Source organism: Streptomyces sp. NRRL F-5126 (assembly GCF_000721265.1).
In the GTDB taxonomy this organism is placed as follows: Bacteria; Actinomycetota; Actinomycetes; order Streptomycetales; family Streptomycetaceae; genus Streptomyces.
In genome coordinates this window covers 226,723-337,969 of sequence record NZ_JOFZ01000006.1, presented here as the reverse complement: position 1 = coordinate 337,969, position 111,247 = coordinate 226,723, and the positions used below count along the sequence as shown (strand labels likewise).

114 protein-coding genes and 5 pseudogenes (2 of these 119 running past the window's edge) are annotated in these 111,247 nt (G+C 72.5%); 71 read left to right on the top strand and 48 right to left on the bottom strand.

Annotated features, from left to right (window positions below; genetic code table 11):
• From IH48_RS37025 to IH48_RS0114405, 3 genes are all read left to right on the top strand, one after another.
• Nucleotides 1–1,043, top strand: partial view of a polysialyltransferase family glycosyltransferase gene (locus IH48_RS37025; RefSeq protein ID WP_030903577.1) — the 3' portion only. It extends 316 nt beyond the left edge of the window; 1,043 of the gene's 1,359 nt are visible here — the last part of the coding sequence; the start codon falls outside the window, past its left edge; its stop codon occupies nt 1,041–1,043.
• A gap of 20 nt (nt 1,044–1,063) precedes the next feature.
• Nucleotides 1,064–2,170 carry an acyltransferase family protein gene (locus IH48_RS37020; RefSeq protein WP_037842103.1) on the top strand — a complete coding sequence of 369 codons (1,107 nt, stop codon included), beginning with the start codon at nt 1,064–1,066 and terminating at the stop codon, nt 2,168–2,170.
• Nucleotides 2,171–2,359: 189 nt separating this feature from the next.
• On the top strand, nt 2,360–2,776 hold the full coding sequence (locus IH48_RS0114405; protein WP_030903575.1) for a hypothetical protein: 417 nt from the start codon (nt 2,360–2,362) through the stop codon (nt 2,774–2,776).
• Nucleotides 2,777–2,840: 64 nt separating this feature from the next.
• On the opposite strand, the gene IH48_RS0114400 is transcribed toward IH48_RS0114405, so the two are convergent.
• Nucleotides 2,841–3,587, bottom strand: a complete 747-nt coding sequence (locus IH48_RS0114400; protein ID WP_078849718.1) for a TetR/AcrR family transcriptional regulator — start codon at nt 3,585–3,587, stop codon at nt 2,841–2,843.
• 150 nt (nt 3,588–3,737) lie between these two features.
• Between IH48_RS0114400 and IH48_RS0114395 the strand changes: the two genes are divergently transcribed.
• From IH48_RS0114395 to IH48_RS0114380, 4 genes are all read left to right on the top strand, one after another.
• Entirely contained in the window at nt 3,738–4,964 is a 1,227-nt protein-coding gene (locus IH48_RS0114395; RefSeq protein WP_030903573.1) for a cytochrome P450, read from the top strand.
• Nucleotides 4,965–4,974: 10 nt separating this feature from the next.
• Complete coding sequence (locus tag IH48_RS0114390; protein WP_030903572.1) at nt 4,975–5,169, top strand: ferredoxin; 195 nt, start codon at nt 4,975–4,977, stop codon at nt 5,167–5,169.
• Between the two features lie 151 nt (nt 5,170–5,320).
• Entirely contained in the window at nt 5,321–6,817 is a 1,497-nt protein-coding gene (locus IH48_RS0114385; protein ID WP_234434249.1) for a DHA2 family efflux MFS transporter permease subunit, read from the top strand.
• Between the two features lie 94 nt (nt 6,818–6,911).
• Nucleotides 6,912–7,508 carry an endonuclease V gene (locus tag IH48_RS0114380; RefSeq protein WP_051839759.1) on the top strand — a complete coding sequence of 199 codons (597 nt, stop codon included), beginning with the start codon at nt 6,912–6,914 and terminating at the stop codon, nt 7,506–7,508.
• An 11-nt stretch (nt 7,509–7,519) separates the two neighbouring features.
• Here the strand turns inward: IH48_RS0114380 and IH48_RS0114375 are convergent, their stop codons facing one another.
• Nucleotides 7,520–7,975, bottom strand: coding sequence for an ATP-binding protein (locus tag IH48_RS0114375; RefSeq protein WP_030903566.1), 456 nt, complete (start codon nt 7,973–7,975; stop codon nt 7,520–7,522).
• 185 nt (nt 7,976–8,160) lie between these two features.
• Here IH48_RS0114375 and IH48_RS0114370 point away from each other — a divergent pair, with 185 nt between their 5' ends.
• Entirely contained in the window at nt 8,161–9,009 is an 849-nt protein-coding gene (locus IH48_RS0114370) for a helix-turn-helix domain-containing protein (protein ID WP_030903565.1), read from the top strand.
• Nucleotides 9,006–9,212, top strand: a complete 207-nt coding sequence (locus IH48_RS0114365) for a DUF397 domain-containing protein (RefSeq protein ID WP_030903563.1) — start codon at nt 9,006–9,008, stop codon at nt 9,210–9,212. Before IH48_RS0114370 ends, IH48_RS0114365 begins: the two co-directional genes overlap by 4 nt.
• Before the next feature lie 209 nt (nt 9,213–9,421).
• On the opposite strand, the gene IH48_RS0114360 is transcribed toward IH48_RS0114365, so the two are convergent.
• From IH48_RS0114360 to IH48_RS0114350, 3 genes are read right to left on the bottom strand one after another with little or no spacing between them, the layout of a single operon-like run.
• Entirely contained in the window at nt 9,422–10,189 is a 768-nt protein-coding gene (locus IH48_RS0114360; RefSeq protein WP_037841917.1) for a DeoR/GlpR family DNA-binding transcription regulator, read from the bottom strand.
• Nucleotides 10,186–12,519, bottom strand: a complete 2,334-nt coding sequence (gene pdxA, locus IH48_RS0114355) for a 4-hydroxythreonine-4-phosphate dehydrogenase PdxA (RefSeq protein WP_051839757.1) — start codon at nt 12,517–12,519, stop codon at nt 10,186–10,188. The genes IH48_RS0114360 and pdxA overlap by 4 nt, the downstream gene beginning before the upstream one ends.
• The gene (locus IH48_RS0114350) at nt 12,516–13,565 is read right to left on the bottom strand and encodes a 2-keto-3-deoxygluconate permease (RefSeq protein WP_030903559.1); all 1,050 of its coding nucleotides are present in this window, start codon (nt 13,563–13,565) and stop codon (nt 12,516–12,518) included. Before IH48_RS0114350 ends, pdxA begins: the two co-directional genes overlap by 4 nt.
• Nucleotides 13,566–14,135: 570 nt before the next feature.
• On the opposite strand from IH48_RS0114350, the gene IH48_RS34375 reads away from it, so the two are divergent.
• The 8 genes from IH48_RS34375 to IH48_RS0114310 all read left to right on the top strand — a co-directional run bounded on the left by IH48_RS34375 (nt 14,136) and on the right by IH48_RS0114310 (nt 23,258).
• Entirely contained in the window at nt 14,136–14,699 is a 564-nt protein-coding gene (locus IH48_RS34375) for an NADPH-dependent FMN reductase (protein ID WP_078849716.1), read from the top strand.
• A 381-nt stretch (nt 14,700–15,080) separates the two neighbouring features.
• Nucleotides 15,081–17,012 (top strand): WD40 repeat domain-containing protein, encoded by a 1,932-nt coding sequence (locus IH48_RS0114340; protein WP_030903555.1) that lies wholly within the window; start codon nt 15,081–15,083, stop codon nt 17,010–17,012.
• Entirely contained in the window at nt 17,009–18,331 is a 1,323-nt protein-coding gene (locus tag IH48_RS0114335) for an MFS transporter (protein ID WP_051839754.1), read from the top strand. Before IH48_RS0114340 ends, IH48_RS0114335 begins: the two co-directional genes overlap by 4 nt.
• On the top strand, nt 18,328–19,047 hold the full coding sequence (locus tag IH48_RS0114330) for a GTP cyclohydrolase II (protein WP_078849715.1): 720 nt from the start codon (nt 18,328–18,330) through the stop codon (nt 19,045–19,047). The genes IH48_RS0114335 and IH48_RS0114330 overlap by 4 nt, the downstream gene beginning before the upstream one ends.
• Nucleotides 19,044–20,720: a WD40 repeat domain-containing protein gene (locus tag IH48_RS0114325; RefSeq protein WP_030903552.1), complete on the top strand. Its 1,677-nt coding sequence runs from the start codon at nt 19,044–19,046 to the stop codon at nt 20,718–20,720. The genes IH48_RS0114330 and IH48_RS0114325 overlap by 4 nt, the downstream gene beginning before the upstream one ends.
• A gap of 14 nt (nt 20,721–20,734) precedes the next feature.
• Complete coding sequence (locus tag IH48_RS0114320) at nt 20,735–21,736, top strand: formylglycine-generating enzyme family protein (RefSeq protein WP_030903551.1); 1,002 nt, start codon at nt 20,735–20,737, stop codon at nt 21,734–21,736.
• A 44-nt stretch (nt 21,737–21,780) separates the two neighbouring features.
• Nucleotides 21,781–22,833, top strand: a complete 1,053-nt coding sequence (locus tag IH48_RS0114315) for a hypothetical protein (protein WP_030903549.1) — start codon at nt 21,781–21,783, stop codon at nt 22,831–22,833.
• Between the two features lie 2 nt (nt 22,834–22,835).
• Nucleotides 22,836–23,258, top strand: coding sequence for a winged helix-turn-helix transcriptional regulator (locus IH48_RS0114310; protein WP_051839752.1), 423 nt, complete (start codon nt 22,836–22,838; stop codon nt 23,256–23,258).
• 40 nt (nt 23,259–23,298) lie between these two features.
• On the opposite strand, the gene IH48_RS0114305 is transcribed toward IH48_RS0114310, so the two are convergent.
• On the bottom strand, nt 23,299–23,952 hold the full coding sequence (locus IH48_RS0114305; protein WP_030903547.1) for a TetR/AcrR family transcriptional regulator C-terminal domain-containing protein: 654 nt from the start codon (nt 23,950–23,952) through the stop codon (nt 23,299–23,301).
• Nucleotides 23,953–24,023: 71 nt separating this feature from the next.
• Between IH48_RS0114305 and IH48_RS0114300 the strand changes: the two genes are divergently transcribed.
• From IH48_RS0114300 to IH48_RS0114260, 9 genes are all read left to right on the top strand, one after another.
• Nucleotides 24,024–25,448: an FAD-dependent monooxygenase gene (locus tag IH48_RS0114300; protein ID WP_030903546.1), complete on the top strand. Its 1,425-nt coding sequence runs from the start codon at nt 24,024–24,026 to the stop codon at nt 25,446–25,448.
• Between the two features lie 159 nt (nt 25,449–25,607).
• Complete coding sequence (locus IH48_RS0114295) at nt 25,608–26,831, top strand: amidohydrolase (RefSeq protein WP_030903545.1); 1,224 nt, start codon at nt 25,608–25,610, stop codon at nt 26,829–26,831.
• A gap of 138 nt (nt 26,832–26,969) precedes the next feature.
• The gene (locus tag IH48_RS0114290) at nt 26,970–28,034 is read left to right on the top strand and encodes a BMP family lipoprotein (RefSeq protein WP_030903544.1); all 1,065 of its coding nucleotides are present in this window, start codon (nt 26,970–26,972) and stop codon (nt 28,032–28,034) included.
• 216 nt (nt 28,035–28,250) lie between these two features.
• The gene (locus IH48_RS0114285) at nt 28,251–29,834 is read left to right on the top strand and encodes an ABC transporter ATP-binding protein (RefSeq protein ID WP_037841914.1); all 1,584 of its coding nucleotides are present in this window, start codon (nt 28,251–28,253) and stop codon (nt 29,832–29,834) included.
• Entirely contained in the window at nt 29,831–30,967 is a 1,137-nt protein-coding gene (locus tag IH48_RS0114280) for an ABC transporter permease (RefSeq protein ID WP_030903541.1), read from the top strand. The genes IH48_RS0114285 and IH48_RS0114280 overlap by 4 nt, the downstream gene beginning before the upstream one ends.
• Complete coding sequence (locus tag IH48_RS0114275; protein WP_030903540.1) at nt 30,964–32,256, top strand: ABC transporter permease; 1,293 nt, start codon at nt 30,964–30,966, stop codon at nt 32,254–32,256. Before IH48_RS0114280 ends, IH48_RS0114275 begins: the two co-directional genes overlap by 4 nt.
• Nucleotides 32,253–32,702 (top strand): cytidine deaminase, encoded by a 450-nt coding sequence (locus IH48_RS0114270; RefSeq protein WP_051839751.1) that lies wholly within the window; start codon nt 32,253–32,255, stop codon nt 32,700–32,702. Before IH48_RS0114275 ends, IH48_RS0114270 begins: the two co-directional genes overlap by 4 nt.
• Nucleotides 32,703–32,707: 5 nt before the next feature.
• A complete protein-coding gene (locus tag IH48_RS0114265) occupies nt 32,708–33,985 on the top strand; it encodes a thymidine phosphorylase (RefSeq protein WP_030903538.1) in 1,278 nt (425 codons plus the stop codon).
• A 67-nt stretch (nt 33,986–34,052) separates the two neighbouring features.
• On the top strand, nt 34,053–34,370 hold the full coding sequence (locus IH48_RS0114260) for an STAS domain-containing protein (RefSeq protein ID WP_030903537.1): 318 nt from the start codon (nt 34,053–34,055) through the stop codon (nt 34,368–34,370).
• Here the strand turns inward: IH48_RS0114260 and IH48_RS0114255 are convergent.
• Together IH48_RS0114255 and IH48_RS0114250 are read right to left on the bottom strand one after the other, a co-directional pair.
• Complete coding sequence (locus tag IH48_RS0114255; protein ID WP_030903536.1) at nt 34,356–35,354, bottom strand: sigma-70 family RNA polymerase sigma factor; 999 nt, start codon at nt 35,352–35,354, stop codon at nt 34,356–34,358. The genes IH48_RS0114260 and IH48_RS0114255 overlap by 15 nt on opposite strands.
• Nucleotides 35,355–35,455: 101 nt before the next feature.
• Nucleotides 35,456–36,700: an MFS transporter gene (locus IH48_RS0114250; RefSeq protein WP_030903533.1), complete on the bottom strand. Its 1,245-nt coding sequence runs from the start codon at nt 36,698–36,700 to the stop codon at nt 35,456–35,458.
• A gap of 63 nt (nt 36,701–36,763) precedes the next feature.
• Here IH48_RS0114250 and IH48_RS0114245 point away from each other — a divergent pair, with 63 nt between their 5' ends.
• Nucleotides 36,764–37,768, top strand: coding sequence for a LysR family transcriptional regulator (locus IH48_RS0114245; RefSeq protein WP_234434248.1), 1,005 nt, complete (start codon nt 36,764–36,766; stop codon nt 37,766–37,768).
• A gap of 14 nt (nt 37,769–37,782) precedes the next feature.
• Complete coding sequence (locus tag IH48_RS0114240) at nt 37,783–38,025, top strand: hypothetical protein (protein WP_030903530.1); 243 nt, start codon at nt 37,783–37,785, stop codon at nt 38,023–38,025.
• A gap of 146 nt (nt 38,026–38,171) precedes the next feature.
• On the opposite strand, the gene IH48_RS0114235 is transcribed toward IH48_RS0114240, so the two are convergent.
• Entirely contained in the window at nt 38,172–38,933 is a 762-nt protein-coding gene (locus IH48_RS0114235) for a SigE family RNA polymerase sigma factor (protein ID WP_030903529.1), read from the bottom strand.
• A 236-nt stretch (nt 38,934–39,169) separates the two neighbouring features.
• Here IH48_RS0114235 and afsQ1 point away from each other — a divergent pair, with 236 nt between their 5' ends.
• The 5 genes from afsQ1 (at nt 39,170) to IH48_RS0114210 (ending at nt 43,114) form a co-directional block, all read left to right on the top strand.
• The gene (gene afsQ1 / locus IH48_RS0114230) at nt 39,170–39,847 is read left to right on the top strand and encodes a two-component system response regulator AfsQ1 (RefSeq protein ID WP_078849770.1); all 678 of its coding nucleotides are present in this window, start codon (nt 39,170–39,172) and stop codon (nt 39,845–39,847) included.
• Nucleotides 39,745–41,493, top strand: a complete 1,749-nt coding sequence (locus tag IH48_RS33300) for a sensor histidine kinase (protein ID WP_037842089.1) — start codon at nt 39,745–39,747, stop codon at nt 41,491–41,493. The genes afsQ1 and IH48_RS33300 overlap by 103 nt, the downstream gene beginning before the upstream one ends.
• On the top strand, nt 41,490–42,128 hold the full coding sequence (locus IH48_RS0114220; RefSeq protein ID WP_030903526.1) for a hypothetical protein: 639 nt from the start codon (nt 41,490–41,492) through the stop codon (nt 42,126–42,128). Before IH48_RS33300 ends, IH48_RS0114220 begins: the two co-directional genes overlap by 4 nt.
• Before the next feature lie 84 nt (nt 42,129–42,212).
• Nucleotides 42,213–42,815: a VanZ family protein gene (locus IH48_RS0114215; protein WP_030903525.1), complete on the top strand. Its 603-nt coding sequence runs from the start codon at nt 42,213–42,215 to the stop codon at nt 42,813–42,815.
• Between the two features lie 95 nt (nt 42,816–42,910).
• The gene (locus tag IH48_RS0114210; RefSeq protein WP_030903524.1) at nt 42,911–43,114 is read left to right on the top strand and encodes a PspC domain-containing protein; all 204 of its coding nucleotides are present in this window, start codon (nt 42,911–42,913) and stop codon (nt 43,112–43,114) included.
• Between the two features lie 120 nt (nt 43,115–43,234).
• On the opposite strand, the gene IH48_RS0114205 is transcribed toward IH48_RS0114210, so the two are convergent.
• Entirely contained in the window at nt 43,235–43,576 is a 342-nt protein-coding gene (locus IH48_RS0114205; RefSeq protein WP_030903523.1) for a hypothetical protein, read from the bottom strand.
• A 318-nt stretch (nt 43,577–43,894) separates the two neighbouring features.
• Nucleotides 43,895–45,037, bottom strand: a complete 1,143-nt coding sequence (locus IH48_RS0114200) for an adenosine deaminase (protein ID WP_030903521.1) — start codon at nt 45,035–45,037, stop codon at nt 43,895–43,897.
• Nucleotides 45,038–45,287: 250 nt separating this feature from the next.
• On the opposite strand from IH48_RS0114200, the gene IH48_RS0114195 reads away from it, so the two are divergent.
• A complete protein-coding gene (locus tag IH48_RS0114195; RefSeq protein ID WP_030903519.1) occupies nt 45,288–45,977 on the top strand; it encodes a dienelactone hydrolase family protein in 690 nt (229 codons plus the stop codon).
• Between the two features lie 53 nt (nt 45,978–46,030).
• Here IH48_RS0114195 and IH48_RS0114190 read toward each other — a convergent pair whose 3' ends face one another.
• On the bottom strand, nt 46,031–46,654 hold the full coding sequence (locus tag IH48_RS0114190; protein ID WP_030903517.1) for a TetR/AcrR family transcriptional regulator: 624 nt from the start codon (nt 46,652–46,654) through the stop codon (nt 46,031–46,033).
• Between the two features lie 97 nt (nt 46,655–46,751).
• Between IH48_RS0114190 and IH48_RS0114185 the strand changes: the two genes are divergently transcribed.
• From IH48_RS0114185 to IH48_RS0114175, 3 genes are all read left to right on the top strand, one after another.
• Entirely contained in the window at nt 46,752–47,492 is a 741-nt protein-coding gene (locus IH48_RS0114185) for an alpha/beta fold hydrolase (protein ID WP_030903516.1), read from the top strand.
• Nucleotides 47,493–47,696: 204 nt separating this feature from the next.
• A complete protein-coding gene (locus IH48_RS0114180) occupies nt 47,697–48,908 on the top strand; it encodes a cytochrome P450 (RefSeq protein ID WP_030903514.1) in 1,212 nt (403 codons plus the stop codon).
• Nucleotides 48,905–49,141 (top strand): ferredoxin, encoded by a 237-nt coding sequence (locus IH48_RS0114175; protein ID WP_324604306.1) that lies wholly within the window; start codon nt 48,905–48,907, stop codon nt 49,139–49,141. Before IH48_RS0114180 ends, IH48_RS0114175 begins: the two co-directional genes overlap by 4 nt.
• A 28-nt stretch (nt 49,142–49,169) precedes the next feature.
• On the opposite strand, the gene IH48_RS0114170 is transcribed toward IH48_RS0114175, so the two are convergent.
• Nucleotides 49,170–49,610, bottom strand: coding sequence for a MarR family winged helix-turn-helix transcriptional regulator (locus tag IH48_RS0114170; RefSeq protein WP_030903511.1), 441 nt, complete (start codon nt 49,608–49,610; stop codon nt 49,170–49,172).
• A 77-nt stretch (nt 49,611–49,687) separates the two neighbouring features.
• Here IH48_RS0114170 and IH48_RS0114165 point away from each other — a divergent pair, with 77 nt between their 5' ends.
• Nucleotides 49,688–50,329 carry an MBL fold metallo-hydrolase gene (locus IH48_RS0114165; protein WP_030903510.1) on the top strand — a complete coding sequence of 214 codons (642 nt, stop codon included), beginning with the start codon at nt 49,688–49,690 and terminating at the stop codon, nt 50,327–50,329.
• Between the two features lie 27 nt (nt 50,330–50,356).
• Here the strand turns inward: IH48_RS0114165 and IH48_RS0114160 are convergent, their stop codons facing one another.
• The gene (locus IH48_RS0114160; protein WP_030903509.1) at nt 50,357–51,406 is read right to left on the bottom strand and encodes a zinc-binding alcohol dehydrogenase family protein; all 1,050 of its coding nucleotides are present in this window, start codon (nt 51,404–51,406) and stop codon (nt 50,357–50,359) included.
• Nucleotides 51,407–51,534: 128 nt separating this feature from the next.
• Between IH48_RS0114160 and IH48_RS0114155 the strand changes: the two genes are divergently transcribed.
• Nucleotides 51,535–52,176 (top strand): TetR/AcrR family transcriptional regulator, encoded by a 642-nt coding sequence (locus IH48_RS0114155; protein ID WP_030903508.1) that lies wholly within the window; start codon nt 51,535–51,537, stop codon nt 52,174–52,176.
• On the opposite strand, the gene IH48_RS0114150 is transcribed toward IH48_RS0114155, so the two are convergent.
• The 3 genes from IH48_RS0114150 to IH48_RS0114140 are packed head-to-tail and all read right to left on the bottom strand — an operon-like array spanning nt 52,139 to nt 54,740.
• Entirely contained in the window at nt 52,139–52,894 is a 756-nt protein-coding gene (locus IH48_RS0114150) for a response regulator (protein ID WP_078849712.1), read from the bottom strand. The two genes, IH48_RS0114155 and IH48_RS0114150, sit on opposite strands and share 38 nt — an antisense overlap.
• Nucleotides 52,891–54,135, bottom strand: a complete 1,245-nt coding sequence (locus IH48_RS34370; protein ID WP_051839749.1) for a sensor histidine kinase — start codon at nt 54,133–54,135, stop codon at nt 52,891–52,893. Before IH48_RS34370 ends, IH48_RS0114150 begins: the two co-directional genes overlap by 4 nt.
• Nucleotides 54,132–54,740, bottom strand: a complete 609-nt coding sequence (locus IH48_RS0114140; RefSeq protein ID WP_030903502.1) for a hypothetical protein — start codon at nt 54,738–54,740, stop codon at nt 54,132–54,134. Before IH48_RS0114140 ends, IH48_RS34370 begins: the two co-directional genes overlap by 4 nt.
• A gap of 195 nt (nt 54,741–54,935) precedes the next feature.
• On the opposite strand from IH48_RS0114140, the gene IH48_RS0114135 reads away from it, so the two are divergent.
• The 3 genes and pseudogenes from IH48_RS0114135 to IH48_RS36240 all read left to right on the top strand — a co-directional run.
• Nucleotides 54,936–55,847 carry a GNAT family N-acetyltransferase gene (locus IH48_RS0114135; protein ID WP_234434247.1) on the top strand — a complete coding sequence of 304 codons (912 nt, stop codon included), beginning with the start codon at nt 54,936–54,938 and terminating at the stop codon, nt 55,845–55,847.
• 117 nt (nt 55,848–55,964) lie between these two features.
• Nucleotides 55,965–56,351 (top strand): annotated as a pseudogene (locus IH48_RS0114130) (hypothetical protein); the annotation flags it as partial.
• Nucleotides 56,347–56,554, top strand: a pseudogene (locus tag IH48_RS36240) (VOC family protein); the annotation flags it as partial. The pseudogenes IH48_RS0114130 and IH48_RS36240, both read left to right, overlap by 5 nt.
• A gap of 51 nt (nt 56,555–56,605) precedes the next feature.
• Here the strand turns inward: IH48_RS36240 and IH48_RS0114125 are convergent.
• The gene (locus tag IH48_RS0114125) at nt 56,606–57,202 is read right to left on the bottom strand and encodes a GNAT family N-acetyltransferase (RefSeq protein WP_030903497.1); all 597 of its coding nucleotides are present in this window, start codon (nt 57,200–57,202) and stop codon (nt 56,606–56,608) included.
• A 262-nt stretch (nt 57,203–57,464) separates the two neighbouring features.
• A complete protein-coding gene (locus tag IH48_RS0114120) occupies nt 57,465–58,958 on the bottom strand; it encodes a DHA2 family efflux MFS transporter permease subunit (protein ID WP_037841909.1) in 1,494 nt (497 codons plus the stop codon).
• A gap of 57 nt (nt 58,959–59,015) precedes the next feature.
• Between IH48_RS0114120 and IH48_RS0114115 the strand changes: the two genes are divergently transcribed.
• Entirely contained in the window at nt 59,016–59,492 is a 477-nt protein-coding gene (locus tag IH48_RS0114115; RefSeq protein WP_051839746.1) for a MerR family transcriptional regulator, read from the top strand.
• A 114-nt stretch (nt 59,493–59,606) separates the two neighbouring features.
• On the opposite strand, the gene IH48_RS33295 is transcribed toward IH48_RS0114115, so the two are convergent.
• Entirely contained in the window at nt 59,607–60,323 is a 717-nt protein-coding gene (locus IH48_RS33295; protein WP_234434246.1) for an ATP-binding protein, read from the bottom strand.
• A gap of 132 nt (nt 60,324–60,455) precedes the next feature.
• Between IH48_RS33295 and IH48_RS0114105 the strand changes: the two genes are divergently transcribed.
• Nucleotides 60,456–60,851, top strand: coding sequence for a hypothetical protein (locus IH48_RS0114105; RefSeq protein WP_030903491.1), 396 nt, complete (start codon nt 60,456–60,458; stop codon nt 60,849–60,851).
• A 68-nt stretch (nt 60,852–60,919) separates the two neighbouring features.
• Here IH48_RS0114105 and IH48_RS0114100 read toward each other — a convergent pair whose 3' ends face one another.
• From IH48_RS0114100 to deoC, 3 genes are read right to left on the bottom strand one after another with little or no spacing between them, the layout of a single operon-like run.
• A complete protein-coding gene (locus tag IH48_RS0114100) occupies nt 60,920–61,852 on the bottom strand; it encodes an aldehyde dehydrogenase family protein (protein ID WP_030903490.1) in 933 nt (310 codons plus the stop codon).
• Nucleotides 61,845–63,311, bottom strand: a complete 1,467-nt coding sequence (locus tag IH48_RS0114095) for an aldehyde dehydrogenase family protein (protein ID WP_030903489.1) — start codon at nt 63,309–63,311, stop codon at nt 61,845–61,847. Before IH48_RS0114095 ends, IH48_RS0114100 begins: the two co-directional genes overlap by 8 nt.
• 5 nt (nt 63,312–63,316) lie before the next feature.
• On the bottom strand, nt 63,317–64,270 hold the full coding sequence (deoC, locus tag IH48_RS0114090) for a deoxyribose-phosphate aldolase (protein ID WP_030903488.1): 954 nt from the start codon (nt 64,268–64,270) through the stop codon (nt 63,317–63,319).
• Nucleotides 64,271–64,453: 183 nt separating this feature from the next.
• Here deoC and IH48_RS0114085 point away from each other — a divergent pair, with 183 nt between their 5' ends.
• Nucleotides 64,454–65,131, top strand: coding sequence for a PH domain-containing protein (locus IH48_RS0114085; protein ID WP_078849711.1), 678 nt, complete (start codon nt 64,454–64,456; stop codon nt 65,129–65,131).
• Between the two features lie 52 nt (nt 65,132–65,183).
• On the opposite strand, the gene IH48_RS0114080 is transcribed toward IH48_RS0114085, so the two are convergent.
• The 5 genes from IH48_RS0114080 to IH48_RS0114060 all read right to left on the bottom strand — a co-directional run bounded on the left by IH48_RS0114080 (nt 65,184) and on the right by IH48_RS0114060 (nt 69,360).
• Nucleotides 65,184–65,594 (bottom strand): VOC family protein, encoded by a 411-nt coding sequence (locus IH48_RS0114080; RefSeq protein WP_030903485.1) that lies wholly within the window; start codon nt 65,592–65,594, stop codon nt 65,184–65,186.
• Between the two features lie 10 nt (nt 65,595–65,604).
• On the bottom strand, nt 65,605–66,069 hold the full coding sequence (locus IH48_RS0114075) for a helix-turn-helix transcriptional regulator (RefSeq protein WP_030903484.1): 465 nt from the start codon (nt 66,067–66,069) through the stop codon (nt 65,605–65,607).
• Nucleotides 66,070–66,132: 63 nt separating this feature from the next.
• The gene (locus IH48_RS0114070) at nt 66,133–67,797 is read right to left on the bottom strand and encodes a phospho-sugar mutase (RefSeq protein ID WP_030903482.1); all 1,665 of its coding nucleotides are present in this window, start codon (nt 67,795–67,797) and stop codon (nt 66,133–66,135) included.
• A gap of 153 nt (nt 67,798–67,950) precedes the next feature.
• Nucleotides 67,951–68,784 carry a purine-nucleoside phosphorylase gene (locus IH48_RS0114065; protein ID WP_030903480.1) on the bottom strand — a complete coding sequence of 278 codons (834 nt, stop codon included), beginning with the start codon at nt 68,782–68,784 and terminating at the stop codon, nt 67,951–67,953.
• A 138-nt stretch (nt 68,785–68,922) separates the two neighbouring features.
• Nucleotides 68,923–69,360, bottom strand: coding sequence for a gamma-glutamylcyclotransferase (locus IH48_RS0114060; protein ID WP_030903479.1), 438 nt, complete (start codon nt 69,358–69,360; stop codon nt 68,923–68,925).
• Between the two features lie 388 nt (nt 69,361–69,748).
• On the opposite strand from IH48_RS0114060, the gene IH48_RS0114055 reads away from it, so the two are divergent.
• Nucleotides 69,749–71,188, top strand: a complete 1,440-nt coding sequence (locus tag IH48_RS0114055) for an NAD(P)H-quinone dehydrogenase (protein ID WP_030903478.1) — start codon at nt 69,749–69,751, stop codon at nt 71,186–71,188.
• A 114-nt stretch (nt 71,189–71,302) separates the two neighbouring features.
• Here IH48_RS0114055 and IH48_RS0114050 read toward each other — a convergent pair whose 3' ends face one another.
• Together IH48_RS0114050 and IH48_RS0114045 are read right to left on the bottom strand one after the other, a co-directional pair.
• Complete coding sequence (locus tag IH48_RS0114050; protein WP_030903477.1) at nt 71,303–71,884, bottom strand: HD domain-containing protein; 582 nt, start codon at nt 71,882–71,884, stop codon at nt 71,303–71,305.
• A 39-nt stretch (nt 71,885–71,923) separates the two neighbouring features.
• Nucleotides 71,924–73,162 (bottom strand): helix-turn-helix domain-containing protein, encoded by a 1,239-nt coding sequence (locus IH48_RS0114045; RefSeq protein WP_030903476.1) that lies wholly within the window; start codon nt 73,160–73,162, stop codon nt 71,924–71,926.
• A 153-nt stretch (nt 73,163–73,315) separates the two neighbouring features.
• On the opposite strand from IH48_RS0114045, the gene IH48_RS33290 reads away from it, so the two are divergent.
• From IH48_RS33290 to IH48_RS0114025, 4 genes and pseudogenes are all read left to right on the top strand, one after another.
• Entirely contained in the window at nt 73,316–73,516 is a 201-nt protein-coding gene (locus IH48_RS33290; protein ID WP_037841905.1) for a hypothetical protein, read from the top strand.
• A gap of 302 nt (nt 73,517–73,818) precedes the next feature.
• On the top strand, nt 73,819–74,397 hold the full coding sequence (locus IH48_RS0114035; RefSeq protein ID WP_030903475.1) for a DNA-binding protein: 579 nt from the start codon (nt 73,819–73,821) through the stop codon (nt 74,395–74,397).
• 195 nt (nt 74,398–74,592) lie between these two features.
• A pseudogene (locus IH48_RS0114030) lies at nt 74,593–74,985 on the top strand (SDR family NAD(P)-dependent oxidoreductase); the annotation flags it as partial.
• 142 nt (nt 74,986–75,127) lie between these two features.
• Nucleotides 75,128–76,153 (top strand): DeoR/GlpR family DNA-binding transcription regulator, encoded by a 1,026-nt coding sequence (locus tag IH48_RS0114025; protein ID WP_078849709.1) that lies wholly within the window; start codon nt 75,128–75,130, stop codon nt 76,151–76,153.
• Between the two features lie 206 nt (nt 76,154–76,359).
• Here IH48_RS0114025 and IH48_RS0114020 read toward each other — a convergent pair whose 3' ends face one another.
• Together IH48_RS0114020 and IH48_RS0114015 are read right to left on the bottom strand one after the other, a co-directional pair.
• Nucleotides 76,360–76,956, bottom strand: coding sequence for a TetR/AcrR family transcriptional regulator (locus tag IH48_RS0114020; protein ID WP_030903471.1), 597 nt, complete (start codon nt 76,954–76,956; stop codon nt 76,360–76,362).
• A gap of 172 nt (nt 76,957–77,128) precedes the next feature.
• Complete coding sequence (locus tag IH48_RS0114015; RefSeq protein WP_030903470.1) at nt 77,129–78,880, bottom strand: biotin carboxylase N-terminal domain-containing protein; 1,752 nt, start codon at nt 78,878–78,880, stop codon at nt 77,129–77,131.
• Nucleotides 78,881–79,253: 373 nt separating this feature from the next.
• Here IH48_RS0114015 and IH48_RS0114010 point away from each other — a divergent pair, with 373 nt between their 5' ends.
• Nucleotides 79,254–79,802, top strand: coding sequence for a hypothetical protein (locus tag IH48_RS0114010; RefSeq protein WP_234434245.1), 549 nt, complete (start codon nt 79,254–79,256; stop codon nt 79,800–79,802).
• Here the strand turns inward: IH48_RS0114010 and IH48_RS0114005 are convergent.
• The 6 genes from IH48_RS0114005 to IH48_RS0113980 form a co-directional block, all read right to left on the bottom strand.
• Complete coding sequence (locus IH48_RS0114005) at nt 79,746–80,348, bottom strand: Maf family protein (RefSeq protein ID WP_030903468.1); 603 nt, start codon at nt 80,346–80,348, stop codon at nt 79,746–79,748. The two genes, IH48_RS0114010 and IH48_RS0114005, sit on opposite strands and share 57 nt — an antisense overlap.
• 33 nt (nt 80,349–80,381) lie before the next feature.
• The gene (gene mmpB, locus IH48_RS37380; protein ID WP_267885314.1) at nt 80,382–80,510 is read right to left on the bottom strand and encodes a morphogenic membrane protein MmpB; all 129 of its coding nucleotides are present in this window, start codon (nt 80,508–80,510) and stop codon (nt 80,382–80,384) included.
• Between the two features lie 105 nt (nt 80,511–80,615).
• Complete coding sequence (locus tag IH48_RS0113995; protein WP_030903467.1) at nt 80,616–80,879, bottom strand: type II toxin-antitoxin system RelE family toxin; 264 nt, start codon at nt 80,877–80,879, stop codon at nt 80,616–80,618.
• The gene (locus tag IH48_RS0113990) at nt 80,872–81,141 is read right to left on the bottom strand and encodes a type II toxin-antitoxin system Phd/YefM family antitoxin (protein ID WP_030903465.1); all 270 of its coding nucleotides are present in this window, start codon (nt 81,139–81,141) and stop codon (nt 80,872–80,874) included. The genes IH48_RS0113995 and IH48_RS0113990 overlap by 8 nt, the downstream gene beginning before the upstream one ends.
• 55 nt (nt 81,142–81,196) lie before the next feature.
• On the bottom strand, nt 81,197–81,403 hold the full coding sequence (locus IH48_RS0113985) for an acyl-CoA carboxylase epsilon subunit (protein WP_030903463.1): 207 nt from the start codon (nt 81,401–81,403) through the stop codon (nt 81,197–81,199).
• Nucleotides 81,404–81,439: 36 nt separating this feature from the next.
• Nucleotides 81,440–83,071 carry an acyl-CoA carboxylase subunit beta gene (locus IH48_RS0113980; RefSeq protein WP_234434244.1) on the bottom strand — a complete coding sequence of 544 codons (1,632 nt, stop codon included), beginning with the start codon at nt 83,069–83,071 and terminating at the stop codon, nt 81,440–81,442.
• Nucleotides 83,072–83,169: 98 nt separating this feature from the next.
• On the opposite strand from IH48_RS0113980, the gene IH48_RS0113975 reads away from it, so the two are divergent.
• The 6 genes and pseudogenes from IH48_RS0113975 (at nt 83,170) to IH48_RS0113950 (ending at nt 90,443) form a co-directional block, all read left to right on the top strand.
• Nucleotides 83,170–84,108: a biotin--[acetyl-CoA-carboxylase] ligase gene (locus tag IH48_RS0113975; protein ID WP_030903459.1), complete on the top strand. Its 939-nt coding sequence runs from the start codon at nt 83,170–83,172 to the stop codon at nt 84,106–84,108.
• 898 nt (nt 84,109–85,006) lie between these two features.
• Nucleotides 85,007–86,092: pseudogene (locus tag IH48_RS0113970) on the top strand (adenylate/guanylate cyclase domain-containing protein); the annotation flags it as partial.
• Nucleotides 86,093–86,365: 273 nt separating this feature from the next.
• A complete protein-coding gene (locus tag IH48_RS0113965; RefSeq protein ID WP_030903455.1) occupies nt 86,366–87,196 on the top strand; it encodes an enoyl-CoA hydratase/isomerase family protein in 831 nt (276 codons plus the stop codon).
• Between the two features lie 92 nt (nt 87,197–87,288).
• Complete coding sequence (locus IH48_RS0113960) at nt 87,289–88,494, top strand: sensor domain-containing diguanylate cyclase (protein ID WP_078849707.1); 1,206 nt, start codon at nt 87,289–87,291, stop codon at nt 88,492–88,494.
• A gap of 133 nt (nt 88,495–88,627) precedes the next feature.
• A complete protein-coding gene (locus IH48_RS0113955) occupies nt 88,628–89,878 on the top strand; it encodes a helix-turn-helix domain-containing protein (RefSeq protein WP_030903450.1) in 1,251 nt (416 codons plus the stop codon).
• Nucleotides 89,879–89,972: 94 nt separating this feature from the next.
• The gene (locus IH48_RS0113950; RefSeq protein WP_030903449.1) at nt 89,973–90,443 is read left to right on the top strand and encodes a GNAT family N-acetyltransferase; all 471 of its coding nucleotides are present in this window, start codon (nt 89,973–89,975) and stop codon (nt 90,441–90,443) included.
• A 6-nt stretch (nt 90,444–90,449) separates the two neighbouring features.
• Here IH48_RS0113950 and IH48_RS37015 read toward each other — a convergent pair.
• Nucleotides 90,450–90,622: pseudogene (locus IH48_RS37015) on the bottom strand (IS630 family transposase); the annotation flags it as partial.
• A gap of 160 nt (nt 90,623–90,782) precedes the next feature.
• On the opposite strand from IH48_RS37015, the gene IH48_RS35010 reads away from it, so the two are divergent.
• The 5 genes from IH48_RS35010 to IH48_RS37010 all read left to right on the top strand — a co-directional run bounded on the left by IH48_RS35010 (nt 90,783) and on the right by IH48_RS37010 (nt 92,728).
• Nucleotides 90,783–90,998, top strand: a complete 216-nt coding sequence (locus IH48_RS35010; protein ID WP_078849706.1) for a hypothetical protein — start codon at nt 90,783–90,785, stop codon at nt 90,996–90,998.
• Entirely contained in the window at nt 90,995–91,174 is a 180-nt protein-coding gene (locus tag IH48_RS0113945; RefSeq protein ID WP_030903448.1) for a hypothetical protein, read from the top strand. Before IH48_RS35010 ends, IH48_RS0113945 begins: the two co-directional genes overlap by 4 nt.
• A gap of 131 nt (nt 91,175–91,305) precedes the next feature.
• On the top strand, nt 91,306–91,809 hold the full coding sequence (locus tag IH48_RS0113940) for a hypothetical protein (RefSeq protein ID WP_234434243.1): 504 nt from the start codon (nt 91,306–91,308) through the stop codon (nt 91,807–91,809).
• 31 nt (nt 91,810–91,840) lie between these two features.
• Nucleotides 91,841–91,966 (top strand): hypothetical protein, encoded by a 126-nt coding sequence (locus tag IH48_RS37375; RefSeq protein ID WP_267885313.1) that lies wholly within the window; start codon nt 91,841–91,843, stop codon nt 91,964–91,966.
• Between the two features lie 453 nt (nt 91,967–92,419).
• Entirely contained in the window at nt 92,420–92,728 is a 309-nt protein-coding gene (locus tag IH48_RS37010) for a phosphotransferase (RefSeq protein ID WP_234434242.1), read from the top strand.
• A gap of 138 nt (nt 92,729–92,866) precedes the next feature.
• On the opposite strand, the gene IH48_RS0113925 is transcribed toward IH48_RS37010, so the two are convergent.
• The 3 genes from IH48_RS0113925 to IH48_RS0113915 all read right to left on the bottom strand — a co-directional run bounded on the left by IH48_RS0113925 (nt 92,867) and on the right by IH48_RS0113915 (nt 95,200).
• Nucleotides 92,867–93,535, bottom strand: a complete 669-nt coding sequence (locus IH48_RS0113925; RefSeq protein ID WP_030903446.1) for an NAD(P)-binding domain-containing protein — start codon at nt 93,533–93,535, stop codon at nt 92,867–92,869.
• A gap of 68 nt (nt 93,536–93,603) precedes the next feature.
• A complete protein-coding gene (locus tag IH48_RS0113920; RefSeq protein WP_030903445.1) occupies nt 93,604–94,539 on the bottom strand; it encodes an SDR family oxidoreductase in 936 nt (311 codons plus the stop codon).
• Nucleotides 94,540–94,567: 28 nt separating this feature from the next.
• The gene (locus IH48_RS0113915) at nt 94,568–95,200 is read right to left on the bottom strand and encodes an NADPH-dependent F420 reductase (RefSeq protein ID WP_030903443.1); all 633 of its coding nucleotides are present in this window, start codon (nt 95,198–95,200) and stop codon (nt 94,568–94,570) included.
• A gap of 163 nt (nt 95,201–95,363) precedes the next feature.
• On the opposite strand from IH48_RS0113915, the gene IH48_RS0113910 reads away from it, so the two are divergent.
• Together IH48_RS0113910 and hutH are read left to right on the top strand one after the other, a co-directional pair.
• Nucleotides 95,364–96,275: a LysR family transcriptional regulator gene (locus tag IH48_RS0113910; RefSeq protein ID WP_030903441.1), complete on the top strand. Its 912-nt coding sequence runs from the start codon at nt 95,364–95,366 to the stop codon at nt 96,273–96,275.
• A gap of 278 nt (nt 96,276–96,553) precedes the next feature.
• Nucleotides 96,554–98,113: a histidine ammonia-lyase gene (gene hutH, locus IH48_RS0113905; RefSeq protein ID WP_051839741.1), complete on the top strand. Its 1,560-nt coding sequence runs from the start codon at nt 96,554–96,556 to the stop codon at nt 98,111–98,113.
• Nucleotides 98,114–98,164: 51 nt separating this feature from the next.
• Here the strand turns inward: hutH and IH48_RS0113900 are convergent, their stop codons facing one another.
• A complete protein-coding gene (locus IH48_RS0113900; RefSeq protein WP_030903439.1) occupies nt 98,165–98,524 on the bottom strand; it encodes a hypothetical protein in 360 nt (119 codons plus the stop codon).
• Between the two features lie 327 nt (nt 98,525–98,851).
• Between IH48_RS0113900 and IH48_RS0113895 the strand changes: the two genes are divergently transcribed.
• The 4 genes from IH48_RS0113895 (at nt 98,852) to IH48_RS34365 (ending at nt 104,234) form a co-directional block, all read left to right on the top strand.
• Nucleotides 98,852–100,120 (top strand): L,D-transpeptidase, encoded by a 1,269-nt coding sequence (locus tag IH48_RS0113895; protein WP_030903438.1) that lies wholly within the window; start codon nt 98,852–98,854, stop codon nt 100,118–100,120.
• A gap of 126 nt (nt 100,121–100,246) precedes the next feature.
• Entirely contained in the window at nt 100,247–101,764 is a 1,518-nt protein-coding gene (locus tag IH48_RS0113890) for an ABC transporter permease (RefSeq protein WP_030903437.1), read from the top strand.
• Between the two features lie 671 nt (nt 101,765–102,435).
• Nucleotides 102,436–103,119: an ABC transporter ATP-binding protein gene (locus IH48_RS0113885; protein WP_030903436.1), complete on the top strand. Its 684-nt coding sequence runs from the start codon at nt 102,436–102,438 to the stop codon at nt 103,117–103,119.
• A 125-nt stretch (nt 103,120–103,244) separates the two neighbouring features.
• Nucleotides 103,245–104,234, top strand: coding sequence for a GNAT family N-acetyltransferase (locus IH48_RS34365; protein WP_051839740.1), 990 nt, complete (start codon nt 103,245–103,247; stop codon nt 104,232–104,234).
• Between the two features lie 15 nt (nt 104,235–104,249).
• Here IH48_RS34365 and IH48_RS0113875 read toward each other — a convergent pair whose 3' ends face one another.
• Nucleotides 104,250–105,326, bottom strand: a complete 1,077-nt coding sequence (locus tag IH48_RS0113875) for a hypothetical protein (protein WP_037841897.1) — start codon at nt 105,324–105,326, stop codon at nt 104,250–104,252.
• Nucleotides 105,327–105,409: 83 nt separating this feature from the next.
• Nucleotides 105,410–106,519: a hypothetical protein gene (locus IH48_RS0113870; protein WP_030903433.1), complete on the bottom strand. Its 1,110-nt coding sequence runs from the start codon at nt 106,517–106,519 to the stop codon at nt 105,410–105,412.
• A gap of 65 nt (nt 106,520–106,584) precedes the next feature.
• On the opposite strand from IH48_RS0113870, the gene IH48_RS0113865 reads away from it, so the two are divergent.
• Nucleotides 106,585–107,751, top strand: a complete 1,167-nt coding sequence (locus tag IH48_RS0113865) for a cystathionine gamma-synthase (RefSeq protein WP_030903432.1) — start codon at nt 106,585–106,587, stop codon at nt 107,749–107,751.
• 366 nt (nt 107,752–108,117) lie between these two features.
• On the opposite strand, the gene IH48_RS37370 is transcribed toward IH48_RS0113865, so the two are convergent.
• The 3 genes from IH48_RS37370 to IH48_RS33280 all read right to left on the bottom strand — a co-directional run bounded on the left by IH48_RS37370 (nt 108,118) and on the right by IH48_RS33280 (nt 109,503).
• Nucleotides 108,118–108,246, bottom strand: coding sequence for a hypothetical protein (locus IH48_RS37370; protein WP_267885312.1), 129 nt, complete (start codon nt 108,244–108,246; stop codon nt 108,118–108,120).
• 113 nt (nt 108,247–108,359) lie between these two features.
• Nucleotides 108,360–108,884, bottom strand: coding sequence for a hypothetical protein (locus IH48_RS0113855; RefSeq protein WP_030903431.1), 525 nt, complete (start codon nt 108,882–108,884; stop codon nt 108,360–108,362).
• A 31-nt stretch (nt 108,885–108,915) separates the two neighbouring features.
• A complete protein-coding gene (locus tag IH48_RS33280) occupies nt 108,916–109,503 on the bottom strand; it encodes a MarR family winged helix-turn-helix transcriptional regulator (protein ID WP_078849704.1) in 588 nt (195 codons plus the stop codon).
• A gap of 315 nt (nt 109,504–109,818) precedes the next feature.
• Here IH48_RS33280 and IH48_RS0113845 point away from each other — a divergent pair, with 315 nt between their 5' ends.
• Together IH48_RS0113845 and IH48_RS0113840 are read left to right on the top strand one after the other, a co-directional pair.
• Nucleotides 109,819–110,853: a daunorubicin resistance protein DrrA family ABC transporter ATP-binding protein gene (locus IH48_RS0113845; protein WP_030903428.1), complete on the top strand. Its 1,035-nt coding sequence runs from the start codon at nt 109,819–109,821 to the stop codon at nt 110,851–110,853.
• Nucleotides 110,850–111,247: the beginning of an ABC transporter permease gene (locus IH48_RS0113840; protein ID WP_030903426.1), read on the top strand. The gene runs 448 nt beyond the window's last position; the window shows 398 of its 846 coding nt (coding positions 1–398); it begins with the start codon at nt 110,850–110,852; its stop codon lies off the right edge, out of view. The genes IH48_RS0113845 and IH48_RS0113840 overlap by 4 nt, the downstream gene beginning before the upstream one ends.

Here is a 111,247-nt window from a genome sequence, read left to right as displayed (position 1 = left end):
ACCTCGTCGCCGAGTCCATCCAGGTGGTGCCCGCACTCGCGATCACCGACATCTTCACCGGCGCACCCATCGACCTCTACGCGGACGGGCTGATGAGCTACGGGCCCACCCGCAACAAGATCCCGCCGCTCATCGGCACCCGCATCCGGCGGGTGCTCCACCTCGACCTCGTGCCGGGTCTGCGGCCCATGCTGCTGCGGGAGTTCGGCGCGGAGCCGGCGGTCGTGCCGAACGAGGCGTTCCTGAAGGTGCTCACGGAGATCGCCGAGGAGCCCCCGCGGCTCCCGCAGGCACAGGGTGGCTCCGACGCCCCCGCCCTGCTGCTCGGGCAGTACCTCTCCGCGCTGTCCATCCTCACCCCCGACGAGGAGGAGGAACTGCACGTACGGATGGTGCGCGGCGCCCACGAACTCGGCCACCGCACCGCCGTCTTCAAGCCGCACCCCACCGCGCCCGCGCGCTTCTCGCACCGCATGGAGGAGGAGGCCCGGCGGCTGGGCATCCAACTGGCCGTCGCCGACGAGCCGGTGATCGCCGAGGTGCTCTACCAGCGGCTGCGCCCCGCCCTCGTCGTCGGCTGCTTCTCGACGGCGCTGTTCACGGCCGCGTCGCTCTACGGGCTGCCCGTCGCGCGCGTCGGCACGGAGTTGCTGCTCGACCGGCTCACACCGTACGAGAACAGCAACCGCGTGCCCGTGACGATCTGCCACGAGCTGCTTCCCGACGTCGCCGACCGCACGGCGGTCGCCGCGCAGCGCCTCGACCCGGCGGCGTCCGGACTCCAGGAGCTCCTGGCGGCCGTCGGGTTCGCGATGCAGCCGAAGGTCAACCCCGACCTGCGCGAGCGGGCGGAGGCCTACCTGCGCGGGCACCGGACACCGCACACACTCGCCTACTTCAAGCGGCGCCGCCTCACCGTGCTCGACCTGCCGGGAGGGCTGCCCGCGCGGCTGGCGTTCATCCCGCGCGACGCACGAGTGAGGGGGGTGGTGCGCCGGGTGCGGTCGCTGAGGAGGGCGGCTACGGGGGAGGGGCGCGGGTGAGCGCCCGCGCGACGGCCACGCTGCCCGGCGCCGCGCCCGCCGCCGCGAGCGGTGTGCGGGGCACACCGGTGCGGGGAGGCACCCGGCTTCGTGCTCTGGACGGACTGCGGCTGGTCGCGGCGCTGATGGTGGCCGCCTACCACTACGGCGGCCGTGAGGGCGAGATCACCACGGCGTGGGGCACGTCGCCCGCCACCCAATTTCCCACGTTGCACGAGTGGTTCGCGTACGGGCCGCTCGGGGTGCAGATCTTCTTCGTCATCAGCGGCTTCGTCATCTGCATGAGCGGCTGGGGCCGCTCGCTGTCCGCCTTCTTCGCCTCGCGCGCGTCCCGCCTGATGCCGGCGTACTGGGTGGCGGTGCTGCTGATCACAGCGGTGTTCGCCCTCCCGGGCGTCGTCTACCGCACGGCCTCGGCCGGCGACACACTCCTCAACCTGACACTGCTCCAAATGCCCGCCGGCGGGCAGCGCGTCATAGGAGTGGACTGGACGCTGTGGGCGGAGATCCGCTTCTACGCGCTGTTCGCGGTGTGCGTGATCCTGCCGGGCGTCACGCGGCGCCGCGTCGTCCTGTTCGGCGCGCTGTGGACGCTGGGCGCGGTCATGGCCGACGCCGCGCACTCGGCCCTGCTCGCGCAGGTGCTCATGCCGCACTACGCGCCGTTCTTCGTCGGCGGGATGGGCCTCTACCTGGTGCACAGGAACCACCGCGACCCCCTCGGCTGGGGCCTCGCCGCCGTGGGCTTCCTGCTCGGCCAGCACTACGCGGTCGCCGACCTCTGGCACCCGGCGAGCCACTTCGGCTACCGCCACACGACGGTCATCATCGCGATCCTCGCACTGGGCTTCGCCGCGATCGCGGCCATAGCCATGGGCCGACCGCGCCGTGCCGACTGGCGCTGGCTGACGACGGCGGGTGCCCTGACGTACCCGTTCTACCTCGTCCACGAACACCTCGGCTGGGTGGTCATAGGAGTCCTCCACCGCACCCTGGGCGTCCCCGCGGCGGCGGCCCTGCCCCTGACGGTGGCGGCCATGCTGCTCCTGGCCTGGCTCCTGCACCGCTGTGTGGAACGCCCGCTGACGCCCTGGCTGCGTGCACGACTCACCTCCAGGAGCATGTGACGCACACCACACACTTAAACGCGATATCAGGAATGAAGTGAGGGGGCGGGCAGTTGACAACAAGTGCCTCCGGTTGGGAATCGGAGGCAGCGAGCCGCCCCTGGCGCACACACTGCGACTGGTGACGACCCACTTCCTTGGTTTTAGAGAGGCATCGCAGGAAAGCGGTGCCGAGGAGGTGCTTCACCGATGGCTCTCAGCCCTCGCTTCGCGCTCAACACGTTCTCCGTCCTCGCCGGTGGCTTCCTGGCCGTCTCCGCGATGACATTCACCAACTCCGCCGTCGAATGGCTGGGCTTCGGAGTGTCGACGGCCGTCGCCCTCGCGGGCGTCGCCGGACTCGTCCTGGCCCGCCGGACATCCGCCAAGGCAGGTCACGGCGTACTCGCCGCCATCGGCCTGTGGTCGCTCATCGCGTCGCTTGTCTTCACCGGCGGTGCTCTGACCTGGCTGGTGTTCGCCGCCGGAGCCGCCTTCGTGGCGGCCGCCCTCGGCGACCTGACCGCACACGAACTGACCACGGAGCGTGTGGTGCACTCGCTGGAGGTCCGCCCCGCGGAGCAGCCGGTCCACACCACAACGCTGCAGAGCGGCGCAGCCGCCTGACGGGTGGTCGCGACTGAGACACCGAGGCCCCGGCCGGACCCCCTCCGGCCGGGGCCCCGGTGTGTTACGGGAGTGGTGAGCCGGGGTCGGCGAGCCCGCCGGGCCGGTTCAGTTCCTTGATATCGGCGAAGTCGACGGGGTGGCCGGGCAGGGCCGAGCCGGGCACGGTCCGCAGGCCGTCCATCATCAAGCCGAGCAGTCGCCGGAAGATCATGTCGTCCATGCCGTCCGGATCGTCGGCGGGTGGCGGCGCCGGCCGGAGCAGCAGCGACAGCAGCATCAGGACGTCGCCGGTGCCGACGTCGGGACGGATGGCGCCGTCGTCCTGCGCCCGCCGCAGCAGCCTGCCCGTCACGGCGAGCACCTCGGCCCGCTGTTCGGCGACCGGCGGCGAGTCCTTGATGGCCCGCTGGGCGCGGGGGGACACGGCGGTCATGATGACGCTCAGCCGCATTTCGTAAGAGGTGCGCAGCAGGCCGGTCAGCGCCACCGCCGGATCCGGTTCCTCCTGCTCGGCCCGCCGCGCCAGTTCGGCCAGCCGGGTGAAGGTGTCGAGGCTGACCGCCTTGATCAGCTCGCCGCGGTCGGGGAACCGACGGTAGAGGGTGCCGACGCCCACGCCGGCCGCCCGGGCGACCTCGTCCATCGGGACCTCGGGGCCGATCCTGAGGAACAGCGTCCGTGCGGCCTCGATGATCTGCTCCCGGTTGCGCCGCGCGTCGGCGCGAAGCGCCCCCGGTGTCTCCTGCCTGTCCTGCGCCCCCACGTTTCCCGTCCTCGCCCGTCCCGTGCCCGTCGTCGGCTCCGGCATCGACTCCTGCCCTATCACATACGCGGACGACCAGCCACTTTCCCCCGGCCGGTCCGTCGACGGCGGATCATCTGGACAGAATTCCTCCAGTTAGCTAGGCTCCCAGGGTAACTGGATGAAATTCGTCCAGTTTGGTTGCGGGGTGGTCTCATGACGGAAACGGTTCCCAACGAACTCGCGGACCAGGAATTCCCGGTGGCCCGCGGCTGCCCGTTCGCCGAGCCGGAGGCGTACGCGCGGTTGCGCGAGCGTGAACCGATCAGCAGGGTCCGCCTGCGCGGCGGCGAACAGGCCTGGTGGGTGTCCGGGTACGCCGAGAGCCGCGCCGTGATGGCCGACCGGCGCTTCTCCTCGGACCGCCGAAGGGACAACTACCCGAACCCCGGCGGCGATCCCCGGTTCCGTGAACGCTTCCGGCACCAGCGGCCACCCATGGTCAGCCTGGACGGCGCGGAACACACCGCGGCCCGGCGGGCGGTGATCGGCGAGTTCACCGTGAAGCGCCTGGCCGCGCTGCGGCCACGGATCCAGGAGATCGTCGACGGGTTCATCGACGAGATGCTGGCTGCCGAATCCCACCCCGTCGACCTGGTGCGAACGCTGTCGCTGCCGGTGTCTTCGCTGGTGATCTGCGAACTGCTCGGCGTCCCCTACGCCGACCACGACTACTTCCAGAGCTGCGCGGCCGCGCTGACCCGCCGGACCGCGTCCCCCGAGGAGCGGCTGCGGGGTGCCGACGGACTGCGTACGTACCTCGCCGACCTGCTGACCCGCAAGGAAGCCGAACCCGGTGACGACCTCTTCAGCCGGCAGATCGCCCAGCAGCGGGAGGAAGGCGCACTCGACCGCGAGGGCCTGGTGAGCACGGCCAACTCGCTGCTGCTCGCCGGCCACGAGACGACGGCGAACATGATCTCCCTCGGCGTGCTGGCGCTGCTTGAGCACCCTGACCAACTGGCCCTGATCCAGGACGACCCGGACAAGACCCTCCTGGCCGTCGACGAACTGCTGCGGTACCTCACGATCGCGGACTCGGTGATCCTGCGGGTCGCGACCGAGGACGTGGAGATCGGCGGTGTCACCGTCAAGGCCGACGAGGGCGTCGTCGTCTGCGGCCTCTCTGCCAACCGGGATCCGGCGGCGTTCGAGAACCCCGGCGAGCTGGACGTGCTGCGCGGCGCCCGCCACCACATCGCCTTCGGCTACGGCCCGCACCAGTGCCTCGGCCAGAACCTCGCCCGGCTGGAGCTGCGGATCGTGTTCGACACGCTGTTCCGCCGCATCCCAGGACTGCGGCTCGCCGAGCCCGTGGACGCCGTCCCCTTCAAGGTCAACGCCTCCGTATACGGCGCTCACGAGCTGCCGGTCACCTGGTAGGGAGACAGCGTTGCGCATCAAGGCCGACACCGACGTCTGCGTGGGGGCGGGACAGTGCGTCCTGACCGAACCGGCCGTCTTCGACCAGGACGACGACGGCTTCGTGACGCTGCTGACGGACCGTCCGGGCGACGAGGCGGCCGCCCGGTGCCGGACGGCCGTCAGCCTGTGCCCGTCGCGGGCGCTGTCCATCGTGGCGGACTAGGCCGCTCGGGCCCCTCCGTCACGCGGCTGATGCCTCGCCCCGGCCGCGTCCGTACGCGCGGGCCGCCCGGCCGGCCCCGCCGGCCCGCCCGGGCCCCCGGAAGGGCCACTCCGGCGCAAGCAACCCTCTCGAACCCGTTCAAGGACCCGCCATGACCACAGCGAACACTCCAGGGCCGACGATGAAAGCCCCCCCACGTCCCGTCAACCGCCGTCTGGTGCTGGTGATCTGCTGTCTCAGCGTCTGCGTGACCGGCATCGACCTCAGCATCGTCAACGTGGCGCTCCCGTCCATCAGCAAGGACCTGCACGCGTCGCTCGGCAGCCTCCAGTGGACGGTCGACGCCTACTCCCTGGTCATGGCCTGCCTCCTCGTGCTGTCCGGCTCGATGGCCGACCGCTTCGGACGCAAGCGGATCTTCCAGCTCGGGCTGGCACTGTTCTCCCTCAGCTCCCTCCTCTGCGCCCTGGCGCCCGGCACCGGATGGCTGATCGCCTTCCGCGGCCTGCAAGCGGTGGGCGGCTCGATGCTCAACCCGGTCGCGATGTCGATCATCGTCAGCGTGTTCACCGACCCCCGGGAACGGGCGAGGGCGGTCGGGCTGTGGGGATCCGCGATCGGGATCACCATCGCGGCCGGGCCGGTGGTCGGCGGCCTGCTGGTCAGCGGCATCGGCTGGCGATCGGTGTTCTGGGTCAACGTCCCGATCGGGATCGCCGCCATCCTGCTCACCCAGCGCTTCGTCCCCGAGTCCAGGGCCGCACGGGCCCGCGCGTTCGACCCGCCGGGACAGGCGCTGATCGTCGTCCTGTTCGCGTCGATCATCGCCGCGACGATCGAGGGCCCGGGCCACGGGTGGACGAACCCCTGGATCGCCGGGCTGATCGCCCTCGCCGTCCTGGCCCTCATCGGGATGCTCATCGTCGAGCCCAGGCGCTCCGAGCCGCTGATCGACCTGCGGTTCTTCCGCAGCCCGCCGTTCTCCGGCGCGAACACGATCTCCGTCGTGATGGCGGCCGGCCTCGGCGGGTTCCTCTTCCTCAGCACCCTCTACCTCCAGGACGTCCGCCACTTCAGCCCGCTGCACGCCGGACTGATGATCATCCCGCTGGCCGTGGGCCAAGCCGTCGCCGCCAACATCTCCGGCCGGCTCCTCGCCTCCCAGGGCGCCCGCCTGCCGCTCACACTGGGCGGCGCGCTGCTCGCCGTAGGCGCCTTCCTCCTCGTCCCCCTGACCGCGCACACCGCAAGTGGCCACCTGCTGGCGGCCTACGCCGTCTTCGGCCTGGGCGCGGGCATGATCGCGCCGCCGATCACGAACACCGCCCTGTCGGGCCTGCCGCCCGACCAGGTCGGCGTCGCGGGCGCGCTCGCCGCCGGCGCCCGCCAGTTCGGCACCTCCATCGGCGTCGCCGTCACCGGCTCGATCGTGGCAGGCACCGGCGCCGGCTTCACCAACGCGAGCCACGCGGCCTGGGCCGTACTCGGGAGCTGCGGCCTCGCGGCGCTCGCGCTCGGGGTCATGTCCACCAGCGCCTGGGCCAAGGCGGCCGCCGCCCGCAACGGGCAGCGCCTTGCCGCCGCTGTCGCGCCGGGGTCCGAGGACCACCCTTCGCACGGCCTATCCGCAGGCGGCCGCGTACCGTAACCGGTGTCCGGGGCTCTCCGCGCACCGGATGCGCGCGGGCGGCGAGTGTGTGTGGTGGAGGCAAGCGGTGACGGGGTGGGAGGAAGTGCCAGAGGTGAAACCGGCCTCGGTTCGGCGGCTGATCGGTGTCGATGCCGCCTATTGCGATGAGCGCGAGGTCGCCGTCGCTGCGGCCGTTGCCTGGGACCGCGCGGGCCGGCGGGTGGTCGAGAGCCGGCGGCTGACGGGGAAGCCGCCGATGCCGTACCGGTTCGGGCACTTGGCGGCCCGCGAGGTCGGGATCGCCGAAGCGGTGGTCCGGGAGCTTGTGACGGACGGCGACGTCGTGATGTGTGACGGACACGGGCTCATGCACCCCGACCGGGCGGGGCTCGGTGTTCATCTGGCGGCCCGCCTGGGCCGCCCGGTGGTCGCCGTCGCCAAGAACCCACTGCACCGGGAGACGCCGCTGACTTCGCCGGAGCGCGGCGCCGTACGCAGGATCTCCGATGCCCAGGGCGTCGTCGGGGCCGAGGTCAGAACCGCGGAGTCCGTCCGGCCCGTCTATGTGTCCGTCGGCGGTGGCATCTCGCTTGACGCGGCGATTGAACTGGTGCTGGAGTCCAGTCGCTACAGGCTCCCTGAGCCGGCGAGGGCGGCCGACCGCCAAGCTCGGGATGGGCTTCGCGAACTGCTGGGGCGCGCCCGCTGAGGCAACGGTACTCACGGGAGTACTGGGACTTCCACCCAGACCGTTTTCGTGTGCGCGTCGCGCACCTCGCATCCCCAGCGGTCGGCGTAGGCCGCGACGAGGAGGAGCCCGCGCCCCGTCGTTGCCTCTAGATGCGCCGGTTCGCCCACGGGTTCGCGCGGGCGGCGCTCCGGGCGCGTGTCCGTCACCTCGATCCTCAGAGCGGCGGGTTCGGTCAGGCGGAGGAGTGTGAGCCGGAAGTCCCTGCCGGGGAGGCTGCCGTGCCCGATCGCGTTGGCCGACAATTCGGCTGTGACGAGGGCGACCGCGCGGGCAGGCTCCGCGTCGTACGGCAGGTCCCACCACTCGGTGAACTGCTGCACGGCGAACCGGCGCGCGAGCCGCGCGCCGCGTCGTGTCGCGCTGAAGCACAGCGACAACTGGCGGGTTCCGGTGACGGATCGGGGGGAGGTCGGCTGGTGGGTCACGTGGTCATCGTGGAGGCGGCACAGCAGCGCCGACCAGGTATGACGCTCGTACGGAACTCGCGTCGTACGGTTGGCCACAGGTGGGCCGCTCGGACTTGTACGGGTCCTGTACGGGCCCGGGCCCGTGTCCGGCGGATGGCGTGCCGCGTTGAATCCTTCCGGGTATGGGAAGGGCGTGAGGGCGGGTGCGGGACACGCGTAACGGCCGGACGGCGAGCGTCAACGGCGAGTCCGAGCTGCCCGGCGTGTGGGCGGCTTACGGCAGGCTGCTGCAACATCTGCGCAAGCAGGCCGGGTTGAGCCAGCAGGCGCTCGGCGAGGCGATCGGGTACTCGCTGGAGCAGGTCGCCTCCGTCGAGCAGGGCAGGCGGCCCGCGAAGGCCGCGTTCACGCTGGCGGCTGACCGTGCGCTGGAGTCGCGGGGCGTCCTTGAGGTGCTCCAGGACGAGGTGGAGCGCGCGAAGCTGCCGAGGTTCTTCCGCGACTTCGCCCTGTTGGAGGCCGAGGCACTGAGCAGGTTCTCGTACGACCCCCTCCTGGTCCCCGGGCTGTTGCAGACCCACGCCTACGCGCAGACGCTGCTTGAGGCCCATTTCCCGCCTCTGGATGAGGAGATCATCGAGCAGCGCGTGTCGGGGCGCCTGGCACGCCAGGCATTGCTCGCCCGCCGGAGCCCGCCGATGGTGTTCGTGTTCATCGTGGAAGAAGGCGCACTGCGACGAACAGTGGGCAGCTCGGCGGTGATGCGCGAGCAACTGCGGCACTTGCTGACGTGCTCGCAGATGCGCAACGTCGAGGTGCAAGTGATGCCGACCACTCGGGGGGCGCACAGCGGGCTCAACGGGCCTATGGTGTTGGTGGAGTCGACGGACCGCAGGCAGCACGTCTACGTGGAGGCGCAAGACGTCGTGAGTGTGAGGTCCGATCGCAGTGAGGTCAGCGAGTTCTGGCTGCGGTATGGGATGCTTCGCTCGCAGGCCCTCAACAGCGAGGACTCCTCTCATCTCATCCAGCGGATGGCAGGGGAGCCATGAGCACCGACCACTACGCCACTCGGTCCACCGCGTTGGCCTGGTACAAGAGCAGCTACAGCGGAACGAGCGGGGGCGACTGCGTCGAGGTGGCCGGGGGCCTCGACGCCGTGTACGTGCGCGACTCGAAGTCCTCGGGCAACGGGGCCGTGCTGCGGCTCGGCAAGGACGGGTGGGCGGCGTTCATAGCCCACGCGGCCAAGTAGAACCGGGATGCCGGCGTGGCCTTGGCTCGCACGGGTCGCCGAATCCATTCAGCCGCATCCCACCGAGGAGCACACTCCCCCGGCCAGGCGTGAACGCGGTCGTCCTCGGCGCCGGACCGCGCCTGGAGCGGTGGGGGACATCCGCGCCTGGGCGCGTGGCCGCGTAGCGGAGGGCCGCCACTGCGCGCGGCGGCGCTGACCGCGCGGCGTCAGCCCGCCGCGGGCGCCAGTTCCACCGTGCACAGCGGGTCCGCGCGGAACGGCGCCAGCTGTGCCTCCGTCGCGCTCGCGTCCGTGATCAGCGTCCAGGGGCGGGTGAACGTTGTCCACCAGTGCGAGCTCTCGCGGCCCAGCTTCTCGGCGTGCACCAGCACGTAGGCGTCTCGCGACCGTTCGACCATCAGCTGCTTCAACGATGCCTGTTCCGGCTGGGCCTCGCAGATGCCGCGTCCCGCCACCACGCCGTCCGCGCCCAGGAAGACCGCGTCCGCCGTCAGCCGTGCCACGGCCGACTCGGCCAGCGGGCCGATCATCCCCAGGCTCGTCGGGCGCACCGCACCGCCGAGGACGATCAGCTCGATACCCGGCACCCCCGCCAGGATGCCGACGGACGTCAACCCCGGTGTGGCAACCGTCAGTTGGTGGTGCGTCGCCAGTCGCGATGCCAGGGAGCCCGCTGTCGTGCCCGCATCGAGGAGGACCAGGCGGCAGCCCTTCACGTGGGCCTCGGCCGCCCGGGCGATGGACGACTTCTCGGCGCGTGCGACGGACTCCCGCTCCAGCAGCGTCTGTTCCTCGCCGCCCGACGACAGCGCGCCGCCGTACGTGCGCACGATCTCGCCGGACTCCGACAGCCGGGTCAGGTCGCGGCGGATGGTCGACTCGGACACGTCGTACCGTTCCGCCAGTTCCGTCACCGACAGGGGCCGCACCTGCAGCAGGCCGCGGATCTCCTGGCGCCGTCCCTCCCCGCTCACGCAGCCTGCCCCGACCCTTCGCCGCCGCGCCGCGGTGCCAGCTCCACCGCCTGGCGCAGCGCCTCCACCATCGACGCCTCGTCGGCGCGTCCTGTGCCCGCGATGTCGAACGCGGTGCCGTGGTCCACGCTGGTGCGGATGACGGGCAGGCCCACGGTGATGTTGACACCCGCGTCCAGGCCGAGCACCTTCACGGGGCCGTGGCCCTGGTCGTGGTACATGGCGACGACGAGGTCGAAGTCGCCGCGTACCGCGCGGAAGAACACGGTGTCGGCGGGGAGCGGGCCCTGGGCGTCGATGCCCTCGGCGCGTGCCTTCTCGATCGCGGGGACGATCTTGGTCTCCTCCTCGCCGTGGCCGAACAGGCCGTTCTCGCCGGCGTGCGGGTTGATGCCGCACACCGCGATGCGGGGAGCGGGGACCCCGGCGGCGACCAGTGTGTCGTACCCGCGGCGGACGGTCCGCTCCACAAGACCGGGCTCGATCTTCGCGACCGCGTCGACAAGACCGATGTGCGTGGTGACGTGGATGACGCGCAGCTTCGGCGCCGAAAGCAGCATCGACACCTCATCGGTGCCGGTCAGTTCGGCGAGCAACTCGGTGTGGCCGGGGAAGTTGTGACCGGCGGCGTGCAGCGCCTCCTTGTTGAGCGGCGCCGTGCAGATCGCGTCGACCCGCCGCTCGGAGGCGAGCCGGGTCGCCGCCTCGATGTACTGGTAGGCGCCCTCGCCCGCGACGGGCGACAGCTGCCCGAACGGCAGGTCCTCGGGGATGTTCGCCAGGTCGAGGCAGTCCACGGTGCCCGGCCGGTACGCGGCCGCCTCGGGGGAGTCGACCGCGTGGACGCGAAGTCCCGCGCCCGTCAGCTCGATCGCGCGGGTCAGCCGCTTCGCGTCCCCGACGACGAGCGGCAGCATGGGAAGCGAAGCGGCCGCGCCGGCCAGCGCCTTGACGACGACCTCGGGGCCGACGCCGGCGGCGTCCCCCATGGTGATCGCGATGATGGGCTTGGACATGGCGGACATGGTGTCATCCTTCGGAGTCTGATCCTGCATGGAGGGTGCGGGGCGGGCGGGGACGACCGGCCCGCCCGGGCCCCGGAGTGCTCGGGTGGCACGCAGCAGCGTCCCCGGGTCCCCGAACGCCCCTGCCTTGGTGACGACGGGCAGTCCGCCGGGCGTACGCATGAGCACGACCCCGGGTTCGACCTCGCCCTCGACGGCGAGCGTGTCCACACCGGCCGCGAGCAGTACGGTGCGCGCGGTCTCGCCGCCTGTGGCGATCAGGACGCCCGCGCTGTCCAGCCCCGCGCGCGTGACCTCGGCCAGTGCCGCGGCGAATTCGCGAGCGCGCTCGGGTTCCACGGGCCTGTGGGGGTCGAGGGAGACGACGGCGCTGTGCCCCGCCGCGAGCGCGGTGCGCAGTTCGCGCATCGCGCCGCCCGTGCCGTCCGCCGTGGCCCCCACCTCGACCGGGACGGCGGGCAGCTCCTCGACGAGCATGCGGCCCTGGGCTCGGGCCTGCGTGCTGCGGCTGCCGACGCAGATCAGCGCGGGGCCGGCCAGCGCGGGCCCGGCCAGCGCGGAGCCGCCCGGCGCGGTGTCGGGGCCGGGGACCGCGTCCCGGCGCGGAGGGCCCAGGGGGGCCAGATGGTGGGCCAGGCCGCCGGAGCCGACCAGCAGGACCGGCAGATCCGCGCAGGCGCGGACCGTGCGCGCGAGGTCCTCGTCGGTGAGCGCGTCGACGACCACCGCGTCGGCCCCACCTGCCGCGGCTGCCGCCGCCAGGGCGCGGGCCGGGTCGCCGTCCCGCAGTTCCTCCAGGCTCAGCAGGACCACGGTCAGACCGGCGGCCTCCAGCTGCGCGACCAGGGGCCGGCGGCCGGGGTGCCGTGCTTCGACGGGCTCGCCGTCGACGTGGACCCGGCCGTCGGAGACCGTGCGTCCTGTGGCCGGAAAGGCCGGGGAGACGACGGCGACGTGGCGTCTGCCCTCGCGCTCGCCGAGGGCCGCCAGGCAGCCGCTGACCTCGGGGCCGATGTTGCCCCGCAGCGTGGAGTCGATCTTCTTGTAGATCCGGGTCCCTGTTCCCGACCGGCGGACGCAGGCCGCGGCCCGGTCAGCAGCGTCCTCGGCGCAGGCGTACCGGGAGTCGGTGTCGACGGCCACCACGGTCGCCCGCGGCCACTGGGCCTCCGCGTACAGCGCCACGACCGTGTCGGCGCTCGTGGCGAGTGCCACCGCGCTGTCGGCAGCGCCCGACAGGTCGTCCGCGATGACGAGCAGGGAGGGGGAGGGGGAGCCGGTGTCGTGCGGCTTCGCGCGGCTCACTGGTGTGCCGTTCCGTCCGTTGCGGCCGTGCCGGCGGGCGGGGGCGTCGGCTCCGACGTACTGGCGGGCACATCGCCGGCGAACGCCTCCGGGTCGGCCCGCTTCAACCGGCGGTGGTACATGGCGGTGATGACGGGGGTGAGCAGCGAGGTCACCACCACGGACGCGGCCACCAGCACCGTGGCCTTGTCCGCGGCCGCCTTGTACACGGGGTTCGCGGCGGCGACGATCGCGGGCACTGCGGCCGCGTTGCCGGCGGTACTGGCGGCCGCGAGGCCGGGCAGGCCGTTCCCGCCGAGCAGCTTGTCCGTCGCGAAGAGTGTGCTGCCACTGACGATCAGGACGAACAGGCCGAGGCCGAGGCCGAGCAGGCCGGCGGTCCATACGGTGCCGAGGTCGATGCCGGAGCCGAGCGCGAAGCCGAAGAAGGGGATGCAGACCGGCACGGCGGCGCCGAGGAAGCGGCGCATGTCGGGGTCGAGGTTGCCCAGGATCATGCCGACGACGAGCGGCAGGATCGCACCGAGCAGGGTCTGCCACGGGAAGGCGGAGAGGCCTGCGACGCCCAACGTGACCATGGTGAGGAACGGCCCGGACTCCAGACTCATCAGCGAGTACGCGGCCGTGTCCTTGGGCTTGCCGAACTGGCCCATCAGCGCCATGTACAGGCCGCCGTTGGTGTCGTTGAGCGCGGCCACGATCGCCAGGGTCGAGATGCCCGCGAAGATGCCGCCGTTGACCGGCGCCTCGCCCAGGAAGTGGCCCACGACGATGCCGATCACGACCGCGATGCCGGCCTTGACGATCAGCAGCGCCCCGCCCTTCTTCAGGATGTACGGGGTGGTGCGCAGCTCGATCGTGGCGCCCATGCAGACGTAGAACACCGCGAGGATCGTGAGCGCACCCGAGAACAGCGCGCCGGTGAACGAGCCGAAGAAGTCTCCGGTCCCGGAGTGGACGGTGTTGATCACGGCGCCCACCAGCAGCGGGACGAGCATCATCCCGCCTGGTACGCGCTCCAGGCTTGCCTTGATCGGTATGGACATTGCGGCCCTGCCTTCTATCGACCCCATGCGAGTGTCGGCGATGCGGCACGCGTCTCCCAAGGGAAGGGGAACGGCGCGTTCCGTCGATGAGAGTGGAGAGTAGGCGTCGTGCGCACTTCGCGCAAGATGCGCGAAGTGCGCATCGGTCGGCAGGCGTGATGGCCCGCACGATCGGCCGCCTCCCTCGCGCCGGGGCCGTGCCGGGGCCGTGCGGGGGTCGTGCGGGGATCGCCTGTTCCTTTCCGTGGCAACTCGCGCAATGGGTCCGACGCGCGCATCGGGGCGCGTTTTGCTCCGTGCAATTGCAGCAGGAAAAACGGGCGTGACGGGCTGTCACCTTCATGGTCATGAAAAAACGTTTTGGTCGGTCGGTTGTGCCGAGGATACCTGCGGTCCGGTTACCACGAAATGGTGAGTTACTGCGGATGAGTGCCGCTCCGACCTGGGATTTTTCCTTTATTGAACGTTGATCTTCCCAGGTGACTCCCTGTGCCCATGGACAGCGCGCTGAGGCTTCTGACACCGTTGTTGATGTCAGCGCGGAACACCTCGTGAAAGCGTGGAGGGGCGATGTCGTACCGGCTTCTACTGATGTGCGGAAGTATTCGCCGTGAGTCATTGAATCGGCGTCTGCTTTCCCTCGCGGAAGGCGTTGCCGACAGTAGCCCCGGGCATTTCCGGGCGAGCTTCCTCGATATTCGCCGCCTGCCCTTTTATGACGGTGACAAAGAGGTCGTGGACACCCCGGCCGAGGTGGTGCGGGCCAAGAGGACGGTGGGGGAGTGCGACGGCCTGGCCATCGCGACGCCCGAGTACAACGGCGCGCCGTCCGGCGTCCTGCAGAACGCCCTCGACTGGCTCTCCCGCCCGTGGGGTGACAGCCCGCTCACCGGAAAACCGGTGGTCACGCTCAGCGCCTCGCCCGGCCCCGAAGGCGGACGCACGGCCCAGGAGCGGCTCCGGGGCATCCTGATGCGCTGCGGGGCCGAGCCGGTGGGCGACCCGCTGGCCGTGCCGTGCGCGGACTGGCTGTGGGATCCGCAGCCGACCCGCTTCGACTCCGTGCTGGCCGGCCGTGTCCGCGCACTGCTCGACTCGCTGGCGTCGTCCCGGCCGCTCGCCGGGTCGGCCTGAGCCGGGCGACGCCGCCCGCCCGGCCGCACGCCGACCCCGGCTCCCGCCCCGCGGCACAGCCCGCCCGTGTCCTGTGCCGCCCCAAGACCTGCTCCCCCCTGCCAGGCCGGGGGAGCGCCAGATGTGCCATCCGCCAGGTGGCACGCCCAGCTACCGCCCGATCACGACAGGAGGTGAACCCCCATGCGCAAGATCGTCCGTTGCACCCCGTGGCCCTGGATCAGCTGATCTGACGGAGGGCGCCGCGCCGGCCACCCGGCCGGCGCGGGCCCGCCATTGAGCGGCGGCCGCCGTCCCTGGGCGAGGTGCCTTTGCGGCCTTCTCCCTTGGTACGGCGGCCGTCGCGCCCGTCTGCCCCACCCGGAAGGAGCACCGTTCCCCATGACCCCGACCCTCACGGAGCGCATCACTCGTATCGTCAGCCGGCCGGACGGCGGTCTGCTCGCCGCCGACGTGCTCGGCAACGTACACCTGCTGGACACGGACCTTCGGGTGCTCGCCTCGTCCGGCGCCACGTCCCGCGCGCAGGACCCGGCCGGCGACCCCGTCTTCGCGATGGCGCTCGCCGGGCGGTGGCTCATCACCCGCGACAAACGCGGCACCGTCTCGCGCTGGGACGCGGCCACGCTGCGGCTCGTCGACAGGCTCGACGCCGCCGCCACCTGCGACAGGTCGCTGCTGATGGAGGGCGAGGAGCCGTCGCCCACCATGGTCCGCGGCATCGGTGTCTTCAACGGCAAGGTCTACCTCAGCAACGGCTACTTCCAGCTCGTCGTGCTCGACCTGGACACCTTCGCGGTGGAACGCGTCCAGCCGTGGTCGCAGAAGTTCGCCCGTCTCGAATGGTTCTGCACCGACGCGCCGGGCGTGCAGGCCGTCTCGGACCGCAGCGGGAAGGTGTACATCGGATCGCTCGACGACCTGGACTTCCCGATCGTGAGCCAGGTCGACAGCTCCAACATCCACCGCCTGCTGTACGACGGCCGCCACGGACGTCTCTGGGCCACACTCGACGGCGGCACCGGCGACGACCGCGCCATCCGCAACGGCGTGGCCACGGTCGGCCTCGACGGGCAGGTCGTCGAGCGGTCGCTGTTCGCGCGCAACGACGTCGAGGCGATGGCGTTCTCGCCGGACTACTCCAAGGCCTACGTCGGCGGGTTCGACGGGGAACTGCTCATCTACGACAACACCTCGCCCCAACTGCGCATCGACAAGCGCGTCAGCGGCTTCAGCCACCAGATCTTCGACATCGCGGTCGACACCGCAGGCGGCGCCGTGCACGTACTCGGCCAGGACGGGGAGATCGCGACGGTCGACCCCGACGGTGTGTTCATCGGCCGGCTCGGCTACGCACGCCAGTGTGCATGGGACATCCGCCCCGTGCCGGGCGGCGACGGGCGGCTCGCCGTCGCGACGGACGACGGGGCGGCGCTCGTCGACGTGGTCGAACGGTGCCCCGGCCACCCCGCACTGAGCCTCGCCGCACACGACACGGGCGGCACGGGCTTCACCCGCCGCGTACTGCCCACCGAGGACGGCTGGTTCGGCATCGCCTGGCCCCGCGAGGTGCTGCGCGCCGAGGGCGGGGACCGCCGCGCCTGGAGCGTGCAACTGCCCGGCATCGTCCACACGCTGGCGCTGTCGCCCGACGGGACCCGGCTGCTCGCCGCGTGCAACACCGGCGGCATCGAGCTGGACGCACGCACCGGGCGGGAGACGGGCCGGATCACCGGCCTGCCGGCCTCGGCCTGGGTCAGCGGCTACCTCCCGGACGGGCGGCGCCTGCTCGGCACGCGCAACGGCCTGCTGCGCGCGTACGACGAGGCAGGCGAGGTGACGTGGGAGATCGACCTCGGCGGCTATCCCAAGCGGCTCGACGTGTTCGGCGAGCGGATCCGGGTGACCGGTTCGGGCGGTGTGAAGGAGTACCTCGCCGACGCGGAGAAGATGGACCGGCAGTTCGTCGAGCTCTTCGACAACACCGTGGAGAACGCCACACTGATCGACGGCACCCTGTGCGCCGTCTCCTACGGCATGCAGCTAGGCGCCTTCGACTACGAGACCGGTGAACTCATCGGATTCGTCGAAGACTTGCCCGACTTCACCAAGAGCATCGCCTCGTTCCACGACTCCACGGGCGCCCCGGTCATCGTCGTCGGCGGGCGCGGCGGCTTCCTGCGCCTGTATCGGCTCGACCGCTCGTCACGCGAGCAAGTCCTGCGGCCTCTGCGCGAGTTGTGGCTGCCCAGGACCCCCGTCACCGGAACGCTGGAAGTGAAGGCAGAGGCCGACAGCGCGGACACCCGATGAGCGGTGACGAGGAGAGCGCCCGCGCCCCGGGGGACACCCTGGCCCCCGCCGCCCAGCCGCAGGAACCCTCCCCCCTGCGCGACCCCCGCTTCCGCGTCTTCGCCGCCGGCAACGCGCTGAACAACGTGGGGGAGGCCGTCTACGCCACCGCGCTGCCCCTCATGGTCTACGACCTCACCGGGTCCCTCGCGTCGATGTCCCTGCTGGCCGCGGCCGTCCCGCTGAGCCTCGTCGCCGGGCCGTGGCTCGGCTCCGCCGCGGACCGCTGGGGGCCGAGGGTGCTGGTGGTGCCAGGACTGCTGGTCCAGGCGACGGGCGCCGTCGCCATGAACCTGAGCGTGACGGCAGGCCACGCCTCGACCTGGCTGCTTTTCGGGTGCGCCTTCCTGGTCGCCCTGGGCGGCTCCGCCTACCTCACCGGCTGGATCACCGGCGTCCCGTCGATGTTCCCCGACTGCAAGGTCCGCGCACGCGGCACGCTCAACAGCGTCTTCTTCACCACCACCGTGACGGGCCCGCTGCTGACCACGGCGACCCTGCCGTGGATCGGCTACACCGGCCTGCTGTGGCTGAACGCGACCACCTTCGCCGCGCCCATCGCCGTGTGGCTCATGGGGATCCACCCACCGCGCCAACGGCGCGCGCCCGCCGCGCGGCCCCGCACCGGGCACGGGGTGCGCGAGGGATGGCGCGCCGTCGCCTCCGACCCGCGCATGCTGACCATCACGGCCGTCCACGTCGTGCTGTCGCTGGTGTGCGGCGCGGGCCTGCAGGCCCTGCTCGTCTACGACCTGCGCCACCACTGGCACATGTCGAGTGCCGTGTCCTCGGCGGTGATCCTCGCGTCGAACGCCTTCATGCTGGTGGGCAACCTGCTCGTCGCCCAGCGTGCCACCTTCCGCCCGCACCTGTCGCTGACGCTCGGCACCGTCCTGCGGACCCTGACGCTGTTCCTGCTCGCCGCGCCGCTGCTGCCCGCCTTCCTCGGCGGGCTCGTGCTCGGCGCCCTCGGCCAGGGGGCCGTCCTGAGCACCATGGTGATGATGCGCGTCAAATACATCCCGCAGGACGTGCTGGGGCGCTCGTCCGGGCTCCTGTCCCTCCTCGCGGGCGGCGCGGCCCTGCTGTCACCCGTGGTGACGCCCGCGCTCAGCCACGCGCTGGGCGTCCGGGGCGCGTTCTGCGTCCTCGGGCTGCTGTCGCTGTCCACGCTCGGCTACCTGCGCCGCACCTGGCGCGCCTGGGAGGCCGCCGACCGCCTCCCGCCGGCCGGCGCGCGTCCAGCCGTCGCCGACGCCACCAGCGGGGGGACGACATGAACAGGACCGCACGCACCGGCGATTCGGCCGCAGGCGCCGACCCGCGCCTGGTGCGCCCGGCGCCGGCGCCTGACGACGGCGAACAGGGCCGCGCCCCCGACCGCGGCTCCGCACGCGTCCGCACGAGCGTCACCGTCCCGCTGCGCTGCGCGGATCGCACCCACCAGGCCACCGTGGCCACCTTCCACGACCTCGTGGACGGGTGCGAGCACCTCGCCGTGCTGCTCGGCCCCCCACATCCGGCCGTCCCCCTGGTGCGGCTGCACTCCGAGTGCCTCACAGGCGACGTGTTCGGCTCCGAGCGCTGCGACTGCGGTGCACAGCTGGACGAGGCGCTGACCCGCATCGCCGCGGTCGGCGGCGTGCTGCTCTACCTGCGCCAGGAGGGCCGCGGCATCGGCCTCTACAACAAGCTCGACGCCTACCGCCTCCAGGACCACGGCCTCGACACGTACGCCGCCAACCGCGCACTCGGCATGGACGACGACGCGCGGGACTACACCGCGGCCGTCCAGATGCTCCGCGCGCTCGGGCACGACGAGATCGACCTGCTCACCAACAACCCCGACAAGCGGCGCCAGCTGGAACGCGGCGGCATCCGCGTACGCCGCGTGGTGGCGACCGCCGTCCACCTGACGGCGCACAACTCCGCCTACTTGCAGGCGAAGGCGACCGTCACCGCGCACACCCTCTCGATGGAAGGACTACGCCATTGATCCGCCACAAGGGACCGATCAGCGGCATCGCCACGCACGGCGGCCGGTACGTCGCCACCGCCGGCTACGACAACCAGGTCATCCTGTGGGACGCGGCGACACGGCGGCCCCTCGCGCGCGCCGTGCACGACCACCTCGCCAACCACGTCGCGTTCTCCCCGGACGGCCGGTACCTGCTCAGCTCGTCGAGCGACTACACGGCGCGGCTGTGGTCGGTGCCCGACCTGGTGCTGCGGGCGGTGCTCTCCGGGCACGAGGACGACGTCGAGATGGCCGCCTGCCACCCGGAGCGCGAACTGGTCGCCACCGCGTCGCGTGACCACCGCGTACGCGTCTACGACTACGGCGGCAGGCTGGTGGCGAGCTTCGCCGGGCACAGTGCGGACGTGATCTCGGCCGAGTGGGTCGCCGGCACCGACGAACTGGTCTCCTCCAGCGACGACGGCACGGTCAAGCGCTGGTCGCTCACGACCGGCGCCCTCGTCTCCGACATCGACCTCGACGGGGTCGAGACGGACACCATCGCCATCACGGCCGCGGGCCTCGTGTACGCGGGCAACGACCGGGGCGAGGTCGTGCGCCTCACCGAGCGCGGGGCAAGGCGCTTCCCCGCCCACGAGGCGGGCATCAAGCGCCTGGTGTGGAACGCCGACGCGGGCACGCTGGTCAGCCTCAGCTACGACCGTACGGTGAAGATCTGGCGGATCGGCGCCGACGGCAGGCCCGACCTGGCCAGGACCGCGTCGCTGCCGGCGGCCGTGTGGCCGAGGTCCTGCGCCTTCCTCGACAAGGACACGCTGGTCTTCGGCACGTTCGGCTCCTGCTACGCGGTCTACGACACGGTCCGCGACGCGTGGGACCTGGACGGCGTGGAGCAGACGCCCGCGCTCAACGCCGTCACCGTGTCCCGAGGGCGCGTCTACACGATCGGCGACTGCGGCGTCGTCCACGTCGACGGCAAGCCGGCGGCCGAGACGGGCAGCCTGTGCAACTTCCTGATCGCCGCGGGCGGCAGGGTGCTGACGGGCGGCCAACTCGGCCGGCTCTTCGACGCCGACACCGGTGCGGTGCTGCTGGCACACCGCTCGCCGCTGAACTGCGCGGCCGCCTTCGAACGCGGCGGCGTCCCGCACGTCGTGGTCGGCGCGTACACCGGTGAGGGCCTGGTTCTGCGCGTCGAGGACGGCAGGGTCGAGCACGTCGCGACGCTGGAGCTGCACACCAACGCCGTGAAGGGGATCGCGGTGGCGGACGGGACGCTGTTCGCGGTCTGCGCGGACACGTCGGCGGCGTGGTTCTCCACCGGCACGCTCACCGAGACCGGCCGGCTGCCTGCGGCGCACGGCAAGATCGCCAACGGTTGCGCGGCGCTGCCCGGCGGGCGCTTCGCCAGCGTCAGCCGCGACCTGTCGCTGCGGCTGTGGCGGGGGACCTCGGCCACCGTCGTGCCCACCCCGCACGACCACTCGGTCAAGTGCGTGGCGGCCTCGGGCGACGGCCGGCGCATCGCGACGGGCTCCTACTTCGGCACGCTCGCCGTGCACGACACGGCGACCGGCGAGTGGAGCGTCACCCGGCCCGCCACCGCGGGCATCTCCAGCCTCCACTACGACGCCGCCGCCGACCGCTTCCTCGCCACCTCCTACGACGGCGCCGTCCACGAACTGGCGTAGAAGGGGCCATCGCCATGAAGGACGACTCCACGGGGCCAGGCCCCGACGCCAACCCCAACGGCCTGGAGGACCGCCAGGCCATGGGTCTTGGCAAGGCCTACAGCGACCGCGTCGAGCCGCAGGACATGCAGCGGCTGTGCCGCGGCCTCCACCGCGTCGACACGGCCGCGCTCGCGGCGGCCGCCGAGGACCCCGGCTCCGACGCCGCCACCCGCATGGCGGCCGGCCACCTCCTGGCGCTGTACGGCGATCCCCGCATCGACGTCGACCGCCCGGCCATGCTGGACGTCCCCGCCGCGCGCGTGCGGCTGGGCCTGCCCCCTGGGCGGGTGGACGAGGTGACCGCCGCCTGGCGGCACGTCGGGGTGAGACGCGAGTGGATCGCCAAGGAGGCGCCCGAGTACGCGGCGGACATCGCCGCCTTCCGCATCGCCCGTTACCCGGTCACCAACGGCGAGTACCGCACGTTCCTCACGGAGACGAAGGGAGCCTGGCTGCCCAGCTCCTGGCAGTTCGGCGTCCACCCGCCGCACCTGGCCAACCACCCGGTGTGGACGGTCGCGCCCCCGGCGGCCGACGCGTACGCGGCCTGGCTGTCGCGCCGCACGGGCCGGCGCTTCCGGCTGCCCACCGAGGCCGAGTGGGAGTACGCGGCCGGGGGCGGCGACGGACGCGAGTTCCCGTGGGGCGACCACTTCGCCGCGGGCCGCGCCAACACCGCGGAGACCGGGCCGCTCACCACGACGCCGGTGGGCATCCACCCCGCGGGGCGCAGCCCGTTCGGCGCGGACGACATGGGCGGCAACGTCGAGGAGTACGTGGCCGACGACTACCGGCCCTACCCGGGCGGCGAGAGCGTCCCCGACGACCTGCTGGCCGGCGGCCGCCCGTACCGCGTCGCGCGCGGCGGCAGCTTCACCCGCTACGGGGACCTCGCCCGCTGCCGCCGCCGCCACGGCTGGTTCCCCAAGGCCATCTACGCCATCGGCTTCCGGCTGGCCGAAACACCGTCATGAACCCCGGCAGCACAGCACGCACGGCAACAGGAGGAAGAGCCCGCATGGCCGAAGACCCCGGCAACGACGTCACCGTCGGCACGATCGGGACCAGTCGCGTCATCGCCGCCTCGGTCGCGACCGGCCGCGAACGGCTCGGCACGGTGGACGACTTCGTCGCGAACCTCAGCGACTTCGACCGCCGCGCCCGCGTCTGCCTCACCGACCCCGGAACCGACACCGGCACGCCGCTCTACCTCGACTACGTCACCGCCCAGGTGATGGCGTGGACGAAGGACGAGCTCGACCTGCTGTCCCGCGTGACGGCCGGGATCGGCGGCCTGCTCGCCGACCGCTGGCCTGAACTCCTGCCGCCTTCGGTCCACTTGGTGAAGACCACCGGCCAGGAGGAGAGCAGGGCCGCCTACACCCGTCACACCGAAACGGTCGTCCTGCCCGCCGGCAGGATCACCCCCGCGCTCGGGCCCTCCCCCGGCGGCGACCCGCTGTTCCCCCGCTCCAACACGACAGGCCTGCGCGACATCCTGCTGCACGAGCTCTTCCACGTGATCAGCAAGAACAACCCGGAACGCCGCAAGGCGCTCTACCGGCTGATCGGCTACACCCAGTTCGACGCCGCGGTCCAGCTCCCCGACGTGCCGTGGCCGGCCGCAGGCTGTGCCGCCACCCTCCCCGACCTGCGGATCACCAACCCGGACGCCCCCGGCCTCGACGTGTACATCACGCTCCCCGTCCCGCCGGCGCCCGGCAGCGCGCAGACCCCGGTGGAACGCCCGCTGCTGCCGCTGCTCGCGGCCGACGCTCCCTACCGCGGCGGCAGCTTCTTCGGTTACCTCCAGTGGTGGTTCCTCGCGCTGAGGCGGGAGGACGACGGCTGGGTCGCCGACATCGGGCCCGACGGCCGCCCCATGACGTACCCGATGACGCCGGGGAGCACCCTCTGGCAGTCCTACCTGGACCGCGTCGGCCGCAATGTGCGGGGCGAGCTGTTCCATCCGGACGAGATCTGCGCCTCGAACTTCGTCCACGCGGCCCTCCTGCCCTCTGCCGCGCTGCTGACCAGCATGGACCACGTGCTCGCGGGTTCCGGGAGGTGACCATGAACGCGACAGGCGGCAAGGCGAGGCGGCCGGCGAGGCAGGGGGCGCGTCAGGGGGCGCGGCAGGACGGATGCCGGACGCGCGACGTGCTCGGCAGCGTCGGCGACAAGTGGTCGCTGCTCGTCGTCTCCACGCTCACATCGGGGCCTTTGCGCTTCACGGAGCTCAAGCGGTCCGTCGACGGCGTCAGCCAGCGCATGCTCACCGTCACGCTGCGCGACCTGGAGCGCGACGGAATCCTGGTCCGTACCGTCCGCAGCGTCATGCCCTCCCACGTCAGCTACGAGCTCACCCCGATGGGCAGGACTCTCCGCGACGCCATCACCCCGCTGATCGAGTGGAGCAAGGCGCACCTGCGCCACATCGACGCCGCCCGTGCACGCTTCCACGGCCCCGCCGGGCGCGCGGGCGGTGACGGCTGACCCCTGCCCGGCCGGGCAGGGCCCCGGGAGGCGCACGGCGTCAGGCCGTGTCCGCCCCGGAGTCGAGCAGTGTCGCCCCGATGCCCGCCACCACCGCGGCGAGGCCCGTGGCGAAGCCCTCGTCCTGGTGGGTGAAGATCTCGTGGCCCACGGCCGCCGCCGTCGGGAAGTCGGCGAGACGGCGGGCACGCGCGTCCAGGTCGAGGCCGGTCCCCGCGGTGCCGGGACGCGTCGTCGACTGCTCCTCGATGACGAAGCCGATGGTGTAGCTGTACGCGGTCGTCCAGGCGCGCCCGGCCGTCTGCGGGGTGAAGCCCGCGGTGACGAGGGTCGTCAGGAACGCCTCCATGGGACGGGCGTAGGTGGTGTCGGTGAAGAGAGTGCCGCTGTAGACCTTGGCGCCGTCGCGGTAGCGCAGCAGATGGTCGCGCAGGCCGGACATAGCGGTGGTGATGGCCTCACGCCAGTCCCGTGGCGGGTGCTCGGGGAGGTCGGCCGCCATCCGCCGCATCATCTCGGTCGCCATCTCGTCGAGCAGCGCCTGCTTGTCCTTGAAGTGCCAGTACAGCGCGGGCGCCTTCACGCCCAGTTCGCCGGCGATGGCGCGGAGCGTGAGCCCGTTGAGCCCCACGTCGTTGAGGAGGCGCAGGGCGGTGCGCGCGACGAGGGGACGGTCGAGTCGGGAGGTGGCCACAGCGCCAATCTATCGCCGCGCACCCGGCACGGCCTTGACAATTTAACGCTGTTAAGGACATGCTCGCGTACATGGAACTTAACAACGTTAAGGACGTGCTCGTCGTCGGCGCGGGCCCCGCGGGGCTCGCCCTCGCCTGCGACCTGCGCAGGCGAGGCGTCGAGGTGCTGGTCGCGGAGAAGGCGGACGCCCTGTTCCCCGGCTCTCGCGGCAAGGGCATGCAGCCGCGCACGCTGGAGGTGCTGGACGACCTGGGCGTCGCGCGCGACGTGCTGACGCACGGCGGCCGCATACCGGTGCCGATGATGTGGCGGGACGGCGAGCGCCTGGGCGAGCGCCCGATGTTCGAGCCCGTCGAGCCCACCGAGGCAGAGCCGTACAACCTCGCATGGGCGATCCCGCAGTGGCGTACGCAGGAGATCCTGCACGCACGCCTCCTGCGCCTCGGCGGCTCCGTCGCGTTCGGCGAGGAGCTGACGGGCCTGACGCAGGACGGCACCTCGGTCGAGGCCGAGTTCGCCTCCGGCCGGCGCCTGAGCGCCCGGTACGCGGTCGCGGCGGACGGCGGGCGCAGCACGGTGCGCCGGCTGCTGGGTGTGGCGATGCGCGGCGAGGACGTCGCGCCCACGCCGATGGTGGTCGCCGACGTGCGCATCCCCGGACTCGACCGGGACAACTGGCACACGTTCGCCGGGGAGGACGGGGACGGGGACGGGACCTTCCTCGCGCTGTGCCCGCTGCCGGGTACCGCGGACTTCCAGCTCGCGGCCGGCCTGCCGCCCGGCTCGGCGCCCGACCTCACCCCCGACGGCATACGCGGCCTCATCGCGGCCCGTACGCACCTGGCCGCGTCCGACGTGGCAGAGGTGGCGTGGTCGTCCGACTTCCGGCCGCGCGCCGCGCTCGCCGACCGTTTCCGCGCGGGACGTGTCTTCCTCGCGGGCGATGCCGCGCACGTCCACTCGCCCGCAGGCGGTCAGGGCCTCAACACCAGCGTCCAGGACGCGTACAACCTCGGCTGGAAGCTCGGCCAGGTCCTGCGGGCGGGCGCCCCCGACGCGCTGCTCGACACGTACGAAGGCGAACGGCGCCCGGTGGCGGCCCAGATGCTCGGCCTGTCCACGCGTATTCACCGCGGTCAGGAGCGGCGCGGCGAGAAGACCCGCCAGCTGGGCCTCACCTACCGGTCGGGCCCGCTCGCCTCGGGCGCCGCCGGCGCCCTCGCGGCGGGCGACAGGGCGCCCGACGGCCCCATGCCCGACGGGACGACGATCTTCGACGCCCTGCGCGGCCCGCACTTCACGCTCCTGCGGATGGCGACGGACGCCCCGCTGCCCGACGGGCTGCCGCCCGCCGTGCGCGTGCGCGAGCAACCCACCGCGTACGCCCCGTACGGCAAGGGCCTCTTCCTCGTGCGCCCTGACGGGTACATCGGCTGGGCCGGTGAGGACGCCGGCGGGCTGCGGTCCTGGCTGGAGTCCGTCGGACTGGCCTGACGGCCGCGGCGCCAGGGGGGGAAAGCCGGAGCCCTACCCACCGCCGCCACTGGTCATGCCACCCATCGGGGGCGGCGTTCGCTCAACTGGCTGAAATTTTTCCCGTTCGTACGCGGTTGATCCATTGGGAGCCCTACCCTTCGACAGGTGAGCCAGACGATGTCCCAAGAGTCCGACGCCGAACTGCCCGGCGAAATCGCACTTCCGGGCGTGCTGCCCGAGGAGCTGCGCGCCGAGCTGGTCGCGTTCCGGCGGGACATGCACATGCACCCCGAGCTCGGGCACCAGGAGGTGCGGGCCACCGCGGCGCTCAAGCAAAGGCTGGAAGCGGCCGGTCTCGCGCCCCGCGTGCTGTCCATGGGGACGGGCCTGATGTGCGACATCGGCACGCCTGACCCCGCGCGTCCCATGCTCGCCCTGCGCGCCGACATCGACGCGCTGCCCATCCCGGACACCAAGGACGGCGTCCCCTACCGCTCCACCGCGCCCGACCGGGCGCACGCGTGCGGTCACGACGTGCACACGACCGTCGTGCTCGGCGCCGGGCTCGTCCTCCTCGACCTGCACAGGCGCGGCCTCCTGCCGCACGCCGTGCGCCTCGTCTTCCAGCCCGCCGAGGAGGTGCTGCCCGGCGGCGCGCCCGAGGCTGTCGAGTCCGGCGTGCTGGACGGCGTGGGCCGCATCCTCGCCGTGCACTGCGACCCCAAGGTCGACGCGGGACGCATCGGGCTGCGCGTCGGCCCCATCACGTCCGCCTGCGACCGCGTCGAGATCGCGCTCGACGGCCCCGGCGGGCACACCGCGCGCCCGCACCTGACGACCGACCTGGTCACGGCCGCCGCCAAGGTCGCCACCGACGTGCCCGCGCTGCTCGCGCGCCGGGTCGACACGCGCTCCGGGCTCGTGCTCACGTGGGGCCGCATCGCGTCGGGTCACGCGGCCAACGTCATCCCGCAGCACGCGGAGCTGTCCGGCACGGTGCGCTGCCTCGGCCTCGACGCCTGGCACGACGCGCCCGACCTCGTGCACGCGGCCGTCGACGAGGTGGCCGCGCTGCACCACGCCAAGACGGAGATCACCTACGTGCGCGGCGTACCGCCCGTCGTCAACGACGCCGCCATGGCCGATCTGCTGCGGGCCGCCCACACCGCGCGGCGTGGCGCCGACGCCGTCGAGGACACCGAGCAGAGCCTCGGCGGCGAGGACTTCTCCTGGTACCTGGAGGACGTGCCGGGCGCCATGGCGCGCCTCGGTGTCCGCCCGCCGGGCGAGGGCGCGCGCTACGACCTCCACCGTGGTGATTTCGACGTCGACGAAGAGGCGATCAAGGTGGGAGTCGAGCTGTTCACGGCCGCCGCGCTGCTCGACGGCAACCGGCTGTAACCGCGGGCGACACCTTCTGTTCGCGACGATCCGATAACGGCTTCCGTAGGGGCCTTTATCTGACATCTACGCGCGTTACGATCGCCGCGAAACCAGCGCCGGAAGAGGCGCTTCGGTCAGTTTGAAGGGACCACCCTCTTGCGCCGGGTAACCAGGATCGCCGCGTCGGGCATAGCCTCCGCCGCGCTCGCGCTGTCTGTCGCCGCCTGCGGCAGCACGTCGGAACAGAAGGCACAGGACGACGCTTCCTCCAGCGCTTCCGGTGCCAAGGGCGGCGTCAAGGTCGGCGTCGCCTACGACGTCGGTGGTCGTGGTGACCACTCCTTCAACGACTCGGCCGCGCGCGGTATCGACAAGGCCAAGAAGCAGTTCGGCGGCTCCGTCAAGGAGCTGACGGCGAAGACGACGGACACCGAGGCCGACCGCCTCGACCGCCTCTCGCAGCTCGCGCAGGCCGGCTACAACCCGGTCGTCGGCATCGGCTACGCCTACGCCAACTCCATGAAGCAGGCCGCCGCGAAGTTCCCGGACACGACCTTCGGCATCGTCGACTCCTCGGTCGACGCGAAGAACGTCGACAGCATCGTCTTCACCGAGGCGGAGAGCTCCTACCTCGGCGGTGTCGCCGCCGCGCTGAAGACCAAGAGCGACCAGGTGGGCTTCATCGGCGGTGTGGACGTGCCGCTGATCAAGAAGTTCCAGGCGGGTTACGTGCAGGGCGTGCACGACACCAACCCGAAGATCAAGGTGGACGTGCAGTACCTGTCGCACGGCTCCGACACCTCCGGCTTCGCGAGCCCCGACAAGGGCAAGGCGGCCGCGCAGGGCATGCTCGACAAGGGCGCGGACGTCATCTTCGCGGCGGCCGGCTCGTCCGGCTCGGGCTCGATCGAGGCCGTCCACGGCAAGAAGGGCACCTGGGCGATCGGCGTCGACTCCGACCAGTACAACCAGCCCTCGCTGTCGCAGTACAAGTCCTCGATCCTCACGTCCGTCGTCAAGAATGTCGACGTCGGCGTGTACGACCTGGTCAAGTCGGTCCACGACAAGAAGCCGCTGACCGGCACCAACACGTACTCGCTCGCCAAGAACGGCGTCTCGCTGACCTACAGCGGCGGGTTCATCAACGACATCAAGTCGAAGATCGACGCGGCCAAGCAGTCGATCGTCGACGGCAAGGTCAAGGTCAAGACCACCCCGTGACCGCTGCCGGCCCGGTGAGGCGGCCCCCCGGCCGCCCTTCACCGGGCCGGTGCCGTGTCCGCGTGGTCCGTCCGCCGGAGCTCGTCCACAGGTAACGGAACGAGCCATAACGAAGTGTCAACTCTACGCGCGTAGTGGGGAGTTGACGCGCACGTGACGCGCTAGCGTCCGAACGCCCCCCTCTCCACCCCTCCTTACCAACGAGGAGAGTGCGCCATCAACGCGTCAAGCCCTCCCCCCGCGGTCGAGCTCCGCGGCATCACCAAGCGGTTCCCCGGCGTCGTCGCCAACAAGGACATCGACATCACGGTACGCAGAGGCACCGTGCACGCCCTGTGCGGCGAGAACGGCGCGGGCAAGTCGACCCTGATGAAGATCCTCTACGGCATGCAGAAGCCGGACGAGGGCACCATCGCCGTCGACGGCACCGAGGCCGCCTTCTCCAGCCCCGCCGACGCCATCGCCCGCGGCATCGGCATGGTCCACCAGCACTTCATGCTCGCGGACAACCTCACTGTCCTGGAGAATGTGGCGCTCGGCAGCGAGAAGCTCTACGGGATCGGCGGCAGGGCACGCGCCAAGATCCGCGAGATATCCGACGCCTACGGGCTCGGCGTGCGCCCCGACGCGCTCGTCGAGGGGCTCGGCGTCGCCGACCGCCAGCGCGTGGAGATCCTCAAGGTCCTCTACCGCGGCGCCCGCACGCTCATCCTCGACGAGCCCACCGCGGTGCTCGTGCCGCAGGAGGTCGACGCGCTCTTCGACAACCTGCGCGAGCTCAAGTCCGAGGGCCTGACCGTCCTGTTCATCTCGCACAAGCTGGGCGAGGTGCTGTCCGTCGCCGACGAGATCACCGTCATCCGCCGCGGCACGACGGTCGGCACCGCCGACCCGCGCTCCACCACCGCGCGGCAGCTCGCCGAGCTGATGGTCGGCAGCGAACTGCCGACCCCCGGAGCCCGCGAGTCCACCGTGACGGACGAGCCCGCGCTCGCCGTGAGCGGCCTCAGGCTGACCGCCACCGACTCCGACGGCGTCGTGCGCGAGGTGCTCGGCGGCATCGACTTCACGATCCACCAGGGCGAGGTCCTCGGCATCGCCGGCGTGGAGGGCAACGGCCAGGCCGAACTCGTCGAGGCAGTCATGGGGATGCGCACCCCTGACTCAGGCACCGTCGTGCTCGGCGGCCAGGACATCTCCCACGTGCCGACCCGCACCCGCCGCGAGCGCGGCATCGGCTACATCCCCGAGGACCGCCACCGGCACGGCCTGCTGCTGGAAGCGCCGCTGTGGGAGAACCGCATACTCGGCCACGTCACCGAGACCCCCAACTCCAAGCGCGGCCTGATCGACGCGCGCGCCGCACGCCTCGACACCGAGCGGATCGTCGAGGAGTACGACGTGCGCACGCCCGGCATCGAGGTCACCGCGGCCTCGCTGTCCGGCGGCAACCAGCAGAAGCTGATCGTCGGCCGCGAGATGAGCCACCACCCGAAGCTCCTGATCGCGGCGCACCCCACGCGCGGCGTGGACGTCGGCGCGCAGGCCCAGATCTGGGACCAGATCAGCGAGGCGCGCCGCGAGGGACTCGCCGTGCTGCTGATCTCCGCCGACCTGGACGAGCTGATCGGCCTGTCCGACACACTCCGGGTGATGTACCGGGGCCGGCTGGTCGCCGACGCCGACCCGGCCACCATCACCCCCGAGGAGCTGGGCTCGGCGATGACCGGCGCATCCAGCGGCCACCTGGACCACGAGGCCGTGGGCGCGAGCGCCCCGGAAGGCGGCGAAGAAGGATGAACAAGCTCACCGCACGCATCGACAAGGAGCGGCTGCTCCTCGCGATCGCGGCCCCCGTACTCGCGGTCGTCGCGGCGCTCGTGGTGACCGCGCTGGTCATCCTCGCCACCGGCAAGAACCCCTTCGAGGCGTTCAACGACATGCTGTCGTACGGCTCGGCGAGCGACAGCCAGATCTACATCCTGAACAAGGCCACGACGTACTACCTCGCGGGCGTCGCCGTCGCCGTCGGCTTCCGGATGAACCTGTTCAACATCGGCGTCGACGGCCAGTACCGCATCGCCGCGTTCTTCGCGGCCGTCGTCGGCGGGGCGCTGCACCTGCCGGGGCCGCTGCAGATCATCGTGGTCATCCTCGTCGCGATGGTCGTCGGCGCCATGTGGTCGGGCATCGCGGGCATCCTCAAGACCTCGCGCGGGGTCAGCGAGGTCATCTCCACGATCATGCTGAACTCCATCGCGACCGCCGTCATCGCCTACCTGCTGCAGCCGGACAAGCTCGGGCAGCTGGACGACGCCGGCACGCTGGTGTCCACCAAGACCCTGCCGAAGTCGTCCTGGTTCTTCACGTTCAACGCAGGCCCCGCGGGCGATCTGTGGGGCTTCATCGTGATCGCCGCGCTGGTCGGCGTCGCCTACTGGTTCGTGCTCGGCCGCACCCGCTTCGGCTTCGACCTGCGCGCCGTCGGCCGCTCGGAGAGCGCGGCCGAGGCCAGCGGCGTCGGCGTGAAGAAGATGGTCGTCACCAGCATGGTCATCTCCGGCGCCGTCGCGGGCCTGGTCGGCATGCCGACCCTGCTCAACGACAGCCACGCGTTCTCCAACGACTTCCCGCTGGGCGTCGGCTTCACCGGCATCGCCATCGCGCTGCTCGGCCGCAACAACCCGGTCGGCATCGCGATCGCCTCGCTGCTGTGGGGCTACCTGGAGCGCACCACGGGCCACCTGGAGCTCATCGGCTACGACAAGGAGATCCTCGGCGTCATCCAGGGCGTGATCGTCCTGTGCGTCGTCATCGCCTACGAGCTCGTACGCCGCTTCGGCCTGCGCCGCCAGCAGCAGCGCGTGGGAGCCGAACTCGCCGCCCAGGCGGCGGCCACCGCCACCGACGAGAAGCTGGAGGTGGCCCGATGACCGCCACGACCACCGTCACCCCGCCGCCCGCCGCGCCGAAGGCGCCCGGCGGCAAGCCGGCGGGCCGCGGCAGGCTCTCCGTAGCGAAGATCCTGCTGATCGTCGCCGCCGCGCTGGTCCTGATCTCCGCGGTGCGGATGCTCACCGGCTCCCAGCAGCTCGACTCCGAGGGCCAGATCGCCGCCGCGCTCGGCCTCGCCGTGCCGATCGGCATGGCAGGACTCGCCGGCCTGTGGTCGGAGCGCGCGGGCGTCGTCAACATCGGCCTCGAGGGCATGATGATCCTCGGCACGTTCGGCGCCGGCTGGATCGGCTGGCAGACCAGCCCCTGGCTCGGCCTGCTGGCCGGCGTCGCCTTCGGCGTGGTCGGCGGCCTGATCCACGCCGTCGTCACCGTCACCTTCGGCGTCGACCACATCGTCTCCGGTGTCGCGATCACCCTGCTCGCGCAGGGCGTCACGCAGTACCTCGCGAAGCTGTTCTTCAACCACGGCGACGCGCTCAACAAGGGCGGCAACCCCAAGCAGTCGCCGCCCGTCGACTCGCTGCCCCAGTTCACCGTGCCCGGCCTGTCCAGCGGGCTGAACTCGATCGCGAAGCACCACTGGTTCCTGGTCTCCGACCTCGCCGGCATCGTTGGCGGCATCTTCACGAAGCTGTCGGTCCTGACGATCCTCGCGGCCGTGCTGTTCGGGCTGACGTGGCTGATCCTGTGGCGCACGTCGTTCGGGCTGCGGCTGCGCTCCGTCGGCGAGAATCCCGTCGCCGCCGAGTCGCTCGGCGTCAACGTCTACTCGTACAAGTACATCGGCGTCATGATCTCCGGCGGCCTGGCCGGATTCGGCGGTGCGTTCCTCGCCATGGTCTCCTCGCACTTCTACCTGGAGGGCCAGACCGGCGGCCGCGGCTACATCGGCCTCGCGGCGATGATCTTCGGCAACTGGCGGCCGGGCGGGCTCGCCATGGGCGCGGGTCTTTTCGGCTTCTCCGACGCGCTCCAGTTGCGCAGCGGGGGTGAAACCGTGCACGCGCTGCTCCTGCTGCTCGTGGTGCTGCTGGTACTGCTGGGTGCATGGAAGGCGTACAAGAAGGCGACGGTGCAGGCGATCGTCAGCGGCGCGGTGGCCGCGCTGATCCTGGTGTGGTACCTGCTGACGGACTCGGTCCCGGACGACTTCGTCGGCGCGACCCCGTACGTGGTGACGCTGCTGGTGCTGTCCCTGTCGGCGCAGCGGCTGCGGATGCCGAAGGCGGACGGCCTGCGCTACCGGAAGGGCCAGGGGTCGTGACCGGCGCCGCCGCGCCCGACTGGGCGGCGCTGCGTGAGGCGGCGCGCGAGGCCATGTCGCGTGCGTACGCCCCGTACTCCCGCTACCCGGTCGGCGCGGCGGCGCTCGTCGACGACGGCCGCACGGTCACCGGGTGCAACGTCGAGAACGCGTCGTACGGCATCGGCCTGTGCGCCGAGTGCGGCCTCGTCTCCGCGCTGCGGCTGTCGGGCGGCGGCCGGCTCACCCACTTCACCTGCGTCGACGGCGCGGGCGCCGTGCTGGTGCCGTGCGGGCGCTGCCGCCAGCTGCTGTACGAGTTCGGCGGCCCCGCGCTCGTCCTGGAGACACCCGACGGGCTGCGCACGCTGGACGAGATGCTGCCGCAGGCGTTCGGCCCCGGCCACCTGGAGCCGGACGCCGCCTCGCAGGACGCCTCGCAGAAGGACCGGAACCACAAGAAATGAGCGACATGGACGTCATCTCGGTGATCCGCACCAAGCGCGACAAGGGCCGGCTGAGCCCGGAGCAGATCGACTGGGTGATCGACGCCTACACGCGCGGCGCGGTCGCGGACGAGCAGATGTCGGCGCTCGCGATGGCGATCCTGCTCAACGGGATGGACCGGGCCGAGATCGCCCGCTGGACCGCCGCGATGATCGGCTCGGGCGAGCGCATGGACTTCTCCGGGCTGACGAGGCCCACCGCTGACAAGCACTCCACGGGCGGCGTCGGCGACAAGATCACGCTGCCGCTCGCGCCGCTCGTCGCGGCCTGCGGCGCCGCCGTGCCCCAGCTCAGCGGGCGCGGCCTCGGCCACACCGGCGGCACCCTCGACAAGCTGGAGTCGATCCCGGGCTGGCGCGCGTCCCTCACGAACGAGGAGATGCTGCACGTGCTCGGCACCACGGGCGCGGTTATCTGCGCGGCCGGCGACGGGCTCGCCCCCGCCGACAAGAAGCTGTACGCGCTGCGCGACGTCACGGGCACCGTCGAGGCGATCCCGCTGATCGCGTCGTCGATCATGTCGAAGAAGATCGCGGAGGGCACGGGCTCGCTCGTCCTGGACGTGAAGGTCGGCTCCGGCGCGTTCATGAAGACGATCGAGGACGCGCGCGAGCTGGCGTCCACCATGGTCGGCCTCGGCACGGACCACGGCGTGCGGACGGTCGCCCTGCTCACGGACATGGCGACGCCGCTCGGCCGCACCGCGGGCAACGCGCTCGAAGTGCGCGAGTCGGTCGAGGTCCTCGCGGGCGGCGGCCCCGCCGACGTGGTCGAGCTGACGCTCGCCCTGGCCAGGGAGATGCTGGACGCGGCGGGCCTGACCGACGCCGACCCGGAGAAGGCACTCGCGGGCGGCGCCGCCATGGACGTGTGGCGCCGCATGATCGCGGCGCAGGGCGGCGACCCGGACGCGCCACTCCCCGTCGCCCGGGAGCAGCACGTGGTGACGGCGCCGACGACGGGCGTGCTCGGCCGCCTCGACGCGTACGACGTCGGCGTGGCCGCGTGGCGTCTCGGCGCGGGGCGAGCGCGCAAGGAGGACCCGGTGCAGGCCGGCGCGGGCGTCGAACTGCACGCGAAGCCGGGCGAGACGGTCCGCGCGGGCGAGCCGCTGCTGACGCTGCACACGGACACCCCGGAGAAGTTCGCGTACGCGCTTGAGGCCCTGGAGGACGCCTACGACATCGCCGCACCCGGCACGCCGTTCACGCCGACGCCGGTGGTCCGCGAGCGCATCGCCTGAGGCGGCCCGACGATCTGCGCGGCCGTGGCCACGATGAGTTCCCGTCGTGGCCGCGGTCCTGTTACGTGTGGCAGACACCGAGCGCATCGTCCTCACCCTGGCCGGTCCGCTGACGGCGGGCTCGGCGCCGCGTGCCTGCGCCGAGCTTGCCGCGCGCGCCGCGCCGGCCGTCGGCGGCAGCGCGCCGCTGGTCGAGGTGCGGGTCGGCCGGGCGGTACGTGCCGACCTGGCGGCCGTCGATGCGCTGGCGCGGCTGCGGCTGGCCGCGCGGCGGCACGGCTGCGAGCTGGTCGTGCGCGGCGCGAGCGCCGAGCTCGTCGCGCTGCTGCACGCCCTCGGGCTCGGGCGCCTCCTCCTGGCGGAAGGACCGTCAGCGGCGGGCTGACGCGCCCGCGGGCAGCCGCATCGGCAGGTCGAAGAGCGGGAACCAGCGCGCCGTGTCCAGGAACGAGTTGATCCCGCGGATCCTGCCGCCCGCTATCTCCATGACCATCAGCGCCCACGGCGTGTGCCCGTCGCCGTCCTCCGCCGCGTGGTAGTGCGCGAACGCCGGCATCCCGTTCGCCACGGTGGGCACGAGACGTGAGCCGCGGCAGACCGATCCCACGCCCTGCAGCCAGCCCACGATGTCGTCGTGGCCGCGCAGCCACAGGTCGTACGGGGGCATGGACAGCGTCGCGTCCTCGTGCAGCAGTGCCGTCAGGGCCTTCATGTCGTAGCCCTCGAACGCCGCCACATAGCGGTCCAGCAGCTCCTTCTGGCGCGTGTCCAGCTCGTCCGCCGTGTCCGTCGCCGCGGGCGCGGCCTCCGCGAGCGTCGCGCGGGCGCGCTGGAGCGCGCTGTTGACCGACGCGACCGTCGTGTCCAGCAGCTCGGCCACCTCGCTCGCCCGCCAGGCCAGCACCTCGCGCAGGATCAGCACCGCGCGCTGCTTCGGCGGCAGGTGCTGCAGCGCCGCCATGAAAGCCAGCCGGATCGACTCGCGCTCCACCGCCGTCTCCGCCGGGTCGGACACCTCCGGCAGCACCCGCACGTCAGGCGCGGGCTCCAGCCACGCCACCTCGGGGCGCGCCGTCAGCCGCGCCTGCGCGACCGGCGTCGCCTCCGTGAGATCCATCGGGCGCGCCCTGCGGTTGCCGGCCTTCAGCATGTCGAGGCAGACGTTCGTCGCGATCCGGTAGAGCCAGGAGCGCAGCGAGGACCGGCCCTCGAACCTGTCCATGGCACGCCAGGCGCGGACCATCGTGTCCTGCACCGCGTCCTCGGCCTCGAACAGCGAACCGAGCATCCGGTAGCAGTAGCCCGTCAGCTCCCTGCGGTGCTGCTCAAGACGGGCATCCAGATCCCGCCGCGTGACCGTCTCAGACATGTCGCTCACCCCGGTAACCCCGTCGCCCCCGAACGGGAGCCTGTCCTTCGGAAGCTACCGCAGCCCTCTGACAATCGCGGCTCGCCGCGAGGACAGCCAGGTCACAGTGGTGCGGGGGCCGCCGTCGCCGCGCGCTTGGCCGCGTACGTGCCGTACAGCGTGAGGGCGGCGACGCCCACCATCGCGGCGAGACCCATCACCACCGTCGCGGCCCATCCCGTCGAGTGGAACGCCGCGGCGCCGATCGCGCCGCCCGCGCTGCTGCCCAGGTAGTACGCCGCCTGGTAGAGCGCCGAGGCCTGCGCGCGACCCGACTTCGCCGTGTGGCTCACCGACGAGGACGCCACCGAGTGCCCCGCGAAGAAGCCCGCCGTGATCAGGACGAGCCCCGCGATCACGGCGGCGATCGAGTCCACCAGCGTGACCAGCAGCCCCGCGCTGGTCGTCGCCAGCGCCGCGTACAGCGTCCCGCGCCGGCCGAGGCGCGCCGCCATCCGGCCCGAGGACGCCGAGGTGAACGTGCCGACCAGGTACACCACGAAGACGGAGCCGACGACCCCCTGCGGCAGGCTGAACGGCGCCGCCACCAGCCGGTAGCCGATCACGGTGTACACCCCGCCGAACACCACCATGAACAGGGCCCCGATGGCGTAGAGCCGCAGCAGCAGCGGGTTCGAGAGGTGACCGCCCAGGGTCCTGCCGAAGGCGCCGAGACGCAGCGGGCGCGGCGCGAAGTTGCGTGCCCGCGGCACCAGCACCCGGAAGACCACCGCGCACGCGAGCGCCGCGACACCCACCGCGAGCAGCGCCGCACGCCACCCCCAGGCCTGCGACATCCAGCCCGTGAAGATCCGGCCGCTCATGCCGCCGATGCTGTTGCCCGCCACGAACAGGCCGATCGCGGAGACCAGCGCACGCCCGTCGACCTCCTCGGCGAGGAACGCCATCGCCGACGCGGGAAGCCCCGCGAGGGCCGCGCCCTGCACGGCGCGCAGCGCGATCAGCACCGCGAGGTTCGGCGCGAACGGCACCGCGAGCCCGACGGCCACGGCCACCACGAGCGACGCCGTCATCATCGAGCGCCTGCCGAAACGTTCCGACAGTGCGCTCAGCGGCACGACGGCCACGGCGAGCGCGCCGGTCGCCGCCGCGACCGTCCAGCTCGCCCCGCCCGGGGAGACGCGCAGCCCGTCCGAGACCGCCGGCAGCAGGGCCTGCGTCGAGTACAGCAGCGCGAAGGTCGCGATCCCCGCGACGAACAGCGCGAGGCTCAGGCGCCGGTAACCGGGCCGCCCGGGGGACAGGAGTGCGGGCGCCGCGGGCGCCTCGGTACTGACGGAGGCCATGTACGGGAACGTACGGAGCCATGGTTGATGCGTCCAATGCGTGCATCGGCGACAATCGTTCCCGTGGTGCATGAACACAGGTCCGAGCCGCGCGCGGCGGCCACGAGTGACGACAACCGCATCGACCGGGACGCCGGCTGGAACGCCGATCTGGCGCCCGAGAGGCCGGACTGGCCGGCCGTACTCACGCCCCGGCTGGCCCACTTCGCCCGGGTCGCCCGACACGAACACGTCACCCGGGCGGCGCTGGAGGCAGGCGTGCCGCAGTCGACACTCTCGCGCGCCATCGTCCGCCTGGAGCGCGACCTCGGCGTCGCCCTCTTCGCGCGCAGAGGCCGCACGGTCGCGCTGACCCCAGCGGGCCGGTCGTTCCTCGCCTCGGTGGAGAGCGCGCTCGCGGACATCGAGCGCGCCGCCGAGGCCGTACGGGCCGACGCCGACCCCGAGTCGGGCAGGGTCGCCTTCGGCTTCCTGCACACGATGGGTTCCGAGACCGTGCCTGGACTGCTGCGCGAGTTCCGCGCCGGCCATCCGCGCGTCAGGTTCCAGCTGGTGCAGACGTACGGCGAGGCCATGCTCGAACGGCTGCGCGCGGGCGAGCTCGATCTGTGCCTCACCTCGCCCGTGCCTGACGAGCCCGGCCTCGTCGCCCGCGGCCTCGACGAGCAGCGGCTGCGCCTCGTCGTGCCCGAGGGCCACCGGCTGGCACGGCGCAGGCGCGTGCGGCTCGCGGAGGCGGCGGACGAGGCGTTCGTGACCCTTGAGCCCGGCTTCGGGCTCCGCCGCATCACCGACGACCTGTGCGCGCAGGCGGGATTCCGCCCGCGCGTCGCCTTCGAGGGCGAGGAGGCGGAGACGCTGCGCGGCCTCGTCGCCGCCGGACTCGGCGTGGCGCTGCTGCCGCCCCCGGCGTTCGCGCGCCCCGGCGTCGCCGAACTGGTGGTGACCGCGCCGCGCGCGGCGCGCGACATCGGCGTGGCCTGGCTGGAGGGCCACCACGACACGCCGCCCGTGGCGGCGTTCAAGCGCTTCCTGCTGTCCCGCAGGGGCCGGCTCCTGCCCGCGTGACCTTGCCCACGTGAGTGGCGCCTGCCGCTGCCGCCTTCACCCGCGTCACGGGCGTCCCCAGCACCTACGCCCCCATGCCGCACGACGAGCTGCGTGCCGCCGTCCCCGATTTCGGCCACGACTACGCGGCGATGTTCCGGTTCTTCGCCGACCGCGACGTCCACGCCCGCGACCGGGACATCGGCCTCCTGCGGCGCCTGCACCCCGGCCTGATGACGTTCGAGGACTGGCTGCGCCGCACGGCGTGGACGGGATGACCACGCACGCGCGTCCACGAGGCGCACGTGAGCCCGCACGCGCGTCCGCACAAACGGGAGGGCCGGACGGATCCCCCCGGTCCGTCCGGCCCTCCCGTTGCCCCCGTGCCCCCGTGCCCCCGTTGCCCCGCCCTCGGGCCCGCCGGTCAGGCGACCAGCTCGCCGAAGGAGTCCTCCCGGTCCTCGCCGAAGCTGAGGACCTCGTCGCCGCGCAGCCGCCGCAGCGAGCGCCAGATGCTCGACTTCACCGTGCCGACGCTGATGCCGAGGATGTCCGCGATCTCCGGGTCGGTGCGGCCCTCGTAGTACCGCAGCACCAGCATCGTGCGCTGCATTTCCGGCAGGCGCGACAGCGCCTGCCACAGGACCGCGCGCAGCTCTGTGCCGCTCATCGCGTCCGGGCCCGCCGCCGGTTCGGGCAGCTCCTCGGTCGGGTACTCGTTCAGCTTGCGCCTGCGCCAGGCACTGATGTGCAGGTTCGTCATCGTCCTGCGCAGGTAGCCGCCGACCGCGGCCTTGTCGCTGATCCTGTCCCACGCGCGGTACGTGGAGAACAGCGCGCTCTGCAGCAGGTCCTCCGCCTCGTAGCGGTCGCCGGTCAGGTGGTAGGCGGCCGCGTAAAGGGAGGAGCGCCGCTCCTGGACGTAGGCGGTGAACTCCGCCGTGTTGTCCGTCTGCCCCGCGCGGTCCGCGCCCTCGGCGTGGAGCCCCCCGGTCTCCACGCCGCCGCGCGCCGCCGGCTCGACGACCGCCATGTACGGCGGCTTGTGCCGGCTGCCCGACCCGGCCCCCGCACCGGCCCCACGCACGCACGCCCGTCCGCTCACGGCACCGGACCGCTCCCCGGCCCCCATGTCGTGCAGACGCGTGACGACTGCCCCCGCAACCGTCTCGTGCAGTGCGTTCATCCCGCGCCCCCCTCGGTCGGAGCCTCGTGTTCCCTTACGCCGAAGAGCTTGCCGAACCCACTTCATCGCGCTGTCCCCCGACTGTCACAGAGGTGTCACAGGGGGGCGCCCGCACCCGCAGGACAGGGTGGACAGAAGGGGGATAGGTGCCGAACCGGCGGGGTCACGCCCGCCGGGCGCGTGCGAAGGGGTGGGACGGTCGAACTCCGGTGGCCGCATGGTTCAGAATGGCCCACGTGCCTTTCCTGTTGCTGATCGAGGACGACGACGCCATCCGCACGGCCCTCGAACTCTCCCTGTCACGCCAGGGCCACCGAGTGGCCACCGCGGCGACGGGAGAGGACGGCCTGAAACTGCTCAAAGAGCAACGGCCCGACCTGATCGTGCTCGACGTGATGCTGCCGGGCATCGACGGCTTCGAGGTGTGCCGGCGCATCCGCCGCACCGATCAACTGCCGATCATCCTGCTCACCGCGCGCAGCGACGACATCGACATCGTCGTCGGCCTGGAGTCCGGCGCCGACGACTACGTCGTCAAGCCCGTGCAGGGCCGCGTGCTGGACGCGCGCATCCGCGCCGTGCTGCGCCGCGGCGAACGCGAGTCGACCGACTCCGCCACGTTCGGGAGCCTGGTCATCGACCGCTCGGCGATGACCGTCACCAAGAACGGCGACGACCTCCAGCTCACCCCGACCGAGCTGCGGCTGCTGCTCGAACTCAGCAGACGGCCCGGGCAGGCCCTGTCCAGGCAGCAGTTGCTCCGCCTCGTGTGGGAGCACGACTACCTCGGCGACTCGCGCCTTGTCGACGCCTGCGTGCAGCGGCTGCGCGCCAAGGTCGAGGACGTCCCGTCGTCGCCGACGCTGATCCGCACCGTGCGCGGTGTGGGATACCGGCTGGACGCCCCTGCGTGAGCGAAGGACGGCATGAGCCACGCACGGTGAAGTACACCAAGGACGCTGAGGACGGCGCCGCCCCGCGCAGCGCGCGGGACGGCACACAGGACCAGGACGGCGGCCGGGCCGGCGGGCAGGCCGGCCACGGAAAGTGGGCTCACACACGCCTGCGCTGGGGCAGCCTGCGGCTGCGCCTCGCCCTCGTGTTCGGCGCGGTCGCGCTGACGGCGGCGGTGTCCGCGTCCGGCATCGCGTACTGGATCAACCGCGAGGCGGTGCTGACCCGCACGCAGGACGCGACGCTCAACGACTTCCGCCATCAGATGCAGAGCCGCGCGGCCGACCTGCCCGTGCGGCCGAGCGCGAGCGACCTGGGGACCACCGCCAAGCAGATGGCCGCGGACGGCAACGCGTACGACGTGCTGCTCATCGGCAAGGCGTCCGACGGCCGGACGGTCAGCGGCGCGTCCTCACCGGGCGCGTTCACCCTGGCCGACGTGCCGGACACGCTGCGCGACGCGGTGCGCCACCGGCAGAAGGTCTCACCCGCCAACGAGTACGCGTACCACCTGTTCTGGCAGCGGGTCGACCACGACGGCACGCCCTACCTGGTGGGCGGCGCGCACATAGACGGCGGCAACCTCACCGGCTACATGTTCAAGTCACTCGCGCAGGAGCGCGCCGACCTCGAATCGCTCGCCTGGTCGCTCGGCATCGCCGCCGCGCTCGCGCTCGTCGGAGCCGCGCTCATCGCGCAGGCCGCCGCCCGTACGGTCCTCAAGCCCGTGCAGCGTCTCGGGGAGGCGGCGCGCCAGCTCGGCGAGGGCGAGTTCGACACCCGCCTCAGGGTCACCGGCACCGATGAACTCGCGGACCTGTCCCGCACGTTCAACAACGCGGCCGCCTCGCTGCAGAAGAAGGTCGAGGACATGAGCGCGCGTGAGGAGTCGAGCCGCCGCTTCGTCGCCGACATGTCGCACGAGCTGCGCACACCGCTGACCGCGCTCACGGCCGTCACGGAGGTGCTTGAGGAGGAGGCCGACAACCTCGACCCGATGATCGCGCCGGCCGTGACCCTCGTCGTCAGCGAGACGCGCAGGCTGGGCGACCTGGTGGAGAACCTCATGGAGGTCACGCGGTTCGACGCGGGCACCGCCAGGCTCGTGCTCGACGACGTCGACGTCGCCGACCAGGTCACCGCCTGCCTCGACGCGCGCGCCTGGCTCGACGCGGTGCACCTGGACGCGGAACGCGGCACCATGGCGCGCCTCGACCCGCGCAGGCTCGACGTGATCCTCGCGAACCTCATCGGCAACGCGCTCAAGCACGGCGGCTCCGGCGTGCGCGTCGCGGTGCGCACGGAGGCATCGCGCACGGACGGCGACGAACTGGTCATCTCCGTGCGCGACCACGGCCCCGGCATCCCCGAGGCCGTCCTGCCGCACGTCTTCGACCGCTTCTACAAGGCGTCCGCGTCCCGCCCGCGTTCCGAGGGCAGCGGCCTGGGCCTGTCCATCGCCATGGAGAACGCGCACATCCACGGCGGCACCATCACCGCCTCGAACGTGCCGGACGGCGGCGCCATGTTCGTCCTGCGCCTGCCGCGCGGCGCGCCGCGCGACGAGGGGCCCGGGGACGAGCACGGAGAGGACAGCGCCCAGTGAACGGCACGACGCGCGCGAGACGCGCCCGCCGCGGGCGTGCGGCGGTGGTGCTCGTGGCGACGCTGACCGCCGCGCTGTGCTCGGCCTGCGGCGTGCGCACCACGTCTGTGCCCGTCGACGCGGGCGCGGCGCCGTCCAGGATGCCCTGCGCCGTCGGGGCGAAGGATCCGGACGCCAACGCCGATCCCGGCACCGTGCCGGTCAGGGTCTACCTGGTGTGTGCGTCGGAACTCACGCCCGTGGAGCGCGCCGTCCACATGCCGCGGCGCGACACCGCCGACGCGCGCGTGCGCATAGCCCAGGCACTGCTCGACTCCCTGCAGGCCCGCCCTTCGGCCGCCGAGCACCAGGCGGGGTTCACCACGTACGTCCAGCCGCCGCTGCAGGCGACGGCGGGACGCTCCGGCGACCCCGCCGCCACCCTGCGGCTGAGCGCCCAGCCGGAGGACCTGCCGGGCACCGCACTCGCGCAGATCGTCTGCACGTTCGCCGAGGGCGGCGCGGCCAGGGGCGAGAAGGGGCGCGTGGTGCTCGGCGGGCCGGGACCGTACGCCCCGCGCGCGTACACGTGCGACGCGTCCGTCAAGACCGACCCCGACGCGGCCGTCCCGGCCACCGCCGCCACCGCGGGCTGACGGACGTCGACGCACGTGCGTCCACGCGAGTGACGCTGCTCTCACAGGGGAACCGCGCGGCGCGGCCCGGACGTCCAGGGACATGTGCGTCTAGGACTCGGCGGCGGCGCCGCCATCTGCCTGAGGGCGGTGGGTGCCCTCCTGCTGTTCGTGCACCTGCTCGTGGTGGCGTGGCTGACCCTGCGGCCGATCGACGCGCCCTGGGTGACAGCCGCCAACCTGCGCCCCTTCGCCTCCATCGCCGCCGACTTCGCGCTCGGCGCCGTCCACGGGATGTGCGGCCTCGCCGAGGGGCTCGCGCTGCTCGCGCCCGCCGGGGTGCTGCTGCCGCTGGTGAGCGGCAGGCTCTGGGTCTCCCCGTGGGCGTCGCTGGCCCGCACGGCCGGGGCGGGCCTGCTCATCTCGCTGACGATCGAGCTGCTGCAGACCGGCGTACCGGGGCGCGTGCTCGACGTGGACTCGCTCATCCTCAACACGCTCGGCGTGGCGCTCGCCCACGCCCTGATCGTGCCCGCCGGACGGGCGGCGATCCGCCGCCGCCTGCGGGCGTCCGCGTCCGGGCGGGTCGCCGCGGCCGACGGCCGTGTGGCTCCACGGGGTGACGTGTACGACCCCGACGCGGTCCCTGAGGGGGAGGCCCCCGAGGGACACACCCCGACGATTCCCAGGGTCGGCATCGCACCGTAGAGCGACGCCCGAGAGTGGGTACCCGAGCACCATGGAGTCATCGGAACCGCACACCAGAGGGCGGTTCCCACGACGCTCTCGCGAAGGAGCCCCTCATGTCCGGTGCACTGATCCGCCCCCGTGACGGACGCATGATCGGCGGAGTGTGCGCAGCGCTGGCACGGCGCTTCGGCACCTCCGCGACGACGATGCGCGTGATCTTCCTGGTGTCGTGCCTGCTGCCTGGACCGCAGTTCCTGATCTACCTGGCGCTCTGGATCCTGCTGCCGGGCGAGAAGACGGCGAGGGCCGCCTGGTAGCGCCCGGCCCTGGGCGCGCAACGGCGCGTGGGGCGCACTCCGGAGTACCGGGGTGCGCCCCACGCCGTTGCCGCCGACCGGACGGATACCGGACCGGATACCGGACGGATACCGGACGGATCAGCCGCCGAGGCCGTCGACGGGCAGGCCCTTGTTCAGCCCGTTCACCGGGAGGCCGCCGAGGAGCGCGCCCAGCGGGTTGGCGGTCTTGGCGGCCTGGAGCACCTGGGGGGCGGTCGTGTTGACGGCGCTCGCGGCGGAGCGTGTCGCCGTCAGCGTGTCGGTGCCGGCGTTCGGCAGTTCCTTGGCGACCTGGTCCACCGGCAGCTTGTTGACGGTGTCGAGCGCCTTGCCGGTGTCCGGGAGGGGGCCGACGGCGGCCGAGGCCGTCCCGGCGGCGGTGGCGGCGAAGGCGGCGCCGAGCACGGCGGCACCGAGGGTCTTGGCAGCGGACCTGTTCATCTGGATTTCTCGTCCTTGGGGTGGGGGAAACGAGCGGCTGTCAACTTCTCCGGCGCGGCCGGCTGCCGTGCCCGGGATCCCCAGCTGGCTGGTTCGTGCCTTACAGGCTCACGAGCGGATGCCAGGACACTGACGGGCCGCTTCACGGTCCGGGTGACGTGTGCGATTCCCCCGGCCGAGATAGTCAACGCCCGGGGATCCTCGCAGGACGGGAACTTAGTCAGCGCCGCACGGCCCCCGCAAACATCCCGTGGCCTCCCCGAAACCGTGTTGCCGCAGCCCGCGGGTCAGCCGAGAAGGATCGCGACTCTTCGCGAATCAGCTGGTCACGGCGGTCTGGCTGAACAGCCATTCGGATTTGAGCTCGGCATAACCGGGCTTGATCACGTCATTGATCATGGCCAGTCGTTCATCGAAAGGGATGAACGCGGATTTCATCGCATTGACGGTGAACCACTGCATGTCGTCGAGCCCGTACCCGAAGGTCTCCACCAGCGCGCCGAACTCCCGGCTCATGCTCGTGCCCGACATCAGGCGGTTGTCGGTGTTGACGGTGGCGCGGAAGTGCAGCCTGCGCAGCAGCCCGATCGGGTGCTCCGCATACGAGGGCGCGGCGCCCGTCTGGAGGTTGGAGCTCGGGCAGAGCTCCAGCGGGATGCGCTTGTCCCGCACGTACGCCGCGAGCCTGCCGAGCGTCACGGAGCCGTCCTCCGCCACGTCGATGTCGTCGATGATGCGCACGCCGTGCCCGAGCCGGTCGGCGCCGCACCACTGGAGCGCCTGCCAGATGGACGGCAGGCCGAAGGCCTCGCCCGCGTGGATCGTGAAGTGGTTGTTCTCCCGCTTCAGGTACTCGAACGCGTCGAGGTGCCGGGTGGGCGGGTAGCCGGCCTCCGCGCCCGCGATGTCGAAGCCGACGACGCCGGAGTCCCGGTGGGCGTTGGCCAGCTCCGCGATCTCCAGGGCGCGCGCGGCGTGCCGCATGGCGGTGAGCAGCGCGCCGACCCTGATGCGCCGGCCCTTCTCGCGCGCGAGCCGCTCGCCCTCGCGAAAGCCCGCGTTGACGGCCTTGACGACCTCTTCGAGGCTCAGCCCGCCGTCCAGGTGCTGCTCGGGCGCGTAGCGGACCTCCGCGTAGACGACGCCGTCCTCGGCCAGGTCCTGCGCGCACTCGGAGGCGACGCGGCGCAGCGCGTCACTCGTCTGCATGACGGCGCAGGTGTGCGCGAACGTCTCCAGGTACCGCTCGAGCGACCCGGAGTCGGCGGCCTCGCGGAACCACGTGCCGAGCTTGTCGCCGTCGTACTCGGGCAGGCCGTCGTACCCGCACGCGCGGGCGAGGTCGACGACCGTGCCGGGCCGCAGCCCGCCGTCGAGGTGGTCGTGCAGGAGCACCTTGGGGGCGCGGCGGATCTGGTCCGCGTCGGGGAGTGGGGCGGTGGGTACCGGCTGGCTCGTCATCCGTCCAATCTAGCTCCTACGCGCGTAGAGCGGGCGGTTCCCGCTGCGTCCCGATACGGGATGGTGACCGTGATACGTAACAGTGACCGCGCGGAAGGAGCGAGTCCGCGCGCAGTTCTGACAGTGTTTGGTCATGGAGCATCAGGCAGGGCAGGGCGCAACGGCGCGCCCGCAGGGACCGAAACGCGAGGGGGCGGGGCCACTGCCACGGCTCGGCCGGCCGGCCGCCGCGCTCGCCGGGACCACGCCGGTGTGCGGCGTCGTCCTGGTGCTGCCCACGGGCGCCGAGGCGTCGGCACGGCGCCCCTCGCCGCTCGTGCGTGCGGCCGTCGCGCCCCTCGCCAGATCCCTGGGGAAGGCGTGCGCGCCCAAGGGCGTGCTCGTGCACGTGGTGCACTACCGGGTGGGCGGCTGGAACGGCGGCGACGCGGCGCTGAGCGCCGACGCGCGGTGGGCGGTGGACGAGGCCGTCAGCCGGTACGGGGACGTGCCGGTGTGCCTCGCCGGCTACGGCATGGGCGGCAGGGCCGCGCTGCGTGCCGCCGGCCACGACGCCGTCAACTCCGTGGTGGCGCTGGCACCCTGGCTGCCCGACGACGGACTCGCGGCGCCGGCGGAGCCGGTGCGTCAGCTGCTGGGACGCCACGTCCTGATCGTCCACGGGTCGAACGACCGGCGCGTCGACCCCGAGTTGTCGTACCGGCTCGCGGAGCGCGCGAAGAAGACGAACCGCGACACGTGCCGCTTCGAGGTGCGCGGCGACGGCCACACGCTGCGCGGCCACCACCGTGAAGTGGCGGCCCTCACCAAGGACTTCGCCCTCGGCGCGCTGCTGCCGAGGGCGTTCTCACGCCCGGTCGAGGACGCCCTGGCCGCACCACCACCCCTGGGCCTGCGCATGCCGCTGGCGACGGGCTTCGGCCGCACCCTGACGGATTGACGCGGTAGCCGCTTGACACGGCGGCCGGGGAGCCGGGCCGGCGCGCCTGCCGCTCACGCCGACAGCGCCCGGCGCCACTGCACGGCGAGGGCACGGCCGAGCCGCTGGGCGTCGACGGCGGCCGGGTCGAGCAGGCGCTGGAGACCGATGCCCCGCAACTGGCCCAGCACGGCCGCTGCTACGTCGCCGGGGTCGCTGTCCGCCCGTATCGTGCCGTCCGCGACGCCGGCGGTGACGTCGGCACGGAGATCGGCCCGGAACGCCTCGTCCCGCTCCCGGAAGATCAGGGAGAGCTCCGGGGCCGTTGCCGACTCGGCCCACAGCAGGAGGAATGCCCGGCCGGCGACATCGTCCCGGCCCAACTCGCGGACGTAGCCGTCCGCCAGTGCCACCAGGCGTTCGAGCCCGGGAGGCATGTCGCCGATCCCCGGGACGAATCCGCTCTGGCTCGACTTCGCCAGCGCCTCGAACATGGCCTGCTTCGAGCCGAAGTGGTGGGTGACGATCCCCCGGCTGTACCCGGCGCGCTCGCCGACGCGGGCGAGGGTCAGCGCGCGCACCCCCGACTCCACCACCAGTTCCGCGGCCGCCGCGAGTAGAGCGGCTCGTGTCTGGGCCCGCCGCTGCTCCTGGGTGCGGGGCGCCCGTGGGGCCAGTGAGGGCTGTTCGGACCGCATGGCCGCGAGTGTATCGCCCAGGGACGAATAACTTGCGTGTTGAATAGCAAGTATCCTACCTTCCCGGAACTCCCTTCCCTCGCACCGGAGGCATCTCATGGCAGTGGTGTTCGTCAACGGCAACCCGGAGACCGACGCGGTCTGGGACCCGCTGTGCGCCGAGCTCGACGGTGAGCACATCCTGCGCCTGTGCCCGCCCGGATTCGGCGCCCCCGTCCCGGACGGCTTCGGCTGCACCCCGGCCGACTACCGCGACTGGCTCGTCGCGGAGCTGGAGGCGCTCGGTGAGCCGGTCGACCTCGTCGGCCACGACGTGGGCGGAAGCACCGCCGTCTGCGTCGCCATGGCGCGGCCCGACCTGCTGCGCAGCTGGGCCGGCGACTCTCTCGGCGTGTTCGACCCCGACTACGTCTGGCACGACCTCGCCCAGCAGTGGCAGACGCCAGGGGCCGGTGAGGACTCGGTGGCGCGCCTGCTGGGCGGCACGCACGCCGAGCGGACCGAGCGCATGGCCGCCCGGGGCATCGCCAGGACGGTCGCCGCGCGGCTGGCCGCCGGGCAGGGGCCGGAGATGGGCCGGGCCATCCTCGCCTTCTACCGCTCCGCCGTCCAACCGGTCATGGCCGAGCTCGGGCGTTCTCTCCCCGCTGCCGCGGCACGCCCCGGCCTCGCCGTGATCGCCGCCGACGACCACCTCGTGGGCTCGCGGGAGATGCGCTCCCGCTCGGCGGCGCGGGCGGGGGCCAGGGCCGAGGTCCTCGACGGTCTCGGCCACTGGTGGATGGTGCAGGACCCGGCCCGCAGCGCGCGGATGCTCACGTCCTTCTGGGGGCGCTGACGACATCCCGGCGGCCGCGCGCACAGGGCGTGAGGCGATCTTGACGCTCCGCGGCGTGCCTGCCTAGCGTGGTGAACGGCTGCCCGGGAGGCGCCTCCCGTGGCCGGCCGGCCCGTTCGTCTCCGCTGCGGCGCCCAACTCCCCACGGGCGCGCTCGAATCCTCCTCAACCGTCGTCCACGTCGTGTACGAGAGGGAGACTTCCATGACGAGCACCACGCCACCCACCACACCCCCCACCCCCGTTCCCTACCCGTTCAACAAGGGCCCGGGACTCGCCATGCACGAGGCGTACGCCCGCGCACGCGAGTCCGACGGGATGATCCGCGTCCAGATGCCCTACGGTGAGCCCGCCTGGCTGGCCACGCGCTACGCCGACGTGCGCGCTGTCCTCGGCGACCACCGCTTCTCGCGTGCCGCCGCCCAGGAGCACGACGAGCCACGGCACACCCCCGGCGCCGGCGTCGAGTCGGACAGCATCCTGTCGATGGACCCGCCCGACCACACCCGGCTTCGCACCCTCGTCTCGCGCGCCTTCACCAAGCAGCGCGTCGAGGAACTACGACCCTGGGTAAGCCGGTTGACCGGTGACCTGCTGGCAGGGCTGAGAGCCAGGGGCGACACCGCGGACCTCGTCGAGGACTTCGCGCTGCCACTGCCCATCGCCGTCATCTGCGAACTGCTCGGCGTGCCCGCCGCCGACCGGCCCAGGTTCCGCGAGTGGAGCGACGGCGTGCTGTCCACGAGCCGGCTCACGCAGGAGGAGCAGTACGCCAACATGCTGGCGCTGCGCGACTACATCACCGGCCACGTGGCGGCGCGGCGGCTCGCCCCGAAGGACGACCTCATCTCGGCGCTCATCGCCGCCCGCGACGCCGACGACCGGCTGGGCGAGCAGGAACTGGTCAACCTCTGCGTCGGCATCCTGATCGCGGGCCACGAGACGACCGCGTCGCAGATACCCAACTTCGTCCACGTGCTGCTGCACCACCCCGAGGAGTGGCGGCGCCTGCGGGAGCACCCCGAGCTGATCCCCGCCGCGGTGGAGGAGCTGACACGGTTCGTGCCGCTCATCGTCGGCGGCGCCTTCGCCCGTTACGCCACGGAGGACGTCGAGGTCGGCGGCGTCCTCGTGCGGGAGGGCGAGCCCGTGATCGTGGCGACCAACGCGGCCAACTGCGACCCCGCGCGCTTCGAGGATCCCGAGGAGCTGCGCCTCGACCGCACGGCCAACCAGCACGTGACGTTCGGCCACGGCGTCCACCACTGCCTCGGCGCGCCGCTGGCCAGGCTGGAGTTGCAGGAGGCGCTGCGCGCCCTCACGGCGACGATGCCCGGGCTGCACGTGGCGGGCGAGGTCGTGTGGAAGGAGGGGATGCTCGTCCGTGCCCCGAGCCGGATGACGGTGGGCTGGTGACGGGCACCTCGTGGCACATTGCCGTCGACCAGGGCCAGTGCATCGGCTCCGGCATGTGCGTCGCGCTGCTGCCGAAACGTTTCGTCCTGCCGGGTGACGCCGCACGCGTCCTGCCGGGCGCGGCCGACGGCGCCCCCGACGAGGCACTGCTCGACGCGGCCGACTCCTGCCCGGTCCTCGCGATCACCGTCACGGACCGCGCCACAGGACGGCTCGTCGGGCCGCGCCCGTAGCCGGCGCGGGTATCGCAGCCCGCCCGCGTCACCTGCCGGTGAGACGCGCGGTCAGGCGCGACAGCAGGCCGACGCAGTCGGCCAGTTGTCGCCGCTCCTCGGCGCTGAACTCGTCGCGGATGGCGGCGTCGATGACACGGGCCCGCTGGGCGCGCTCGTCCCTGAGGCGGGCGCGCCCGTCCTCGGTGATGTGCAGCAGGAGCTTGCGGCCGTCGCTGGGGTGCGGCTCCGCGCGCACCAGGCCGCAGGCGGTGAGTTCCTTGACGGATTTGGCGGCCGACTGGTGCGTCACGCCGCGCCGCTGGGCGAGGTCGGCCGTGGTCAGCGGGCCGCCGCGGTCGAGATAGCCGAGGGCGGCCGCCTCGCCGGGAGGCATGGTGTCCGCGGCCCGCACGGTCCGCACCAGCGCCCCGATCGACTGCCGCAACTCATCCGCCAGGCCGTCCTCGATCGGCGCGTCCTCGTCCATACCGGCATCCTACCCAGCCATCGCCGCCGTAGTTGTACAATTCAGTTGTACAGTTTCGAGCGAGAGGATCCCTGACCGTGCAGCTCACCAAGTTCGGCCACGCCTGCGTCCGGATCGAGAAGGACGGCCGCCGCCTGGTGGTGGACCCCGGCGGCCTGACCGAGCCGCAGGCGCTGGACGGCGCCGACGCGGTCCTGGTCACCCACGAGCACTTCGACCACTTCTCCAAGGACGCCCTGCGCCGCGCCGCCCGCGACAACCCGGGCCTGCGCGTGTGGACCAACCACTCGGTCGCGGGGCAACTGGACGGCCTCGGCGTCCGGGTCACGGCCGTGGGGGAGGGCGACGCGTTCACCGCGGCCGGCTTCGAGGTGACGGTCCACGGCGCGTGGCACGCCGTCATCCACCCCGACATCCCGCGCATCGCCAACATCGGCTTCCTCGTCGACGACGCCCTCTTCCACCCTGGCGACGCCCTGACCGTCCCCGGCGCCCCCGTCTCCACGCTCCTGCTCCCGGTGCACGCCCCCTGGTCCACCGTCGGCCACCTGATCGACTACGTCCGAGAGGTCGCCCCGCGCGACGCCTACGCCATCCACGACGGCGCGCTGAACGACATCGGCATCGCGATGGTCGGCGGCCTCCTGGGCGGCCAGGGCCCGGGCACCCCGTCGCCCTACCACCGCCTGACCCCGGGCGCGACGGTCCCGATCGGCTGAGCCCCTGCCGGGCGGCGGGCGCCCGGCTCACACGGTGACGACGAGCTTGCGCGCGGAGACGCCGCCGCGGAGCCGGCGCAGCGCGTCGGGGATCCGGTCGAGGCCGTCGCCCACGACGGTCGCGTCCGGCGCGGCGCGGTACGCGCCGGACGCGAGCGCGGCCGGAAGGAAGTCGACATAGATCGCGGGACCGACCTCGTTGTCCTTCAGGGTGCCGCCCCAGATGCCGCTGACGCGCACCCCCTTCCGCGGCGCACGCCAGGACTGGACGCGTGCGACGAGCGGGGTCTGCGCGGACGCGACACGCTTGCTGCCCTCCGTCCTGGCCGCGATCGCGATGGCCTTCGGCAGCGACCCGGACCCGATCGCGAGCGTGCCGGCGAGCGGGCTCGCGCCGATCATGTCCACGACCTCGTCGACGGCGGTGGGGCTGCGGTAGCCGACCGCCCCGGCCGCGCCCAGCGAGCGTACGTAGCCGAAGTTGTGCGGCGACGCGGTCGCCACGACGCGGTAGCCGGCGTTGCGCGCGAGCTGGATCGCGTTGCTCCCGACGCTCGTCGAGCCGCCCCACACGAGGACCGTCTCCGACCGGTCGACGGCGTCGGCGCACGGCATCGCGAGGCCGAGGTGGTCCTGCTGGAACATGCCGGTCGCCGCGGTCGACAGCGTCAGCGGCACCACGGCCGCCTGCTCGAAGGGCAGCGAGTCGGGGATGGGCGAGACCATGTGCTGCATGAGCACGACGTAGTGCTGGAACGCGCCCTCGGCCGCCCGGTTCTGCGACTTCTCCACGCCGAACGCGTGCCCCAGCACCCGATCGCCGGGCCGCAGCCGCGTCACACCGGAACCGACCTCGACGACCTCGCCCGCGACGTCCGAGCCCACGACCGCGGGGAAGGTGAGCCACGGCAGCACCACGCGGTACAGGAAGCCGGGCAGGCCGTCGACGGGGTTCACGGCGATCGCCCGCACCCGCACGACGACCTCGTTCGCCGCCGGGGACGTACGAGGCGCGGGCCCCACCTCGAAGCGCGCGCCGCGCTTCGGCAGCCACAGCGCGACGTTCTGTTCGGTCATCTGCGTCCCAACTCTCTTCGCGTGGCCGCTGGATCGCGCCGCCGGTCCACCCGCGCCGCCGTCGCACAACCGAGACTAGGCACTGCCTAGTAACTAGTCAACGCCTAGTTCCCACTACCATGGTCCCCATGCCCGACGACCGGCCCTTCCACCACGGCAACCTCCGCGCCGTGCTGCTCGACCAGGCGGAGACGGTGCTGCGCGAGCGGGGGATCGACGCGCTGTCCCTGCGCGAACTGGCCCGCGCGGCGGGCGTCAGCCACGGGGCCCCGCGCAGCCACTTCATCGACCGCGCCGCGCTCCTCGACGCGCTGGCGGAACGGGGCTTCGTACGCCTCGCCGACGAGATCCGCGGGGCGGCCGCGCGCGCGTCCGGCGACGGCGCGGCAGGCGACGGCGCGTCCGGGGACGGTGTGTCCGGCGACGGCGCGGCCGTGCTCCGCGCGGCCGCCTCCGCGTACGTGCGGTTCGCGGCGCACGAGTCTGCGCTGCTCGACCTCATGTTCTCGGCGAAGGCGGACGGCCCCTCCGAGGCCGTCGCGGGTGCCGCGGAGCGCCTGTTCGCCGCCATGGCCGACATCATGGCCGCGGGCGCCGAAACGGGCGCGTACGACACACGCGACGTCGGCCGGCTGACGCTGCTGCTGTCGGCGACCGTCCAGGGCATCTCGGCGCTCGTCACGTCCGGTCGCATCACGACGGACCAGAGCGAGGCGCTCGTCGACGACGCGATCACGGTCTTCCTGGCGGGCGCGTCGGCCGGCCGCTAAGGACGTGACGAGCGGGCCGATCGTCCCCCCACCCGTCCCGCCGGCCGGGATCCTCCTCCACGTGAATCCCCTGCCGGTGCGCGTACACGATGGCCTGTGGGCGGTCGCGGCTGCCGGTCTTGGCGAAGATCTGATGGACGTGGCTCTTCACCGTGGCGCGGCTCAGGTACAGCCTGGCGGCGATTTCCGCGTTGGACAGGCCCTGTGCGATCAGGCCGAGCACCTGGGCCTCGCGTTCGGTGAGACCGTCGGGGAGCGCCGCGTTCCGCTGAGCATGCCCCGGGTCGTCGCGGCGGCCGGCCTTGATCAGGAGGGTGGCGGCGACCGGATCGAGCATGGCGTGACCGGACACGGCGGCCTCGATGGCACGGTGGATGTCGGTGGCGGACGCGTTCTTGGTCAGGTAGCCGATGGCGCCGGCTTCGAGGGCGGCGAGGACGGAGTCGTCGTCGGTGTAGGTGGTGAGCACCACGACGGCCGTGTCCTGACGCTCACTCCTCAGCCGTCGTGTGGCCTCGACGCCGTCGGTGCCGGGCATGTGCAGGTCCATCAGGACAACGTCGGCCTCGTGCCGTACGGCGAGGTCGACGGCCTGCGCGCCGTCCGCGGCGAGCCCCGCGACGTGCACCCCGTCGACGGCGTCGAGGATGGTGGCCAGGCCCTCGCGTACGACCCGATGGTCGTCGGCGACGACGACGGAGATCGGTCTGGGACTCATCCGCTGCTCCCGTCTTGACGGTTGACCGCGCCGCCCCGCCGATGGGGGACGTGTGCGGCGACGCGCCATCCCCCGTCGGGCGTGGGGCCGACCCGGAGATCGCCGCCGACCTGCTCGATGCGTTCCCGCATGCCGCGCAGCCCGAACCCACCGCCCCCCGTGCGCAGTGCCGCGCGCGTATCGGAGGTCGGCGCGGCGGGCCTGGCATTGCCGACCCGCACGGTCACGTCCTGGGGCCCGAAGCCGACCCGCACGTGTACGCGGGCGCCGGGGGCGTGTTTGGCGGCGTTGGTCAGTGCTTCCTGAACGAGCCGGTAGAGCGTGAGCGTGGTGTCCGCGTCGAGATCCCGGCGCACACCGTCCACTTCGAACTCCGCCTGGTGCACTTCACACAGCCTCTGGAGCTGCGTGTCCGGCGGCGCGGTCTCGCCCCGCAGCGCGCGAACGGCCTGGCGTGCCTCGTCCAGACCGGTGCTGACGAGCTCGTGGCCGAGTTCGATCTGCGTGAGCAGCTTCTCGCGCGGCGCGCCGGTGCGGGCGAGGGTGTCGACCGCGGTGAGCTGGATCGACAGGGCTCCGAGGGTGTGGGCGAGCACGTCGTGCAGTTCGCGGCCGAGACGGTTGCGCTCACCGGCCAGCTCCGCCTCGGCCGTGGCGAGCGCGGCGCGGCGGCGCTCGGTGGCCACCAGTGTGCTGTGCCGGGCACGCTGGTCGATCTCGCGTCGGCTCGCGCCGGCCACCAGCCCGGCGAGGGCCACGACGGCGGTGGCCAGCAAGCGGCCGGGAAACGACCCGTGGGCGACCGCCGCAAGGCAGTAGGCGACGGGACCGGTGGCGGACAGTACGAGGGCGACAACCGGATCGAACGCGACGGCGGCCATGCTCACCGCGACACCGGTGAAGATCAGCCCGTTGGCGTCGGTCACCGCGAGCACGGCTCCTGCCGCACACATCACGGCGGTTCCTGTGGCCACATGCGCACCCCGGGTGCGGGCGGTCATGAGCGGTCCGGCGGTCAGGAGCGGCCCGGCGATCAGGACGAGCCAGGCCACCGCCGCGACGGCGAGGGCAACGGGCGCGACGACCCCAGGATCGGCCGGGAGGGCGGCGACGTTGACCCAGATCGAGACGCCCAGCCCCACCAGCATGACCGCGGACTGCGCACGCGGATCGGGAAACACGCCGCTCAGCCCGATACCGGGAGGATCCGCGGCCGGCCTGAATCTGCTGGTGATACTCATCGCTCCGCATTGTCCCAGGACGGCACGGCAGAAGACCGCACCCGCCGTGCGCCCGGCCCGGCCTGGGCATCCAGGCAGGCCCGGCCCCGCACCCACAGCCCCAGGCTGCGGAACAGGCTCATGCCCACGGACAGGAAGATGAAGCCGTTGGTCAGGCCGGTGCCGCTCAGATGGTGACCGGCGAGAAAGACCCCCAGCCCCACGGGAAACACATGCTGAGCCCCGTAGGCGAAGCCGAGCCGAGCGGCGGTCACGGCGATCCAGATCGCCGCGTAACCGGCCCCCGAGCGGCTGAACGCGGCAGGCTTGCCCGCGCCGACCGAGGCGCGCGGCCGACGCCGCCGCCAATCGGGGCAGTAGTCGACGGACACCAGAAGCGGACAGACCGAGAACAGCCCGATCACGGCCCCGGCCAGCGCCCCCGCGCCCTGCAGCAGCAGGTCGTTGCCGCCCGTGGGCAGCGAGGTGAAGAAGAACGGCACGATGACGATCACACCGACGACCGGCCGCCCCACCCGGAACCAGCCGATCTTGCGGCGACCGAGGTCGGATTCGAGCACCACGGCCAGAATGGCCAGCTGCATGATCACGATGTTGGCTGTCATGCTTCCACCGTCGCCGCGACGCACGGCCGTGCCATCGGCCCACGGGCGGGTCACCGGGTGGAGATGCGAGGACGGGGGGTGGAGGCCGCGGTCCACCCCCCGGGGTGGACGGGCGTGGCGTCAGGCCCCCGGGAACGCCCGCACCTGCGTCAAGGAGCCCTGGACGCGCGACCGGCGCCGCACTACGGTCTCGTAGTGCCCTACTCCGGCCCGATGCTGCCACCCGGCTACCGGTCACGACCTGCCGGCACTGACGACGTCGACGCGATACACGCGTTGGTCGCGGAATGCGAGCGGGCGGTGGACGGCCGTGTGCAGACCGATGCCGGGTCTGTAGCCGCCGTCTTCGCCCGCCCCGGTCTGACCCCGAACTCGGACACGGTTCTGGTTCGTGACCGGTCCGGGCGGTCGGCGGCGTGGGCCTGGGTCGATCGGCGATCCGAGGTCGACGTGCATCCCGACCACCGTGGGCGTGGCCTGGGCGCTGCGCTGCTCGACTGGGTCGGGGAACGGGCCCTTCGGGCGGGCAGCGAGGGGATCGTGCAGACGGTCCCCGACAGCGACGCCGGGGCCGTCGCGCTGGTGCGCTCGCGCGGCTACATCCCCCTGGTCACGGCCTGGCTGCTGGAGTTCACCATGCCGGACGAGTTTCTTGTGCCTGAAGCGCCACCGGGAATCGTGGTTCGGCCGCTACGTGCCGGGGATGAGCCCGCCACACACCTGCTGGTGCAGGACGCGTTCGACGGGTGGCAGGAGCGTCGTCAGTCCTACGCGGAGTGGGCAAAACACACCGTCGAGCGGGCCACCTTCGCCCCCGCCCTGTCGCCACTTGCGTTCCACGACGGTCAACTGGTCGGCGCGGCACTGTCCCTGGAGGTGCCCGAGTCGGACGAGGGCTACATCGAGCAGCTCGCGGTGCGCCGTGATCAGCGAGGCCACGGCATCGCACGGCACCTGCTGCGCTACGCCTTCCGCGCTTTCCACCAGGCGGGCCGACACACCTGCACGCTCTGGACCCACTCGGACACTGGCGCACTCGACCTGTACCTGCGGGTGGGCATGACGGTCCGGCACAGCTCTACGGTCTTCCGCAAGGAGCTGCTGTGAGAGCGTACCCAGCGCGACTACGTGCCCCGTGCGATCCCCTCTTGACCCGCAAGACCCAGGCGAACGCTTCCCGGCACGGGGCAAGTACCTGTTGGACCACGCCGCCAGGAGAAATCAGTGTCGGACCCGCAGCAAGTCACCCCTGAGGCGAAGCTCGCCGATGCGAAGAAGCTGCTGGGCCTTCCGCGTATCGTCGTGATCTGCGGCTCCACCCGCTTCATGATCGAGATGAACGAGGCCGATCTGCGGGAGACCAAAGACGGAAAGATTGTCGTCAAGCCGGGCTGTGACATGAAGTCTCCGCACGCACTCTGGTCCGATCCTGTCGAGGCCGAGGAGCTGAAGGCTCGGCTCGACTCTCTGCACCGGGCGAAGATCCGGCTCGCCGATGAGGTGCTCGTGGTCGGCGACTACATCGGAGACAGCACCCGAGCCGAAATCGCCTACGCCCGGTCGCTGGGCAAGCCCGTGCGGTTCACGCACCCCGAGGTCGACCCCGATGCCGTCGGAAGGGGCTGGGGTACAGGCAGCGCTCAGGATCCATCTGGACCTGTATGCCGGGGACGCGGCCGACCGGACAGCCCGAAGTAGCCCGGCTGGTGTCCCTGGGCGCTCATCGCGTCGACTGCGACCGCTGTCCCGACGACGCCGACTTCGTCGTGCTCGCGGATCCCGACGGCAACCGCTTCTGCGTCATCGACACCGGGCCCACTGACGGAAGGCGGCAAGGGCCCGCCGCCGCGTCTCGAACGCAACGCTCAGGCGGGCCGCCCGTGGTGCCGGAACCACTCCGGGGCCAGGATCGACATCACTACCGCGTCCACCCGCTCGTTCTCCCACAGCAGCGCATCGCGCAGAACGCCCTCCGCGGCGAAGCCCACCTTTTCGTAGACGCGGCGGGCCCGCGGATTGAACGCGTAGACCTCCAGGGAGATGCGGTGCAGCCCCAGGCGCTCGAAGCCGTAGCCGATGATCAGCTGGGTCGCCTCGGTGCCGAAGCCCTGTCCGTAGCTGCCGGGCGTCAGGCAGATGCGGAAGCTGCAGCTCTCGTTGCCCGGATCCCACGCGTTGAGGACTGCTTCACCGATGACGTTTCCTGACACCTGCTCGACCACGGCGAGGTCCAACCGGTCCTCTTGGTCCCGGCGAGTGTCATACCAGGTCCGTATCCCCGCCTCATCCGGGAGGAGATCACCATGAGTGCCGGTCAGCCGCGTTGATTCCACGTCACGGAGCATCGGCAGTAGTGCGGGTACATCGTCGGCCACTACCGCCCGGAGGCGTACGCGCTCTCCTTGCAGGGTGGGCTTGCTCAGGAAGTCGGGGCGCTGGCTACATCGAGCGTTGTCAACCATGGCCACATTCTGTCGGGTTACCTGACAGGCGTCCTCGCGTTATCGCACAGACCGGTCGCTGCACACCCGGTTCCGCCAATGGGTTTTGGACGGCACGTTCGAGCGGATGCTCGGGACCGCGCAGGCCCGGCGGACGCCGCCGGGCCACTGCCGTGACGGACACGGTGCGGGTGCCCCGTCGTGGATCTCGACGGCCACCGAACCGGCCCGATCACGTCCTGGAGGGGCGTACCCCTCGGCCGGGGCGTGTGATGCCCGCCGTTCAGTCGGTGCCGGTAGCCGGGTCGGCGGGTGATGCCTGTGTGCGCGGCTTCGCGGCACCGCGGCGTCGTGGCGGGACCATCGTGGCGGACGCGTCCGCGTCGCGAATGGTGAGCGCGACGGGGATCGCGCACAGGGCCACCGCGGTGGCCGCAAGGAAGCCCGCGTGGAAGGCGGTGAGGTCGGAGACGGGGCGGCCGGAGGCCGCGCGTGCTGGGGCGGCGACGGTCAGCACGGTGGTGAGCAGTGTCACGCCGACGGCGCTGCCGAGCTGCTTGGCGGCGTTGTAGATCGCGGATGCCGGCGCGGTCCGGGCGTGCGGGACGGTCGCCATGGAGGCGGCCTGGGCGGGGATGAAGACGAAGGAGACGCCGAGGCCGAGCCCGAACATGATCAGGCGTACGGGCCACAGGCCGTCGCCTGTCGTCACCAGCGCCATCAGGGCCGTTGCCGCCGCGATGGCGGCCAGCCCCGCGGCCGTGATCCGCCTCGGCCCGAATCGCCAGTACAGGGCGCGCGTGACGAGCCGGCCTCCGGCCATGGTGCCGAGCGCCGAGGGGAAGGTGGCGAGACCGGTCTGGACGGCGGACAGGCCGAGCCCGTCCTGGAGGAAGAGGGCGGTCAGGAACAGCGTGCCGATGTAGGAGGCCGAGCCGAGCGCGTACAGGCCCGTCGAGGCGGTGAACAGCCGGTTTCCGAACAGGCGCAGGTCGATGAGCGGGCGGTGCGCACGCAGTTCGACGGCGACCATGGCGACCAGCAGTGCGGCCCCGACGGCGATGGTGATGAGCACGGGGGCGGCCGACCAGCCGCGGCCTGGGCCTTCGCTGATGCCGTACATCGTGCAGCCCAGGCCGAGGCCGGAGAGCGCGAAGCCGGGAACGTCCAGGCGGCGCCGGGTGGACGGTGCGTGGCCGGCGAGCAGGAGGGCGCCGTAGACGAGAACGGCCACCCCGATCGGCACGTTGACGAAGAAGACCAGCCGCCACGACAGGTAGGTGGTGAACACGCCGCCGAGGACCGGTCCGAGCGCAGGGCCGAGGGCGGTGAACACCGCGAGGATGCCGGCGACCCGCACCCTCTCGGCCGGGGGGTAGGCCTTGAAGAGCATGGACAGGCCCACCGGGGTCATCACCGCTCCTCCCACTCCTTGCAGGACGCGGAAGGCGACCAGCTCGTACAGGGTCGTGGCCGTGCCGCACAGGGCCGAGGCGGCGGTGAACACGCCGATCGCGCCGAGGAGGGCCGTCCGGTCGCCGATGCGATCCCCCAGCCATCCGGAGGCGGGGATGAACACGGCCAGGCTGACGAGGTAGGCGACGGAGACGAGGCCGACGCTGCCGGCCCCGGCGTGGAAGTCGCGGCCCAGCGCGGGCAGCGCCACGTTGACGACGGTCGTGTCCATCACCGCCATGAACATCGCGGCGACGTAGACCACGGCCACCACGAGCGGGCGCCTCCGCGCGGTCGCGGCCGGTTGGGGTGGGGAAGTCATGGACGCTATCGTGAAGGTTGAACCTGACTTCAACGCAAGTGGAGGCAAGGCGGCATCATGGGCCGACGCGATGCGCAAAGCACCGGCGGGGACGCGGCTGACGCCGACGGGCCCGTACCCATCGACGAAGCGGCCCGCGCCTTCGGAATCCGGGCATCCGCGCTGCGCTACTACGAACGGCGCGGGCTCCTCGAACCAGCGACCCAGCGAGGCGGCCGCCGCTGGTACACCCCGGCCGCGCTCCACCGGCTCGCCGTCATCACCTTCTGGCAGCGGTCGGGGCTGATGAGTCTGGACCAGATCGCCGCACTGCTCGACAACAGCACGGAGCCCGGCCGGTGGAGGCACGTCGTCACCGAGCGCCGTGCGGCCCTGGCCGAGCAGATCGAGCGGATGAGCGCCGCCCGCGACACCCTCGACCACCTGCTGATCTGCCCCAGGGACCACTTCCCGTACGAGTGCCCGTACTTCGAGGAAACCGTCTGGCAACCGCAGGAGCAACGCCTCCGCGAGGCCCGCGACGCCCGGAGGTGAAGTGTGCGTGGCGCGGCTGACGAGCCGGCGCGGGTACGGGTCGTCCACGCCACCCATCAGCATCCTGTGTGTCGACTGAAGCGTTCTGCCGCCACGGAGCGGGCAGCTGCGCGGTCAGGGGGCCTGGCGGGCCGGGGCAGGACCCGGGGCCGGGGTGACGGGTGTTTCCGGGGCGGGCGCAGGCGCCGGTACGGGCGCCTCGCGGTGGGCGCGTGCGAGCGTGGCCGCCGCGAGCGCCGCGTCCACGCGGGCCAGCGCCTCGCGCTTCGCGCACGCGTGGGCGCCGAGGGAGACCTGGCGGGCCACGATGCCGCGTTCCGCGCGCATCAGGCGCCAGCCGCGCCGCAGCAGGAACGCGACCGACTTGCGGCCCTCGCGCAGGTCGCGCAGCAGCCTGCGGCGGAACGTCGTCGACGGGCGTCCGCGCAGGCACAACGCGTCTGCCAGCACGCCCAGTTCGCGGCAGCGCGCCACGATCTCGGCGGCGAAGACGCCCTCCGCCACGAAGACCGGCGCCGACCCCAGGTCCAGCTCCACCGTGCCCGTGCGTGAGCTCGTCGGGATGTCGTACACGGGCACGTCCGTGCGGCCCGTGTCGTGCAGTTCGACGATCGCCGCGACCGCCGCCGCCGCGTCCCACGAGCCCGGCGCGTCCCAGTCGACGTCCGTGCTGCCCGCCACCAGCGGCAGCGTCGGGTCGTCGCACTCCTTGTAGAAGTCGTCGAGGCGCAGCACCGGCAGCCCCGTGCGCACCGCGAGGGACGACTTGCCGGAACCGGAGGGGCCTGACAGCAGCAGGACGGGCGTCGGGCGGCGGGGCGTATGCGTCACGAGACACCAGTTTGACCCATGCACCCGCACAGGGGACCCACCGGGACCTCGTACGGGGGAGTGCTGGGCACGGTGGCCACGAGTCAATTACTGTTCGTGGCGATCCGATTACGCGTCTGAATGGAAGCTTTCATGGCACGCCACGCAGCACCCACGCCCACCCGTCACGCGCTGCTGCGCGCGGGGCTGACCGTCACCGCCGCCGGCGCCGCGCTGGGCCTGAGTGCGGCCGCCGCCCAGGCGGCCGACCAGGGGAGCGCGGGAGCACAGCAGGCGGCGACGGCGACGACGCAGGCGCTGACCGGCGCGGTCACCAACGCCACGTCGGGCGCCACCGGGGCCGTCACCGACCTCCAGCTCGACCCGCTGGCCAACACGGGAGTCGACCCGCTCGACAACGGACTCGGCACGCAGGTCGCCGACTTCAAGCCGGTCTCCACGAAGGCGCTCACGGACCCGATCACGCAGGGCGGCGCGCTCTCCACGCTGCCCGTGACGGGGCAGGCCATCGGGCTGCTCGGCGGCTGAGAGCGGTAGCGGGGGCGGGCGGCGGGACAGGGCGCCCGCCCCGCCGCCCGCCCCGTCGGGGTGCCGCGTCAGTACGACGAGCCCGACACGCCCAGCGCGCCCGTCGGGTGCCAGACCGTCTTCGTCTCCAGGAACGCCGTCATCCGGCGCGTCCCCGGGTCCTGCGTCCAGTCGTCGGCCGGCGCGGCACCCGTGCCCGTACGGGCCGACGGGCGCAGCACCCGCTTGAGGTTGTCCGCCGCCGCGACCTCGAGCTCCTTCGCCAGCGCCGCGTCGCCGCCCGCGCCCGTCAGGTCGATGCCGTTGACGTCCTGGTGCGCGGCGAGCGGTGCCGCGATCTCCGCGGTGCGCCCGGACAGGACGTTGACCACCCCGCCGGGCACGTCGGACGTGGCCAGGACCTCGGACAGCGACAGGGCCGGCAGCGGGCGCGTCTCGCTCGCGACCACCACGGCCGTGTTGCCCGTCGCGACGACGGGTGCCACCACCGACACGAGCCCGAGCAGCGACGACTGCTGCGGGGCCAGGACCGCGACCACGCCCGTTGGTTCCGGGGACGAGAGGTTGAAGTAAGGACCCGCCACCGGGTTCGCGCCGCCCACCACCTGGGCGATCTTGTCCGTCCAGCCCGCGTACCAGACCCAGCGGTCGATCGACGCCTCCACGACGGCCGCCGCCTTGGCCCGCGAGAGGCCTTCCGCGTCGGCGACCTCGCGGACGAACTGGTCGGCGCGGCCCTCCAGCATCTCCGCGATCCGGTACAGCACCTGGCCGCGGTTGTACGCCGTGGCGCCCGACCAGCCGCCGAACGCCTTGCGCGCCGCGACGACCGCGTCGCGCGCGTCCTTGCGGGACGAGCGGGGGGCGTTGGCGAGCCACCGGCTCCTGGCATCCGTCACTTCGTACACCCGGCCGCTCTCGCTGCGGGGGAACTTGCCCCCCACATACAGCTTGTAGGTCTTGAGGACCGTCAGCCGGCCCCTGCCGTCGCTGTCAGACATCGAGGTACGCCTCCAGGCCGTGGCGGCCGCCCTCGCGGCCGTAACCCGACTCCTTGTAGCCGCCGAACGGCGACGTCGGGTCGAACTTGTTGAACGTGTTCGCCCAGACGACGCCCGCACGGAGCCGGTCCGCGACCGCGAGGATCCGCGAACCCTTCTCCGTCCAGACGCCCGCGGACAGCCCGTAGGGCGTGTTGTTGGCCTTCGCCACCGCCTCGTCCGGCGTGCGGAACGTCAGGACCGACAGCACGGGGCCGAAGATCTCCTCCTGCGCGACGGTGTGGGCCTGCGCCACGCCCGTGAACAGCGTCGGCGCGAACCAGTAGCCGGACGACGGCAGCTCGCACTCCGGCGACCAGCGCTCCGCGCCCTCGGCCTCGCCGATCCCCGTCAGCTCGCGGATCTTCGCGAGCTGCTGCGCGGAGTTGATCGCACCGATGTCGGTGTTCTTGTCCAGCGGGTCGCCCAGGCGCAGGGTGGTGAGCCTGCGCTTGAGCGCGTCGATCAGCTCGTCCGCGACCGACTCCTGCACGAGGAGGCGCGAGCCGGCGCAGCACACCTGGCCCTGGTTGAAGAAGATGCCGGTCACGATGCCCTCGACGGCCTGGTCGATCGGGGCGTCGTCGAAGACGATGTTCGCGCCCTTGCCGCCGAGTTCGAGCGTGACCTTCTTGCCCGTGCCCGCCACCTGCCGCGCGATGGCCTTGCCGACCTCGGTCGAGCCGGTGAACGCGACCTTGTCGACGTCCGGATGCGACACGAGCGCCGCGCCCGTCGAGCCGTCGCCCGTCAGGATGTTGACGACGCCCTTCGGCAGACCGGCCTGGCGGCACACGTCCGCGAAGAACAGCGCGGACAGCGGGGTCGTCTCGGCGGGCTTGAGCACGACGGTGTTGCCGGTGGCCAGCGCGGGCGCGATCTTCCAGGCCAGCATCAGCAGCGGGAAGTTCCACGGGATGACCTGCGCGGCCACGCCCAGCGGGCGCGGGTCGGGGCCGAGCCCGGCGTGGGCCAGCTTGTCGGCCCAGCCCGCGTGGTAGAAGAAGTGCGCGGCGGCCTGCGGGACGTCGAAGTCCCGCGTCTCCTTGATGGGTTTGCCGTTGTCCAGCGTCTCCAGGACGGCCAGCTCACGCGAGCGCTCCTGGATGATCCGCGCGATGCGGAAGAGGTACTTCGCCCGGGCCCTGCCGGGCAGCGCCGACCACTTCTCGAACGCCTTGCGCGCCGCGCGCACCGCGCGCTCGACGTCCTCCTCGCCCGCCTGCGCGACCTCGGAGAGCACCTCCTCGGTGGCCGGGGCGACGGTCTTGAAGACCTTGCCGCCGGCGGCCTCGGTGAACTCGCCGTCGACGAAGAGGCCGTAGGCGGGCGCGATGTCGACGACGGAGCGCGACTCGGGTGCCGGCGCGTAGGCGAACGGCGAACCCGCGTGAACAGGTGCTGTATTCGGTGATGCCATCGGTATCAGTCCACCGTCACGTAGTCGGGACCGGAGTAGCGCCCGGTGCGCAGCTTCTGGCGCTGCATCAGCAGGTCGTTGAGGAGCGACGACGCGCCGAAGCGGAACCAGTGGGACGTCAGCCAGTCGGGCCCGGCCGTCTCGTTCACCAGGACGAGGTACTTGATGGCGTCCTTCGACGTGCGGATGCCGCCCGCCGGCTTCACGCCCACCTGCGTGCCCGTCTGCGCGCGGAAGTCGCGCACGGCCTCCAGCATGAGGAGGGTGTTGGCGGGGGTGGCGTTCGTGGCGACCTTGCCGGTGGAGGTCTTGATGAAGTCCGCGCCCGCGAGCATCCCGAGCCAGGACGCGCGGCGGATGTTGTCGTACGTCGAGAGCTCGCCCGTCTCGAAGATGACCTTCAGCCGCACGTGCCCCGTGCACTCGGCGCGCACCGCGCGGATCTCCTCGTACACGTCGAGGTAGTGCCCGGCGAGGAAGGCGCCGCGGTCGATGACCATGTCGATCTCGTCGGCGCCCGCCGCGACCGCGGAGCGCACGTCGGCGAGCTTGACGTCGAGCGCGGCACGTCCGGCCGGGAACGCGGTGGCGACGGAGGCCACCTTCACGTCGGCGTCGCCGAGCGCGGCCCTGGCCGTCGCGGCCATGTCGGGGTAGACGCAGACGGCGGCCGTCGTGGGCGCGGAGCGGTCGGACGGGTCGGGGCGCAGGGCCTTCGCGCCGAGCGACCTGACCTTGCCGGGGGTGTCGGCGCCCTCCAGGGTGGTCAGGTCGATCATCGAGATCGCCAGGTCGATGGCGTGGGCCTTGGCGGTCGTCTTGATCGACCGCGTGCCGAGCGCGGCGGCGCGGGCTTCGAGGCCCACGGCGTCGACGCCGGGGAGCCCGTGCAGGAAGCGCCGCAGCGCGCTGTCCGACGAGGCGACGCCGGCGAGCGGGGACGGGGTGCTGGTGGACATGGTCACCAGGGCAGCATATCTACGCGCGTAGCGGTATGTACAGGCCGAGACCCGGATGCGGCGCGATCCGGGAGCCGACCCGCCCGGCCGGCCGCATGAGGAGGTAACGGGCGGGCGGACCGATCGATAACGACCGAGAACCGCCGTCGTCCGTTCGCGCGCACGTGCGGCAGAATCGTAGGTATGGCACGTTCCGAACAGCAACCGTCCGAGGCCGGCTCCACGGCCGGGGAGTCCGTGTACGCCGACCGGGTCTACCGGTCGGGCGGCGGCATCGCCGGCGGCGTGCTCGTGCTGGCGCTCGTCCTCTGGCTCGGCATCGACGCGCTGTTCACGGCGCACGGCCGGGCGCCGTGGCTGTCGCTCGCCGCACTGCTGTTCGTCGTGCCGCTGCTGGTCGCGTACACGGTCAGGCCGGCGGTCTTCGCGGGCAGGGACCAGGTGAGGATCAGGAACCCGTTCCGCACGATCTCCGTGCCATGGGGTGCGATGAAGCACATCAGGGCGCGCTTCAGCACGGAGCTGTTCACACACGACGGCACGAAGTACCAGATGTGGGCCGTGCCCGTCAGCCTCCGCCAGCGCAAGCGCGCCGACCGCAGGATGGCCCGCATGGAGCGGTCCGCCCCCGCCTCGTCGGGCGCGAGGCAGGCGGCGATGAGCTTCTCGTCCTCGGCGGCCGACCCCAAGCTGGCCCAGGCGGACCAGGCGATCGTCGAGATGCGCGAGCTGGCGGACCGTGCGGCGGCGGGCGCGCAGGACGGGTCCGCCGGTGCGCCGGTGGTGCGCTGGGCGTACGAGGTGATCGCCCCGGCGCTCGCCGGGGCGATCCTGCTCATCGTGCTGATCGCGCTGGGCTGATCGCGCTGCGCTGACGCCGGGGCCGGCCGCCGTCCGGACCCGAACGGCGGCGTTACGCCTTGGCCGCCTGCTGGATGCGGACCATGGTGCCCGAGGGGTCCCGGAACGCGCAGTCCCGCGGGCCCCAGGGCTGGTCGATGGGCTCTTGCAGCACCTCGGCGCCGGACGCCCGCACCCGCTCGAACGTCGCGTCGAGGTCGTCCGTGCTGAAGACGGTCATGGGCAGGACGCCCTTGGTGAGCAGCTCCTGGAGGGCGTCGCCGTCGGCCTGCGAGCGGCCGGCGTGCGGCTGAGAGAGGACGATCTCGAGGCCCGGCTGCGTCGGGCTGCCGAGGGTGACCCAGCGGGCCCCCTCGGAACCGACGTCGTTGCGGGTTTCGAGGCCGAGCGCGTCGCGGTAGAAGGCGAGCGATTCGTCCAGGTCGTTGACGGTGACGTGGCAGTACTGGAGTGCGATGGTCATGCCGTCAACGTTAGGCAGCGGCGGCCGGGCGCGCTTCTTCGATCCTGCTCGGTGCGGCCGCCGTCCGCGCTGCCCGCCCCGTCCTCGTCGGGCGCGTGCGCACCTTCGCCTCGCACGCGGGCATCGCCGCCGCGGCCGGGTGCTCACGCCCGCGGTAGGCGCTCGGCGTCTCGCCCACGACCTCGGTGAAGCGCGCGCTGAACGAGCCGAGCGAGGTGCAGCCGACGGCCATGCACGCGTCGGTCACGCTCATGCCGCCGCGCAGCAGCGCCATCGCGCGCTCTATCCGGCGCGTCATGAGGTAGCTGTACGGCGTTTCGCCGTAGGCGGCACGGAACTGCCGCGAGAAGTGCGCAGGCGACATGAGCGCGTAGCGCGCCATCGCGGGCACGTCGAGCGGGCGCGCGTACTCGCGGTCGATCAAGTCACGCGCCCGGCGCAGGTGCACGAGGCCGGCGAGCTCCTCCGGTGTCATGCAAACGACGCTAGCACCGGGCACTGACAACCAGCCCCACCTGCGGAAACGGCAGCGCGCCCGTCACAGGCCCGCGGCGCGTGCCACGTCCGCCTTGAGGGCTTCGAGCACCTCGTGTGCCGTGGCCTTGGCGCCCGGGAGGTCCGCGGCCGCCGGGACCGGGACCACCACCTCCAGGTAGCACTTGATCTTCGGTTCCGTGCCGCTGGGGCGGACGATGACCCGGGCCTCGTGCTGCCCGGACAGCGTGTAGCGCAGGCCGTCGGTGGGCGGCAGGCCGTTCGGCCCCGACGCCAGGTCCTCGGCGCGCGCCACGCGCAGTCCCGCGAGCGCCGTCGGCGGCTGCTCGCGCAGGCGGCGCATCGCGGCCGCGATCAGGGACAGGTCGTCCACGCGCGCGGAGAGCTGGTCGGTGGCGTGCAGGCCGTGGGCGAGCGCCAGGTCGTCGAGCTCGTCCTGGAGGGTCCTGCCGTGCTCCTTCAGCTCGGAGACAAGCTCCGCCACCAGCAGCGCAGCCGTGATCCCGTCCTTGTCGCGCACGCCCTCCGGGTCGACGCAGTACCCGATCGCCTCCTCGTACCCGTAGCGCAGGCCCGGGACGCGGGCGATCCACTTGAACCCCGTCAGGGTCTCCTCGTACGGGACGCCCGCCGCCGCGGCGATGCGGCGCAGCAGCGACGACGACACGATCGACTCGGCGAACGTGCCCTTCGCGCCCTTGCGCACCAGGTGAGCGGCGAGGAGCGCGCCCAGCTCGTCGCCCTTGAGCGTCCGCCACCCGGCGGCGGCCGACGGGTCGGGCACGGCGACCGCGCAGCGGTCCGCGTCCGGGTCGTTCGCGATGACCACGTCGGGCCGCGCCTCGCGCGCGGTGCGGAACGACAGGTCCATCGCGCCCGGCTCCTCCGGGTTCGGGAACGCGACCGTCGGGAACGCCGGGTCGGGCTCGGCCTGTTCCGCGACCGTCACCGGCGCGGGAAAGCCGGCCCCGGCGAAGGCGGCGAGCAAGGTGCGGGTGCCCACGCCGTGCAGCGCCGTGTGCACGACGCGCGCCGTGCGCGGGGAGCCCTCCGTCAGCACCGCGCGCGTGCGTGCGAGGTAGGAGTCGAGGACGGTGCCGTCCAGGACCTCCCACCCCGCGTCGGGGCGCGCCACGCCGGACAGCGCGCCGACCGCCTCGATGTGCGCGGCGATCTCGCCGTCCGCGGGCGGGACGATCTGGGAGCCGCCGCCGAGGTAGACCTTGTAGCCGTTGTCCTGCGGCGGGTTGTGGCTGGCCGTCACCTGGACGCCCGCGACCGCCCCCATGTGCTGCACCGCGAAGGCGAGCACCGGAGTCGGCAGCGGTCCCGGCAGCAGCGCGGCGCGCAGCCCCGCGCCCGTCATGACCGCCGCCGTGTCCCGCGCGAACTCCGCGGACTTGTAGCGCGCGTCGTAGCCCACGACGACGAGCCCGCCGCCGTCGCCCTGCTCCCTCAGATACGCGGCGAGACCGGCGGCGGCGCGGATGACGACGGCGCGGTTCATCCGCATCGGCCCCGCGCCGAGGGCGCCGCGCAGGCCCGCCGTGCCGAACTGGAGCATCCCCGAGAAGCGCTCGGCGAGCGCGTCCGCGTCGCCGGAGTCGATCAGCGCGCGCAACTCGGCGCGTGTGTCGCCGTCCGGGTCCTCGGCCAGCCACGCCTCGGCGCGTGCGGTGGTCGAGGCCGTGGTGGAGTCCTGCTGCACGATGGGTCCTCCCTGCGGGAAATCAACTACGGTACGAGCTCCGCGGCGCGGCGCCCACGGTGCGCCGGCGCCCACGGCCCCGACGCGCACGGCACGCGCGCGTGCGCGGGTGTTTTCGCGTCGGGATCGCGTCGGGATCGCGTCGGAACGGCCTCAGACGCGGTCGAGCACGCGCGCCAGGAGGGCGCCCATCTGCTTGGCCGAGTCGCGGCCCGCCTGGATGACCTCCTCGTGGTTGAGGGGCTGGCCGCTGAGGCCCGCCGCGAGGTTCGTCACCAGCGAGATGCCCAGCACCTCTGCGCCCGCCTCGCGCGCGGCGATGGCTTCGAGCACCGTGGACATGCCGACGAGGTCGCCGCCCATGACCCGGACCATGGCGATCTCGGCGGGCGTCTCGTAGTGCGGCCCGGGGAACATCGCGTACACGCCCTCTTCGAGCGCCGGGTCGATCTCCTTGCACAGGGCGCGCAGCCGAGGCGAGTACAGGTCCGTCAGGTCGACGAAGCGTGCGCCGATGACGGGGGAGACGCCCGTGAGGTTGATGTGATCGCTGATCAGCACCGGCTGTCCCGGGCGCATGCCCTCGCGCAGACCGCCGCAGCCGTTGGTCAGGACGACCGTCTTGCAGCCCGCGGCGACAGCCGTGCGCACGCCGTGCACCACGGCGCTCACGCCGTGGCCCTCGTAGTGGTGCGTGCGGCCGAGGAGGACCAGCGCGCGCTTGCCGCCGCCGACCACGTACGAGCGGACGGTGCCCACCTGGCCCTCGACGACGGGTGGCGGGAAGCCGGGCAGGTCGGCCATCGGGAACTCCGCCTCGGGTGCGCCGAGCGCCTCGACGGCGGGCGCCCAGCCGGAGCCGAGTACGAGGAGGAGGTCGTGGCTGTCGGCCCCGGACAGCTCGCTCAGCCGCGCGGCGGCACGGTCCGCTGCGGCATAGGGGTCGAGGGGCCCGTCGGCGGTGGCCTGAGTAGCAGATGCGTTCACACGGGGGAGCCTAGCCGCTCCGGCCCTACGCGCGTAGATGAACAGGCGTACGGTGTTGTGATCGTTGCGTTGTCGTTTCCGACGAGCGCGTGACGAGGTTTGCGCGTTCGCGTTTCGTGGACCCGTCCACGGCCTACGTCAGCAAGGGCGCTTGCGCAGCTCCATCACGTAGTCGTGCGGCGCGCCCGCCGACTCCGCCGCGTCCGCGATCTCGCCCAGGTAGCGGGCGGAGGGCAGGCCGCCCTCGTACCCGTTCAGCACGTAGAGCCAGGACGGCTCCGCGCCGTCGAGCGTGTCGACGCGCACCCGCATGCGCCGGTAGATGTCGAGCCCGACGCCCTCCCAGCGGTCCATCGAGTCCTCGTCCATCGGCGCGATGTCGTAGAGGGTCACGAAGACCTGCTCCCTGGGTGCCTCGACGATCGTCGCGAGCGCGCCTTCCCAGCCCATCTGCTCGCCGCCGAACGTGAGCCGCCACCCGTTGAGCCACCCCGTGCCGCGCAGCGGGGAGTGCGGGGCGCGGCGGGACATCAGCCGCGCATCGAGGTTGCCGGCGTACGCGGCGTAGAGCGACATGGGGTCGAGGGTACGGGAGGTGCGGCGGGGGCGGGGCGCGCGGGCCGATCCGCGGAGCGTCACGCACGGGCCGGCCCCGCCCGTGCGGGCCCGCGCGCGGCGCCCGTACGCACGTGTGGACGGTGGCGTACGGCGGTGTCGCGCGTCACCGTACGAAGCGTCTCGCGCGCACCGTTGGGATCGCCCCGGGCGCACCGTACGGCCGTGCGGCGGCGCCCCTCCGGGCCGCCACGCCGACCCGCGCGGGCCCCGGGCCGGGGCACCCGTCGCGTGCGGGACAATGAGACACGTATTCCAGCGCGCCCCGGGCGTCCTCCTCTCCCGGGCGCATCCAAGGACCCCGGCCGGGGCGCAGGCGGCCGGGCAGACGACGCGAGGCTGATTTTTCGTGACCCGGATCGTGATCATCGGTGGCGGACCCGGCGGCTACGAGGCGGCCCTGGCGGCCGCCCAGCTCGGCGCGGAGGTGACCGTCGCCGACTGCGACGGGCTCGGCGGCGCCTCGGTGCTGACCGACTGCGTCCCGTCGAAGACCCTCATCGCCACGGCCGAGGTGATGACGTCCTTCGACTCCTCCTACGAGGAGCTCGGCATCATCGTCGCCGACGACACCCCGCCGATCGAGCAGGCCGCGCGGGTCGTCGGTGTGGACCTCGGGAAGGTCAACCGCAGGGTCAAGCGGCTCGCGCTCGCGCAGTCCCACGACATCGCCGCCTCGGTGACGCGCGCCGGCGCACGCGTCCTGCGCGGCCGCGGCAGGCTCGAAGGGGGCCAGGCGCTCGACGGCTCGCGCAAGGTCGTCGTCCGGCTCGCCGACGGGGAGGAGGAGGTCCTCACCGCGGACGCCGTGCTGATCGCCACGGGCGGTCACCCGCGCGAGATCCCCGACGCGCAGCCGGACGGCGAGCGGATCCTCAACTGGACGCAGGTCTACGACCTCGACGAGCTCCCCGAGGAACTCATCGTGGTCGGCTCGGGCGTCACCGGCGCCGAGTTCGCCGGCGCGTACCAGGCGCTGGGCTCGCGCGTCACGCTCGTCTCCTCGCGCGACCGCGTGCTGCCCGGCGAGGACCCGGACGCGGCGGCCGTGCTGGAGGACGTCTTCCGCCGCCGCGGCATGAACGTGATGTCGCGCTCGCGCGCGGCGGCCGCGAAGCGGGTCGGCGACCGCGTCGAGGTCACCCTCGCCGACGGCCGCGTCATCTCCGGCACGCACTGCCTGATGGCCGTCGGCTCGATCCCGAACACGGCCGGCATGGGCCTCGAAGAGGCCGGCGTCGTGCTCAAGGAGTCGGGCCACATCAAGACCGACCGCGTCTCGCGCACGTCCGCGCCCGGCGTGTACGCGGCGGGCGACGTGACGGGCGTCTTCGCGCTCGCGTCCGTCGCGGCGATGCAGGGCCGCATCGCGATGTACCACTTCCTCGGCGACTCGGTGGCGCCGCTCAACCTCAAGTCGGTGTCGTCGAACGTGTTCACCGACCCGGAGATCGCGACCGTCGGCTACAGCCAGGCGGACATCGACAACGGCAGGATCGACGCGCGCGTCGTCAAGCTGCCCCTGCTGCGCAACCCGCGGGCCAAGATGCAGGGCATCAGGGACGGCTTCGTGAAGATCTTCGCGCGCCCCGGCACGGAGATCGTGGTCGGCGGCGTCGTCGTCGCGCCGCGCGCGAGCGAGCTGATCCACCCGATCTCGATCGCCGTGGACAACAACCTGACGGTGGAGCAGATCGCGAACACGTTCACGGTCTACCCGTCGCTCTCGGGCTCGATCGCGGAGGTGGCACGGCAGTTGCATGCGCGGAAGGCCGCCGAGGAGCTCTGACGCGCCGTCGGGCGCGTCGCGCCCGCCGCGCCTGCTTACCTCGCCCCGGGCAGCGCCCGCCGCGTCGCGCCGGCTCGTCCGGTCGCGTGCGGCGGCGAGGCGCTTCCGCCCTGTTCAAGGGCGCTGCTCGCCGAGGATGTCCCGCAGCCAGTCCAGCGAGTCCTGCCTGAGCAGCTCATCGGCCAGCAGGCAGGCCGACTTCGTCGTCAGCCGTCCCCGGCTGTTGTCGATCCACCGCTGCACATTCGTGTAACCCTGGGCCTTGTACTCGACGCCCTGGAGCAGGCATTCCAGCTTGTCCGCGTCGCGCGCGCAGATCGCCTCTGGCGTCTCCCGGTCCTCGTACTCGTCGACCAGGTCACGCACCGCCTGGGCCAGGGCGGCGGGCATGCCCTCGGTCTGGTCGGCGGTCACCGACCGGGGGTCGGCGGTCGAGGAGTACTTCTTGCCGAGGTGGTTGACGTCTCCGAGCCTCGTCTCCTGGGTGTCGTGCCACGTGGCCAGGAACGCGGCGCGGTTGGGGTCGGCGCCTTCGAGCTTGGCGATGATCGACGCCAGCAGGGCGCTCCGCCACGAGTGCTCCGCCACGCTCTCCGGGTCGCGCACACCGGCCATCCACCAGCCGGTACGGCGGGACTGCTTGAGCGTGCCGGCTTCGAACAGGAAGCGGGCCACTGCGGTCAGGCCTTCGGCCATGACGTCCCCTCTCACGCCTCGGCGAGGCGGATCGTGCGTTCAGGCGAGCAGGAGCCGGCCGTGCGCGTCCAGCACCTCGCGGACCTCGGGGACGTCCCCGTGCTCGCGCAGCCGCGACAGCACGACGCGAACACGAGAGGCCGTACGCTCGCTCGTCAGATCGGCGGACATCTCGATGTCATGCCTTGCCTGATCGGCCGCCTGTTCCGGCTCGTTCGCGTCGATGAGCGCCACGGCGCGCCATGATCCGTACAGCGCCAGTTCGCGGGTGTGCGTGGAGTCGTACTGGCCCAGCACATCCGTCAGCAGCGGCACGGCCCGGAGCGGCCGACGCAGCTCGGTAAAGACGCGGGCGTCCATGATGTCGAACTCCGCCGCACTGACCCAGTACGCCCACAGGGGTGCCTCCGGGCCGTCTGCGCCGAGGGCCTCGTGCGCCCGCGCCAACGCGGACAGGGCGAGCCGGGGTTCGCCTGCCTTGGCGTGCGCCCACGCGACCCGGTCGAGGAACAGGGCCCGCGCCTCAGGCGACGCGCCAGGGCCTGCCTCCTCCAGCGCGGCCAGCGCGAGGTCCACGCCTTCGCGCTCACGGCCGGTGTTGCTGTGCTGGTAGGCGAGGGAGCCCGCCAGGTGCGCCGTCAGTGGCCCGTTGCCGGCCTGCCGCGCGGCCGAGATGCCGAGGCTGTAGGCCCACTCGGCGTCCTCGTGGCGCCCGGCGTCCGAGGCGATCCACCCAGCGATCTGGGCGAGTTCGCCGATCTGCACGAGCAGCGCCCGGCTGGTCTCCTCGCTGAAGGTGGAATGACGGTAGAACCGCACGGCACGTCGCAATTCGCGGAAAGCGGGGGCGATCAGGTCGCCGCCCGTGACGACGTCGTCGGCGAGACGCAGGCCGTGGACCCGGGCGGCCAGAGCCGCTACCTCTTCGCTGCCGACGTGACGTCCGTCGGCAGCGGGGGATACCGCGAGGGGATCGCCGTCCGGCAGCAGCTCAGCCAGTGTGGCCGTGGTACCGGATGGGGCTGTGTCCGTATCTCCCCGGGCATACGCGGCGGCCTGTTCCAACTCGGCCAACGGCACACCCAGCGAATGCGCCAGCACAGGTAGCCAAGCGTCGGGGATGCGGGCGCCACGCTCCCACCGGGACACATCGTTGCGGGTGACGGTTCGCGTACCGGACACCACGGACAGGCGCTCGGCGAGGCCACGCTGCGACGTGCCCCGCCGCCTGCGGAGCCGCCGGAGATACGCCCCGAACCGGGCGCGCCGCTCGTACATCAGCCCCTCCCGTCCTTCTGGCCCCCTCCGGGCCCCCTCCCAGGCTACTCACCTGCCGTGACGGTTGCGGTTCGATGAGTGACAGATGCCCCGCCGCGACCAAGGCGCACGCTCCGGGGCGGAACGACACCGCGAACACGAAGGAGCACCGCCATGGCGCAGGCTGCGGATCAGCCACTGGTCGAGATCCCCGAGTTGACCGACGAGCGGCGGCGCGGCGGCGCATGCGCGCGCTGTGGCATGCCGGTGCCGACCGGAAGCGCCGTCGACCTCGGCGCGCGCCGTGACGTGGACGGGGTGCGGGTCTTCCCCCGTGCTTGCCCGGGCTGCGCCGAGTGGGCGGAAAGGCCATGACCCAGTGCTTCAAGGGCGGCCACGACTTCCCTGTCGAGGACGAGCTGGGCGCCTACTGCGAACTGCACGGCGTCACCGCCATCTGGAAGCACCCGCCGAGCTCGGCTAGTCCAGCGCACCCGCTGACGCTGCAGTCTTCCGCCGACGAGCCGCCGGCGTCTCGGTCACGTCCCTCTCTGGCTGTGGGCAGGGACAGTTGACGTGTTGCGCCGCTACCTTGGAAACCATCGGCGAACGCCGAACTCGTGCCGCATGCCAGGAACCGCGAAGACGCCTGCCGGGCGTTGGGAGTCGATGAAGAAATGCTGTGGCCCCGCGCCGTGACCGACCGGGTGAAGACCGGCAACGACCGTGAGATCGTGCACTCGTATCCCTACCGCAGCGCCTGCCCCTCCCAGGTGTGGAGGGAGCTGATCGCCCGCACTACCGGCGACCTGTTCCTCGCCGGGTACACGAACTACTTCTTCTTCACGCAACTGCCGAACTTCACCGAGACGCTGCGCCGCAAGGCCGAGTCCGGATGCCGGGTCCGCTTCCTGCTCGGAGACCCGGACGGCGAGGTCACCCGGCAGCGCGAGGTGATCGAGGATGTCGCGCTCACCGTGAGTACCCGCATCAAGATCACGCTGGAGAACCTGGCCCACCTCGGCCCGCTCGAAGGGCTGGAGACGCGATTCAGTGCCGCCGAGGACGCTGTCAACCACGTCAGCCTCAGCGTCTTCCGCTTCGACGACGACGCCCTCGTCACACCTCACCTGGCGCGTCTCGTCGGCCACGACAGCCCGCTCCTGCATCTGCGCCGAGTCGGTGACGCCGGGATGTTCAGCCGCTTCGCGGAGCACGCGGAGGAGCTGTGGTCCCGGGGCGTACCCGCCCCCTGAACGTGCACCGCGCGAGCCAAGGAGCCTCCCCGTGCCCGTACCGCACGACATCGCCTGCTCACATGCGCCGGCTTCCGCTCGGCCGATGCCCCTGTCATGGAAGCGCGAGCCGGGCGCATCGGCGCGCTGATCGTCCGGCCGTGCCCTGACGTCTCGTTCTGCCCGCGACTCGCCCGGTCGCGGCCCCTCGGCGCAGCATCCACGCGCTACGAATTGCCCGCCATCGAGGCCACCGGCAACGGCGGCGCCATCGTCAACGTCGCCTCCATCCTCGGCTCGGTCGGCTTCGCCGGCTCCGCCGCCTACGTGGCCGCCAAGCACGGCGTGGTCGGCCTGACCAAGACCGCCGCCGCCGAGTACGCGGCCAGGAACATCCGCGTCAACGCGGTCGGCCCCGGCTTCATCGAGACCCCGCTGCTGAAGGACATGGACCAGGCCGCGTACGACGGCCTCGTCGGCCTGCACCCGGCCGGGCGTCTCGGCCGTCCCGAAGAGGTCGCCGAGCTGGTCGCGTTCCTGCTGTCCGACCGCGCCTCGTTCGTGGCCGGCAGCTACCACCTCGTCGACGGCGCCTACACCGCGCTCTGACCTCTGCCGTGCGGTGATCCTGCCCGACGGCTGAGCAACAGCGACAACGCCTATACCATCCACCAGAACGTCGTACGTACAACTTCGTTAATTGGGTGCAAACTGCTGAAAGCAGACGGTCATTGGCGTTACTGTCAGTTTCGTGTTCGCTGCAGAACGTCGCCAGTTGATCCTCGAAATGGTGCGCGCCAACGGGGCCGTGTCGCTCCGTGAGCTCGCCCGCGTCGTCCAGACCTCGGAAGTGACCGTACGCCGTGACGTGCGGGCGCTGGAGGCCGAGGGGTTGCTCGACCGCCGGCACGGCGGTGCGGTGCTGCCCGGGGGGTTAACGCGGGAGTCCGGCTTCCCGCAGAAGTCGCATCTCGCGTCGGCCGAGAAGACGGCCATCGCGGATCTCGCCGCCACGCTGGTGGGGGAGGGCGAGGCGGTCGTCGTCGGCGCGGGCACGACGACGCAGGAGCTGGCCCGCAGGCTGGCCCGGGTGCCCGGACTGACCGTGGTCACCAACTCCCTCCTGGTGGCGCAGGCGCTGGCGCACGCGAACCGTGTCGAGGTGGTGATGACGGGCGGGACCCTGCGCGGATCCAACTACGCGCTGGTGGGCAGCGGCGCGGAGCAGTCGCTGCAAGGGCTGCGCGTCAGCCGCGCGTTCATCTCGGGCACGGGCCTCACGGCCGAGCGTGGCCTGTCCACGTCCAACATGCTCTCGGCGAGCGTCGATCGGGCGCTGGTACGCGCGGCGGGCGAGGTGGTGGTGCTCGCCGACCACACGAAGCTGGCCACGGACACCATGTTCCAGACCGTGCCGACGGAGTTGATCACCCGGCTGGTGACGGACGAACCCCCCGCCCACGACGAGCGGGCGGCGATGGAGCTCCAGGCGCTGGCCGACCAGGGCGTGCAGATCTCCGTCGCGGGGGCCGCTGCGGGATCGAGCGCCGGTGCCGGTGCGGGCGGTGGCCCCGGGGCCGGGCCCGCGTCCGACGAGGCGGGCGAGGGCGGCGGCGAGCAACCGCGCGGCCAGGCGCCGCTGCCCGCGCAGCGGCGCACCCACGGGTCCGGGCACCTGCGGAGCGCGCCCGCGCCGTCGCAGGCCCCGCCGCAGCTCGGGGAGCCGGCCGAACGGGAGCGGGAACGGGCGCGCGTGGCGGAGATGCGGCGCAGGTAGGGGACGGGCCCCGGCGCGTGGCCGGCCGGCCGGCGCGCGTCCGGCATGCGCGGCCGGATTCGCCCCCTGCGCGGGGCCTCGCCGCGTCCGGTGCGTGCAGCCGTGCAGCCGTGCGGCCGGAAGCTCGGTGGCGGCGCCCGCGTGGTCCAAGCGCCGGCGGCCCCGCGCGACGGGCGCGCGACGCGAGCGCGCCCCGCCCACGCGCGTCAGGCCGCCGGCCTCGGCGCCAGGCCTTGCAGGGTCAGCGTGAGGAGCCGGTCCGCCAGTTCGGGATCCTCGGGCGTCTGCTCGGACGCCAGCGCGATCGCGTTCGTCAGCTGGAGCAGGTCGTCGATCGACACGTCGTCCCGTACGGCCCCCGCCCCCTGGGCGCGGCTGAGCAGCGCCTCGCCCGCCGTGCGCAGCGGCACGTTGCACTGGCCGAGCGCCGTGGTGTCGTCGCAGGGCGCGGACATCAGCGCGCGCGACAGGCCGCGGTACTCGCCCGCGTACGTGACGAACGCCCGCAGCCACTCCACCAGCGCACGGCAGGGCTGCTGGGCCGCGTCCAGCTCGCGCGCGTGGTCGACGAGCGCGGTCAGCGCGTCCTGGAAGACGGCGCTCATCAGGGCCTGGCGCGTGGGGAAGTGGCGGTACAGGGTGCCGATGCCGACGCCGGCACGGCGGGCGATGTCCTCGAGCGAGGTGTCGGTGCCGTGTTCGGCGAAGCCCGCGCGCGCCTCGGTGAGGAGGCGCGCGTAGTTGCGGCGCGCGTCCGCGCGCATGGCCCTGCGCGGTGGAGCCGTGGCCGGTGTCCTCGCCATCTCCGCCGTCCTTTCCGTGCCGCCGCTACCCCCTCGCGCGCTGCGGCGCGTGGCCGGGTGGGCGCGTGGTCGGTGTGGCACACAGCATGCCATCCGGCGGCGCGGACCGCGCCGGGTGCCGGGGAAGCGAACGTCCCCGGCACCCGGCGCCCTGGCTCAGCTCAGCACGTCCTCAGTCCTTGATCTCGCAGATCGCCGCGCCGGAGGTGAGGGAGGCGCCGATGGTGGCGTTGAGGTTCTTGACGGTGCCGGAGCGGTGCGCGTTGAGCGGCTGCTCCATCTTCATCGCTTCGAGGACGACGACGAGTTCGCCCTCCTTGACCTCCTGGCCCTCTTCGACGGCCACCTTGACGATGGTGCCCTGCATGGGAGAGGCGAGGGTGTCGCCCGAGACGGCCGAGGCCGCCTTCTTCGCGGCGCGCCGCTTGGGCTTGGCGCCGGCGGCGAGGCCGGTACGTGCCAGGCTCATGCCGAGGGACGACGGCAGCGAGACCTCGAGGCGCTTGCCGCCGACCTCGACGACGACCGTCTCGCGGCCTTCCTCGTCGCTCTCGCCGCCGGTGGGGGCGGTGAAGGGCGGGATGTCGTTGACGAACTCCGTCTCGATCCAGCGCGTGTGGATGGTGAAGGGCTCGCTGGTGAACGCGGGGTCCTTCACGACGGCGCGGTGGAAGGTCAGCGCGGTCGCCATGCCCTCGACGGTGAACTCCTCCAGGGCGCGTGAGGCGCGCTGGAGGGCCTGGGTGCGGGTGGCGCCGGTGACGATGAGCTTGGCGAGCAGGGAGTCCCAGGCCGGGCCGATGACCGAGCCGGACTCGACGCCGGCGTCGAGGCGGACGCCCGGGCCGCTGGGCGGGGCGAAGGTGGTGACGGTGCCGGGGGCAGGCAGGAAGCCGCGGCCGGGGTCCTCGCCGTTGATGCGGAACTCGATGGAGTGGCCGCGCGGGGCGGGGTCGTCGTAGCCGAGGGCCTCGCCGTCCGCGATGCGGAACATCTCGCGCACGAGGTCGATGCCGGAGACCTCCTCGGTGACCGGGTGCTCGACCTGGAGGCGGGTGTTGACCTCCAGGAAGGAGATGGTGCCGTCGGCGCCGACGAGGAACTCGACGGTTCCGGCGCCCACGTAGCCGGACTCCTTGAGGATGGCCTTGGAGGCGCGGTAGAGCTCGGCCTTCTGGTCGTCGTTCAGGAACGGCGCGGGGGCCTCTTCGACGAGCTTCTGGTGGCGGCGTTGCAGGGAGCAGTCGCGGGTGGAGACGACGACCACGTTGCCGTGCTGGTCGGCGAGGCACTGGGTCTCGACGTGGCGGGGCTTGTCGAGGTAGCGCTCGACGAAGCACTCGCCGCGGCCGAAGGCGGCGACGGCCTCGCGGACGGCGGACTCGTAGAGCTCCGGGATCTCTTCGAGGGTGCGGGCGACCTTCAGGCCGCGGCCGCCGCCGCCGAAGGCCGCCTTGATGGCGATGGGCAGGCCGTGCTCCTTGGCGAAGGCCACGACCTCCTCGGCGCCGGAGACGGGGTCGGGGGTGCCGGCCACCAGAGGGGCGCCCGCGCGCTGGGCGATGTGCCGGGCGGAGACCTTGTCGCCGAGGTCGCGGATGGCGTGCGGCGGCGGGCCGATCCAGGTGAGCTCGGCGTCGAGGACGGCCTGGGCGAACTCGGCGTTCTCCGAGAGGAAGCCGTAGCCGGGGTGGACGGCGTCGGCGCCGGAGTCACGGCACGCCTGGATGATCTTGCCGATGTCGAGGTAGCTGGCCGCCGGGGTGTCACCGCCCAGCGCGAACGCCTCGTCCGCCACGCGTACATGAAGCGCGTCCCGGTCGGGCTCCGCGTAAACCGCCACGCTCGCGATACCGGCGTCCCGGCAGGCACGGGCCACACGGACAGCGATCTCGCCACGGTTGGCGATCAGCACCTTGCGCACGATTGCTCCCTCCAAATAAAACAAGCCGAATTCAGGGACTGCCGACATGGTCTTGCGACCTGTCCCCAATGGTGAGCTCGCCCGCACGGAGCGTGCTACGAGGTTCGCCGAGGTAACGAAATCCCTTGTGGGCACCACGGTACGCCGGGAATCCCTTCCGCACAGTAGCGTTCTGATGTGGCTCAGCTCTCTGTGCGGGTAGCCAGCGCGGAATCGAGTTTCTTTGTAGGGATCCCATAGCAGGACTTGAGTGGAGGACGTGCCAGGGCCTTCTGCCGCGCAACCCTTGTCCCGCTCTTTACCGGTGAGTAGCGTGCCCGGAGCGCTCCGTACGGGTGGTAACCGGAGGCGGCGGGACGGCAGAGGAGGACGCGTGGAGGCAGCGGTGGCAGGAGAGGCGGGCGTGCCGGGCGAGGCGGGTGAGGGCGGGCACATACGGCGCCGGCCTCTCGTCTGGGTGGCCGGCGTGACCGCGGTGGTGGCCCTCGTCGAGGCGGTGGTGATGGTCGCGACCGCCGCGCTGCTGTCCTCGGTCGTGCACGGGCAGCACATGTCCCTGGCCGGCATCAAGCCCTCGGCGATAGCCCTGGGCGGCTGGGTCGGATGCGGGGCGGCCGCCGTGTTCCTGCTGGTCTGCGCGGTGGTGCTGGCGCGGACAGCGCTGCGCGACCGGGCGCCGGGCCGGGCGGGCCGGATCCTGCTCATCGCGTGCGCGGTCGTGCACGGGGTGCTGGGGGCCGTGTCGACGGGGCTGCTGGGATGGGCGGTCTTCGCGGTGATGATGGTGGTGCTCGGCCTGCTGGTGTGGGTGCTCCTCGGGTACGGGCAGGACGCCCGGCGAGGCGCGCCGGGTCCGGCCGGCCCGTCACGCCCAGAGGCTGGTGAGGGACACGTCCAGTTCAAGGAGAAGCCGGCGGAGTAGGGGCAGCGAGAGCCCGATCACGTTGGAGTGGTCGCCGTCGATGCCGTCCACGAACGGCGCGGAGCGGCCGTCCAGGGTGAACGCGCCCGCCACATGCAGTGGTTCGCCCGAGGCGACGTAGGCGGCGACCTCGTCGTCCGTCGGCGTGCCGAACCGCACGGCCGTCGACGCGGTACGCGCCGCGCGTGCGCCGGTCGCGGTGTCGATCACGCAGTGCCCCGTACGCAGGTGGCCCGTGCGCCCCCGCATCGCCTTCCAGCGCGCGGTCGCCTCCTCGGCGTCGGCGGGCTTGCCGAGCGCCTCGCCGTCCAGGTCGAGCACGGAGTCGCAGCCGACGACCAGCGCGCCGACCGCCTCGGGGAGCGCCGCGACGGTGGTGGCCTTCGCCTCGGCCAGCACGAGCGCCAGCTCGCCCGGCGTCGGCGCGGAGAGCGCGTCCTCGTCGACGCCGCTGACGATCACCTCCGGCGCGAGCCCGGCCTCTCTGAGCAGGCCGAGGCGCGCGGGGGAGCGGGAGGCGAGGATGAGGCGGCGGGACGGTGTCATGCGGCCGAGCGTATCGGCCGCGCGCGTGTGCCCTCAGAGGAGCCCGAGTACGAGCATCGCGAGCACCATCGCGAGGGCGATGACGACGCCGGCGCGGCGCAGCATGGACTGAGCGTCGCGCCACTCCCGCGAGGGCTTGTCGTCGGGGTCGGACCAGAGCATGCAACCGATGGTGCGTCCGCGACGCGTCCCGCCGCCTGAGTACGCATACTCAACGGTCGGTCGGTCGGTCGGTCCGTACGGCCCGGCACCGCCCGGAACGCGGGCTCAGGTGCCGTGGACGGTCGAGCGGTGCCCGACGTGCACGACCCACACGACCAGCTCACCCTTGTCGATCGTGTACACGATCCGGCAATCGCCCACCCGCAGCCTGCGCCGTTCCGGCCGGGACACGAGAGCCGTGGTGTTGAAACCGAGCGGGTCGCTCTCCCATTCGGTCAGTTTGGCCAGGGTGCGCAGCGCTATGTCCCGGGGGATCTTCCGGAGTTCGTCCCGCGCCTCGGGACGGAAGACCGTGCGGTAGTCACTCACCTCGCGCCAGCGTCTCCCTCATGACGTCCTCGATCGGGACGCCGGCGGCCGGGCTCGCCATGCGCTCGTCGATGACGCGGTTGATCTCGCGCTCTTCCCACTGCTGGTACTTCTTGAGCACGTCGATGGAGACCACGGCGGCCACCTCTTTGCCCCGGCGCGTGATGACCGTGGGCACGTCCTCGCGGTCGGCCCGCTCGACGACCTCGGCCAGGTGGGCCCGGACGTCACGGATGCTCTCCATGGGCAGCGGCTGCGTCATGCGCCCCAGTGTACCGGATGTGCCATGTGTACACATGGCACATCCGACTGCCCGGTCAGGCGGGCCAGTACGTGTGGGCCCACGCGCGGGGGCCCGGCCTGGGCGTGCGCGGGCGGGCGATCCTGGCCGGGGAGGACCACTCCGCGCGCGCCGGGCGCGGGACGGCCGGGGCGCCGGCGGCTCCCGCCGCACGCGCCTGGACCACCGCCACGGCCGCCGCGAGCTCCTCCGGCGTCGGGTTGCCGCGTACCACCTTGATCATGGAGAGTGCCGCCTTCCTTCGGGTGCCGACAGGTGCCTACAGAGGGATGTTCCCGTGCTTCTTCGGCGGCAGCGACTCCCGCTTCGTGCGCAACTGCCGCAGCCCCTTCACCACGTGTGCCCGCGTGTCCGACGGCATGACCACCGCGTCCACGTAGCCGCGCTCCGCCGCGACGTACGGGTTGAGCAGCGTGTCCTCGTACTCCTCGATCAGCTGCGCGCGCCGCGCCTCCTGGGCCGTCGCGTCGCCCGACGCCGCGATCTCGCGGCGGTGCAGGATGTTGACCGCGCCCTGCGCGCCCATCACCGCGATCTGCGCCGTCGGCCACGCCAGGTTGAGGTCGGCGCCCAGGTGCTTCGAGCCCATCACGTCGTACGCGCCGCCGAACGCCTTGCGCGTGATGACGGTGATCAGCGGCACCGTGGCCTCCGCGTAGGCGAAGATCAGCTTCGCACCGCGCCGGATGATGCCGCCGTACTCCTGGTCGACGCCGGGCAGGAACCCCGGCACGTCGACGAAGGTCAGCACCGGGATGTTGAACGAGTCGCAGGTGCGCACGAACCGCGCGGCCTTCTCGCTCGCGTTGATGTCGAGGCAACCGGCCAGCTGCGTCGGCTGGTTGGCGACGACGCCGACGGGGAAGCCCTCTATGCGGCCGAAGCCCGTCACGATGTTCGGGGCGAACATCGGCTGCGTCTCCAGGAACTCGCCCTCGTCCAGCACATGCTCGATCGCGCTGTGCATGTCGTAGGGCTGGTTCGCCGAGTCCGGGATCAGCGCGTCGAGTTCGCGGTCCTCGTCCGTCGTGTCGAGCGACGCCTCCTCGGGGAAGGCCGGCGGCTCGCTGAGGTTGTTCGACGGCAGGTAGGACAGCAGCGACTTGACGTACTCGATGGCGTCCTTCTCGTCGCCCGCCATGTGGTGCGCGACGCCGGACGTCGTGTTGTGCGTACGCGCGCCGCCCAGCTCCTCGAACCCCACATCCTCGCCCGTCACCGTCTTGATGACGTCGGGACCCGTGATGAACATGTGCGAGGTCTGGTCGACCATCACCGTGAAGTCCGTGATCGCGGGCGAGTACACGGCGCCGCCCGCGCACGGCCCGACGATCAGGCTGATCTGCGGCACCACGCCCGACGCGTGCACGTTGCGCCGGAAGATCTCCGCGAACAGGCCGAGCGCGACCACGCCCTCCTGGATCCGGGCGCCGCCGCCGTCGTTGATGCCGATGACCGGGCAGCCGTTCTTCGTCGCGAAGTCCATGACCTTCACGATCTTCTCGCCGTACACCTCGCCGAGCGAGCCGCCGAATACCGTGAAGTCCTGCGAGTAGACGCAGACAGGACGCCCGTCGACCGTGCCGTAGCCGGTGACCACGCCGTCCCCGTACGGACGTTTCTTCTCGATGCCGAAATTCGTCGACCTGTGCCTGGCGAACTCGTCGAGCTCGACGAACGACCCCTCGTCGAGGAGCAGCCCGATCCGCTCACGTGCCGTCAGTTTCCCCTTGGCGTGCTGCTTCTCCACGGCGGTCGACGTGCCCGCGTGCGTGGCCTCCTCGATCCGCCGCCGCAGATCGGCGATCTTGCCCGCGGTGGTGTGCAGGCCCTCGCCCGCTCCCGTCGCGGTGTTCGTTTCCGGCACTGCCGGCTCGGTCGGCTCGGTCATCGGCATGGGCTCCTACTGATCCGTAGCATGGTTTCCGTAGCGTATCGGCGCCCCCACCGTTCGGCAGTGCGGCGTTTGACACACATAGGCTGCCTTGCATGACGGAGCCGAATACCCCAGCGAACCGCTGGTCCGACCTCGACCGACCGCCGCTGGACGCCAAGGGGCTGCGCCGGGCGCTCATCAAACCCGCCGGGCTGTGGACCTCGCTCGACGTGGTCGACGCGACGGGATCGACCAACTCCGACCTGGCGGCGCTCGCGACCGGGGCGTCAGGCGCCGGGGCGTCAGGCGCCGGGGTGTCCGGGGACGCGAAGGCCGGCCCGGGTGCCGGGGACGAGGTGCCGGCCGAGGGCGCCGTGCTGGTCGCCGAGGAGCAGACGGCGGGACGCGGCCGGCTCGACCGCGACTGGACGGCGCCCGCACGCTCGGGCCTGTTCTTCTCCGTGCTGCTCAGGCCGGGCGGCGACGTGCCGGTCGAGTGCTGGGGCTGGCTGCCGCTGCTGGCCGGCGTCGCCGTCGCCACGGGCCTGGCGCGCGCCGCCGGCGTCGACACGTCCCTCAAATGGCCCAACGACCTGCTGGTGACCGTGGACGGCGAGGAGCGCAAGGCCGGCGGCATCCTCGCGGAGCGCGCGGGCGAGGACGCGGTCGTCGTCGGCGTCGGCCTCAACGTGTCGCTGCGCGCCGCGGAACTGCCCGTCCCCACGGCGGGGTCGCTCGCGCTCGCCGGGGCGGTCTCGCTGGACCGCGAGACCCTGCTGCGTGCCGTGCTGCGCTCCATCGAGCAGTGGTACGGGGACTGGCGCGCGGCGGGCGGCGACCCGGCCGCGTCACGGCTGCAGGAGGCGTACGCCGCGGGCTGCGCGACGCTCGGGCGCACGGTGCGCGTCGAGCTGCCGGGGGAGCGCGAGCTGGTGGGCGAGGCGGTCGCGATCGACGGGGACGGGCGTCTCGTCGTCGCGACGGACGCGGGCACGCGGGAGCCGGTGGCCGCGGGCGACATCGTGCACCTCCGTACGGCGCGGGGCCGCTGAGCGGGACGGCGCCGGCCGCACTCCGGCCCGGCGTCCGTGCGGCCGGGCGGCCCCGCCGTCGCACGGTCCGGCGCGTCGGAGCGGATGCGGCGCGTTCGCGGCGCGTCGCGCCCGCCGGTGGTGCGGGCGGGTACGGATGGGTGGCTCACGCGCTCCTGAGCTGGGCGGGCGGGCGTGAGCCACGGCACACCTGCCGTATCGTTGAGGCAGTTCACGAAGATCGGTCAGGGATCGGCAGGACAGTGCGCAGGGAACGGGCAGGAGGCGGCTGGTGACCGTCGACGACACCAATTCCGGCGGGGAGGACCCGCGGCCCCGGCCGGACGCCACTGCCGCTGACCAGCCGGCCGACCAGGCCCCGCCCCCGCAGGACGCGCCGCCGTCCGGCGAGGAACCGGAGTACGGCGGGTCCGTGGACGGCGACCCCGCAGGCGCGCCGTCGGACGGCGAGGGTGCCCCGGGAGACGCCCCCGGGTCCGATGCCGAGGAGCCCGGCGCCGGGGAGCCCGACCCCGACGGGTCCGGTGCAGACCGGGCCGACGCGGACGGGTCCGACGCGAACCGGACCGGCGCCAACGGGTCCGGTGCGGACGGGTCCGACACGGACGGGCCCGGCACGGACGGGTCCGGCGCAGACCGGTCCGGTGCGGACGGGTCCGACGCGAACCGGACCGGCGCCAACGGGTCCGGTGCGGACGGGTCCGGCGCGGACGGGCCCGGCGCAGACCGGTCCGGCGCGGACGGGTCCGACGCGAACCGGACCGGCGCCAACGGGTCCGGTGCGGACGGGTCCGACACGGACGGGTCCGGCGCGGACGAGCCTGGCACGGACGGGTCCGGCGCGGACCGGCACGGCGCCGACGGGGCGTCCGCCGAAGACGGCGGCGGCGACCAGCACACCACGCACCACCTCGTCGAGCACACGGCGGAGCCCACCGACAACCCCCTCGCCATCCGCATCGAGCAGCTCATCCTCGGCGCCGAGCGCCAGTACACGCCCTTCCAGGCGGCCCGCACGGCGGGCGTCTCCATGGACCTCGCCTCCCGCTTCTGGCGCGCCATGGGGTTCGCCGACATCGGCCAGGCCAAGGCGCTCACCGAGGCCGACGTGCTGGCGCTGCGGCGCCTGGCGGGCCTCGTGGAGGCGGGGCTGCTCAGCGAGCCGATGGCGGTGCAGGTCGCGCGGTCGACCGGGCAGACGACGGCCCGCCTCGCCGAGTGGCAGATCGACTCGTTCCTCGAAGGGCTGACGGAGCCGCCCGAGCCGGGCATGACCCGCACCGAGGTCACGTACCCGCTGGTCGAGCTGTTGCTGCCGGAGCTGGAGGAGTTCCTGGTGTACGTGTGGCGGCGCCAGCTCGCCGCCGCGACCGGGCGCGTCGTGCAGGCGGCCGACGACGAGGAGATGGTCGACCGGCGCCTGTGCGTCGGCTTCGCCGACCTCGTCGGCTTCACGCGCCTGACCCGGCGCCTTGAGGAGGAGGAACTGGGCGAGCTGGTCGAGGCGTTCGAGACGACCTCGGCCGACCTGGTCGCCGCCCACGGCGGCCGCCTGATCAAGACGCTCGGCGACGAGGTGCTGTTCGCGGCGGACGACGCGGGCATCGCCGCGGAGATCGCGCTCCGGCTCATCGAGACCATGACGAACGACGAGTCGATGCCCGCGCTGCGCGTCGGCATGGCCTTCGGCACGGTCACCACGCGCATGGGCGACGTCTTCGGCACGACGGTCAACCTCGCGAGCCGCCTCACGTCGATAGCGCCGAGGGACACCGTGCTGGTGGACGGCGCGTTCGCGGAGGAGCTCGTACGCGCGGGCGAGGCGCCCGAGTCGGAGGCGCTGGCGGCCGAGGAGGCGGCGAAGGCGGAGAAGGAGGGCGCCGAGCCGCCCGCGTACCGCTTCGGCCTCCAGCCGATGTGGCAGCGCCCGGTGCGCGGGCTCGGCGTCGTGGAGCCCTGGCTGCTGGCGCGGCGCACGAACTGACGGCCTGACGGCCTGGAGTACCAGACCTGGCGGTGCCGGTGCCACGAGCGGCGTCCCGCGGCTTCGTATCCGAGACGGAGGAGGGAGCCGACGCGGATCCGGGGGCCTGGTCGGAGGCTGGGGGAGGCCCGCGTGGCATCGGGAGCCCGCCCGCTGCGGCGTGTCACCCCGTAAGCTCTCGGGTGGCCGGTGAACCACCGTTAACCGGCCACCGGATGCCGGCACCCCGGCCCCGGCGCAGGTCACAGGCGACACGTCGACGTGGGAGGGCCCATGAGCAGCGAGGACACCGCGCGAGCGGAGCAGGAGCGGCGCTACGGGGAGTTCGTCGCCGTGCGGCGCCACGGAGACGGCGGGCACGTCGCCGAGCTGCTGCTCGACCGGCCCAAGGCCATGAACGCCGTCTCGACGGGCATGGCGGCCTCCATCGCCGCCGCCTGCGACGCGCTGGCCGCCGACGGATCGGTCAGGGCCGTCGTGGTCGCCTCCAGCCACCCCCGCGCCTTCTGCGTGGGCGCGGACCTCAAGGAGCGGGGCGGCTTCACCGACCTCGACCTGATGCGGCAGCGGCCCGTGGCGCGCGCCGCGTACACCGGTGTGCTGGAACTGCCGATGCCGACCATCGCCGCCGTGCACGGCTACGCGCTCGGCGGCGGCTTCGAGCTCGCGCTGTCGTGCGACCTGATCGTCGCGGACCCGACGGCCGTCGTGGGCCTGCCCGAGGTGTCCGTCGGCGTCATCCCGGGCGGCGGCGGCACGCAGCTGCTGCCGCGCCGCGTAGGCGCCGCGCGCGCCGCGGAGCTCGTCTTCACCGCGCGCAGGGTCGAGGCGCCGGAGGCGCGCGACCTCGGCCTCGTCGACGCACTGGCCGCCGACGGCGGCGACCGCGACGAGGCGCTCGCGCTGGCCGCGCGCATCGCGGCGCACTCCCCGATCGGCCTGCGGGCCGCCAAGCGCGCCCTGCGGCTCGGGCACGGCCTCGACCTGCGGACGGGCCTCGACGTCGAGGACGGCGCGTGGCGCTCCGTGGCCTTCTCGGCCGACCGGGCCGAGGGCGTGGCGGCGTTCAACGAGAAGCGTGCGCCCCGCTGGCCGGGGGAGTGACCGTCGCGCCGGCCGCCTGGCCAGGGTGAACGTTCCGTAGTCGCGCATCGCTCCGGGTGATCGAAGTACCCAAACCACCCTAAGGTGGGGTTATGGGAGTAGATGTGCGAATGCGGGCGATGGTCGCGCTCGCGCAGGGCATGGCGGCGGCGCACTCGCCCCGCCAGTCCTGGCGCGCCGCCGCCAGGGGCGCACGCGACGCGCTCGGCGGCAGCTTCGCCGCGCTGTCGGTCTGGGAGCGCGACCTCGGCAGGCTCAGGGTCCTGGTGAACGCGGGCGAGCGTGCCTTCGGCGAGGAGGAGTTCCCCGAGGACGAGGCGTACCCGGTGCACCAGTTCCCGGAGATCGCGGAGTTCCTGCACGAGAAGTGGGCGGGCGGCGGTGGCCCCAACGCGTGGGTCGAGACCGCCCAGGGGCCCGCTGCCGGCGACCCCGGCTACTGCCACCAGCGCGTGGCGGCGCTGCGCCGCCGCGGGCGCGGCTGCTGCGTGGTCGCGCCGATCATCCTGCACGGCCACGCCTGGGGAGAGCTGTACGTGGCGCGGCCGGTCGGCGCGCCGCTGTACGACGCGGACGACGCCGACTTCGCGACGGTCATCGCCTCCGTCGTCGCGTCGGGCATAGCGCAGACCGAGCGCCTCGAAGAGGTGCGGCGCCTCGCCTTCACCGACCCGCTGACGGGCCTGGCCAACCGGCGCGCCGTCGACGCGCACCTGGACGAGGCGATCGCGCACCACCGCGCGGACGGCACGGTGGTGAGCCTCGTGGTGTGCGACCTCAACGGGCTGAAGAGGGTGAACGACACCCACGGCCACGCGGTGGGCGACCGGCTGCTCGAACGTTTCGGCACGGTGCTCTCCGTATGCGGCGCCAAGCTGCCCGGCGCGCTCGCCGCACGCCTCGGCGGGGACGAGTTCTGCCTGCTGACCACGGGCCCCGGCGCGGACGAGGTGATCGTGGTCGCGGACGAGCTGTGCCGGCGCGCCGGCCGGCTCGACCTCGGCGACGGAGTGGCCTGCGGGGTCGCGTCGACGGCCGACCCGATCGGCCGGGTCGGCTCGGCGCGCCGGCTGTTCCGCCTCGCCGACGCCGCGCAGTACCGGGCCAAGGCCGAGCACGCGTGCGGCCCGGTCGTCGCGGGCCGCGACGACGTGACGATCCGCCTCGCGGACGCGGCACCCGACGTCCCGGCGGCGGCCGAGGGCGCCCGCCGCCACTTCCGCGACACCCGCCCCCCGCTCCCCCCGGCGAAGCCGGGGCCCCCGGACGCCCCGGAGGAGGGCCCGGCCCGACCGTGACCCACCCCGCCCCTGTCCCGGCTGCATGCCGTGGGCAGGGGGCGCTTTCGTCATGTCTTGCCAGAGCCCTCACATGCGAAAGGCCTTGCCCCTACCCTGACAGCGTCGAGCTGTTCAGAGAGGGGGCAAGGCAGTGCCGTCAGACGCTACCCCGGACCCCTACGCCGACCCTCTCGTATTCGGCCAGCGCATGCAGATCCTCCGGCAGAAGCGTGGCTTGACCCGCCCCGTTCTGGCGGGTCTGCTCGGACGGTCGCAGTCCTGGGTCAAGCAGGTGGAGGGCGGCCAGATCCAGACGCCGAAGCTGGCCACGATCCTCCGGATCGCCGAGGTCCTCCGGGTCCGTGACCTCTCGGACCTGACAGGTGACCAGGCTGCCCCGGTGGACCTGTTCATCGGTCCCGGGCACTCGCGGCTGCCTGCGGTGCGCGACGCGATCAACGCCTTCCCCGTCGTCGGCGATCGCAAGGCGCCGCCGCCCGAGCACCTGCGGGCACGTCTCGATCGCGCGTGGGTCGCACGCCACCGGGCCCCGAACCACCGTGAGGTCATCGGTGGCCTGCTGCCCGACCTCGTCCGTGACGCGCAGCTCGCTGTGCGCCAGGCAGACGCGCCCGCCGACCGGCGAGCAGCGCAGGCGATCCTCTCCGAGGTGTACTCGCTCTCGCAGTTCTTCCTCGCCTACCAGCCCGACAGCGCGTTGCTCTGGCGCGTCGCCGAGCGCGGCATGGTCGCCGCGCAGGAGAGCGAGGACCCGCGTGCGATCGGCCTCGCCGCCTGGCTGGCCGCGCAGGCGCACCGAGACAGCGGTCCCGCCCATTTCGATGCGGCCGACGCCGTCACCCGGGAGGCCTTGCGCTACCTGGCCCCTCATCTGCCGGACGGCGGTGACGGCGTGCAAGCCATCGCGGGTGCCCTTCAGTTCGAGGCCGGGTACACAGCCGCGCGGCGCGGCACGAGCGGGGAAGCGTGGGGCCTGTGGGACCGGGCACAACGTGCCGCCAAGCGGCTCGCCCCGGGCTACTACGACCCGGTCACCTCGTTCTCGCGGGCCATCATGGGCGCCCACGCCGTCACCGTCGCCGTGGAGCTCGGCGCCGGCGGGGAGAGCGTCCGGCAGGTGGCAGCCTCCGACGCGCTGGCCATCCCGTCGCGGCCGCGGCTGGCCCGTCACCGCATCGAGGAGGCGCGGGCCTACCAGCTGGACGGCCAAGCCCAGACGGCGTTGGCGACGTTGGAGCGGGCGCACGCGGCCGCACCTGAGACGATCAAGTACAACGGCTACGCCCGACGCATCGTGCTGGAAGAGACGGAGGCCCGTAGCCCGGCCCGGCGCCAGGCCGCCGCAGGGCTCGCGGTAAAGCTGGGCATCCTGTCCGCCTAGTGCTCTGACCGCACAGGTTCACCGGGTTCCGTCCTGGTTCGAGGACGTAGAAGTCGGATGCGGCCGCGTCGTGCGTCTGCGAGCATGCGTCGCTGTGGAGATCAACGGACCTGTCCTCCGACGCGCTGTCGCCTCCGACGCTGCTGCCGTGGCCGATGTCTGGCTGCGTTCCTTCGCGGCGGCGCTTCCGAGCGTGCGCCGGGCGCACACGGACGACCAAGTGCGGTCCTGGTTCCGAGAAGTGGTCGTGCCGGGCCAGGAGACGTGGGTGGCGACGGTCCATGGCCCGGTGGTCGGGATAATGGTGCTGGACGCCGAATACCTGGAGCAGCTCTATCTCGATCCGGCCTGGCAGGGCCAGGGCATCGGCGGCCGCCTCGTGCACCTGGCGAAGCAGCGTCGTCCCGCCGGGTTGGCACTGTGGACATTCCAGGTCAACGAGTCGGCACGTCGCTTCTATGAGCGGCACGGCTTCATCGCTGCCGAGTCCACCGATGGGCACCGCAACGAGGAGCACGAGCCGGACATCCGGTATGTATGGTCCCCCGGGGAGCAAGAGCCCTGAGGATGCTCACGCCGCCTGGGCGAGTTGTCGTCCACCCCAGCGGATGCCCTTCCCGCGCGGATGCGGGCGCGTTCACGGCCCTCGGCGGCCAGGACATCGCGATGGCGGGCGTTGGCGTCGCGCCGCCGCAGGTAGGCGTGCAGGGCCCGCGTCTGAACCCAGTGGTTGGGGTAGTTCGCGCACGGTGCCCTCGTCGGCCTGCACCCGCTGGGCGATCACCGGCACCCGGTCCAACCGTCATGACCGCCAACCCGGCGAACCTGTGCGGTCAGAGCACCAGCCGGCTGGGGGACAGGATTCCTGCCCCTCAGTAACGCCGATCGCACTTACGGTCACAACATGACCGAGACGACGGGGCCCCCAGCCGAGGCGCTGCACCCGAATCCAAACACGGACGGGCTCACCGACGAGCAGCGCCGCGGCGGCGCATGTACGTACTGCGGCGGTCCACTGGCGACCGGCACCGCCGTCGACCTCGGCGAGCGCCGTGACTCCGACGGGGTGCGCGTGTTCCCGCGAGCCTGCCCGGCCTGCGCCGAGAGGTGCGCGTCATGACGCAGTGCTTCAAGGGCGGTCACGACTTCCCCATCGAGGACGAGTACGGCGCCTACTGCGAGGAGCACGGGGTCGAACTCATCCGGAAGCGTGCGCACGACGTGGTGCGCCCGCCGCCCCCGCTCATGCCCCGGCCTGCCGCCGACGTCGACGAGCAGGCGTCGCGCGCAACCTGAGCGCTCCCTCCGGCGGGAGCACTCGTACTCGTCACACCCGCACACCGAAGCCCACCACTCTGCCCCGAGTGCCTACCCGGCAGTCGACACCCAGGGCAGCCCCACCCGTCGGATCCGAAGGCGGCACCACCTTGACCACCAGCGCACCTATGACCGTGCACGACCCCCGTCGGCTGCTCACGGACCAGCAGTTCGCCGGCGTCCGCATGACCGTCCTGGACGCCAACCCGGGCATGGCCGAGGACATCGCCGACCGCATCGTCCACCAGGCGCTCGCGTTCGTCGCCACCGCGGCCGCGCACCCGGACGCATCCATCGCGCCCTCGCCCGTCGTCGACGAGGGATGGCACGCCCTCATCCTCCACACCCGCCTGTACGCCGAGCTCTGCGACCGCCTCGGCCGGTTCGTGCACCGCATGCCCGAGCGGCCCGACGGATCCGAGTACGACCCGGACCTCACCACCCGTACCCTCGTCGTCATGGCGTCCGCCGGATACCCGATCGACATGGAACTGTGGCGCGGCCCGGACCGCAGCAGCATCACCGTGGGCGCACTCACATGGCACACGCCGGCGGGCCCGAACTGCAAGCCGATCGTCCTGATCCCGAAGCCGAAGCCGAAAGCGGGTAAGTAGAGTTCCGGGACCGGACGGAAGGAGCGGTGGGATGCAGGAGTGGACCAACCCGCGGTACCGCGAGCTGGTGGAGGCGCTGAATCAGGCCAACGACGAGCGGCGCGCGGCTGACATCCCCGCGCGAGGGTTTGTCATCCCCGCGCCCGACGGAGACTGACCCAGGGGCCACCCGGGCCGGGGCCACGATCCAGTTTTGGAGGGAGCGGGGCACGCCCTGGCATGCCACGAGGGACGCCCTCCCTACCTGGTGTGGCCCGCCCCGCGTCCGGAGCGGCCCACCGCCCTGCGTACCCGAAGCGTGCGCGACGGAGACACTGTGCGCCGTCCTGCCGGACCGTGGACGCCGGCAGTCCATGCCCTGCTCACTCACCTGCACGAGGTGGGATTCAGGGTGGCCCCTCGTCCGCTGGGCGTCGACGATCAAGGCCGGGAGGTCCTGACCTTCATGCCGGGACACGTGGTGTGGCCGGATCGGTTCTCGCAGCTGGACCCAGCCCCCGACTGGCTCATGTAGCTCAACTGGTCCGGGAGTTCCACGAGGCAGTCAAGAGCTTCAGGCCGCCGTCCGACGCTGCGTTGGCAGAGGCTGATCCCGGCTGACGGCAGTGACATGATCGCCCATCACGACCTGGCCCCATGGAACCTGGTCATCGCAGACGACACGCAGTGGGCCTTCATCGACTGGGACTGCGCAGGGCCCGGTGCCCGCTTGTGGGACATCGCCTACGCCGTTCACGGGTTCATCCCGCTTTCTGCGGATACCGCATGGCAACGCCATGATGCTGCAGACCGGCTGAGGGTCTTCGTCAACGCCTATGGCCTCGACGAAGGGGAACGTCGTGAGCTCATCCCTCTACTTGGACGCCGTACCCGGTCCATGCATGACTTCCTGCGCGCTCAGGCATTGCTTGCCGAATGAAGAACACGGAATGGGGGCGTCGCAGCACTCAGAGTGTTGCGACGCCCCCTGGAGTGCGGCTGAGTGCGCGGGCGCCCGCGCACTCAGGGCGGTGGCACGACACGGCCGGGCCACGTCGCGATCCGCGAGAGCCGGCGGTTACCGCGTCGCGGCGGCCAGCGCGGTGCGGATGGCGTCCTCGCCGGCCGGGCGGCCCTTCTCGTTCGAGTACGGGCCGTACGGTGCTCCCCACACCGGCGTGCCCGTCGCCTGCCGCCAGCTGTCGGCCAGCGTTCCCGCGTCCACCACGCCGTAGCCGATGGATTCGACGAATTCGGTCACCGCCGCCTTCGCCGGTGCCCAGTCCCCGGCGATCGGCAGGCAGGAGCGGTCGGACGCCCCTGCCGGGCGGGCGAGTGAGAGCAGGTGCTTGAAGAAGATGTTGTTGAACGCCTTGACGAGCAGCGCGTCCGGGACGTACCGCAGGAGCAGCTCGCTCGAGGTGAGCGACGTGCCGTCGAGCTCGGGGATGCGCCCGTCACGCTCGGGGCCGTAGTTGCAGGTGTCGATGACCGTCTTTCCGGCCAGTGGCGCGGCGGGCACGTGCGGGAAGGCGCTGACCGGCACCGTGACCACGACGATGTCACCGGCCGCCGCGGCCTCTTCGCTCGTCGCCGCGGACGCGAGCGGTCCCAGCTCCCGGACCGGCTCCACGAGCGTTTCGGGACCGCGCGAGTTGCTGAGCACCACATGGTGCCCGGCCCCGGCAGCGAGTCGCGCGAGGGTCATGCCGATGCTTCCGCTTCCGACGAATCCCACAGTTGTCATAATCTCAACGTCTCTCAGAAGAACCGGAGTTGCCGGTTGCCGGGGTATTGCGATGCGGATTCCGGCAGTCAGCCGGCCGGAAAATAGTGGCCGTTGTCCAGATCGGCGAGCAGGCCGGGCCGTCCGGGTTCCCAGCCGAGGGCCCTGCGGGTGATGAGGTTGGACGCCGGGTAGCTCTGCGTGACGATATTCGTGAGGAACCCGAAGTACCCCGGCGTCATCAGGGCGTCGTCGGGAACGCTCACGGCGGGCAGGCCCAGCCGGCCCGCGATGGCCTCGGCGATGTCGCGGAACGCGATGCCCCCGTCCTCGACAGCGTGCCAGTATCTGCCGGCCGGGCCCTTCTCCAGCGCCAGGCGGAACAAGGCGGCGGCATCGCGGATGTGCACGGCGTTCCACAGGTTCGCACCGTCGCCGTGATAGCCGGCGAACCCCTTCTCCTTGGCGAGCCCGATCAGCGTGGGGAGGAAGCCGGCACGGTCGGTCATGCCGTGTGCGATGTTGGCGATCCGCACGACCGAGGACCGAACCCCCTGCCCGGCGAGGTCGACAACGGCCCTTTCCACGATGTTGCGTACCCGCAGCGTGCCCCTGTGCTCCTCGCCGGCGGGCAGGGCCGGGTCCTCCTCGGTGGCAGGGCGCCCCAGGCTCCCGGGCGAGCCTATGCTTCCCGCGGTGACCAGCGGCTTTCCGGTGCCCGCGAGTGCCTCGCCGTACGCGAGCATGATCGGGAGTTCCGCCGCGGCCACGGCGTCCATCCCGCCCGAGGCCAGCAGATCCTGCCTGTGGGCGACGTGGATGACGCCGTCGGAGTCCGAGGCCGCCTCCTTGAGTCCGTCGAGGTCCTGAAGGTCGCCGGGACGCACCTTCACGCCGAGCGCGGACAGGGCCGCCGCGGAAGCGCCCGACCGGGCAAGGGCGGTGACCTCGTGCCCGCCGGCGATGAGCTCGGGGATGATGTACGAACCGAAATGGCCGGTCCCCCCGGCAACGAATACGCGCATGTGACTGTCCTTATGGGGGTGGGTGTGCTCAGCGGAGAAGGGTGATGCCGAGAGAGAAATCGGTGTGCTTGACGGAGTGATTCATGAGGCCCAGTTCCAGCAGACCGACATTCTCCAGAGCCCGCGCCATGAACAATTCCCCGGTGTCCCAGGGGCGCAGCCCCAGGCTCTCGACGAACTCCGACACGCGTGTCTTCGCCTGCGCGTCGTCGCCTGCGAGGAACACGTCCAGAGGGCGATCCTCGGTCGGTCCTGCCGCCAGAACGTGGGAGAACATCGTGTTGAACGCCTTGACGACATGTGCGTCGTCGGGAGCGGCTCCGGCGATCTCCTGTGCGCCGGAACTGTCGTCCGGGACGACGAAGCCCCGCAGGTCAGCGGCGACAGGGTTGGTGATGTCGACGATGATCCTGCCGCGCAGTGCGTCCCCGTACTCCCTCACCACCGCCATCGCGCCTGGGTACGGCGCGGCGAGGACGACGAGGTCCCCGGCCGGGGTGGCGCCGATCGTCCCGGCGGTGGCGCCTGCGAGCGTGGCGGCCGATTCCTCGGCCTTGGCCCGGTCGCGGCCGATGATCTCGACGGTGTTTCCGCCGGCGAGTGCCCGGCCTGCCAATGCGCGGGCCATGTTTCCCAGTCCGACAATGCTGATGCTGCTCATTGTTGTGCCTGCTTTCCGGGGCTGGACAGAGATAATGGTTCACGGTTTCTTCGGCCCGTGAAGTACCTGTTCAGGCTTCCATTGGCGTGAGTTGGTGTCCAAGACCTCTTTTGGCGCTGGTGATAGCCTGAAGGCATCACCGGGCTCGGGAGGTGCCATGGACCTGGACCTGGATCTGCGCAAACTGCGTTACTTCGTCGCCGTGGCCGACCGGTTGCACTTCGGTCGCGCCGCCGACGAGCTGCACATCGCGCAGCCGGCGCTCAGCCGGCAGATCCGCGCGCTCGAGCAGGATCTCGGCGCCTCGCTGTTCACCAGGGACCGCCACGGCGTGGAGCTGACGGACGCGGGCCGGCAACTGCTGGCCGACGCGGGTCCGCTGCTCGCCTCGACCCGGGCGGTCCGCCGCCGGGTGGCCGCGGCCGCCGGTGGCAAGCGGCGGCTGATGGTCGGTTTCCGCGCCGGCGTCGCGGTCATCCCGGCGGTCCGTGCGTTCGAGGACCGGCACCAGGACGTCGTCGTGGACGTGCAGCGGGTCGAAGGGGACGAGCAGGCCCAGATGCTGCTCGACGGCCGCCTCGACGTCGGCTACGTGCGGCTGCCCATCGACGAGGCCGGCCTGCGCGTCACCCCGCTGTACACCGAGCCGCGGGTCGCGGTACTGCCCGCCGGGCACCGGCTTGCGGGCAAGGAGGAGGTAGCCGAGGCCGACCTGGCCGGCGAACCGCTGCTCTGGCACGGCGACCCGGGCACGCAGCCCACCAGGCGCCCGCTGCGAAACGCCGGATACCCGGTGCGCGGGGTGGACGAGACGCTCGAGCATGTCGCGGCCGGACGGGGCATCTCCTTCCTGCCCCGTTCGGCGTCCGTGTTCTTCTCGCACCCGGACGTCGTCTACGTGCCCATCCCGGATCTGGCGCCCGATCAGGTGTGCCTCGCGGTGGCGGCGTCGCACACCTCGCCACTGGCCGACGACTTCGTCGCCGCGGCCCGGTCGACGGCCGGGATCACGGCGGAGTGCGGGAACTACGAGATGTGGCAGCGCGGAGGCGAACTCGCCGCACGGGATGCCTGAGCAACACGGGGCCTCGCCATGGCGGGGTCGGCCTGCGGCTGCGGGCCTTTGCCTGCCGACGATGTGGGCCTTCGCCTGACGCTGGGCCTGGCCCGTGCCGCCGGGCAGGGCCGGTGTCGTGAGACCCGCCCCCGCAGGTGCGGTGCGGTCCACCGGAGCGGGCCGGGGTGGCGGGCCCGGCCCGCGCTGAGGCGCCTGCCCCGTCGCCGCCGCGCCCCGCGGCAGGACGCGCGCCGCGTACGGTGACAGTTTCCGATTCAGTCCGTACGCTGCTGAATATGGATATGCATACCGTCGTGCTGGGAACCTCGGGCGCCACCGCCGAGGACGTCATCGCCGTCGCCCGGCAGGGCGCGCGTGTCGAGCTCGATGCCGGGGCGCTCGACGCCCTCGCCGCCGCCCGCGCCGTCGTGGACGCGCTCGCCGCAAAGCCCGAGCCCGTCTACGGCGTCTCCACCGGCTTCGGCGCGCTCGCCACCCGCCACATCGGGCAGGACCTGCGTGCCCAGCTCCAGCGCAACATCGTGCGCAGCCACGCCGCCGGCATGGGACCCCGCGTCGAGCGTGACGTCGTGCGCGCCCTGATGTTCCTGCGCCTGAAGACGCTCGCCTCCGGCCGTACCGGCGTGCGGCCCGAGGTCGCGCAGGCCATGGCCGACGTGCTCAACGCGGGCATCACGCCCGTCGTCCACGAGTACGGCTCCCTCGGCTGCTCAGGCGACCTCGCGCCGCTCTCGCACTGCGCGCTCGCGCTCATGGGCGAGGGCGACGCCGAGGGCCCGGACGGGACGGTCCGGCCGGCCGGCGAGCTGCTCGCCGCCCACGGCATCACGCCCGTCGAACTGCGCGAGAAGGAGGGGCTCGCCCTCCTCAACGGCACCGACGGCATGCTCGGCATGCTCCTCCTCGCGCTCGCGGACCTCGACCGCCTCTACACCTCGGCCGACATCACCGCCGCCCTCACCCTGGAGGCGCTGCTCGGCTCGCACCGGGTGCTCGCCCCCGAGCTGCACGCCATCCGCCCGCACCCCGGCCAGGGCGCGAGCGCCGACAACATGCTGCGCGTCCTCGCGGGCTCCGGCCTCACCGGCCACTTCCAGGAGGACGAGGCGCCGCGCGTGCAGGACGCCTACTCGGTGCGGTGCGCCCCGCAGGTCGCTGGCGCGGGCCGGGACACCCTCGCGCACGCCCGCACGGTCGCGGAGCGCGAGCTCGCCTCCGCCGTCGACAACCCGGTCGTCCTGCCGGACGGCAGGGTCGAGTCGAACGGCAACTTCCACGGCGCGCCCGTCGCGTACGTCCTCGACTTCCTCGCCATCGCCGCCGCCGACCTCGGGTCGATCTGCGAGCGCCGCACCGACCGGCTGCTCGACAAGAACCGCTCGCACGGCCTGCCCGCGTTCCTCGCCGACGACCCCGGCGTCGACTCGGGGCTGATGATCGCGCAGTACACGCAGGCGGCCCTCGTCAGCGAGATGAAGCGGCTCGCCGTCCCCGCGTCCGTCGACTCGATCCCGTCGTCGGCGATGCAGGAGGACCACGTCTCCATGGGCTGGTCGGCCGCGCGCAAGCTGCGCACCGCCGTGGACAACCTGACGCGGATCGTCGCCGTCGAGCTGTACGCGGCGACCCGCGCGCTCGAACTGCGCACGGCGGAGGGCTCGGGCCTCGAAGCGGCGCCCGCGTCGCGTGCCGCGCTCGACGCGCTGCGGAAGGCGGGCGTGGCGGGCGCGGGGCCCGACCGCTACCTCGCGCCCGACCTGGCGGCCGCCGACGCGTTCGTACGGTCCGGAAGGCTGACGGCCGCCGTCCAGGCCGTCACCGGGCCGCTGGCCTGACAGGGCTGACCGGCCCGACAGGAGGGGGCCCGGGCACAACGGCCCGGGCCTTCAGGCCTCGTCCCTGCGGTGCACCGCACGTGTGACGAACGCCGCACCCGCGCACAGCGCGCCCGCGCCGCCCGCCACGTACGGCGTGGCAGCGCTCCCACTCACCCCGCCGAAGGCGAGTTGGCGCGACGCCCGCGGGCTCTGCCCGGAGAAGGCCGCGCTCCTGTCCGCGGAGTCGGCCGAACCCGTCGAGTTCGCCGCGTCCACCGAGTCCACCGTGCGCGCGTGGCCGCGCGGGGCCACGCCGTGCGGTCCCTCGCCGTGGGCGGACGGGATGAAGAACAGCCCGCACAGCATGATCCCGGCGGCACCCGCGGTGACGAGCGGACGGAACGCGGCGGAGCGGAAAGCGACGGACACGAGATCGATCCCTTGTGACGACGTCGAATTGGCGGGGTGCGCCGATGCTAGTGAAAGCGGCCGCCCGGGGAAAGCCGCGTTCCAGTTCGTCTACTCGGTGTGCGCACGCGAACACACGCCGTCAGGGACGGAAGTCCCGAACGGGACGAGGTGTCACGAGGTTCCCGGAAACCGTGTCACCCTGGAAGGCCCGGCTCCGCGCCAGAGCGGCGCGGCGAGCCGCAGTGGCCTCGGCCACACCGCCCACCCACGGGTACCGAACGGCCCGCCGAGGGCGTTTCAGCCGCTGTGGGCTCCCCGGAGCCATCGGCACATTATCCGGCGACGATGGAGAAGCGTGTGATGACGGAAAGGAAGCGGCGGACGAGCATCGCCGCCGCGTCCGCGGTGCTCGGTGGCGTGCTGGCGCTGTCGGCGTGCAGCGGCGGCCACGACGGAGGCAGCGCGTCCGCCGCGCCGACGAAGTCGGGCCAGGCGGCCGCGGACAAGGCCGCCGCGCAGGACACGTCCGACGCGAAGATATCCATCACGCCGGGCAACGGCTCGGACAACGCGAGCATCAACAACGCCGCCAAGGTCACCGTCTCCGGCGGCACGCTCACGCAGGTGAGCCTCTCCACCGCCGACGGGAAGGCCGTCAAGGGCACCCTCGCCGCCGACGGCAAGAGCTGGAGCCCGGACGGCCAGTTGGAGCGCTCCACCACGTACAAGATCGCCGCCACGGCCAAGGACGCCAAGGGCCGCGGCGCCAACGAGAACGCCACCTTCACCACCGTCTCGCCGGGCAACAGCTTCATCGGCAACTTCACTCCCGAGGACGGCTCGACCGTCGGCGTCGGCATGCCCGTCTCGATCAACTTCGACAAGGCGATCACGGACAAGAAGGACGTCCAGAAGAACATCCAGGTCTCCTCGTCGAGCGGCCAGCAGGTCGTCGGCCACTGGTTCAATTCCAAGCGCCTCGACTTCCGGCCGGAGAACTACTGGAAGGCCGGCAGCAAGGTCACCATGAAGCTGTCGCTCGACGGCGTCCAGGGCGCGAACGGCGTCTACGGCGTCCAGCAGAAGACGGTGTCCTTCACCGTCGGCCGCAGCCAGGTCAGCACCGTCGACGCGAAGACGAAGACGATGGTCGTGCGCAAGGACGGCAAGGCCATCAGGACGATCCCCATCTCCGCGGGCTCGCCCGAGCACACCACGTACAACGGCCAGATGGTCATCTCGGAGAAGTACAAGAAGACCCGCATGAACGGCGCGACGGTCGGCTTCACGGACTCCGACGGCAAGGGCGAGTACGACATCAAGGACGTGCCGGACGCCATGCGCCTGACCAGCTCGGGCACGTTCATCCACGGCAACTACTGGGGCGCGCCCTCGGTGTTCGGCAGCGCCAACACCAGCCACGGCTGCGTGGGCCTGCGGGACGTGAAGGGCGCGGGCGACCCGAGCACGCCCGCCCACTGGCTCTTCGACCACTCCCTGCTCGGTGACGTGGTCATCGTGAAGAACTCCCACGACAAGACGGTCCAGCCCGACAACGGCCTCAACGGCTGGAACATGAGCTGGAGCGACTGGCAGGCCGGCTCGGCCGTCTGAGCCGCGCGCCACGGCGGCCCGCACCCCTCGGCAGGGGTGCGGGCCGCCGCGCTGTGCCGCCGCGTTCTCACGGGGCTCTCATCGTCGCCTCAAGGACCTGTCACGACATGCCCATAACTTCACGGCATGTTCGTCACCTACCTCCGGCGCGAATTGCGTCGCCGCAGAAGAGCGGCACTCGTCATCGCGTCAGGACTCGCCCTCGGCATCGCGCTCGTGATCGTGGTCAGTTCGGTCACCTCGGGCATGAACAAGGCTCAGGACAAGGTCCTGCAGTCCCTCTACGGTCTCGGCACCGACATGACCGTCACCAAGGCCGCCTCGCCGCCGAGTTCGGGCTCGGGCTCCTCCGGGCGCCCCAGGTTCAGCTTCAAGGGGCAGGACAAGGATGACGACAGCACCCAGTCCACCGACCGCGTGATGGTCCAGGGGTTCCAGACCCTGGCCGACTCGACCGTCACCAAGGTCAAGGGCCAGCACGGTGTCGCCTCCGCGGTCGGCGGGCTCAGCCTCAACGTCCTCAAGGTCAACGGGCAGTTCAAGCGCGGCCAGGTCGCTCCGGGCCAGAGCGGCGGCGGCATGCCGGGGCGCGGCGGCAGCGGCGGCAGCGGCGGGTCAGGCGGCTCCGGCGGGGCCGCGGGCGGCGGGCAGGTGCAGGGCGGCGGCGCGTCGTTCGACGTCGACTCCTACACCGTCTACGGCACGGACGTCACCGACGCGACGCTCGGCCCGCTGACGAGCTCCAAGCTCACGAAGGGCCGGACGTTCAAGACGTCGGAGACCAACGCCGACGTGGCCCTCGTGGACAGCTCCTACGCCAAGCAGAAGAGCCTCGCCGTCGGCAAGACACTCACCATCCACGGCACCAAGTTCACGATCATCGGCATCGCCACGGCTGACAGCGGTGACTCCGCCGCCGACGTGTACATACCGCTGAAGAAGGCGCAGACGCTCGCCGGCACCAAGGCGAAGGTCACCACCGTGTACGTGAAGGCGTCCGACTCCCAGCAGATCAACGCGGTCAAGTCCGCCATCCGCAAGAACGTGCCCGGCACGACGGTCACCACCTCGGCCGACCTCGCCTCCACCGTCTCCGGCTCGCTGTCCACGGCGTCCGGGCTCGCCTCGGACGTCGGCAGGTGGCTGTCGATCGCGGTGCTCGTGGCCGCGTTCCTCGTCGCGGGCCTGCTCACCTCGTCGGCCGTGCGCCGCCGGGTACGCGAATTCGGCACGCTCAAGGCGCTCGGCTGGAAGAGCGGCAGGGTGACCCGGCAGGTCATGGGCGAGGCCCTGGTCAACGGGTTGATGGGCGGCGTCCTCGGCATCGTGCTCGGTCTGGTCGGCGCGTACGTGGTCTCGGCGATCAGCCCGACGCTGACCGCGCAGCTCGCGGGCGGCTCCGGGGCCGGGGCCGGGGGCGGCAGGGGCTTCGGCGGTGGCGGCTTCGGCGGCGGGGGCGCGGGCGGCCCGGGACGCCGACTGGCCGCGAAGGCCGTGCAGGTGACCCTCACCGCGCCCGTCTCGCTGAGCGTGATCGCCGTCGCGGTCGGTCTCGCGGTGGCCGGCGGCCTCATCGCCGGCGGCTTCGGCGGCTGGCGCGCGTCCCGTCTGCGCCCGGCGGACGCGCTGCGCCGCATCGAGTAGCCGCCCCATGATCCGGCGCATCCCGCCCCGAGATCCGGGCCCCGCCAGGGACCTGGCGCATCCCGCCCCGGGAGTCGGACCCCCGCCAGGGATCCGGCGCATCCGGCTTCGGGAGTCGGACCCGGTCAGGGATCTGGCACACCCGGCTGGGAAGCTGGCCCCGCCTCGGGATTCGGCGCACCCCGGCCGGGGAGCTGGACCCTCGCCTCGGGAGCTGGACCCTGTCAGGATCCGGCGCAGCCCCCCGCCTCGGGATCCGGCGCATGCCCGCCCCGGGAGTCGGACCCCCGCCAGGGATCCGGGGCACCTGGCCGGGGAGCTGGACCCCGCCTCGGGAGCCGGCGTATTCCCGGGCCGGGAGTCGGACCCCGGCTTCGGAGTCGGACCCCGTCGGGAGCCGGTGCATGCCCGGCCCGGGAGTCGGACCCCCGCCAGGGGATCCGGCGCACCCGGCCTCGGGAGCCGGACCCCGCCTAGGGATCTGGCGCATCCCCCGGCCGGGAGCCGGCCGCCCGGCTCGGGAGCCGGACCCCCGTCAGGGAGCCGGCGCGCCGCACCCGGTGGCCGCTCCCACGCACGTGCCGGTGCGGGTTCCGCGTACCCGCGGAGCCCGTACCGGGGCCGGCACTCCCGTCTTCGCCTCACCCCACTCGTCCCGCAGGAGTCACCTCATGTACCAGCTCACCGCAGTCACCAAGCGCTACCAGCGCGGCAAGCAGACCGTTCAGGCGCTCGCCGGCGTCGACCTGTCCATCGCCGACGGCGACAGACTCGTCATCCAGGGCCCCACCGGCGGCGGGAAGTCGACGCTCCTGCAGATGCTCGGCGCCCTCGACCGCCCCACGGAAGGCACCGTCGAGCTGGACGGCACCGACCTCGGCAAGCTGTCCGAGGCGCGGCTGACCCGCGTCAGGGCCGAGACCATCGGCTTCGTGTTCCAGAGCTTCAACCTCATCCCCACGCTCACCGCCCAGGAGAACGTCGAGACCGCGCTCGTCCCGCTCGGCGTCAAGGGCGCGGCGCGCCGGGAACGGGCGGCGCAGGCGCTGGAGTCGGTGGGGCTCGGCGAGCGGCTCGGGCACGTGCCGAGCGAGCTGTCAGGCGGGCAGCAGCAGCGCGTGGCCATCGCCCGCGCCCTCGTGAAGGAGCCGAAGGTGCTCCTCGCGGACGAACCGACCGGAAATCTCGACGAGTCGATGCGCGACGAGATCATGGAACTCTTGGAGGGACTCTGGAAAGAGCGCGGCCTGACCTTCATCATGGTCACTCACGACAGCACCATCGCCCGCCGCGCACCGAGGCTGGCCACGATCCGCAAGGGACGGGTCACGGTCACCTCGAACGCTCCGGCCTGACCAGCACCGCCTGACCAGCACCGCTCGGTTCCACCGACTGTCACCGCCGGCCCGTGTCCTGGCCGTCGTCAGGACGTCTCCGTAAGTCAGGGGCGTCGCCACCCTCGTACGCGTAGGTTCTCCACATGCTGATCACACTGGCACAGCCGCCATCGGACGCCGAGATCGACGCTTGGCACGCGGTCGTCAGCGCCGCGCACGTGCGGGACCTGCCGGCCGCCGTCCCGGAGCCGAACCGCTCCGAGACGGCGGGGAAGCTGCGCGTGCCGCCGTTCAACGGCCGCGAGGTGCACCTGGCGGCGGTGGCGGAGGACGGCAGGTACGAGGGCGTGGCCTCGCTCCTGCTGTGGACGGAGCCGCCCAACCAGCATGCGGCCTATCTTCACAAACTCGTGGTGGACCCCGGGGCGAGGCGCAGGGGCGTCGGCGCGCTGCTGTGGGGCGCGATACGCGAGCGGCTCGCCGCCGAGGGCCGCACGTCGGTCTCCACACGCCTCGAACTCGGCGGAGCGGGCGAGGCGTTCGTGGACAGCCTGGGGTTCGTGAAGATGCTGCCGCTCACCCGGTACGTCCAGCGGGTGGAGCAGGCGCGTGCGAGCACGCGCCGCCTGCCGCTGCCGGACGGGCTGCGCTTCGCGCACTGGACGGGCGTCGCGCCCGGCGCGCTGGCCGGCAGCCTCGCCGAGGCGCACAACGCGCTCGTGGACGCGCCGAGCGGCGACCTGGCGGCTCGGCCGCCGCACTGGGACGAGCCGCGGGTGCGCGCGGCCGCCCGGCTGGTGGGGGAACGTGGCGGGCTGCTGGTGACCACTGCCGCTCTCGACACCAGCGTGTCGACGGACGGCGCCGTCGTCGCGTACACCGAGGCCGTGCTGCACACGCCCCACGACACGCGCGCGGCCACCGGCGACACGGTCGTCCTGCCGGGACACCGCGGCCGGGGCGTGGGTCGCGCGGTCAAGCGCCACCTGCTTGACGTGCTGCACGACGAGCACCCGCAAGTGCGCGAGATCGTGACGTCGGTCGCGGACGGGAACGGCGCGATGCTCGCCGTCAACGAGTCGCTCGGCTACCGGCGCGAACGGCCCGCGGGCCTGTTCGAGATGAAGGTCTGAGCCCGGGCTCGGAGGTCAGGCCGCGTTGCGCACCGTCGTCTCTCGCGCCCGCATGTACAGGTCCTGTCGCGTGTAGTAGCTCCACGGCAGCGCGTTCACATACCCGTCTATGTGCCGGAACTGCTCGAGCGCGGCGTCGAACCTGTCCTGCTTGTAGAGGAAGTACGCGAGCAGGTGACGCAGTTCCGGCAGGCGCGGGTGGTCGGCGGGCGCCGCGGCGGCGTCCATCAGGGCGCGGTCGATCCGGCCGGTCAGCTCCGCCGTGCGGTACTCCTCCGGATCGCGTGTCGACTCCAGGTGCTCCTCGAACCACGCGATCAGCGGGAACGCCGTCATCAGCGACCCGAGCGGCGCTCCGGCCGCCGCGTCCGCGGCGAACTCCTCCGCCAGCGGCGCCGACCCCCTGCCCTTCGGCAGCCAGTACCGCAGCGCCGCCGCGTGCGCCGCGTACAGGTACGGCGCGCGGGTGATCGCCTCGCGGAAGATCCCGCTCAGCTCCGCGTGCTCCACCCCGGCCGCCACCGCGCCGCCCATCTCCACCACGTACGGCGTGGGGTCCGCGGGGTCGGCCTCCTTGGCGCGCCGCAGCGCGGCCGTCCTCGCCGCACCGGGGCCCTCCGCCGCGGCCCGGACGAGCGCCGCGCCCGCGTCGCCCTCACGCGCCTTCTCCCACGCGGCGAGCCAGGCCGGCGCCGTGCCGAGCGGCGCCGTGCCGGCCGGCGCCGTGCCGTCCGGCGCCGCGCTGCCGGCCGCCGCCGCGCCGAGCAGGTCGGTCCACAGGGCGCGCCGCTCCCAGTCCTTGCTCCCGGCCGCCGTCGCGAGCAGCTCGGCCGCGGGCTCCCACTCGCCCGCCTCGGCCGCGGCGAGCGCGCGCGCCGCCTCGGGCCCGGGGGCGGCCGCGTACCGGCTGTCCTGCTTCTGCGCGGGCAGCAGACCCAGCTCCGCCGAGCGCTCCGAGGGGACCACGGCGTCCTGGGACGAGGCGGCCTCGGGGCCGGTCATCGTCTTGATCATGCGGTCCGCGCCGCGCCGCGACCTGAACCAGAAGTAGATGCAGATCCCTACGAGGATCACCAGGATGACGCGTGACACGGGGTTCCAATCGGTCGGCGGGCGCTTCGGTCGCTCCCTTCAGTGTGCGCTCCCGCGGCGCGTACGCCGCTACGCCGGCGGCGTCACCCCCGCAGCGTCGCCGGGCTGCCGCCGCTCGCCTCGTACCCGGCGACCGCTCTCGCCCGGTGTGCGGCGTACGCGGCCGCCGGGTCCCGTGCGTACGTCCAGGGCACCGCACCCACGTGCCCGTCCACGAGCAGCAGCTGCTCCATCGCCTCGCGCCACCGCGACATGCGTACGAGGAAGAGCACCAGCAGGTGCCGCACGTGCGGCACCACCGGGTCGTCCGCCGCCGCCTCGCGCACCGCGAACACGGCCCCCGCCACCGCGCGCCTCACGGCCTCACCCCGGTACCGGCTCCGCCCGAGACCGGGCCGCGGCAGGTGCTCGTACACCGCGAACAGCGGCAGCGCCGCGAGCAGCGAGCCACGCGGCGCGCGGGCCGCTGCCGCCGTCGCGAAGGCGACCGCGTCCTTGCGGGAGCCGTGCCACCGGGCGGTGAAGTAGCGCAGCGCCGCCAGGTGCGCGCCCATGTGCGCAGGCGCCCGGTCCACGACCTCGGCCCACAGCCGCTCGAACCGCTCCCTCCCGTAGCCGAGGCCGCGAGCCACCGCCAGCTCGATCATGTACGGCACCGGGTCGCGCGGCGCGAGCATCGCCGCCTCCTCGCTCACCGTGCGCGCCTCCTCCAGGATGATCCGGAACTCGTCCGTCCCCGGCCGGGCCGTGCGCCACGCCTGCTGCACGAGGAACTCCGCGAAGACCTCCGCCGCACCCGCGTCGTCCGGCGCATCCGCCCGCCATTCGCGCAGCCAGTCGGCGCCCGCCCCGCGCCCCGGCCGCGCCGTGAGCTCCAGGCAGGCCGCGCCCGCGAACCCCTGGACGCGCTGCCAGCGCGCCTCACCGCGCTCCGGCGTCCCGGCCAGCAGCCGCGCCGCGGGCTGCCACCGCCGCGTGCCCTGGACGACGTCGATCACGTGCAGCAGGTCCTCGTCGGGGCCCGGCAACCGCACGTCGAGCTCCTCGCGCGGCACGAACCCGTACGCTTCCGGATCCGCCGACTCGACCGACCCGCGCACGGCCTCCGAGGCAGCGACCCGCCGCAGACGCATGAGCAGGCCCACGGGGGCGGCCAGGAGGACGAACGCGAACACGAACCAGAGAACGTCCATACGGCCATTGTCGCGGAGACGCCACGCGACCGGCGCCGCCCGTATCCCGGCTACGCTCGGGCCCCATGACCCACGAGCACACCGGCGACACGTTCCACTTCGAGACCCGCGCCATCCACGCGGGCAACACCGCCGACCCGGCGACAGGGGCGGTCGTCCCCCCGATCTACCAGGTGTCCACCTACAAGCAGGACGGCGTGGGCGGGCTGCGCGGCGGCTACGAGTACAGCCGCAGCGCCAACCCGACCCGCAGCGCGCTGGAGGAGAACCTCGCGGCCATCGAGGGCGGCACCCGCGCCCTCGCGTTCGCGTCCGGCCTGGCGGCCGAGGACTGCCTGCTGCGCACCCTGCTGTCGCCCGGCGACCACGTCGTGATCCCGAACGACGCGTACGGCGGCACGTTCCGCCTCTTCGCGAAGGTCGCCTCCCGGTGGGGCGTGGAGTGGTCCGTCGCGAACAGCTCGGACGCCGAGGCGGTGCGTGCGGCGCTGACCCCGCGCACCAAGGCGATCTGGGTCGAGACGCCCTCCAACCCGCTGCTCGGCATCAGCGACATCGCGGCGCTCTCGGGCGTCGCGCGCTCGGCCGGCGTCAGGCTGGTCGTGGACAACACGTTCGCCAGCCCCTACCTGCAGCAGCCGCTCGCGCTCGGTGCCGACGTCGTCGTGCACTCCACGACCAAGTACATGGGCGGGCACTCGGACGTCGTGGGCGGCGCGCTGATCGTCGCCGACGCCGGCCTCGGCGACGAACTGGCCTTCCACCAGAACGCGATGGGCGCCATCGCTGGACCGTTCGACGCCTGGCTGGTGCTGCGCGGCGTGAAGACGCTCGCCGTGCGGATGGACCGCCACTGCGAGAACGCCGCCAGGATCGCCGACATGCTCACGCACCACCCCCGCGTCTCGCACGTGCTCTACCCGGGCCTGCCCGACCACCCGGGACACGAGGTCGCGGCCAAGCATATGAAGGCGTTCGGCGGGATGGTGTCGTTCCGTGTCGCCGACGGCGAGGCGGCGGCCGTGGCGGTCTGCGACCGCGCCCGGCTGTTCACGCTCGGCGAGTCGCTCGGCGGCGTCGAGTCGCTCATCGAGCACCCCGGCCGCATGACCCACGCCTCGGCGGCGGGCTCACCCCTCGAAGTCCCGTCGGACCTGGTGCGCCTCTCGGTGGGCATCGAGTCGGGCGACGACCTGCTCGAGGACCTGAAGCAGGCCCTGGCACGCGACTGACGCCGGGTGCGGGCTCGGCGCCTGCCGGGCCCGCACCAGGGCGGACGGGTGCCCCCGGCCCACGTCGATCACCCGGGGCCCGGCGACCCGGCCCTGCCGGGAAGCCGAGCGTGCTTGCGACGCCCGCGCTCCGGCGCAGGGTGTCGGGCGCCCCGGTCAGGCCCGGAGGACCCCCACCCGGGGGCGGTGTGTGCGAGTTTCACCCCACGTGCCCGACAGGCCCCACATGCCCGGCGCCCGGGGCGCGCGGGCGCCTGCGGGTCCGGGGTCCGCGGGCCTCGGCGCGCGGGTCCGGCCGGCCTGTCGAGAGCCCGGGGCCCGGACCCCCGCGGGTGCGTGCCGCACGCGGACGGCGCGCACACGCCGTCACAGCAGGCGTGGCGGCGGCGCGATGACCGAGGGAGCCTGCTGCGGCCAGGGGCCCGCGACGGCCAGCCACGTCAGCAGCGCTGTGACGGCCGCGAGCAACGTCAACAGCGCGACACGCCGTGTCACTCGTCTTCGGTAATCGATACGGGCGCCTCGCGTCGAGGCCCGGCGGGCCAGGTCGGGCGGCACCGGCGGGTGGGGTGTGTCCATCATCCGCCGGACGCGGTCCTCCTTCGGGGTCACGGCGCGACCGCCGGCCCCGAGGCCGGCCCCGCCGCCGGGCCCCGGCGCCCCGTGGCCGCGGCGCGTGCGGCGCGCCCCGCGTGCTCCCGTGCGCGCATCGTCCCGACGCCCCGCGCGCACAGCGCCCTGACGCGCTCCACCGGCAGCCCCATCAGCGCCGCCGTGCGCTCCTCGTCGGCACCCTCGTACAGGCGCAGCACCAGCGTCAGCCGCTCCTGGCGCGAGAGCGGGCCGAGTACGCCGTCCCGCGTACGCCCCATCCGCCAGGCGGCCGAGCGCGCGTACCCCGTCGCGAGTTCCTGGCGTGCCCTGTCGTACGGATCCTCGCCGCGCAACCGGTGCCAGTCCGCGTACGTAGCGGCCAGCGCGGCCGTCAACAGGCGCAGCGCGCGCGGCGAATCCCCCGGCGGCTCGCCCGTGAGCAGCACGGCCACGTGCAGCAGCCTGCCCGCCGCGCCCGCGACGAAGGACTCGAACTCCTGGGCGCGGCGGCGCTCCTCGTCAGCCCGCCGTTGCCGCACGCTTCATATGAGGCCCGGCGCTGCCCGGCGGTCAAGAGGCGGGCGGCGCCTCTTCCGGCGGCCCGGGGTTCTTGGCTGCGGGCAGCGCCTGGTTGAACCGGGTGAGCAGGGCCGTGAAGGACACCCGCTCGTCCTCCGTCCAGCCGTCCGTCACACGCTCCATCAGGCACCGCCTGGAGTGCCGCACCTCGTCAAGCCGCGCGTGCCCGCCCTCCGACAGTTCGAGGACGACGGCGCGCCCGTCCTCCGGATGCGACGCGCGCTTGACCAGGCCGCTCTCCACCAGCGGCGCGACCTGGCGCGTCACGGTGGACGAGTCGATGCCCATCCCCGCGGCGAGCGCCTTGACGCCCATCGGGCCCTCCAGGTCGAGCCGGTTGAGCAGCAGGTACGCCGCCCGGTCCATCGTGTTGCGCACCTGGCCCACCCCGCCGAGCCTGGTCTGCTCGGCGCGCCGGGCGAAGATGGCGACCTGGTGCTGGAGGGCGTCGAGGAGACCGGCGCCGTGCGGGAAATCAGATGCCGTCTCCCGGGGTTCCCTGGAATCCTTGTGACCCTGGGTACCCTCCGCGTCCTGGGAGACCGACGCAGCTGAAGTCATGTCCTGAATAGGGGGCATGGCCGGGGCTCTCTCGTGAGGGTCGGGTTGGTGGTGGTCAAGGGTACGCGGAACGAGGCGTTCACGTGCGGCGCCCACCCGAACGCCCCACGGCGCGGCACCCGTCGTCCACCGTCCGCCGCCCGGAGCCGTGGGCGATTCGGCTCCGCGCCGATGAGTCGCGGCGCCGTTCCTCGTCTGCCCCTCGAAAGAAGCGGACCGTGGAACGCGAACGCGACCTCATCGCATCTCGTTCGAGTGATTGTGTATCGCGATGTATCGCGTTACTGTGCCTTCTCCATCGGCTCCGGCCACACGACTACAGGAGAAACCCTTATGCCAGGCGCCATCTATGCCGAGGGTCTCGTCAAGACCTTCGGCGACGTACGGGCTCTGGACGGCGTGGACCTCGACGTCCCAGAAGGAACCGTGCTCGGCCTGCTCGGGCCCAACGGCGCGGGCAAGACGACCGCGGTGCGCGTGCTGACGACCCTGCTGCGCCCGGACAGCGGCCGCGCGGTCGTCGCCGGCATCGACGTCCTCAAGCGCCCCAACGACGTGCGACGTTCCATCGGCCTGTCCGGCCAGTTCGCGGCGGTGGACGAGTACCTCACCGGCCGGGAGAACCTCAGGATGGTCGGGCAGCTCTACCAGATGGGCGCGCGCGAGGCCAAGGCCCGCGCCGACGAACTGCTCGAACGCTTCCACCTCGCGGACGCGGGTGACCGCACGACGAAGACGTACTCGGGCGGCATGCGGCGCAGGCTCGACCTCGCCGCCGCGCTCGTCGTCTCGCCGCCCGTCATGTTCATGGACGAGCCCACCACAGGCCTCGACCCGCGCAACCGCCAGCAGCTGTGGTCGATCATCCAGGAGCTGGTGGCAGGCGGCACCACGCTGCTGCTGACCACGCAGTACCTGGAGGAGGCCGACCACCTCGCCCACGACATCGCCGTCGTCGACCGCGGCAGGGTCATCGAGCGGGGCACGGCCGACGAGTTGAAGGCGCGCACGGGCGGCGAGCGCGTCGAGGTCGTCGTCCACGAACGCGACCACATCGCCACCGCGCGCACCGTGCTCGCCGGCTTCGGCAAGGCGGGCAACGTGTCGGGCGACGCCGCGGTGACCGTCTCGGAACACACCCGCAAGCTCACCATCCCCGTCACCGGCGGCGCCAAGCTGCTCGCCGAGGTGATCAGGGAACTGGACGCGCGCGGCATCGAGATCGACGACATCGGCCTGCGCAGGCCCACCCTGGACGACGTGTTCATCTCCCTGACGGGGCACGTCGCGGAGGAGACCGGCGAAGAAAGCGGCGAAGACGGCGACAGGGCCCGCTCGGCCGCCCGCGGCAAGGGGAAGACGACATGACGACCATCACCAGCGCCCGCCGGATGCCGCCCGCGCGCGGCGGCGTAGCGGGCTCCGTGCGCGACTCGCTCGTCGTCGCCCGCAGGAACCTGATCCGCATGACCAGGATCCCTGAGGTCATTCTTTTCGGCCTGTTCCAGCCCATCATGTTCGTGGTGCTGTTCAGCTACGTCTTCGGTGGCTCGCTCACGGTGGGCGGCACCACCGACCCGAGCGTCTACCGCAACTTCCTGATGGCCGGCATCTTCGCGCAGACGGTCACGTTCGCCACGGCGGGCGCGGGAGCCGGCATCGCGGACGACATGCACAAGGGCCTGGTCGACCGCTTCAGGTCACTGCCCATGGCGCGCGGCGCGGTCCTCACGGGCCGCACGCTCGCGGACCTCGTGCAGAC

Coding starts and splice junctions, on each gene's coding strand:
- IH48_RS0114405 (WP_030903575.1), top strand. CDS start 2,360: ATGGCTCTCAGCCCTCGCTTCGCGCTCAACACGTTCTCCGTCCTCGCC.
- IH48_RS0114400 (WP_078849718.1), bottom strand. CDS start 3,587: ATGCCGGAGCCGACGACGGGCACGGGACGGGCGAGGACGGGAAACGTG.
- IH48_RS0114395 (WP_030903573.1), top strand. CDS start 3,738: ATGACGGAAACGGTTCCCAACGAACTCGCGGACCAGGAATTCCCGGTG.
- IH48_RS0114385 (WP_234434249.1), top strand. CDS start 5,321: ATGACCACAGCGAACACTCCAGGGCCGACGATGAAAGCCCCCCCACGT.
- IH48_RS0114365 (WP_030903563.1), top strand. CDS start 9,006: ATGAGCACCGACCACTACGCCACTCGGTCCACCGCGTTGGCCTGGTAC.
- IH48_RS0114350 (WP_030903559.1), bottom strand. CDS start 13,565: ATGTCCATACCGATCAAGGCAAGCCTGGAGCGCGTACCAGGCGGGATG.
- IH48_RS34375 (WP_078849716.1), top strand. CDS start 14,136: ATGTCGTACCGGCTTCTACTGATGTGCGGAAGTATTCGCCGTGAGTCA.
- IH48_RS0114340 (WP_030903555.1), top strand. CDS start 15,081: ATGACCCCGACCCTCACGGAGCGCATCACTCGTATCGTCAGCCGGCCG.
- IH48_RS0114335 (WP_051839754.1), top strand. CDS start 17,009: ATGAGCGGTGACGAGGAGAGCGCCCGCGCCCCGGGGGACACCCTGGCC.
- IH48_RS0114330 (WP_078849715.1), top strand. CDS start 18,328: ATGAACAGGACCGCACGCACCGGCGATTCGGCCGCAGGCGCCGACCCG.
- IH48_RS0114320 (WP_030903551.1), top strand. CDS start 20,735: ATGAAGGACGACTCCACGGGGCCAGGCCCCGACGCCAACCCCAACGGC.
- IH48_RS0114315 (WP_030903549.1), top strand. CDS start 21,781: ATGGCCGAAGACCCCGGCAACGACGTCACCGTCGGCACGATCGGGACC.
- IH48_RS0114310 (WP_051839752.1), top strand. CDS start 22,836: ATGAACGCGACAGGCGGCAAGGCGAGGCGGCCGGCGAGGCAGGGGGCG.
- IH48_RS0114300 (WP_030903546.1), top strand. CDS start 24,024: ATGGAACTTAACAACGTTAAGGACGTGCTCGTCGTCGGCGCGGGCCCC.
- IH48_RS0114295 (WP_030903545.1), top strand. CDS start 25,608: ATGTCCCAAGAGTCCGACGCCGAACTGCCCGGCGAAATCGCACTTCCG.
- IH48_RS0114280 (WP_030903541.1), top strand. CDS start 29,831: ATGAACAAGCTCACCGCACGCATCGACAAGGAGCGGCTGCTCCTCGCG.
- IH48_RS0114275 (WP_030903540.1), top strand. CDS start 30,964: ATGACCGCCACGACCACCGTCACCCCGCCGCCCGCCGCGCCGAAGGCG.
- IH48_RS0114265 (WP_030903538.1), top strand. CDS start 32,708: ATGGACGTCATCTCGGTGATCCGCACCAAGCGCGACAAGGGCCGGCTG.
- IH48_RS0114255 (WP_030903536.1), bottom strand. CDS start 35,354: ATGTCTGAGACGGTCACGCGGCGGGATCTGGATGCCCGTCTTGAGCAG.
- IH48_RS0114250 (WP_030903533.1), bottom strand. CDS start 36,700: ATGGCCTCCGTCAGTACCGAGGCGCCCGCGGCGCCCGCACTCCTGTCC.
- IH48_RS0114235 (WP_030903529.1), bottom strand. CDS start 38,933: ATGAACGCACTGCACGAGACGGTTGCGGGGGCAGTCGTCACGCGTCTG.
- IH48_RS0114210 (WP_030903524.1), top strand. CDS start 42,911: ATGTCCGGTGCACTGATCCGCCCCCGTGACGGACGCATGATCGGCGGA.
- IH48_RS0114205 (WP_030903523.1), bottom strand. CDS start 43,576: ATGAACAGGTCCGCTGCCAAGACCCTCGGTGCCGCCGTGCTCGGCGCC.
- IH48_RS0114200 (WP_030903521.1), bottom strand. CDS start 45,037: ATGACGAGCCAGCCGGTACCCACCGCCCCACTCCCCGACGCGGACCAG.
- IH48_RS0114190 (WP_030903517.1), bottom strand. CDS start 46,654: ATGCGGTCCGAACAGCCCTCACTGGCCCCACGGGCGCCCCGCACCCAG.
- IH48_RS0114185 (WP_030903516.1), top strand. CDS start 46,752: ATGGCAGTGGTGTTCGTCAACGGCAACCCGGAGACCGACGCGGTCTGG.
- IH48_RS0114180 (WP_030903514.1), top strand. CDS start 47,697: ATGACGAGCACCACGCCACCCACCACACCCCCCACCCCCGTTCCCTAC.
- IH48_RS0114170 (WP_030903511.1), bottom strand. CDS start 49,610: ATGGACGAGGACGCGCCGATCGAGGACGGCCTGGCGGATGAGTTGCGG.
- IH48_RS0114160 (WP_030903509.1), bottom strand. CDS start 51,406: ATGACCGAACAGAACGTCGCGCTGTGGCTGCCGAAGCGCGGCGCGCGC.
- IH48_RS0114155 (WP_030903508.1), top strand. CDS start 51,535: ATGCCCGACGACCGGCCCTTCCACCACGGCAACCTCCGCGCCGTGCTG.
- IH48_RS0114150 (WP_078849712.1), bottom strand. CDS start 52,894: ATGAGTCCCAGACCGATCTCCGTCGTCGTCGCCGACGACCATCGGGTC.
- IH48_RS34370 (WP_051839749.1), bottom strand. CDS start 54,135: ATGAGTATCACCAGCAGATTCAGGCCGGCCGCGGATCCTCCCGGTATC.
- IH48_RS0114140 (WP_030903502.1), bottom strand. CDS start 54,740: ATGACAGCCAACATCGTGATCATGCAGCTGGCCATTCTGGCCGTGGTG.
- IH48_RS0114125 (WP_030903497.1), bottom strand. CDS start 57,202: ATGGTTGACAACGCTCGATGTAGCCAGCGCCCCGACTTCCTGAGCAAG.
- IH48_RS0114120 (WP_037841909.1), bottom strand. CDS start 58,958: ATGACTTCCCCACCCCAACCGGCCGCGACCGCGCGGAGGCGCCCGCTC.
- IH48_RS0114115 (WP_051839746.1), top strand. CDS start 59,016: ATGGGCCGACGCGATGCGCAAAGCACCGGCGGGGACGCGGCTGACGCC.
- IH48_RS0114105 (WP_030903491.1), top strand. CDS start 60,456: ATGGCACGCCACGCAGCACCCACGCCCACCCGTCACGCGCTGCTGCGC.
- IH48_RS0114100 (WP_030903490.1), bottom strand. CDS start 61,852: ATGTCTGACAGCGACGGCAGGGGCCGGCTGACGGTCCTCAAGACCTAC.
- IH48_RS0114095 (WP_030903489.1), bottom strand. CDS start 63,311: ATGGCATCACCGAATACAGCACCTGTTCACGCGGGTTCGCCGTTCGCC.
- deoC (WP_030903488.1), bottom strand. CDS start 64,270: ATGTCCACCAGCACCCCGTCCCCGCTCGCCGGCGTCGCCTCGTCGGAC.
- IH48_RS0114085 (WP_078849711.1), top strand. CDS start 64,454: ATGGCACGTTCCGAACAGCAACCGTCCGAGGCCGGCTCCACGGCCGGG.
- IH48_RS0114080 (WP_030903485.1), bottom strand. CDS start 65,594: ATGACCATCGCACTCCAGTACTGCCACGTCACCGTCAACGACCTGGAC.
- IH48_RS0114075 (WP_030903484.1), bottom strand. CDS start 66,069: ATGACACCGGAGGAGCTCGCCGGCCTCGTGCACCTGCGCCGGGCGCGT.
- IH48_RS0114060 (WP_030903479.1), bottom strand. CDS start 69,360: ATGTCGCTCTACGCCGCGTACGCCGGCAACCTCGATGCGCGGCTGATG.
- IH48_RS0114050 (WP_030903477.1), bottom strand. CDS start 71,884: ATGGCCGAAGGCCTGACCGCAGTGGCCCGCTTCCTGTTCGAAGCCGGC.
- IH48_RS0114045 (WP_030903476.1), bottom strand. CDS start 73,162: ATGTACGAGCGGCGCGCCCGGTTCGGGGCGTATCTCCGGCGGCTCCGC.
- IH48_RS33290 (WP_037841905.1), top strand. CDS start 73,316: ATGGCGCAGGCTGCGGATCAGCCACTGGTCGAGATCCCCGAGTTGACC.
- IH48_RS0114035 (WP_030903475.1), top strand. CDS start 73,819: ATGCTGTGGCCCCGCGCCGTGACCGACCGGGTGAAGACCGGCAACGAC.
- IH48_RS0114020 (WP_030903471.1), bottom strand. CDS start 76,956: ATGGCGAGGACACCGGCCACGGCTCCACCGCGCAGGGCCATGCGCGCG.
- IH48_RS0114005 (WP_030903468.1), bottom strand. CDS start 80,348: ATGACACCGTCCCGCCGCCTCATCCTCGCCTCCCGCTCCCCCGCGCGC.
- mmpB (WP_267885314.1), bottom strand. CDS start 80,510: ATGCTCTGGTCCGACCCCGACGACAAGCCCTCGCGGGAGTGGCGCGAC.
- IH48_RS0113990 (WP_030903465.1), bottom strand. CDS start 81,141: ATGACGCAGCCGCTGCCCATGGAGAGCATCCGTGACGTCCGGGCCCAC.
- IH48_RS0113985 (WP_030903463.1), bottom strand. CDS start 81,403: ATGATCAAGGTGGTACGCGGCAACCCGACGCCGGAGGAGCTCGCGGCG.
- IH48_RS0113980 (WP_234434244.1), bottom strand. CDS start 83,071: ATGACCGAGCCGACCGAGCCGGCAGTGCCGGAAACGAACACCGCGACG.
- IH48_RS0113975 (WP_030903459.1), top strand. CDS start 83,170: ATGACGGAGCCGAATACCCCAGCGAACCGCTGGTCCGACCTCGACCGA.
- IH48_RS0113965 (WP_030903455.1), top strand. CDS start 86,366: ATGAGCAGCGAGGACACCGCGCGAGCGGAGCAGGAGCGGCGCTACGGG.
- IH48_RS0113960 (WP_078849707.1), top strand. CDS start 87,289: ATGGGAGTAGATGTGCGAATGCGGGCGATGGTCGCGCTCGCGCAGGGC.
- IH48_RS35010 (WP_078849706.1), top strand. CDS start 90,783: ATGACCGAGACGACGGGGCCCCCAGCCGAGGCGCTGCACCCGAATCCA.
- IH48_RS0113945 (WP_030903448.1), top strand. CDS start 90,995: ATGACGCAGTGCTTCAAGGGCGGTCACGACTTCCCCATCGAGGACGAG.
- IH48_RS37375 (WP_267885313.1), top strand. CDS start 91,841: ATGCAGGAGTGGACCAACCCGCGGTACCGCGAGCTGGTGGAGGCGCTG.
- IH48_RS37010 (WP_234434242.1), top strand. CDS start 92,420: ATGATCGCCCATCACGACCTGGCCCCATGGAACCTGGTCATCGCAGAC.
- IH48_RS0113925 (WP_030903446.1), bottom strand. CDS start 93,535: ATGACAACTGTGGGATTCGTCGGAAGCGGAAGCATCGGCATGACCCTC.
- IH48_RS0113920 (WP_030903445.1), bottom strand. CDS start 94,539: ATGCGCGTATTCGTTGCCGGGGGGACCGGCCATTTCGGTTCGTACATC.
- IH48_RS0113915 (WP_030903443.1), bottom strand. CDS start 95,200: ATGAGCAGCATCAGCATTGTCGGACTGGGAAACATGGCCCGCGCATTG.
- hutH (WP_051839741.1), top strand. CDS start 96,554: ATGGATATGCATACCGTCGTGCTGGGAACCTCGGGCGCCACCGCCGAG.
- IH48_RS0113895 (WP_030903438.1), top strand. CDS start 98,852: ATGGAGAAGCGTGTGATGACGGAAAGGAAGCGGCGGACGAGCATCGCC.
- IH48_RS0113890 (WP_030903437.1), top strand. CDS start 100,247: ATGTTCGTCACCTACCTCCGGCGCGAATTGCGTCGCCGCAGAAGAGCG.
- IH48_RS0113885 (WP_030903436.1), top strand. CDS start 102,436: ATGTACCAGCTCACCGCAGTCACCAAGCGCTACCAGCGCGGCAAGCAG.
- IH48_RS34365 (WP_051839740.1), top strand. CDS start 103,245: ATGCTGATCACACTGGCACAGCCGCCATCGGACGCCGAGATCGACGCT.
- IH48_RS0113870 (WP_030903433.1), bottom strand. CDS start 106,519: ATGGACGTTCTCTGGTTCGTGTTCGCGTTCGTCCTCCTGGCCGCCCCC.
- IH48_RS0113865 (WP_030903432.1), top strand. CDS start 106,585: ATGACCCACGAGCACACCGGCGACACGTTCCACTTCGAGACCCGCGCC.
- IH48_RS33280 (WP_078849704.1), bottom strand. CDS start 109,503: ATGCCCCCTATTCAGGACATGACTTCAGCTGCGTCGGTCTCCCAGGAC.
- IH48_RS0113845 (WP_030903428.1), top strand. CDS start 109,819: ATGCCAGGCGCCATCTATGCCGAGGGTCTCGTCAAGACCTTCGGCGAC.